The 115,343-nt window shown below is 40.4% G+C and carries 105 protein-coding genes, 2 tRNA genes and 1 pseudogene (1 of these 108 running past the window's edge); 66 read left to right on the top strand and 42 right to left on the bottom strand.

Annotation, left to right across the window (positions count from 1 at the left end; genetic code table 11):
- The 12 genes from PSF09_RS09220 to PSF09_RS09165 form a co-directional block, all read left to right on the top strand.
- Positions 1 to 346, top strand: the final stretch of a protein-coding gene (locus PSF09_RS09220) for a helix-turn-helix transcriptional regulator (RefSeq protein ID WP_004912323.1). It extends 467 nt beyond the left edge of the window; only the last 346 of its 813 coding nucleotides appear in the window; its start codon lies off the left edge, out of view; the stop codon is at positions 344 to 346.
- 86 nt (positions 347 to 432) lie between these two features.
- Positions 433 to 1,569 carry a 4-phosphoerythronate dehydrogenase PdxB gene (gene pdxB, locus PSF09_RS09215; RefSeq protein WP_272683795.1) on the top strand — a complete coding sequence of 379 codons (1,137 nt, stop codon included), beginning with the start codon at positions 433 to 435 and terminating at the stop codon, positions 1,567 to 1,569.
- Between the two features lie 74 nt (positions 1,570 to 1,643).
- The gene (locus PSF09_RS09210; RefSeq protein ID WP_210837023.1) at positions 1,644 to 2,654 is read left to right on the top strand and encodes an aspartate-semialdehyde dehydrogenase; all 1,011 of its coding nucleotides are present in this window, start codon (positions 1,644 to 1,646) and stop codon (positions 2,652 to 2,654) included.
- Positions 2,654 to 3,469 (top strand): tRNA pseudouridine(38-40) synthase TruA, encoded by an 816-nt coding sequence (gene truA, locus PSF09_RS09205; RefSeq protein ID WP_210837022.1) that lies wholly within the window; start codon positions 2,654 to 2,656, stop codon positions 3,467 to 3,469. The genes PSF09_RS09210 and truA overlap by 1 nt, the downstream gene beginning before the upstream one ends.
- 65 nt (positions 3,470 to 3,534) lie before the next feature.
- On the top strand, positions 3,535 to 4,221 hold the full coding sequence (locus PSF09_RS09200) for a DedA family protein (RefSeq protein ID WP_042851864.1): 687 nt from the start codon (positions 3,535 to 3,537) through the stop codon (positions 4,219 to 4,221).
- Positions 4,222 to 4,325: 104 nt separating this feature from the next.
- Positions 4,326 to 5,297, top strand: a complete 972-nt coding sequence (gene accD, locus PSF09_RS09195) for an acetyl-CoA carboxylase, carboxyltransferase subunit beta (protein WP_210837021.1) — start codon at positions 4,326 to 4,328, stop codon at positions 5,295 to 5,297.
- A complete protein-coding gene (gene folC / locus PSF09_RS09190; protein ID WP_210837019.1) occupies positions 5,287 to 6,576 on the top strand; it encodes a bifunctional tetrahydrofolate synthase/dihydrofolate synthase in 1,290 nt (429 codons plus the stop codon). The genes accD and folC overlap by 11 nt, the downstream gene beginning before the upstream one ends.
- 5 nt (positions 6,577 to 6,581) lie before the next feature.
- Positions 6,582 to 7,223, top strand: a complete 642-nt coding sequence (gene dedD, locus PSF09_RS09185; protein WP_004912302.1) for a cell division protein DedD — start codon at positions 6,582 to 6,584, stop codon at positions 7,221 to 7,223.
- Positions 7,224 to 7,402: 179 nt separating this feature from the next.
- Entirely contained in the window at positions 7,403 to 7,906 is a 504-nt protein-coding gene (cvpA, locus tag PSF09_RS09180) for a colicin V production protein (protein WP_004912301.1), read from the top strand.
- 14 nt (positions 7,907 to 7,920) lie between these two features.
- Positions 7,921 to 9,438, top strand: a complete 1,518-nt coding sequence (gene purF / locus PSF09_RS09175) for an amidophosphoribosyltransferase (protein ID WP_004912298.1) — start codon at positions 7,921 to 7,923, stop codon at positions 9,436 to 9,438.
- 292 nt (positions 9,439 to 9,730) lie between these two features.
- Positions 9,731 to 10,555, top strand: coding sequence for a YwqG family protein (locus PSF09_RS09170; RefSeq protein WP_210837017.1), 825 nt, complete (start codon positions 9,731 to 9,733; stop codon positions 10,553 to 10,555).
- A gap of 104 nt (positions 10,556 to 10,659) precedes the next feature.
- On the top strand, positions 10,660 to 11,232 hold the full coding sequence (locus tag PSF09_RS09165; RefSeq protein ID WP_210837015.1) for a UbiX family flavin prenyltransferase: 573 nt from the start codon (positions 10,660 to 10,662) through the stop codon (positions 11,230 to 11,232).
- A gap of 3 nt (positions 11,233 to 11,235) precedes the next feature.
- Here the strand turns inward: PSF09_RS09165 and PSF09_RS09160 are convergent, their stop codons facing one another.
- Positions 11,236 to 12,147 carry a TIGR01777 family oxidoreductase gene (locus PSF09_RS09160; RefSeq protein ID WP_272664625.1) on the bottom strand — a complete coding sequence of 304 codons (912 nt, stop codon included), beginning with the start codon at positions 12,145 to 12,147 and terminating at the stop codon, positions 11,236 to 11,238.
- Between the two features lie 475 nt (positions 12,148 to 12,622).
- Here PSF09_RS09160 and yfcD point away from each other — a divergent pair, with 475 nt between their 5' ends.
- From yfcD to PSF09_RS09140, 4 genes are all read left to right on the top strand, one after another.
- The gene (gene yfcD / locus PSF09_RS09155; RefSeq protein WP_004912292.1) at positions 12,623 to 13,165 is read left to right on the top strand and encodes an NUDIX hydrolase YfcD; all 543 of its coding nucleotides are present in this window, start codon (positions 12,623 to 12,625) and stop codon (positions 13,163 to 13,165) included.
- 238 nt (positions 13,166 to 13,403) lie between these two features.
- The gene (locus PSF09_RS09150; protein ID WP_272683794.1) at positions 13,404 to 14,648 is read left to right on the top strand and encodes a M24 family metallopeptidase; all 1,245 of its coding nucleotides are present in this window, start codon (positions 13,404 to 13,406) and stop codon (positions 14,646 to 14,648) included.
- A gap of 10 nt (positions 14,649 to 14,658) precedes the next feature.
- A complete protein-coding gene (locus PSF09_RS09145) occupies positions 14,659 to 14,856 on the top strand; it encodes a DUF3311 domain-containing protein (RefSeq protein WP_210837007.1) in 198 nt (65 codons plus the stop codon).
- Positions 14,853 to 16,295, top strand: a complete 1,443-nt coding sequence (locus PSF09_RS09140; protein ID WP_272664627.1) for a sodium:solute symporter family protein — start codon at positions 14,853 to 14,855, stop codon at positions 16,293 to 16,295. The genes PSF09_RS09145 and PSF09_RS09140 overlap by 4 nt, the downstream gene beginning before the upstream one ends.
- 58 nt (positions 16,296 to 16,353) lie before the next feature.
- Here the strand turns inward: PSF09_RS09140 and PSF09_RS09135 are convergent, their stop codons facing one another.
- A complete protein-coding gene (locus PSF09_RS09135; RefSeq protein WP_210837003.1) occupies positions 16,354 to 16,824 on the bottom strand; it encodes a DMT family transporter in 471 nt (156 codons plus the stop codon).
- 95 nt (positions 16,825 to 16,919) lie between these two features.
- Between PSF09_RS09135 and PSF09_RS09130 the strand changes: the two genes are divergently transcribed.
- On the top strand, positions 16,920 to 17,816 hold the full coding sequence (locus tag PSF09_RS09130; RefSeq protein ID WP_272664628.1) for a LysR family transcriptional regulator: 897 nt from the start codon (positions 16,920 to 16,922) through the stop codon (positions 17,814 to 17,816).
- A gap of 54 nt (positions 17,817 to 17,870) precedes the next feature.
- Here PSF09_RS09130 and pta read toward each other — a convergent pair whose 3' ends face one another.
- Both pta and ackA read right to left on the bottom strand, forming a co-directional pair.
- The gene (pta, locus tag PSF09_RS09125) at positions 17,871 to 20,000 is read right to left on the bottom strand and encodes a phosphate acetyltransferase (protein ID WP_272683872.1); all 2,130 of its coding nucleotides are present in this window, start codon (positions 19,998 to 20,000) and stop codon (positions 17,871 to 17,873) included.
- 87 nt (positions 20,001 to 20,087) lie between these two features.
- On the bottom strand, positions 20,088 to 21,290 hold the full coding sequence (gene ackA / locus PSF09_RS09120) for an acetate kinase (RefSeq protein WP_210837000.1): 1,203 nt from the start codon (positions 21,288 to 21,290) through the stop codon (positions 20,088 to 20,090).
- Between the two features lie 596 nt (positions 21,291 to 21,886).
- Between ackA and yfbV the strand changes: the two genes are divergently transcribed.
- The 6 genes from yfbV (at position 21,887) to PSF09_RS09090 (ending at position 27,209) form a co-directional block, all read left to right on the top strand.
- Entirely contained in the window at positions 21,887 to 22,342 is a 456-nt protein-coding gene (yfbV, locus tag PSF09_RS09115; RefSeq protein WP_004912272.1) for a terminus macrodomain insulation protein YfbV, read from the top strand.
- A 139-nt stretch (positions 22,343 to 22,481) separates the two neighbouring features.
- Positions 22,482 to 22,976: a YfbU family protein gene (locus tag PSF09_RS09110; RefSeq protein ID WP_272664794.1), complete on the top strand. Its 495-nt coding sequence runs from the start codon at positions 22,482 to 22,484 to the stop codon at positions 22,974 to 22,976.
- A 579-nt stretch (positions 22,977 to 23,555) separates the two neighbouring features.
- Positions 23,556 to 24,230 (top strand): sugar phosphatase, encoded by a 675-nt coding sequence (locus PSF09_RS09105; protein ID WP_272683793.1) that lies wholly within the window; start codon positions 23,556 to 23,558, stop codon positions 24,228 to 24,230.
- 88 nt (positions 24,231 to 24,318) lie between these two features.
- The gene (locus PSF09_RS09100) at positions 24,319 to 26,148 is read left to right on the top strand and encodes an SLC13 family permease (RefSeq protein WP_004912265.1); all 1,830 of its coding nucleotides are present in this window, start codon (positions 24,319 to 24,321) and stop codon (positions 26,146 to 26,148) included.
- A 194-nt stretch (positions 26,149 to 26,342) separates the two neighbouring features.
- Complete coding sequence (locus PSF09_RS09095) at positions 26,343 to 26,747, top strand: hypothetical protein (RefSeq protein WP_210836995.1); 405 nt, start codon at positions 26,343 to 26,345, stop codon at positions 26,745 to 26,747.
- A 63-nt stretch (positions 26,748 to 26,810) separates the two neighbouring features.
- Positions 26,811 to 27,209 (top strand): hypothetical protein, encoded by a 399-nt coding sequence (locus PSF09_RS09090; RefSeq protein WP_272664630.1) that lies wholly within the window; start codon positions 26,811 to 26,813, stop codon positions 27,207 to 27,209.
- A 78-nt stretch (positions 27,210 to 27,287) separates the two neighbouring features.
- Here the strand turns inward: PSF09_RS09090 and yfbR are convergent, their stop codons facing one another.
- Positions 27,288 to 27,869, bottom strand: a complete 582-nt coding sequence (gene yfbR, locus PSF09_RS09085) for a 5'-deoxynucleotidase (protein WP_004912262.1) — start codon at positions 27,867 to 27,869, stop codon at positions 27,288 to 27,290.
- A 406-nt stretch (positions 27,870 to 28,275) separates the two neighbouring features.
- A complete protein-coding gene (locus PSF09_RS09080; protein ID WP_004259802.1) occupies positions 28,276 to 29,490 on the bottom strand; it encodes a pyridoxal phosphate-dependent aminotransferase in 1,215 nt (404 codons plus the stop codon).
- Between the two features lie 793 nt (positions 29,491 to 30,283).
- On the opposite strand from PSF09_RS09080, the gene PSF09_RS09075 reads away from it, so the two are divergent.
- The 14 genes from PSF09_RS09075 (at position 30,284) to nuoN (ending at position 47,296) form a co-directional block, all read left to right on the top strand.
- Positions 30,284 to 31,207 (top strand): LysR family transcriptional regulator, encoded by a 924-nt coding sequence (locus PSF09_RS09075; protein ID WP_272664632.1) that lies wholly within the window; start codon positions 30,284 to 30,286, stop codon positions 31,205 to 31,207.
- A gap of 1,114 nt (positions 31,208 to 32,321) precedes the next feature.
- Positions 32,322 to 32,765, top strand: a complete 444-nt coding sequence (locus PSF09_RS09070; protein WP_272664633.1) for an NADH-quinone oxidoreductase subunit A — start codon at positions 32,322 to 32,324, stop codon at positions 32,763 to 32,765.
- Between the two features lie 18 nt (positions 32,766 to 32,783).
- Complete coding sequence (locus PSF09_RS09065) at positions 32,784 to 33,458, top strand: NuoB/complex I 20 kDa subunit family protein (protein WP_004912254.1); 675 nt, start codon at positions 32,784 to 32,786, stop codon at positions 33,456 to 33,458.
- Between the two features lie 74 nt (positions 33,459 to 33,532).
- Positions 33,533 to 35,335: an NADH-quinone oxidoreductase subunit C/D gene (nuoC, locus tag PSF09_RS09060; protein ID WP_371031986.1), complete on the top strand. Its 1,803-nt coding sequence runs from the start codon at positions 33,533 to 33,535 to the stop codon at positions 35,333 to 35,335.
- A gap of 2 nt (positions 35,336 to 35,337) precedes the next feature.
- The gene (gene nuoE / locus PSF09_RS09055; protein ID WP_272683792.1) at positions 35,338 to 35,886 is read left to right on the top strand and encodes an NADH-quinone oxidoreductase subunit NuoE; all 549 of its coding nucleotides are present in this window, start codon (positions 35,338 to 35,340) and stop codon (positions 35,884 to 35,886) included.
- Positions 35,883 to 37,241 (top strand): NADH-quinone oxidoreductase subunit NuoF, encoded by a 1,359-nt coding sequence (nuoF, locus tag PSF09_RS09050; RefSeq protein WP_004259820.1) that lies wholly within the window; start codon positions 35,883 to 35,885, stop codon positions 37,239 to 37,241. The genes nuoE and nuoF overlap by 4 nt, the downstream gene beginning before the upstream one ends.
- 89 nt (positions 37,242 to 37,330) lie before the next feature.
- Complete coding sequence (gene nuoG / locus PSF09_RS09045) at positions 37,331 to 40,063, top strand: NADH-quinone oxidoreductase subunit NuoG (RefSeq protein ID WP_272664634.1); 2,733 nt, start codon at positions 37,331 to 37,333, stop codon at positions 40,061 to 40,063.
- Positions 40,063 to 41,040, top strand: a complete 978-nt coding sequence (nuoH, locus tag PSF09_RS09040; protein WP_004912244.1) for an NADH-quinone oxidoreductase subunit NuoH — start codon at positions 40,063 to 40,065, stop codon at positions 41,038 to 41,040. The genes nuoG and nuoH overlap by 1 nt, the downstream gene beginning before the upstream one ends.
- 14 nt (positions 41,041 to 41,054) lie before the next feature.
- Positions 41,055 to 41,597 (top strand): NADH-quinone oxidoreductase subunit NuoI, encoded by a 543-nt coding sequence (nuoI, locus tag PSF09_RS09035; protein WP_004259834.1) that lies wholly within the window; start codon positions 41,055 to 41,057, stop codon positions 41,595 to 41,597.
- A 12-nt stretch (positions 41,598 to 41,609) separates the two neighbouring features.
- A complete protein-coding gene (gene nuoJ, locus PSF09_RS09030; RefSeq protein WP_004912236.1) occupies positions 41,610 to 42,152 on the top strand; it encodes an NADH-quinone oxidoreductase subunit J in 543 nt (180 codons plus the stop codon).
- Entirely contained in the window at positions 42,149 to 42,451 is a 303-nt protein-coding gene (nuoK, locus tag PSF09_RS09025) for an NADH-quinone oxidoreductase subunit NuoK (RefSeq protein WP_004912233.1), read from the top strand. The genes nuoJ and nuoK overlap by 4 nt, the downstream gene beginning before the upstream one ends.
- Complete coding sequence (gene nuoL / locus PSF09_RS09020) at positions 42,448 to 44,289, top strand: NADH-quinone oxidoreductase subunit L (protein WP_272683791.1); 1,842 nt, start codon at positions 42,448 to 42,450, stop codon at positions 44,287 to 44,289. The genes nuoK and nuoL overlap by 4 nt, the downstream gene beginning before the upstream one ends.
- A gap of 19 nt (positions 44,290 to 44,308) precedes the next feature.
- Positions 44,309 to 45,829, top strand: a complete 1,521-nt coding sequence (gene nuoM, locus PSF09_RS09015; protein WP_115167032.1) for an NADH-quinone oxidoreductase subunit M — start codon at positions 44,309 to 44,311, stop codon at positions 45,827 to 45,829.
- Between the two features lie 6 nt (positions 45,830 to 45,835).
- Positions 45,836 to 47,296, top strand: a complete 1,461-nt coding sequence (nuoN, locus tag PSF09_RS09010; RefSeq protein ID WP_210839117.1) for an NADH-quinone oxidoreductase subunit NuoN — start codon at positions 45,836 to 45,838, stop codon at positions 47,294 to 47,296.
- Positions 47,297 to 47,352: 56 nt separating this feature from the next.
- On the opposite strand, the gene PSF09_RS09005 is transcribed toward nuoN, so the two are convergent.
- Positions 47,353 to 48,336: an alpha-xenorhabdolysin family binary toxin subunit B gene (locus PSF09_RS09005; RefSeq protein WP_272664636.1), complete on the bottom strand. Its 984-nt coding sequence runs from the start codon at positions 48,334 to 48,336 to the stop codon at positions 47,353 to 47,355.
- Between the two features lie 11 nt (positions 48,337 to 48,347).
- Positions 48,348 to 49,556 carry an alpha-xenorhabdolysin family binary toxin subunit A gene (locus PSF09_RS09000; RefSeq protein ID WP_272683790.1) on the bottom strand — a complete coding sequence of 403 codons (1,209 nt, stop codon included), beginning with the start codon at positions 49,554 to 49,556 and terminating at the stop codon, positions 48,348 to 48,350.
- Positions 49,557 to 50,305: 749 nt separating this feature from the next.
- Here PSF09_RS09000 and PSF09_RS08995 point away from each other — a divergent pair.
- The 6 genes from PSF09_RS08995 to menE all read left to right on the top strand — a co-directional run bounded on the left by PSF09_RS08995 (position 50,306) and on the right by menE (position 57,433).
- Entirely contained in the window at positions 50,306 to 51,640 is a 1,335-nt protein-coding gene (locus PSF09_RS08995) for an isochorismate synthase (RefSeq protein ID WP_272683789.1), read from the top strand.
- A gap of 117 nt (positions 51,641 to 51,757) precedes the next feature.
- Complete coding sequence (gene menD, locus PSF09_RS08990; protein WP_272683788.1) at positions 51,758 to 53,431, top strand: 2-succinyl-5-enolpyruvyl-6-hydroxy-3-cyclohexene-1-carboxylic-acid synthase; 1,674 nt, start codon at positions 51,758 to 51,760, stop codon at positions 53,429 to 53,431.
- A complete protein-coding gene (gene menH / locus PSF09_RS08985; RefSeq protein ID WP_272683787.1) occupies positions 53,431 to 54,195 on the top strand; it encodes a 2-succinyl-6-hydroxy-2,4-cyclohexadiene-1-carboxylate synthase in 765 nt (254 codons plus the stop codon). Before menD ends, menH begins: the two co-directional genes overlap by 1 nt.
- A gap of 12 nt (positions 54,196 to 54,207) precedes the next feature.
- Entirely contained in the window at positions 54,208 to 55,065 is an 858-nt protein-coding gene (menB, locus tag PSF09_RS08980; protein WP_210837248.1) for a 1,4-dihydroxy-2-naphthoyl-CoA synthase, read from the top strand.
- A complete protein-coding gene (menC, locus tag PSF09_RS08975) occupies positions 55,065 to 56,036 on the top strand; it encodes an o-succinylbenzoate synthase (RefSeq protein WP_272664640.1) in 972 nt (323 codons plus the stop codon). The genes menB and menC overlap by 1 nt, the downstream gene beginning before the upstream one ends.
- A complete protein-coding gene (gene menE, locus PSF09_RS08970) occupies positions 56,024 to 57,433 on the top strand; it encodes an o-succinylbenzoate--CoA ligase (protein ID WP_272664641.1) in 1,410 nt (469 codons plus the stop codon). The genes menC and menE overlap by 13 nt, the downstream gene beginning before the upstream one ends.
- Positions 57,434 to 57,476: 43 nt before the next feature.
- On the opposite strand, the gene PSF09_RS08965 is transcribed toward menE, so the two are convergent.
- Positions 57,477 to 58,916 (bottom strand): catalase, encoded by a 1,440-nt coding sequence (locus PSF09_RS08965; protein WP_272664642.1) that lies wholly within the window; start codon positions 58,914 to 58,916, stop codon positions 57,477 to 57,479.
- Between the two features lie 333 nt (positions 58,917 to 59,249).
- Between PSF09_RS08965 and PSF09_RS08960 the strand changes: the two genes are divergently transcribed.
- Positions 59,250 to 59,792, top strand: coding sequence for a YfaZ family outer membrane protein (locus tag PSF09_RS08960; protein ID WP_004912202.1), 543 nt, complete (start codon positions 59,250 to 59,252; stop codon positions 59,790 to 59,792).
- A 152-nt stretch (positions 59,793 to 59,944) separates the two neighbouring features.
- On the opposite strand, the pseudogene PSF09_RS08955 reads toward PSF09_RS08960, so the two are convergent.
- Both PSF09_RS08955 and tyrP read right to left on the bottom strand, forming a co-directional pair.
- Positions 59,945 to 60,873, bottom strand: a pseudogene (locus PSF09_RS08955) (Rpn family recombination-promoting nuclease/putative transposase).
- A 274-nt stretch (positions 60,874 to 61,147) separates the two neighbouring features.
- Positions 61,148 to 62,296, bottom strand: coding sequence for a tyrosine transporter TyrP (gene tyrP / locus PSF09_RS08950; RefSeq protein WP_247605336.1), 1,149 nt, complete (start codon positions 62,294 to 62,296; stop codon positions 61,148 to 61,150).
- 479 nt (positions 62,297 to 62,775) lie between these two features.
- Between tyrP and PSF09_RS08945 the strand changes: the two genes are divergently transcribed.
- Positions 62,776 to 64,116, top strand: a complete 1,341-nt coding sequence (locus PSF09_RS08945; RefSeq protein WP_210837260.1) for an anaerobic C4-dicarboxylate transporter — start codon at positions 62,776 to 62,778, stop codon at positions 64,114 to 64,116.
- Positions 64,117 to 64,188: 72 nt separating this feature from the next.
- Here the strand turns inward: PSF09_RS08945 and yfaE are convergent, their stop codons facing one another.
- From yfaE to ubiG, 4 genes are all read right to left on the bottom strand, one after another.
- A complete protein-coding gene (gene yfaE, locus PSF09_RS08940; protein ID WP_210837262.1) occupies positions 64,189 to 64,452 on the bottom strand; it encodes a class I ribonucleotide reductase maintenance protein YfaE in 264 nt (87 codons plus the stop codon).
- Positions 64,453 to 64,454: 2 nt separating this feature from the next.
- Positions 64,455 to 65,591 carry a class Ia ribonucleoside-diphosphate reductase subunit beta gene (gene nrdB / locus PSF09_RS08935; RefSeq protein ID WP_004912195.1) on the bottom strand — a complete coding sequence of 379 codons (1,137 nt, stop codon included), beginning with the start codon at positions 65,589 to 65,591 and terminating at the stop codon, positions 64,455 to 64,457.
- Positions 65,592 to 65,602: 11 nt separating this feature from the next.
- Positions 65,603 to 67,894 (bottom strand): class 1a ribonucleoside-diphosphate reductase subunit alpha, encoded by a 2,292-nt coding sequence (gene nrdA / locus PSF09_RS08930; protein ID WP_210837264.1) that lies wholly within the window; start codon positions 67,892 to 67,894, stop codon positions 65,603 to 65,605.
- A gap of 357 nt (positions 67,895 to 68,251) precedes the next feature.
- Positions 68,252 to 68,974 carry a bifunctional 2-polyprenyl-6-hydroxyphenol methylase/3-demethylubiquinol 3-O-methyltransferase UbiG gene (gene ubiG / locus PSF09_RS08925; RefSeq protein WP_210837266.1) on the bottom strand — a complete coding sequence of 241 codons (723 nt, stop codon included), beginning with the start codon at positions 68,972 to 68,974 and terminating at the stop codon, positions 68,252 to 68,254.
- 298 nt (positions 68,975 to 69,272) lie between these two features.
- Between ubiG and gyrA the strand changes: the two genes are divergently transcribed.
- Positions 69,273 to 71,888: a DNA topoisomerase (ATP-hydrolyzing) subunit A gene (gene gyrA / locus PSF09_RS08920; RefSeq protein ID WP_004912190.1), complete on the top strand. Its 2,616-nt coding sequence runs from the start codon at positions 69,273 to 69,275 to the stop codon at positions 71,886 to 71,888.
- A gap of 214 nt (positions 71,889 to 72,102) precedes the next feature.
- Positions 72,103 to 74,889 (top strand): two-component system sensor histidine kinase RcsC, encoded by a 2,787-nt coding sequence (gene rcsC / locus PSF09_RS08915; RefSeq protein ID WP_371031989.1) that lies wholly within the window; start codon positions 72,103 to 72,105, stop codon positions 74,887 to 74,889.
- A gap of 78 nt (positions 74,890 to 74,967) precedes the next feature.
- Here the strand turns inward: rcsC and rcsB are convergent, their stop codons facing one another.
- Entirely contained in the window at positions 74,968 to 75,618 is a 651-nt protein-coding gene (rcsB, locus tag PSF09_RS08910; RefSeq protein WP_004259923.1) for a response regulator transcription factor RcsB, read from the bottom strand.
- Position 75,619: 1 nt separating this feature from the next.
- A complete protein-coding gene (gene rcsD, locus PSF09_RS08905; protein WP_272683786.1) occupies positions 75,620 to 78,319 on the bottom strand; it encodes a phosphotransferase RcsD in 2,700 nt (899 codons plus the stop codon).
- Between the two features lie 214 nt (positions 78,320 to 78,533).
- Here rcsD and PSF09_RS08900 point away from each other — a divergent pair.
- The 3 genes from PSF09_RS08900 to lpxL all read left to right on the top strand — a co-directional run bounded on the left by PSF09_RS08900 (position 78,534) and on the right by lpxL (position 80,360).
- Positions 78,534 to 78,621 (top strand) — tRNA-Ser (locus PSF09_RS08900).
- Positions 78,622 to 78,626: 5 nt separating this feature from the next.
- Positions 78,627 to 78,702, top strand: a tRNA-Thr gene (locus tag PSF09_RS08895).
- A 734-nt stretch (positions 78,703 to 79,436) separates the two neighbouring features.
- Entirely contained in the window at positions 79,437 to 80,360 is a 924-nt protein-coding gene (lpxL, locus tag PSF09_RS08890; protein WP_272664649.1) for an LpxL/LpxP family Kdo(2)-lipid IV(A) lauroyl/palmitoleoyl acyltransferase, read from the top strand.
- Positions 80,361 to 80,898: 538 nt separating this feature from the next.
- Here lpxL and gltP read toward each other — a convergent pair.
- Together gltP and PSF09_RS08880 are read right to left on the bottom strand one after the other, a co-directional pair.
- Positions 80,899 to 82,206, bottom strand: coding sequence for a glutamate/aspartate:proton symporter GltP (gene gltP / locus PSF09_RS08885; protein WP_272664650.1), 1,308 nt, complete (start codon positions 82,204 to 82,206; stop codon positions 80,899 to 80,901).
- Between the two features lie 564 nt (positions 82,207 to 82,770).
- Positions 82,771 to 83,433 (bottom strand): GntR family transcriptional regulator, encoded by a 663-nt coding sequence (locus PSF09_RS08880; protein ID WP_272664651.1) that lies wholly within the window; start codon positions 83,431 to 83,433, stop codon positions 82,771 to 82,773.
- A gap of 405 nt (positions 83,434 to 83,838) precedes the next feature.
- On the opposite strand from PSF09_RS08880, the gene PSF09_RS08875 reads away from it, so the two are divergent.
- The 5 genes from PSF09_RS08875 to PSF09_RS08855 are packed head-to-tail and all read left to right on the top strand — an operon-like array spanning position 83,839 to position 90,017.
- Complete coding sequence (locus PSF09_RS08875) at positions 83,839 to 85,080, top strand: NRAMP family divalent metal transporter (RefSeq protein WP_004912166.1); 1,242 nt, start codon at positions 83,839 to 83,841, stop codon at positions 85,078 to 85,080.
- A 14-nt stretch (positions 85,081 to 85,094) separates the two neighbouring features.
- A complete protein-coding gene (locus PSF09_RS08870; protein ID WP_272683785.1) occupies positions 85,095 to 85,874 on the top strand; it encodes a LamB/YcsF family protein in 780 nt (259 codons plus the stop codon).
- Entirely contained in the window at positions 85,871 to 86,677 is an 807-nt protein-coding gene (locus PSF09_RS08865) for a putative hydro-lyase (RefSeq protein ID WP_272664653.1), read from the top strand. The genes PSF09_RS08870 and PSF09_RS08865 overlap by 4 nt, the downstream gene beginning before the upstream one ends.
- 9 nt (positions 86,678 to 86,686) lie before the next feature.
- Positions 86,687 to 88,291, top strand: a complete 1,605-nt coding sequence (locus PSF09_RS08860; protein ID WP_272683784.1) for an urea amidolyase family protein — start codon at positions 86,687 to 86,689, stop codon at positions 88,289 to 88,291.
- Positions 88,278 to 90,017, top strand: coding sequence for an acetyl/propionyl/methylcrotonyl-CoA carboxylase subunit alpha (locus tag PSF09_RS08855; protein ID WP_272683783.1), 1,740 nt, complete (start codon positions 88,278 to 88,280; stop codon positions 90,015 to 90,017). Before PSF09_RS08860 ends, PSF09_RS08855 begins: the two co-directional genes overlap by 14 nt.
- Positions 90,018 to 90,058: 41 nt before the next feature.
- Here PSF09_RS08855 and PSF09_RS08850 read toward each other — a convergent pair whose 3' ends face one another.
- Positions 90,059 to 90,328, bottom strand: a complete 270-nt coding sequence (locus PSF09_RS08850) for a hypothetical protein (RefSeq protein WP_210839778.1) — start codon at positions 90,326 to 90,328, stop codon at positions 90,059 to 90,061.
- 402 nt (positions 90,329 to 90,730) lie between these two features.
- On the opposite strand from PSF09_RS08850, the gene PSF09_RS08845 reads away from it, so the two are divergent.
- The gene (locus tag PSF09_RS08845; protein WP_272664656.1) at positions 90,731 to 91,273 is read left to right on the top strand and encodes a DUF924 family protein; all 543 of its coding nucleotides are present in this window, start codon (positions 90,731 to 90,733) and stop codon (positions 91,271 to 91,273) included.
- Positions 91,274 to 91,331: 58 nt separating this feature from the next.
- Here the strand turns inward: PSF09_RS08845 and PSF09_RS08840 are convergent, their stop codons facing one another.
- From PSF09_RS08840 to PSF09_RS08820, 5 genes are all read right to left on the bottom strand, one after another.
- Complete coding sequence (locus PSF09_RS08840; RefSeq protein WP_272664657.1) at positions 91,332 to 91,925, bottom strand: TorD/DmsD family molecular chaperone; 594 nt, start codon at positions 91,923 to 91,925, stop codon at positions 91,332 to 91,334.
- Positions 91,926 to 92,075: 150 nt separating this feature from the next.
- Positions 92,076 to 92,852 carry a dimethyl sulfoxide reductase anchor subunit family protein gene (locus PSF09_RS08835; protein ID WP_210839766.1) on the bottom strand — a complete coding sequence of 259 codons (777 nt, stop codon included), beginning with the start codon at positions 92,850 to 92,852 and terminating at the stop codon, positions 92,076 to 92,078.
- A gap of 1 nt (position 92,853) precedes the next feature.
- Positions 92,854 to 93,471 carry a DMSO/selenate family reductase complex B subunit gene (locus tag PSF09_RS08830; RefSeq protein ID WP_110731999.1) on the bottom strand — a complete coding sequence of 206 codons (618 nt, stop codon included), beginning with the start codon at positions 93,469 to 93,471 and terminating at the stop codon, positions 92,854 to 92,856.
- Between the two features lie 11 nt (positions 93,472 to 93,482).
- Positions 93,483 to 95,912, bottom strand: a complete 2,430-nt coding sequence (locus tag PSF09_RS08825) for a DMSO/selenate family reductase complex A subunit (RefSeq protein ID WP_210839764.1) — start codon at positions 95,910 to 95,912, stop codon at positions 93,483 to 93,485.
- Between the two features lie 300 nt (positions 95,913 to 96,212).
- On the bottom strand, positions 96,213 to 97,463 hold the full coding sequence (locus PSF09_RS08820; protein WP_272664659.1) for a mechanosensitive ion channel family protein: 1,251 nt from the start codon (positions 97,461 to 97,463) through the stop codon (positions 96,213 to 96,215).
- A gap of 332 nt (positions 97,464 to 97,795) precedes the next feature.
- Here PSF09_RS08820 and PSF09_RS08815 point away from each other — a divergent pair, with 332 nt between their 5' ends.
- Complete coding sequence (locus PSF09_RS08815) at positions 97,796 to 98,320, top strand: anti-virulence regulator CigR family protein (protein WP_272664660.1); 525 nt, start codon at positions 97,796 to 97,798, stop codon at positions 98,318 to 98,320.
- 450 nt (positions 98,321 to 98,770) lie between these two features.
- Complete coding sequence (locus PSF09_RS08810; protein WP_210840321.1) at positions 98,771 to 99,613, top strand: D-amino-acid transaminase; 843 nt, start codon at positions 98,771 to 98,773, stop codon at positions 99,611 to 99,613.
- Positions 99,614 to 99,633: 20 nt separating this feature from the next.
- Here the strand turns inward: PSF09_RS08810 and PSF09_RS08805 are convergent, their stop codons facing one another.
- The 3 genes from PSF09_RS08805 to PSF09_RS08795 form a co-directional block, all read right to left on the bottom strand.
- On the bottom strand, positions 99,634 to 100,209 hold the full coding sequence (locus PSF09_RS08805) for a cysteine hydrolase family protein (RefSeq protein WP_272664661.1): 576 nt from the start codon (positions 100,207 to 100,209) through the stop codon (positions 99,634 to 99,636).
- Positions 100,210 to 100,305: 96 nt separating this feature from the next.
- The gene (locus tag PSF09_RS08800) at positions 100,306 to 101,667 is read right to left on the bottom strand and encodes a sensor histidine kinase (protein WP_272664662.1); all 1,362 of its coding nucleotides are present in this window, start codon (positions 101,665 to 101,667) and stop codon (positions 100,306 to 100,308) included.
- On the bottom strand, positions 101,657 to 102,331 hold the full coding sequence (locus PSF09_RS08795; protein ID WP_272664663.1) for a response regulator: 675 nt from the start codon (positions 102,329 to 102,331) through the stop codon (positions 101,657 to 101,659). Before PSF09_RS08795 ends, PSF09_RS08800 begins: the two co-directional genes overlap by 11 nt.
- Before the next feature lie 172 nt (positions 102,332 to 102,503).
- On the opposite strand from PSF09_RS08795, the gene PSF09_RS08790 reads away from it, so the two are divergent.
- Positions 102,504 to 102,746, top strand: a complete 243-nt coding sequence (locus PSF09_RS08790; RefSeq protein ID WP_210836765.1) for a hypothetical protein — start codon at positions 102,504 to 102,506, stop codon at positions 102,744 to 102,746.
- Positions 102,747 to 102,935: 189 nt separating this feature from the next.
- Here PSF09_RS08790 and PSF09_RS08785 read toward each other — a convergent pair whose 3' ends face one another.
- Positions 102,936 to 103,196, bottom strand: a complete 261-nt coding sequence (locus tag PSF09_RS08785; protein WP_004912115.1) for a DinI-like family protein — start codon at positions 103,194 to 103,196, stop codon at positions 102,936 to 102,938.
- A 221-nt stretch (positions 103,197 to 103,417) separates the two neighbouring features.
- Between PSF09_RS08785 and PSF09_RS08780 the strand changes: the two genes are divergently transcribed.
- Positions 103,418 to 103,951 (top strand): GNAT family N-acetyltransferase, encoded by a 534-nt coding sequence (locus tag PSF09_RS08780; protein ID WP_210836766.1) that lies wholly within the window; start codon positions 103,418 to 103,420, stop codon positions 103,949 to 103,951.
- 18 nt (positions 103,952 to 103,969) lie between these two features.
- Here PSF09_RS08780 and PSF09_RS08775 read toward each other — a convergent pair whose 3' ends face one another.
- Positions 103,970 to 104,389 (bottom strand): GNAT family N-acetyltransferase, encoded by a 420-nt coding sequence (locus PSF09_RS08775; protein ID WP_272664665.1) that lies wholly within the window; start codon positions 104,387 to 104,389, stop codon positions 103,970 to 103,972.
- Between the two features lie 287 nt (positions 104,390 to 104,676).
- Here PSF09_RS08775 and PSF09_RS08770 point away from each other — a divergent pair, with 287 nt between their 5' ends.
- Both PSF09_RS08770 and PSF09_RS08765 read left to right on the top strand, forming a co-directional pair.
- On the top strand, positions 104,677 to 105,408 hold the full coding sequence (locus tag PSF09_RS08770; RefSeq protein ID WP_272664666.1) for a class I SAM-dependent methyltransferase: 732 nt from the start codon (positions 104,677 to 104,679) through the stop codon (positions 105,406 to 105,408).
- A 148-nt stretch (positions 105,409 to 105,556) separates the two neighbouring features.
- On the top strand, positions 105,557 to 105,670 hold the full coding sequence (locus tag PSF09_RS08765; RefSeq protein ID WP_272664796.1) for a DUF4113 domain-containing protein: 114 nt from the start codon (positions 105,557 to 105,559) through the stop codon (positions 105,668 to 105,670).
- 280 nt (positions 105,671 to 105,950) lie between these two features.
- Here the strand turns inward: PSF09_RS08765 and PSF09_RS08760 are convergent, their stop codons facing one another.
- From PSF09_RS08760 to PSF09_RS08710, 11 genes are all read right to left on the bottom strand, one after another.
- The gene (locus PSF09_RS08760) at positions 105,951 to 107,132 is read right to left on the bottom strand and encodes a tyrosine-type recombinase/integrase (RefSeq protein WP_096864893.1); all 1,182 of its coding nucleotides are present in this window, start codon (positions 107,130 to 107,132) and stop codon (positions 105,951 to 105,953) included.
- Positions 107,133 to 107,357 (bottom strand): hypothetical protein, encoded by a 225-nt coding sequence (locus PSF09_RS08755; protein ID WP_423810798.1) that lies wholly within the window; start codon positions 107,355 to 107,357, stop codon positions 107,133 to 107,135.
- A 36-nt stretch (positions 107,358 to 107,393) separates the two neighbouring features.
- The gene (locus tag PSF09_RS08750) at positions 107,394 to 107,945 is read right to left on the bottom strand and encodes a 3'-5' exonuclease (protein WP_096864899.1); all 552 of its coding nucleotides are present in this window, start codon (positions 107,943 to 107,945) and stop codon (positions 107,394 to 107,396) included.
- A 206-nt stretch (positions 107,946 to 108,151) separates the two neighbouring features.
- Positions 108,152 to 108,520, bottom strand: coding sequence for a hypothetical protein (locus PSF09_RS08745; RefSeq protein ID WP_096864894.1), 369 nt, complete (start codon positions 108,518 to 108,520; stop codon positions 108,152 to 108,154).
- Positions 108,520 to 108,720 (bottom strand): hypothetical protein, encoded by a 201-nt coding sequence (locus PSF09_RS08740; protein WP_096864895.1) that lies wholly within the window; start codon positions 108,718 to 108,720, stop codon positions 108,520 to 108,522. Before PSF09_RS08740 ends, PSF09_RS08745 begins: the two co-directional genes overlap by 1 nt.
- 9 nt (positions 108,721 to 108,729) lie before the next feature.
- Positions 108,730 to 108,903 carry a DUF7167 family protein gene (locus tag PSF09_RS08735; RefSeq protein ID WP_232062890.1) on the bottom strand — a complete coding sequence of 58 codons (174 nt, stop codon included), beginning with the start codon at positions 108,901 to 108,903 and terminating at the stop codon, positions 108,730 to 108,732.
- A 591-nt stretch (positions 108,904 to 109,494) separates the two neighbouring features.
- Complete coding sequence (locus PSF09_RS08730; RefSeq protein ID WP_180312599.1) at positions 109,495 to 109,971, bottom strand: hypothetical protein; 477 nt, start codon at positions 109,969 to 109,971, stop codon at positions 109,495 to 109,497.
- 17 nt (positions 109,972 to 109,988) lie between these two features.
- Positions 109,989 to 110,798 carry a hypothetical protein gene (locus PSF09_RS08725; protein WP_272683782.1) on the bottom strand — a complete coding sequence of 270 codons (810 nt, stop codon included), beginning with the start codon at positions 110,796 to 110,798 and terminating at the stop codon, positions 109,989 to 109,991.
- A gap of 84 nt (positions 110,799 to 110,882) precedes the next feature.
- The gene (gene rdgC, locus PSF09_RS08720) at positions 110,883 to 111,797 is read right to left on the bottom strand and encodes a recombination-associated protein RdgC (protein WP_110591891.1); all 915 of its coding nucleotides are present in this window, start codon (positions 111,795 to 111,797) and stop codon (positions 110,883 to 110,885) included.
- 190 nt (positions 111,798 to 111,987) lie between these two features.
- Positions 111,988 to 112,176 carry a carbon storage regulator CsrA gene (csrA, locus tag PSF09_RS08715; protein ID WP_096865222.1) on the bottom strand — a complete coding sequence of 63 codons (189 nt, stop codon included), beginning with the start codon at positions 112,174 to 112,176 and terminating at the stop codon, positions 111,988 to 111,990.
- A 33-nt stretch (positions 112,177 to 112,209) separates the two neighbouring features.
- Positions 112,210 to 112,419, bottom strand: coding sequence for a hypothetical protein (locus PSF09_RS08710; protein WP_094962334.1), 210 nt, complete (start codon positions 112,417 to 112,419; stop codon positions 112,210 to 112,212).
- Positions 112,420 to 112,574: 155 nt separating this feature from the next.
- On the opposite strand from PSF09_RS08710, the gene PSF09_RS20390 reads away from it, so the two are divergent.
- Positions 112,575 to 112,955, top strand: a complete 381-nt coding sequence (locus tag PSF09_RS20390) for a hypothetical protein (RefSeq protein WP_336298948.1) — start codon at positions 112,575 to 112,577, stop codon at positions 112,953 to 112,955.
- A 37-nt stretch (positions 112,956 to 112,992) separates the two neighbouring features.
- The gene (locus PSF09_RS20385; RefSeq protein WP_306801920.1) at positions 112,993 to 113,460 is read left to right on the top strand and encodes a BRCT domain-containing protein; all 468 of its coding nucleotides are present in this window, start codon (positions 112,993 to 112,995) and stop codon (positions 113,458 to 113,460) included.
- Here the strand turns inward: PSF09_RS20385 and PSF09_RS08700 are convergent.
- Positions 113,446 to 114,135 (bottom strand): XRE family transcriptional regulator, encoded by a 690-nt coding sequence (locus PSF09_RS08700; protein ID WP_164561303.1) that lies wholly within the window; start codon positions 114,133 to 114,135, stop codon positions 113,446 to 113,448. The two genes, PSF09_RS20385 and PSF09_RS08700, sit on opposite strands and share 15 nt — an antisense overlap.
- Positions 114,136 to 114,255: 120 nt before the next feature.
- On the opposite strand from PSF09_RS08700, the gene PSF09_RS08695 reads away from it, so the two are divergent.
- Both PSF09_RS08695 and PSF09_RS08690 read left to right on the top strand, forming a co-directional pair.
- Complete coding sequence (locus tag PSF09_RS08695) at positions 114,256 to 114,492, top strand: transcriptional regulator (RefSeq protein ID WP_096865218.1); 237 nt, start codon at positions 114,256 to 114,258, stop codon at positions 114,490 to 114,492.
- Between the two features lie 76 nt (positions 114,493 to 114,568).
- Positions 114,569 to 115,027, top strand: coding sequence for a YmfL family putative regulatory protein (locus PSF09_RS08690; RefSeq protein WP_096865219.1), 459 nt, complete (start codon positions 114,569 to 114,571; stop codon positions 115,025 to 115,027).
- The last annotated feature ends 316 nt before the right edge of the window (positions 115,028 to 115,343 follow it).

Here is a 115,343-nt window from a genome sequence, read left to right as displayed (position 1 = left end):
TGTTTCAAAAGATAAATTTCTTGCTCCTATCTTGTTAGAGCTACAAGGTGACCCTGCAGATAACACAACGTTAGCACAATGGGCAAAACGCTATTATACATCGGAACGCACATTATCAAGGCGCTGCCAGCAAGAGTTAGGAATGTCGTTTAGTGAATGGCGTCAACGTTTACGCTACCTACACGCCGTTGCCGGGCTAGAAAAAGGAAAAAGTGTACATGAAGTTGCATTGGATGTTGGATATAGCTCGGCATCCGCCTTTATTGCGATGTTCCAGCAAATATCAGGTGTGACACCAGACCGTTTTCGAGCGAAAGAATTTACAGTAGAAGGTAACCTCTCATAGGCATCTGGCTTAAACCGTGGCAAAATATTGCTCCACTTATCTATATAACGACACACAACAAACAAGTGATTGATTGGGACAACAGCGTGAAAATTTTAGTCGATGAGAATATGCCATATGCTCAAACTTTATTTAGTGAGCTTGGTGAAGTGAAAGCGGTACCGGGGCGTCCTATACCAGAACAAGAATTAATTGATGCAGATGCATTAATGGTACGTTCTATCACTAAGGTTAATGAATCACTACTCGGTAATACACCGGTTAAATTTGTTGGAACCGCGACAGCCGGTTTTGACCACATTGATACTGAGTGGTTATCAACCGCAAATATTGGTTTTTCATCAGCACCGGGTTGTAATGCGATAGCGGTCGTTGAATATGTCTTTTCCTCACTATTACTGCTAGCGGAACGCGACAACTTTGATTTGCGTGATAAAACAGTAGGAATTATTGGTGTTGGTAATGTCGGAGGGCGTTTAGCTGCTAGGTTATCGGCTTGGGGAGTCAAAACATTACTCTGTGACCCACCGCGTGCAGCCAAAGGGGACGACGAGCTATTTGTTTCTTTTGAAGATGTGCTCAAGCAAGCTGACGTGATAACCTTCCATACTCCGCTGAATATGTCTGGGGAATATCAAACTTTCCATTATATGGATGAAACGGGTTTAGCAAAATTACGAGATGGCACCATTTTAATTAACGCAAGTCGAGGTGAAGTAGTTGATAATAAAGCATTATTATCTGTACTTAATCTAGGAAAAAAACTGAGCGTTATCTTAGATGTGTGGGAGCCAGAACCAGATTTAGACACTGCACTTTTAGCATTAGTGGATATCGGTACTCCGCATATTGCGGGCTATACGTTAGAAGGCAAAGCCCGAGGAACGACGCAAGTTTATGAAGCTTACTGCCAGTTTCTCGGCAAATCGTCACAAATTTCCCTTTCATCCTTATTGCCTAAGCCAGATATCAGTCAATTAACTTTCAATGGTAAATTAACGCAAAACCAGCTCAAAAGGTTAGTGCATCTCGTGTATGATGTGCGCCGAGATGACGCAGCGTTAAGAGCGGTTGCAGGGGTAAAAGGCGAATTTGATAAACTGCGTAAAAATTATCAAGAACGTCGTGAATGGTCATCCCTTGAAGTGATTTGTGATGATGAACAAACGGCATCAAAACTCAATGCACTGGGTTTTAAGGCAAGTTTAGTTAGCACAAAATAAATGAGTTAAAATGATCACCTATTAAATAGCGCCAATTGGGGCTATTTAATTTTTTATTTTTTAGAGGAATAGCCATGACTGAAGGTTGGAATATTGCAGTATTAGGCGCAACCGGTGCTGTAGGTGAAGCTATTATTTCACTGTTACAAGAAAGAGAATTCCCAGTCGGCGAGCTGTATTTACTGGCCAGTGAGCGTAGTGCAGGGGAGAGCGTACGTTTTAATGGCAAAAGTATTCAAGTTGAAAACGTGACTGATTTTGATTGGTCACAGGCACAAATTGCCTTTTTTGCAGCGAATGAAGGTGTCAGCCTACAATACGCTGAATTAGCGGCGCAGGAAGGGTGTATTGTCATTGATACTAGCGGCGTATTTGCTCAAGAACCCGATGTACCACTGATTGTCCCAAATGTGAATCCGCAAGTACTCGCTGATTATCGCAACCGTAATATTATTTCATTGGCAGACAGCTCAGTGAGTCAATTATTAACGGCAATCAAACCGCTGATGGACGCGGCAGGGTTAGGGCGTATTACCTTAACCAATATGTTGTCGGTTTCCAGTTATGGTAAAGCCGCTGTCGACGAGCTGGCAGGGCAAAGTGCGCGTTTATTAAATGGTATTCCTGCTGAAGAAGGCCGTTTTAGTAAGCAATTAGCCTTTAATATGTTGCCATTATTGACTGACATGGAAGGCAGTGTCGTTCATGAACGTCGTTTGGTTGAGCAAGTGCGTAAAGTACTGCAAGATGATGGCTTACCAGTGGCCGTTAGCTTTATTCAATCCCCTGTTTTTTATGGGAATGCGCAAGTCGTTCATTTAGAAACGTTGCGCCCAATGAGCGCAGAAGAAGCTAACGAAGAACTTGAACGTTTTGAAGATATTCAGGTCTCAGAAGAGGGTGATTATCCTACCCAGGTGACTGACGCGTCTGGTCATGACCAATTAAGCATAGGTTGTGTACGTAATGACTACGGCATACCAGAAATTTTACAGTTTTGGTCAGTGGCTGATAACGTGCGTTTCGGTGGCGCATTGATGGCGGTAGAAACAGCAGAGAAACTGGCTCAGGAGCTGTTTTACTAATGTCTGAGTCTACACAGTTGTATCGAATCGCATTAGGTATTGAATACAACGGCAGTCGTTATTTTGGTTGGCAACGTCAGCAAGAAGTTAAAAGTGTTCAAGGCTGTTTAGAGGAAGCTTTGTCAAAAATTGCAGCGGAGCCAATTAGTGTGTTTTGTGCAGGGCGTACAGACGCGGGTGTCCATGCTACCGGGCAAGTGGTGCATTTCGAAACCTCTGCCATTCGTAAAGAAGCGGCTTGGACTATGGGGGCGAATACCCATTTACCTGCTGATATCGCTGTTCGCTGGTGTAAACCGGTGGCTGAAGAGTTTCATGCACGTTTTAGTGCAACAGCGCGTCGATATCGTTACGTGATTTTTAATCATCGTTATCGGCCTGCGATTTTATCGAGTGGCGTAACGCATTTTCATTATCCACTCGATGAAAAAAGAATGCATGAAGCGGCACAGGCACTATTGGGTGAGCGTGATTTTACCTCATTCAGAGCAGTCCAGTGTCAGTCAAGGTCGCCATGGCGTAATGTGATGCATGTGAATGTCAGTCGCCACGGTAATTATGTGGTGGTAGACATCAAAGCCAATGCATTTGTTCACCATATGGTGAGAAATATTGTCGGAAGTCTGTTGGAGATTGGATGTGGTAACCAAAACATTGATTGGATGGCGCATCTTCTTGAATTAAAAGACCGTACAAAGGCAGCTGCAACTGCAAGAGCAGAAGGGTTGTATTTGGTGAGTGTCGATTACCCAGAGAAGTTTGAACTACCTCAGAATGTGATGGGGCCGCTTTTTCTGGCAGATGAACTGATGTAAAGCGAATTTTTATTTATCTCATAATTATTGCAAATAGCATGGATGCTATTATTGATGAGGATTATATGGAATTTATCACTTTTATTATCGACTTTATTTTACACATCGATGTACATCTTGCTGAACTGGTCAGAGATTATGGTACGTGGGTCTATGGTATCCTGTTTCTGATCCTATTTTGTGAAACAGGGTTAGTGGTCACACCATTTTTACCGGGAGATTCGTTATTATTTGTTGCTGGCGCGATTTCGTCATTAGACAGCAATGACCTGAATGTCCATTTAATGGTCGCGTTAATGATTACTGCAGCGATTATTGGTGATGCGGTAAACTACACCATTGGGCGTATTTTTGGTGAGAAATTATTCAAAAATCCGGACTCGAAGATTTTTCGTCGGGTTTATTTAGATAAAACCCATGCTTTTTATGAAAAACATGGCGGTAAAGCGATTATACTGGCGCGCTTCGTGCCGATCGTCAGAACTTTTGCACCATTCGTTGCAGGAATGGGTAAAATGTCTTATCGTCACTTTGCTTTTTATAATGTGACGGGCGCATTTATTTGGGTATTATTATTCACTTATGCGGGTTATTTCTTTGGTGAATTACCGTTCGTACAAAAGAATTTGAAATTACTGATAGTCGCGATTATCTTTGTTTCAATTTTGCCGGGCGTTGTTGAAATTATTCGTCATCGTCGAATAGCAGCGAAAGAAAAGCGTGCGGCAGCGCAAAAAATCGATAACCACTAGATGGTTTAACAAGTTTTTATCCACAGTGAGATATCATTGTGGTTTAATGGCAAAAAATTACATACTGGTGATAACCAGAGTGAATCAGACAAAAAGGTCCATTAATGAGCTGGATTGAAAAAATTTTAAAGAAAGGTAACTTGACCCAATCACACAAAGCCAACATCCCAGAGGGAGTTTGGACTAAATGCGATAGCTGCGGGCAAGTATTATATGGTGCTGAATTAGAGCGTAATTTATCCGTGTGTCCAAAATGTGACCATCACATGCGAATTCACGCACGTCAGCGCTTAGAAACCTTCCTTGATGAAAACTCAACAACAGAATTAGGCAGCGAACTTGAGCCTAAAGACATTCTGAAGTTCAAAGATTCAAAAAAATATAAAGATCGTATTGTTGCAGCACAAAAAGAAACCGGTGAAAAAGACGCGATCATCGTGATGAAAGGCACGTTGAAAGGTATGCCAGTTGTGGCTGCGGCGTTTGAATTTGCCTTTATGGGCGGTTCAATGGCTTCAGTTGTCGGTGCGCGTTTTGTCCGTGCTGTTGAACAAGCTCTGGAAGATAACTGCCCGTTGGTCTGTTTCTCTTCAAGTGGCGGTGCACGTATGCAAGAAGCACTGTTGTCATTAATGCAGATGGCAAAAACCAGTGCCGCATTAGCAAAACTGCAAGAGCGTGGCTTACCTTACATTTCAGTATTAACTGACCCAACCATGGGTGGGGTGTCTGCAAGTTTGGCAATGTTAGGCGATATTAACGTGGCAGAGCCGAAAGCGTTAATTGGTTTCGCAGGGCCACGTGTTATCGAGCAAACTGTTCGCGAAAAATTACCGCAAGGCTTCCAACGCAGTGAATTCTTACTTGAAAAAGGCGCGATTGACATGATTGTTCGCCGCCCTGAGATGCGTGACCGTTTAGCTGAAATATTGGCGATGTTAACCAATAAACCAAGCTTTAATGAGACACCAATCATCGTAGCGGAAACGGTTGAAATCGACATCGATGCCGTTGATGAACTTGATGCCCAAGAGCCAAAAAAGGATTCTGAAAAGCATAAAAAAGATGATGAGTAATCTAATCATTCCTAATGCCAAGTCTCCATTGGAGGCTTGGCTTTCTTATCTCACCGACTTACATAGCCAAAATATTGATATGGGGTTGGAGCGAGTTGGTCAAGTTGCTAGGAAAATGAACTTAACGCAGCCTGCCCCCAAAGTTATCACTGTGACGGGAACCAACGGAAAAGGGACAACTTGCCATACACTAGAGTCCATATTTATGGCGTCTGGCTTAAAAGTTGGGGTATACAGTTCACCGCATCTTATCCGTTATACCGAACGCGTTCGTATTCAAGGCCAAGAACTTCCCGAGTCTGATTTCTGTGAGGCATTTGCCATAATTGAAGCTCAGCGAGCAGATATTTCTCTCACCTATTTTGAATATGGCACTCTGGCCGCACTGCAATTATTTAAACAGGCTAAACTCGATATTGTGATTTTAGAAGTCGGTTTAGGTGGGCGGTTAGACGCGACCAATGTCGTTGATGCAGATATAGCCGCAATCACCAGTATCGCACTTGATCACACTGATTGGCTTGGTTCAGACCGTGAACATATTGGTTATGAAAAAGCCGGTATCTTCCGTGCTGGCCATTATGGTGTGGTTGGTGAGCCGGATATGCCAGCTTCAATCAGTCAAGTGGCAGAGCATTTAGGCACGAAGCTATTTCGTCGTGGGACGGATTGGCAATACAGTGAGCAAGCAAATAGCTGGTCGTGGCAAAGTTCACAGCGTGAATGGCATAATTTGCCGTTACCGAATGTCCCTTTAGCAAACGCAGCAACAGCACTCGGTGTGGTGAGTTGCTTATTGGAAATTGATGCTGATATTGCCCAAAAAGTGACTGAGTCCGCTATTCATCGAGGTTTGGAATCAGCTCAATTACCAGGGCGCTTCCAAATTATCGGTGAAAAACCGTTGATGATCTTGGATGTGGCGCATAACCCTCATGCTGCAGGCTACTTAGTCAGTAAATTGGCTGCCTTACCTGAAACTAAAGGTCGTCATATTCGTGCGGTTGTCGGGATGCTAGGTGATAAAGACATCAAAGGTACGCTTGAGTGTTTATCACAACAAGTCACCGATTGGTACCTTGCGCCATTAACTGAGTTTAGGGGGGCTGATGTGGCTCAACTGAGTCAACATTTACCGACAGCTAACCAGTTTGACAGCGTAGAAAAAGCGTGGCAGCAAGCTTGCATCGATGCAAACGAGCAAGATGTGATTGTGGTGTGCGGGTCATTTCATACCGTTGCTCACGTCATGATGTTATTGGAAAATCAAGAAGGATAGTGCCGGTGGCTAGTAAATTTCAGAATCGACTTGCTGGCGCCATTGTGCTTGTTGCAGTGGGGGTTATTGTGCTTCCTGCTCTGCTTGATGGCGATAAGAAATACAATGAAAATGAATTTGCGGCCATTCCTATTATCCCTAAACCGGGTGATGAAGAAGATATTGAAGCAATAGCGCCTATTGTCAGTACGACAACCACTGCTTCTTCAGAAGGTGCTTCTGAAGCCATGTTGTCAGAAGCCATTACGCAGCAACAGAATGAGCAGGTTGAAACTCGGCCATCGACGACAACTCCTGCGCCGAGCGTAGTTGAACCCGTCAAGCCGGAGCCTAAGCCTGAACCTAAAGTTGAGCCGAAACCACAACCCAAACCCGAGCCTAAGCCAGAACCTAAGCCTCAACCACAGGGCAAAGCGTTTGTTGTGCAAGTGATTGCATTGAACAATGCAAGTAAAGTTGAAGAGATTGTCGCTAAACTAAGGTTGTCCGGTTACCAAGTTTATACGGTTCCTGCCAAGCCGGTGAATAATAAACTCACGCGGATCTACGTCGGGCCTGAGGCTTCAAGGCAGAGACTAGAAGCGGCTTTACCAGAACTGAATAAGATTACGGGGACAAAAGGGATAATCCAAAGCTATAAACCTTAAAATAGAATTTAAATAATCCCTAAAAGGTAAGGGGATTTAGTAACTTACTGCGGCGATTATGATTTTTTCTTTTCGCCGCTATTTTTTTTAATTTGATAGAAAAATGGTTACGCAAACGTTTTCGTTTTCTGTTAGAATGCACTTCGCTGATGTCGTGAGTGCGAATTTTGGAATGAAATATGGTCTGGATAGATTACACAATTATCGCCATTATTGGCTTCTCGGCACTAGTTAGCTTGATCCGTGGTTTTGTACGAGAGGCGCTCTCACTGGTGACATGGGGCTGTGCTTTTTTTGTTGCGAGTACGTTTTATCCTTACTTAGCGGGCTACTTTACCCGTTTTGAGGATGTGCTGGTTAGAAATGGCATTGCTATCGCCGCACTGTTTATTGCCACATTAATTGTTGGCGCGGTGGTGAACTATGTGATTAGCTCGTTAGTACAAAAAACCGGGTTATCAGGTACAGATCGAGTTCTGGGGATCTGCTTCGGTGCGCTGCGTGGTGTGTTAATAGTTTCGGCATTACTGTTTTTTCTCGATACATTTACACCATTACCTCAAAGTGAGGACTGGCAGCGTTCGGAACTTATTCCGCAGTTCAGTCATATAATCAGGTGGTTTTTTGACTACCTGCAAAATGCGTCAAGTTTCCTACCGGAGAACATTTCTCCGTCTGGCTGATGAGGAAAGACTAAATGTGCGGTATTGTCGGTATCGCCGGTGTTACACCGGTAAACCAATCAATTTATGATGCTCTCACGGTGCTTCAGCATCGTGGGCAAGATGCAGCAGGTATTGCCACGATTGATGGCAAAAACAACATTCGTTTACGCAAAGCAAATGGTCTTGTTAAAGATGTATTTGAAACACGCCATATGCTGAGATTACAGGGATGCATGGGGTTAGGGCATGTCCGTTATCCAACAGCAGGTAGCTCAAGCGCTTCTGAGGCGCAGCCTTTCTACGTAAACTCACCTTTTGGTATTACACTTGCGCATAATGGTAATCTGACAAACGCTCATGAACTCACTCGGAGTTTATTTGAAACCGCGCGTCGCCATGTTAATACCACCTCTGATTCTGAGATATTACTGAACGTATTAGCGCATGAGCTGGATAGGTTTGATCATTTCCCTCTCGAACCAGACAATGTTTTCAGCGCTGTGTCAGCCATGCATAAAAAATTACGCGGTGCATATGCTTGTGTAGCGCTAATTATTGGCCATGGTATGTTAGCTTTCCGAGACCCTCATGGGATCCGCCCGTTAGTACTAGGGCGTCGCATTACTGAAAGCGGTGAGCATGAATATATGGTCGCTTCAGAAAGTGTTGCACTTGATACATTAGGGTTCGAATTTTTACGCGATGTTGCTCCGGGCGAAGCGGTCTATGTGACGGAAAAAGGGCAACTATTTACACGCCAATGTTCTGATAACCCGCAATTGACCCCATGTATCTTTGAATATGTGTATTTTGCTCGCCAAGACTCTTTTATTGATAAAGTGTCTGTGTATAACGCAAGATTACGCATGGGGCAAAAATTGGGCGCCAAAATTGCTCGAGAATGGGAAGATTTAAACATTGATGTGGTAATTCCTATCCCAGAAACATCGTGTGATATCGCGCTAGAAATCGCACATATTCTGGATAAACCATACCGCCAAGGTTTCGTGAAAAATCGTTATGTTGGTCGTACGTTTATCATGCCGGGTCAGCAAGAGCGTCGCAAATCAGTCCGTCGTAAGCTCAATGCGAACCGCGCGGAGTTTCGTGATAAAAACGTCTTACTCATTGATGACTCCATTGTTCGCGGCACAACATCTGAGCAAATAGTTGAACTCGCGCGTGAAGCGGGAGCAAAAAATGTTTACTTTGCTTCAGCGGCACCAGAAGTGCGTTTCCCGAACGTATATGGCATTGATATGCCAAATGCAAATGAATTAATAGCACACGGTCGCGAAGTGGATGAAATTCGCAAACTTATCGGTGCAGATGGGCTAATTTTCCAAGATTTGACCGATTTAGTCGCTGCCGTCCGTGAAGAAAACCCTGAAATCACAGAATTTGAGTGCTCCGTGTTTGATGGTATTTATGTGACCAAAGATATCGACCAAAGTTATTTAGACTACCTAGAAAACTTACGAAAAGACGATGAGTTAAAGTTGAAGGATCAGAGTGAGGTTGAAGACCTAGAGATTTATAACGAAGGCTAAATTTTCGTCAATTTTCGTCATAGTTTGGGCTACAGCGTTGTTGGCTTCACAAATTCGCCCTGGTCACGTAGTTTTCTACGCTCCTAGGGTCTCTTTGCTAGCCGCCTAGCTGTAACCCTAACTATATAGAAAATCCACAGTGATTCTGATTTTTCCCATCTTTAATCTGTAGCCTAAAATATCAAGAAAACTATGACGTTAAATGAAGGCGTAAGTTACAGTTATGTCTGATTTAAAATACGTAAAAATCGAGTAAGCTAGAGGGACATTAACTGCCTATTTGGAGCGATATATGGCTGATTTCAACTCCCTTCCTGATGTGATTAAACCTTTTGTAGATAAAATCAAATCCACTAAAAAATCCCTTGTTGAAATGACGTTAACCCCAGTTGAAGACTATATATTATGGGATAGTCGTGTCGGGGGAATGCCGTATTTGCCGCTAAATGAAAAGTATCCGACGAATAGCGAAGGAACGCCGCTCAAGTTACTTGCCCAAATTAATTTTGCACAAATGCCTAACTTAGAAAATTACCCTGAAAAGGGCATTTTGCAGTTTTTTATTGGTGGTGATGACTTATATGGAGCCGACTTTGAACAAAGGCAAAAACAGGAAGATTTCTGCATTATTTATTGGGAAGAGGTTATTGAAGATGCCGCCCAATTAACCCAAGATTTTTCCGCCGTGATTGCAGCCCATTCCGATGATTACTATACCCCTATAGATCACCAATACAGTATTGAATATACGCCTGCGGAACAGTTCATCAGTATTGATGATTTCCAATTTGGCCAGAAAATTTTAGGGGTTGATAACCTCTACGATTATGAGGACCAATTTGACGGTGAAGACTTTTACGACGAATGGGTTGAGCCTTACAGTGATACTTTTGAATCAGGGGCACATTGCATAGGCGGTTATCCGTTCTTCACTCAAACCGACCCAAGAGAATACGAAAAAGATATTCAACAATATGAATTACTTCTCCAAATAAATACCGATTATGAAATAGGGATTATGTGGGGAGATATGGGAGTGGGTAATTTTTTTATTCACCCCGATGACCTGAAGAAAAGGGATTTTAGTCGAGTTGTGTATAATTGGGATTGTGGTTAATTGCTTAAATTTTCATTATAGATAGGGTTGCAGCATTGTTGGTATCTGCAATTTGAGTGAATATTGTATATAATGCGCTGAGTTATCGTGAATAGGGCAGCGAAATGAAAAAACTGATCATTGGGTTAACAGGGGCGAGTGGGGCTATTTATGGTGTCCGGTTGCTTGAAGTGTTGAAACCTGTTAAAGAGGTGGAAACCCATTTGGTGATGAGTGCGGCTGCCCGTCAAACATTAGCATTAGAAACTGACTATAGTGTAAAAGAGGTTCAGCAGTTAGCTGACCATAACTATGATAGTCGCGATATCGCCGCTGCAATTTCTTCAGGTTCGTTTCGCACTGCTGGAATGGTGATCATGCCCTGCACCATGAAGACACTGTCTGGCATTGTTCATAGCTACACTGATACCTTAGTCACAAGAGCGGCCGATGTGGTCCTCAAAGAAGGGAAAAAATTGGTGTTAGGTGTACGAGAAACACCATTACATTTAGGCCATTTGCGCTTAATGGTACAAGCGGCAGAGATGGGAGCCGTGATCATGCCCCCGATGCCAGCGTTTTATCACCAACCTGAAACAATCCAAGATATTATCAACCAAACCGTTAATCGTATCCTTGATCAGTTTGATATAGAACTGGAGCAAGACCTATTTCACCGCTGGCAAGGGGGGAAATAACCCTTACTCATCTGTATGTGGAATAAGCAAGTCAGTAAGCGCTTCTTTTAATTCTATATGCTCAAACTGGAATCCTGCTTCTTCCAACCTTTTGGGAATTGCCTGTTGACCACCCAACACCAGTGCTGCAGACTCTCCCATGATGGTCTTAATCACAAAAGCGGGCGTTCGCACAAATGAAGGGCGATTGATAACATCACCTAACGTGGCAGAAAATAAGTCATTATGGACTGGATAAGGCGATGTCATATTAAAGGGCCCAGAAAGCGTTGGGCTATCCAATAGAAAACAAATTGCCCGAACCATATCGTTGATATGTATCCATGGCATATATTGTTTTCCGTCACCGATTGGACCTCCCGCTCCCATTTTGAAAATGGGGAGAATTTTAGCCAGTAAACCACCATTCGCCGATAGCACTAGGCCTGTGCGTAATAAACAAACGCGCGTTTTTTCCGATTGTGCATTAGCGGCTAACGCTTCCCAATGCTGTGTGAGTTGGTGAGTAAATTCATCGTGGGGTTGCTCGTCTTCAGTCACGACCGACTGGCCTTGGTTGCCATAATAACCGACAGCAGAACCCGATAAAAATACACGAGGTGGCGTTTCACTGGCGAGGATTAACTCGCTCAGCTTTTGCGTCAATTTCCAACGACTATCGCACAATAACTTTTTTTGTTCTTCGGTCCAGCGCTTTTCCGCGATCGGTTCGCCAGCAAGGTTAATAACGGCATCAAAGTCATTCAGGTGAGTTTGATCATTAAGAGACGTCCAGCACTCAACCGCCTTGCAAAAATGGCTATAAACTTTCTGCGGAGAACGGCTTAACACAGTAACCTGATGTCCAAGAGAAATCAGTTTTTGGATAAGTGGTGTTCCGATTAGCCCGGTGCCGCCTGTTATGAGTATCTTCATCGCCATCCCCGTCATATTTCAAACCGCATCGTTGTTGCTTGCGTTCTGTCAGCTTAGTCACATACTTGTGTATGCTCCTTATCCCCGTCATATTTCAAACCGCAGCGTTGTTGCCTACGTTCTGTCACCTTAGTCACATACTTGTGTATGCTCCTAAGGATGCCATCTCTTAGCGCCTAGCTGCAATTTGAACTATTTAGGGGATATCCCTGAGATCAGTCACAAACTACAGCGTTATGATTTAACTATAGCATTTGTGAATACAATTTGTATGATTTGCTTGGACTACCTTAAAGAAACTTGGCCTCATTATCATTGCAATAAAGAAGTGCTTTTTATGATGGCAACTAATTACAAATTCAGCTAGGATCATCTCCATAGGCGCGGATCAATGCGGATTGATATTATCTGGCACACAATAATAATCAGTCTAATGATATAAGCATTTTTAGCTTAAAAATAAAAGGTTTACAGGATGGAACAACCAACCGAAGTCGTTGAATGGGTCGATATTGTTGATGAAGACAATACGGTGATTGCTCAAGCAACACGTAGCCAAATGCGGGCAGAAAACCTACGTCACCGTGCAACTTACATAGTTGTTCATGACGGAATGGGCAAAATATTGGTTCAACGACGCACTGATATTAAAGATTTTCACCCCGGTTTCCTTGACGCAACAGCAGGTGGGGTCGTGACAAAAGGGGAAAACATCCTTGATTCTGCAAAGCGCGAAGCTGAAGAAGAGCTGGGTATTGCAGGCGTTCCTTTTGCGGAACATGGCCATTTTTATTTTGAAGATGCGCATTGTCGTGTTTGGGGCGGGTTGTTTAGCTGTGTGAGCCATGGCCCATTTGCTTTACAAGAATCTGAAGTTGTTGAAGTCAGTTGGTTGACTCCGAAAGAGATCAGCGCACGCTGTGATGAATTTACGCCAGATTCACTCAAAGCGCTTTCTTTGTGGTTAACTCGCAATAATGAGTTAGAAAAAACCATCACTTGTGCTGAAAATTCATAACCAATCAGATTTAAATTATTAAAGGGCTATTTTATTTAGTCCTTTTCTTTATTTTCCCCAAAATCAAATCTCTAGCAAAGTTAATTTCTGGCTAATATATAACGATTAGTTATAACCAACTTGCATGCTAAACGATGTATTCATTTCCACACTAGATATAATGTGACAGAACTTAACATTTATCGTTTGCGATATGATGCACTGCTTGATGTATATATAACGCTTCGAGAGAATAAAAATGACAATTGATAAACAGAATACTTTTTTGAAACAACAACACCTTGAGAACGTAACCAATAAAGCCCGTGAGATTATGGAACGTGAAGGGATTGAAGCATTAATCGCAACCGTGGGTGATAACTTCTATCACCTAACCGGTTTTGCAAGCTTCTTTATGTACACTTTCAGGCAAACAGGCTCTGCGATTGCGGTTATTTTTCGCGATCCTTCCATAGAATCATTGGTTATTATGAATGAATTTGAAGCAGCAAATTTGTCGCTTCAAATGCCTAATGCAAAGATTAAAACATTTCCAATATGGGTGGATGTCGACGACCCTTACAACCCTGAAAATGGCAAAGTGATGAAGGCTAGGCCAATTAATAGCCCAATTGAAACGATTTTCAATTTACTCAAAGAAGCGTTGTCAGAAGCGGGGGTTTATGGGAAACCAGTTGCGATTGAATTAAATCAAATTACACATACTGGTAAGGTATGGTTGGATAGGGTTATTCCCGGTTTAAATTTGGTTGACTCTTCGCCGTTATTTAATGAATTACGCATGATTAAAAGTGCGTGGGAAATCGCTCATCTCAGAAAATCTGCACAAATTACAGAAGCCGGTATCGCTGCTGCGAGTCAATTAATCGGGGTTGGCTGTACTTCAGCGGAATTAACCGCTGCTTTTAAAGCTAAAGTGATGGAATTCCCTGAAACGAACTATAGTCGCTTCAATTTAATTTCAGTGGGCAGTGATTTTTCACCCAAAATGATCCCAGATGACCAACCGGCAAAAGAAGGTGACTTAATTAAATTTGACTGTGGTGTAGATGTGGCAGGTTATGGTGCTGATATTGCAAGGACATTTGTGGTTGGTCAACCGAATGAAAAAGTCGCTGCTATTTATCACACTATCTTAAAAGGCCATCAATATATGTTAAGCCGAGTTGCACCCGGTGTTGCATTAAGTGATGTTTTTAATGAAACAATGGCCCTCATTCGTTCTTCGGGTTTACCTCATTATAATCGTGGGCACCTAGGCCATGGTGATGGGGTATTCGTTGGGTTAGAAGAAGCCCCTTTTGTGAGCGCGGCGACGACAGAGATATTTAGACCTGGGATGGTGATGAGTTTAGAAACACCGTATTACGGGATTGGTGTTGGCGGCATTATGATTGAAGATATGCTGCTTATTACTGAAGACGGAGTAGAAATGTTAAGTCATTTGCCTCGTGAATTAATTTCTTTCGGGCAAGTGGAATAAGGGGCGGTATATGAAGTGGTATCATTATTTAGTTATTTTTCCAATCCTCGCATTAACCGTAGGTATCTATTATGCCAACCAAGTAGAACCTTTTGTTATGGGCTTGCCATTTTTAATGTTCTGGATTGTCTCATGGGTGATTATTACAGCCTTAGTTATGTTACTAATCAATGTATTAGATAATAAAAATACGAAGGAAAGCTCATGAGTTCCGCACTAATTATTATTACTATTTTTTTCCTATTTAGCATTTATCTTGCTATCCGTGCTAAAAAAGGCAAAACGATGGATCACGAAGGGTGGTCTGTCGGTGGGCGCAGCTATGGTGCATTACTGGTTTTCCTTCTAAGTGCAGGGGAAATATATACCACGTTTACTTTTCTTGGCGGAAGCGGCTGGGCTTACGGTAAAGGACCTGCGATTCTATATACCTTAGCGGTCAATGCTTTTATGGGGATCTTTTTATACTGGGTACACCCAAGAGTATGGCGCTTTGCAAAAGATAATGATGTCAGAACGATTTCTGAGTTATTTACCAAGAAATACCAAAGCCCGGGGTTAGGGTTATTGATTAGCTTGATTTCTATTGCTGCGATGGTGCCTTTATTTGTTTTGCAGCTTAAAGGATTAGGTATTATTGTTTCTCAAGCGTCTTATGGAGCAATTCCTGCGGATATTGCCATCTGGATTGGTATTATTGCAGTAACATTATTTGTGATGATTTCCGGTATTCATGGGTCAGCTTGGACATCTGCACTGAAAGATTTAATGATTTTAATTGTGGTGGTATTTATCGGTATTTATATCCCACTTCATTATTACGGTAGTTTTGGGGATATGTTTAAAGCGATAGATACAGCGATGCCAAGCTTTTTAACATTCTCCGAAACGGGTCTAAATATCCCGTGGTATATTTCCACAATATTCTTATCTGTGGTTGCCTATTTCTGTTGGCCGCATTATATGGCCGCAGTGTTTACTGCAAAAGATGAAAAATCACTGAAACGTAATAGTATTTTGATCCCAGCGTACAGCTTGATTATGCTATTCGCATTTTTCGTCGGTTATGCCTCTATACTGCAAATTCCGCATCTTGAAGGGGCGGCCGTAGATTTATCGTTGTTTGAGATATCTAAAAGCACCTTCTCACCTATTGTGGTTGGTTTTATTGGTGCTGCGGGTATGCTAACCGCATTAGTCCCAGGGTCGATGTTGTTGCTAACCACCTCTAATATGTTAGCGGGAGTTGTACAAAAAGCGATGGGTGTGAGTGAGGAAAAACGCCAGTCTGGCGTTTATGCACGCTTTATGGTGCCTGTTGTTGCGTTAGTCAGCTTGTATTTTATTTTCCACAGTAACGATACCTTGGTGGCTATTATGTTACTCGGGGTCAATATTGTTGCACAGTTTTTCCCAGCTTTATTGATGAGCTTTAAACAGAAAAACCCAATGACACCTGCGGGGGCTATTTGTGGGATTTCTGCGGGGGTTTTATTTCTTGCGGTAACCTATATCGAGAAAATTTCTTTAGCGCAATTGTTCCCTTGGTTAGGGGAAAGTTTAAGTTTCATGAATATCGGTATTGCTGCATTTATTCTGAATATTATTGTGGCAGTGGTTGTTTCGTTATTGACCCGTAAAAAATAATATTGGGATATGAAACTAAGTTAAATACCCGCCATTGATGCGGGTATTTTTATGCTGATTATTTACGAGACAATTGAACGCAAAATACTCCCGTAATCACTAAACCAATTCCAAGTATTTTTCCAAGTGGAACGGGATTTTGTGGCATTCCAAACCAACCGAAGTGCTCTATCAAGGCTGAAATCATTAACTGTCCTACAATTACCATAACAAAGAACGTCGTGCTGCCAATTCTAGGAACTAAAATCAGTGCTGAAGTTAGATAGAGCATACCGGCAAGCCCGCCAAACCAAATCCAGATAGGTTGCTGGAAAAGCTCAATACTAAAATTTGGTCTTGGTACTTTAAACATAAATAATAATGGAATGAGTACGATTATACTGATAATCAAGGAAATTGCTGTTGCCCATAGTGGATGACCTAATTGACGTGCTAAGAGTGCATTACTCGCTGCTTGGATAGGTACAACTACCCCAGCAAATAGGGCCACTAATGCCAAGAGTACCCCAGATAATGACAGTGTAGACATATAAACCTCAGAGTTATCATTATTGATTTAAGATGAGCTTAATGAGCGGGAGACTGATTGGGAAATGAACAATTTTATAAGGTACTATTCGTCAAATGAATAACTTAAGAAAATTAGATTTAAATCAATTGGTTACATTGTTGGTTTTGTTGCGAGAGCGTCATGTAAGCCGCGCAGCTGAGGCGCTACATAAAAGCCAACCTGCTGTTAGTCATACATTGAACCAGTTGCGCGAGCTATTTCAAGACCCATTATTGGTTCGCCAACAAGGACAGTACCAATTAACCAGTAAGGCGGGGGCTTTGTATGAACCATTATTAAATGCATTAGAACAGCTTGATTATTTGATTTCTCAACAAAATTTCCGGCCAGAGTTATGTCATCGGCAGTTTAATATCGCTTTATCTGACTACGGTGCGGCAATTATTACATTACCGCTCACACGTTATTTGCGGTTACATGCACCTGATGTTGATTTGAAAATTTGGCATTGTAGTCGTGAAGAAATGCAGACTAAATTACAAGAAGGGAGTTTAGATTTGGCATTTGGGGTGTTCAATTCATTGGATAATACCCTACATACACAGTCTATTTTTCAAGACCAAATGGTAAGTGTGGCAGATAAATCGATTTGCCCAAAAGGAGCGATGGAGCTGAATGAATGGCTTTCATATCCACATGTTGCTGTCAGTATGAAACCTTTTGACGCAAATGAAGTAGATATTCAATTAAAGCGCTTAAATCAACAAAGGCGTGTTGCTGTTACGGTGCCTTATTGGCAAGTTGCGCCACAATTGATTGAAAACACGGATTTGATTTTAACTGTTGCCCAGAAAGTATTTTCACAAGGAATGAATGAGCAGTGTGTTATGTTTGAGCCGCCAATTGAAATTCCGTTGCTCGATTTTCAGATGATATGGCATGAACGTAGTGATACAGACAATGCATTAAGTTGGTTAAGAAACACTATTTCCGGTTTATTACAGTCATAAAAAATGCCAACCAGTTAAGTAAGCTGGCTGGCATTCATCGCAATAATCGACTAATTAAACGTTTTCGTTTTGTACTGCTTGGATAGCGGTTAATGCAACGGTATAAACAATGTCATCAACTAACGCGCCACGAGACAAGTCATTGACCGGTTTACGCATACCTTGCAACATTGGACCGATGGAGACAAGGTCAGCAGAACGTTGTACGGCTTTATACGTGGTATTACCGGTATTTAAGTCTGGGAAGATAAATACGGTCGCTTTACCTGCAACTGGTGAATTAGGTGCTTTGGATTTAGCCACATCAGCCATTACTGCGGCATCGTACTGTAATGGGCCATCAATCATCAGATCTGGGCGTTTTTCTTGTGCTAAACGGGTTGCTTCACGTACTTTCTCAACATCACTACCCGCACCTGAATCACCTGTGGAATAGGAAATCATCGCAACGCGTGGGTCAATACCGAACGCTTTTGCAGAATCAGCGGATTGGATAGCGATTTCTGATAATTGTTCTGCAGTTGGGTCTGGGTTGATAGCACAGTCACCATAAACAAAGACTTGTTCAGGTAGTAGCATAAAGAAAACAGAAGAAACTAATGAGCTACCCGGTGCTGTTTTAATTAATTGCAGCGGTGGACGGATAGTATTTGCAGTCGTATGAACAGCACCAGAAACTAGGCCATCAACTTCGCCTTTTTCCAGCATTAGTGTCCCTAATACGACGTTATCTTCTAGTTGTTCACGTGCAACAACCTCTGTCATTCCTTTGCTCTTACGTAATTCAACGAGGCGAGCAACATATTCTTCGCGGACTTTAATTGGGTCGACAATTTCAATACCAGTACCGAGTTCAATACCTTGCGCGGCAGCAACCCGACGAATGTCTTCTGGGTTACCTAACAGTACGCAAGTTGCAATACCGCGCTCTGCACAGATAGATGCAGCTTTAACTGTGCGAGGTTCGTCGCCTTCAGGAAGAACAATACGCTTGCCTGCTTTACGAGCTAATTCCGTTAACTGATAACGGAATGCAGGTGGTGATAAGCGATTAGGGCGTTCAGAGTCTGCAACCAGTGATTCAATCCAATCACTACTAATATGACGAGCGACATAGTTTTGAATTTTTTCAATACGCTCATGGTCATCCGCAGGAACTTCTAAGCTAAAGCTTTGTAAATTCAGTGATGTTTGCCATGTATTGCTTTTCACCATGAAAACAGGCAAGCCAGTTTCGAAGGCTTGTTCACAAAGTTGGCGAATAGGCGCATCGATATTGTAGCCACCAGTGAGTAGAACTGCACCGATTTCAACCCCGTTCATTGCCGCCAGTGATGCGGAAACTAATACATCAGGGCGATCCGCTGAGGTCACTAATAATGAGCCTGGGCGGAAGTGTTCAAGCATGTGCGGGATGCTACGTGCACAGAAAGTCACAGATTTAACGCGACGAGTTTTGATTTCGCCTTCATTAACAATCTCTGCACCTAAGTGTTTTGCCATGTCAATTGCACGGGTGGCAATTAAATCAAAGTTCCATGGAATAGATGCCAGTACCGGCAGATTCAGCGCAGAAAGTTGCTTAGTATCGAGGTTAGCTACAGTTGCCTTAGTTGAATCGTCAAAGATTTCAGATAGGTCAGGGCGAGTACGACCTTGTTCATCAACAGGGGCATTCACCTTGTTGATGATCACGCCAATAATATTTTTATTGCGTTGGCCACCAAATTCGTTACGTACTAGCTCTAAACGCTCTTGCATTTGTGTAATTGAGCTGTTGCCTGGTGCAGTGACGAAAACAATTTCTGCGCCTAATGTTTTGGCAATTTCATAGTTTAATGATTGAGCAAATGAGTGTTTACGCGTTGGCACTAAACCTTCAATTAAAATCACTTCCGCATTTTTTGTGTGGTCATGATAGCGAGCTACGATTTCTTCCATTAATACATCTTTTTTGGAAGAGGTCAGTAGCGATTCAACGTATTCCATTGTCAGTGGTTCAACAATGGTAGTAATACTTGAATGAGAACGCAGGACTTCAGTGGTTTGGTCTTTATTGCCAGAGACGCGTGGCTGTGCGATAGGTTTGAAAACGCTTAATTGAACACCTTTTTGTTCCATTGAGCGAACGACACCTAGGCTAACGCTAGTTAAGCCAACGCTGGTGCCAGTAGGTATTAACATAATTGTACGGGACACGGGAACCTCTTTCTTTCGGTTACTCTAATGACAAAACGATACCGCCAGCTAGTTGCTGGCGGTAGAAGTTGCTTATGCGGTTAAACGCGCAGTATCTTGGGCAATAACCAACTCTTCATTGGTTGCGATAACCAGCGCTGGGCGGCTGTTATCGGTAGTGATTAAACCTTCTTTACCGAAGCGTGCCGCTAAGTTACGTTCGTGGTCATATTCGAAACCAAGGATTGCCAGTTTCTTCAAGGTGATTTCACGAACTTGTGCTGAGTTTTCACCAATACCACCGGTGAAGATGATAGCATCAAGACGGCCTTCCATCAGTGCACTATATGCACCAACATATTTCGCTAAACGATGGCAGAAAACATCCATTGCGCGAGTTGCGTCTTCTTTAGTGCCGTAGTTATCTTCAACATAACGGCAGTCGCTTGTTACACCAGTTAAACCTAATAAACCCGATTCTTTGGTTAGCATTTTATTGATTTGATCAACACTCATACCTAAAGAATCATGTAAATGGAAAATAATTGCAGGGTCGATATCACCACTACGCGTTCCCATTACCAGGCCTTCTAATGGCGTTAAGCCCATTGAAGTATCAACACATTTACCGTTAACAATGGCAGTAACAGAACCACCGTTGCCTAAGTGGCAAGTGATAACATTGAGCTCATCAACAGGTTTGTTAAGTTTTTTCGCAGCTTCACGGGAAACATAGTAATGGCTTGTGCCGTGCGCACCATAGCGGCGGATACTATGCTCTGAATATAATTCGTATGGCAATGCATACAGATAAGCTTCCTGCGGCATGGTCTGATGGAATGCGGTATCAAAGACAGCGACATTTTTGTTGATCAGATGCGGGAAGGATTTTCTTGCTTCTTCAATACCGATGAGATGAGCAGGATTATGCAATGGTGCGAATGGAATAGCCGCTTCAATGCCTTCGATCACTTCGTCTGTAATTAATACAGAAGAGGTAAATTTCTCACCACCATGAACAATACGGTGACCAATGGAGGTGATTTGCTCTGATAGCTCAGGTTTTTCAGCAAGAATAGTGTTAACAATGAAATCCAATGCTTCGCTATGCGCTGCACCAGCACCTAAAGGCGCTTCTTTCTTAGCACCATCCATTTTCCACTTAATACGGGCTTCCGGGAGGTTAAAGCACTCAGCTAATCCAGATAAAAATTCATCGCCATTAGTTGGGTCGATGATGGCGAATTTCAGTGAGGAGCTACCGCAGTTTAGAACCAGTACCAGCTTACTTGACATGGAAATACCTATCGTTAATTGTTGTTGTGAAGCCTTTTAAACAACATGAAAAGACTCAGATTAAAAATATACCGCTAGAGCCTAGCGTATTTATGACCTGAAACATCATGATTGATATCATGTTAAAGGCGAAAAAGTTAAAGATCGTGAGACCTCTAGGGGTTTGATAAAGCAGGCGCTATCCTTTTTTACAAAGGTATATAAAAGTAAACCTTCGCACCTAGTGTTGAAATAACGACCAAAAACCCCAATATATATAACTGTTGTCTATCTTCAGTTTCGAAAATGGATAAAGCTACAAAGTAACAAATGCAACAGCAATTCTAAATGTGGCAGATTCTACTAAAAATATTTTATATTTTATACGTTTTTTTTAAAAATAGGGACTTTGATTGATTAAAATCATAAGTGACGTATAAAGTGGTGTTATAGCACAGGGTTACATTGCTATTAGAATAGCTGATATTTAGTAAAGTGACTTAACTTAAGGTAAATGTAATGAAATAATTTCGTTATCTTAAATGTGCTATGATTTTATCATGGCGCAATCTACAGATTATTGCCTCAGTTTTTAAGAAGTCGATAGGAAACGTTTCATGAGTACATTACAAAGTACACCGCCCGGTTTTTTTAAACGCTTTAGATTAGGTAACCGCTATCTGAAGACCTTTCCTATGGAAAAAAAACTGTCGCCAATCTTCCCCGAAATTCGCATCAACAAAGCTGTCCGCTTTGGTATTCGTTTTATGCCACCGATTGCAATTTTCACGTTAGCATGGCAAATCGCGCTAGGTGGGCAATTGGGACCCGCCATTGCTACGGCACTTTTTGCCTGTAGTTTGCCAATGCAAGGCCTATGGTGGTTAGGAAAGCGTGCTTCGACGCCTTTGCCATCTAGCTTATTGAGCTGGTTTTATGAGATCCGTGATAAGTTTACAGAGGCGGGGATCGCTATGGCACCAGTTGAACACCAACCCGATTATATGGCGTTAGCTGACTTGCTAAAACGTGCATTTAACCAGCTAGATCGCTCTTTTATGGAAGATATCTAAGGGATGATTTCCACTAAAAGGTAGATTTAACAATAAGTAATGCAAAAAGCGTGTTTAGATCAATAAAAGCGATGTTTTCACTGTCTATGATTGATGTTGAATGCGAAGATAAGCCATACTTTTTAGTGGGAGAACCATGATGGAAATGACTAACGCACAACGCTTGATCTTATCTAATCAATATAAAATGATGACCATGCTTGACCCCGATAATGCAGAACGTTATCGCCGTTTACAAACCATTATTGAACGTGGTTTTGGTTTGCAAATGCGTGAGTTAGATAGAGACTTCGGTCATTTGAGTGAAGACATTTGCCGCACTGTTATTGATATCATGGAGATGTACCATGCGCTACAAGTCTCCTATAGCAACATGGCTAACAAGGAAGACATTGATGGCCGGCGCGTGCAATTTTTAGGTTTTGATGCTGCAACAGAAGCACGCTATTTGAGCTACGTTCGCTTTATGGTTAACACAGAAGGGCGTTATACCCACTTTGACAGCGGGACGCATGGGTTTAACTCACAAACGCCAATGTGGGAAAAATATGTACGGATGCTAGCGATTTGGCATGCCTGTCCTCGTCAGTATCATTTATCAGCGGTGGAGATTTCCCAGATCTTAAACGCCTAATGCTCGTCATTCTTCGCGCTGTCGCGTTGTTGACTGCGTTCGGCTACTCGGGTCACATACTTTTGTATGCTCCCCGAGATATCCTCTTTGGTCGCCTAGCGACAACGCGAATAATTTAGAGCATATTTGCTCATCATACTTCACCTTGTCGCGTTGTTGACTGCGTTCGGCTACTCGGGTCACATACTTTTGTATGCTCCCCGAGATATCCTCTCTGGTCGCCTAGCGACAACGCGAATAATTTAGAGCATATTTGCTTGTCGTATTCTGCGCTGTAGCGGTGTTGGCTTCACACACTAACCCTAGTCACATACTTATGTATGCTCCTAGGGATTAGCGCGCTTGCCGCCTAGCTACAGCACAAACTTCTTAGAGCAAATGGGATTAATAGGTATAAAATTTCAACTTCAAATCAACATTCCTTTCCTGTTTTAACTCTCAAGTGCATTCAAATCTAAGCTTTAGTATCAATCCTTAATTATTTTTAATATTGAGGTTGCGTGTATGTGCCTATTTAGCGTTAACTAATGGGCTAGAATCGATTCAATTATTATGTGAATAGCAAATAAAGGGGTAGACGTGAAATTAAAGGCAAAAGGGTTTCTATTTGATTTAGATGGCACATTGGCAGATTCCTTGGCAGTGGTTGAGCGCTGTTGGTGTAAGTTTGGTGAACGAATTGGTGTAGACTCAGCCGAAGTCATTAATTTTATCCATGGAAAACCTGCGTTAACCAGTTTGCGTCACTTTTTACCCGAAGCGAGTGATGGCGAAATTATGGGGTATTTTCGCTGGTTAGAAAAAATGGAAAGCGAAGATGTGGAGGGCGTTGTGGCCCTACCTGGTGCGATTGCCTTGCTGTCACGTTTAAATGAAATTGGCGCTCCGTGGGCAATTGTCACTTCTGGTACTGTACCGATTGCCCATGGACGCCAGCAAGCTGCGGGTTTACCAGAACCTAAACATTGGGTGACATTTGAAAAAGTCACGAAAGGAAAGCCGGACCCAGAACCGTTCTTGCTTGGCGCTCAAGCACTTTCTCTTCCTGCAAAATCCTGTATTGCCTTTGAAGATGCGCAAGCAGGTATCCACTCTGCATTAACAGCAGGTTGCCAAGTGGTTGCAGTCCATGCACCAGAAGGCATGCCGCGTCGTGATGAAATTCAAGTAATTGTAAACTCATTGGCTCAAATTTCTGTTACGGGGCCTGACAAGAATGGTGATTATGAACTTTTCGTGTCTAATTTGACTTAATGGTGATTTAATCAAAGAAATTCTCCATAAAACATGCTTAACTGAATAAAATTCTTAGCAATGTTTTTTTTCGTCGAAAGGGGATATTTTGAACGGAGAATTGCTGTGGGTCTTAACCCTCCTATTAATTGCGATAGTTCTGTTTACCACAAATAAAATTCGCATGGATGTGGTCGCATTACTTGTCATTGTCGCGTTTGTGTTGAGTGATACCTTAACATTAGAGCAAGCTACAGCAGGTTTCGCAGATCCTAACGTTCTGCTAATTGCAGCATTATTTGTTATTGGTGATGGGCTTGTTCGCACAGGGATCGCTTACCAAATGGGAGACTGGCTTGTTCGCGTTGCAGGAAGCAGCGAAAGCAAAATGCTGGTTTTCCTCATGCTCACCGTCGCTGGGTTAGGCGCTTTTATGAGCTCCACTGGCGTAGTGGCTATTTTTATTCCCGTCGTTTTAAGTGTCGCATCACGGATGAAAACATCGCCTAGTCGGTTAATGATGCCATTAGGCTTCGCAGGGCTCATCAGTGGGATGATGACACTGGTGGCCACTCCACCTAATATGGTGGTGAACAGCGAATTGGTACGCGAAGGGATCAAAGGCTTCCAATTTTTCTCTATTACCCCGATTGGTATTTTAATTTTATTCGCAGGTATTGCCTACATGTGGCTGACAAGGCGCTGGCTAGGCAGTAACGAACCAGACAAACTCCCTGAGCGCTATCGACGCACCTTTCGTGACTTAATTCGTGATTATAAATTGACAGGTAGAGCTCGCCGCCTTGCTATCCGCAAGGGGTCGCCACTCATTGGCCATACGCTTGATGAGCTACACTTGCGTTCACGTTACGAAGCGAACGTAGTGGGGATTGAGCGTTGGCGTAAATTTCGTCGAGTGATGGTGAGTGCAACTGGGGGAACAGAGTTACGCGAGCGAGATGTCTTATTAGTCGATATTTCGGTGAGTGATGACGATTTACGCCAATTTTGTAGTGAACAACTCCTTGAACCGATGATTTTACGGGGAGATTATTTTTCAGACCAATCACGTGATGTGGGAATGGCTGAAGTATCGATGAATCCAGATTCTGAACTATTGGGTAAATCTTTAAGAGACATTAAATTCCGTACTCGTTATGGCTTGAACGTGGTTGGTATTCGTCGAGATGGTAAGGCGTTGGACGGCAAGTTGGTAGATGAGCCGCTTCGATTGGGTGACATTTTATTAGTCATTGGTGATTGGAAATTAATTCGCATTTTATCGACTAAGCCACGAAATTTTATTGTCTTGAATTTGGCTGCTGAAGTAGAGGCGGTGGCACCTGCTGCATCTCAGGCTCCTCATGCCTTATTTTGTTTGGCGTTAATGGTCGCGATGATGGTGACCAATGAAATTCCTAATTTTATTGCCGCACTTATTGCCTGCTTGTTAATGGGGAAATTTCGCTGTATTGATATGGAAAGTGCTTATAAGTCAATTCACTGGCCGAGTATTATCTTAATTGTTGGGATGATGCCTTTTGCGCTCGCACTGCAAGAAACGGGAGGGATTGCTCTTGCCGTTGATGCGTTAATGAAAGTTGCTGGTGGGTTAGGGCCACATGTGATGCTATTGTGCCTATTTATTTTGTGTGCCTCTATTGGGTTATTTATTTCCAATACCGCAACTGCAGTACTAATGGCTCCGATTGCCATTGCTGCGGCTCGCCAAATGGATGTCTCACCGCTACCTTTTGCGATGATTGTTGGGATCGCCGCATCCGCAGCCTTTATGACCCCCGTTTCATCACCAGTTAATACCTTAGTTTTAGGACCTGGTGGTTATAAATTTTCGGACTTTTTAAAAGTGGGTGTGCCATTCACTATTATTGTGATGTTTATTAGTATTGCAGTCGTGCCTATTTTATTTCCATTCTAAGAAAATACATTAATGGTTAATTGATATTTTTAATTAACCATTCCTCTTTTATTTGTCAATTAAATGATATTAATTATAATTTACTCTCCTGTATTTTAACTTACCATTAATCTCGTATCAAAATGCATAATATTAACTTAATTGTTTTGATAACATTTATTATTAATTTAGGGTGTATTTTATCAGGAGAGAATATGGAATTAAATAAACAATTCGTAGAACGACATTATTATGGCTTGGCTACCTTCGAAAACTTCTGGGGTAAAAAGATTAAAAAAATATCATTAGGCCATACCGCTATGCTTTTTGGAGTGGGAATGATTAATGAATATATTTTAGAAGATATTCCTAATAAAGGTATTGTGAAAGATTGCTTCGGGTTTAAATATTATTTAGGTGTGGGATCAGATATGTGGCATATCGAATTTTGGACTGAAGATGGAGAGTATTATAAATCATCCTATAACTTTTACTGCAATTTAACTGCAAGTGACAATGGTAAAGTAATTATGGGAATTAATGGTGAGTCAAAACGGTTATATCTTGACTTTCCTTCATCAGCAAATTGTTCAACACAAATAAACAGAATAAATGAATAATACATATTTTTTCTATCTTTTAAAAAATACTCAAAATAGATTTAATTATTAAGAGGTGAATTTATGGAACAAATTAAAAATGTATCAGAAAAATATCATTATGGTTATGCAACATTTGAAAATTTTTGGGGAAAAGATATAAAAAATGTGACGCTAACACATAGTGCAGGTGTTCCTTGGGGGAATATGAAGGATTGGCAACATATTGAACATATTCCGAATAAAGGTATTTTAGAGAATTGTTTTGGATTTAAATACTATATAGGTGTTGGCTCTGATATTTGGCATATTAAATTTTGGACTTACGATCGTGAAGTTTATGAATGTAAACATGATTTTAGTTGTAATATAACATCGGGTGATGGTGGTAGAGTTATATTAGGTATTAATGGTGAGTCTAGAAAGTTATACGCCCACTTTTCTTCATCTTCAGATTGTTCAACAGAGATTAGTTCGGCATAAAAAACTAAATAATTACATTAAAATATAAAGTTATTGAGTATTAAAATAAGGAACGATACGCTCATTCCTTATTTTAAATTAATTACTAATTTCATCTAATGATAAGGTGAAACTTGGCACAAACGTTTTCATAAAATATTCCATTTCTGGGCTATTTCTTTCCGCAAGCATTTTTTCTAGCCGTCTTTTGGCTAATTTAAATTCACTATTGCCCGCAGATAGCTCTTCTAAACATTTTAAGTAGGCACACAGCGTATCAGCTTGTTTAACAATAAAATGCTCTTCTTCTGATTGTATATCTTCAATTAGTAGTGCTTTAAAATCCTCTTGTAGTTCTTCTGGGAGCATATCGAGTAGTTTTTGCTGAGCGAATTTTTCTATTTTTTTGTATTCATGAGCAATTTGTTGGTTGTGATACTTTATTGGCGTTGGTAAATCCCCCGTAATCACTTCACTGGCATCATGGTACATCGCATATAAAGCGATTTTTTCTGCATTAACGTTCCCTGCGAACTTACGATTTTTAATAATAGCGAGCGCATGGGCTACCATGGCCACTTGAAGACTATGTTCAGAGACATTCTCTGTTCGGACATTACGCATTAACGGCCAGCGGTGGATTAACTTCATTCTAGCAAGATGGGCGAAAAAGTAGCTCATAAGTCCTCTTTTTAGTGTCTGCAAACGACAAAAATTATAGCGGAAATAATGTAGCAGCGATATAATTTTATTGTTTTTTAATAAGTTACTCTTTAGTGACTATGCTTTAATATTTATTTGGCATATTAAGATGCTCATAATAATATAATCAAATTTAGACTTTAACTTAACTGCTATTTTAATTGTGTTGAATTATATAATCAAAAAAATATAATGGGTGTTCAATCCGAAAATAACGAGGCAATATGAAATATTTTCCATTTATATTATTGGGTTTTTTCCTTGTGGCAATTTATTTTATTTCTATTCTTTGATTATCAGAATAATACAGTCTATTAATGATGGCTAAATTTAGAATAAAAAAAGCCTCCGTCTCCGGAGGCTTTTTATTATGTTTAATAAATTTTTATTGGCGATAGCCTTCAAGGAAGCGGCCGAATTTATTAATCGCCATTTCAAGGTCATCTGCATAAGGTAGCGTAACGATGCGGAAATGGTCAGGCTCAGGCCAGTTAAACGCGGTCCCTTGAACTAACAACACTTTTTCTTGTAGTAACAAGTCTAAAATCATTTTTTGGTCATCATAGATATTAAAACGCTTAATATCGATTTTCGGGAACATATACAACGCACCTTGTGGTTTTACACAAGATACTCCTGGAATTTGATTAATTAGTTCCCAAGCACGATTACGTTGCTCATATAAACGACCACCAGGTTGAATAAATTCGCTAATACTTTGATAGCCACCTAATGCAGTTTGAATAGCATGCTGCATCGGGACGTTTGCACACAGGCGCATAGAGGCTAACATTTCCAAGCCTTCAATATAGCTTTTCGCATGTTTTTTCGGGCCGTTTAATACCATCCAACCTTGGCGGAAGCCAGCGACGCGATACGTTTTAGATAAACCATTAAATGTGATGGTTAATAAATCAGGGGCGAGAGCGGCAATAGAGTGATGCACTGCATCATCATAAAGAATTTTATCGTAGATTTCGTCAGCATAGATAATAAGATTATGTTGTCGAGCTAATTCGACGATTTCCATCAGTAGGTCTTTGCTGTAGACCGCACCTGTGGGGTTATTTGGGTTGATAACCACAATACCACGCGTTCTTGGTGTGATTTTTTTGCGAATATCTTCAATGTCAGGCATCCAACCTTGCTGTTCATCACACATATAATGAACCGCTTTTCCTCCCGAAAGGGAAACTGCAGCAGTCCATAATGGATAATCAGGCGCAGGCACTAACATTTCATCACCATTATTAAGCAGTGCTTGCATGGCTTGTACGATTAATTCAGAAACACCATTACCAATGTAGACATCTTCTACTGTCATTTCATGAATACCACGAGCTTGGTAATGCTGCACAATCGCTTTACGGGCAGAGTATAAGCCTTTTGAGTCGCAATAACCTTGAGAACTTGGCAGATTACGCAAGACATCCACTAGGATTTCATCTGGAGCTTCAAAACCAAACGGGGCCGGGTTACCAATATTGAGTTTGAGGACTTTGTTGCCTTCTTCTTCTAGGCGCTTAGCTTCTTTTAATACGGGCCCACGAATGTCATAGCAAACATTATCGAGCTTACTGGATTTAGTTAGATTATTCATAGTTCTCTCATTACCCTAAGGGTTACATTGGTCGGGCCGGCGTTATTCCTTTACTGTACTCCTCCCTCAGAAGCTTTTGAAGATGCAAGGTTATTTTTGGTGTAAAAGGTTGGTTTACGCTTAAATGTAATGTTTGGTGTCTTATTATTTATTTTAAGTCGGCTACATATTCTTATAATATAAAATTAGTTGAATTATAATATCGACATTCTTTGATGTTTTGGAGTATAAAAAGTAAAAAAGCATAAAAATAGAAGGAAAAAAGAAAATTGTATCAAAATGTAATATTAAGCATTGAATCATTAAATCAGACATGATTTTTTTGCTGTAATGGCCTTTTTTTATAATAATTAGGGTGATTTTGTTAGTAATATTGATTATTTCAAGCTGCTTTCTTTAGCCAAAAGTGCTGCTTAAAATTATAACCATTTGATATTTTTGACTATGTAAAAATAGTGAAACGAATTTTATAATGTGCTTACATTAAAATAATTGTGATTACATTAAATATGTTACTATTTAATCGTATCCTATCAAACGCGTTTTAGCGTGTTTTTTAGGAAATCACCCCCTTTTTTTATTAAAATTATTTGATTTATGGAAGTATGCTATTTGTACCATGGCCTATCGTTAACGAATAGTGAGCTAGGTACAAGAAAAGTAAAATAATGAGAAGTCATTGCAGATCTATGGATTAGAAATGCACTCACTTAGTAGTCGCTATAAACTCGCTGATTCTCATGGAGGAGAGCAGAAACACCAGGTAACATAAAATTATATAAGAGAATGAACGATGATAAATTCCAATCGTCCCATCATGAACCTAGATCTTGATTTGCTACGTACTTTCGTCGCTGTCGCAGATCTTAACACTTTCGCAGCTGCAGCTGCAGCCGTTTGTCGAACACAATCTGCTGTGAGCCAGCAAATGCAACGTTTAGAGCAATTAGTCGGCCGTGAGCTTTTCGCTCGCCATGGACGAAATAAACTGCTCACCGCGCACGGATTACAATTACTTGGCTACGCAAGGCAAATACTTCGCGCCAATGATGATGCTACCGCGTCATTGACTTATAATGACGCTGATGGTGAATTGCGTATTGGTGCATCTGATGACACCGTCGATATCTTATTACCTTTCTTACTTAATCGTATCGCGTCTGTTTATCCAAGAATTGCCGTAGAAGTGCGCATTAAACGAGCACAATTTATTGAGTCAATGCTTGATAATCATGAGATAGATCTTGCTTTAACAACAGCAAGAATTAGTCACCACCCCAAAACAGCGTTAAGAACAGTGCCTGTTTTGTGGCACAGTGCGCCTGATTTTCAATTGCGTCCCAATGAGCCTGTCCCATTAGTTGTTATGGATGAAACCAATCCATATCGTAAACTGTGTACTAGTGCTCTTGATGATGCAGGTTTGTCATGGCATGTTGCGTATGAAGCAGCATCTTTACCTGCGGTTCGTGCGGCAGTCAATGCAGAAGTTGGGGTAACCGCCAGACCAATGGAAATGCAAAATGCAGATTTACGTATTTTGAATGAAGCTGATGGGCTGCCACGTTTACCAGACATTCAGTATTGGTTGTATAAGAATGCAGACGAGCAAAAAGATTTTGTTCTGACAGTATTCAGTGCGATTGAAAACAAAAAAATCCCTTATGTTGCAGCCTCAGCAAGTGAGTTGATGGATAGCAATGAGGAAGGTAATTAAGTTAATCGATTCATCTGGTTATCTTAACACCAATACTTAATTGATTTATTGTAATGACGGTAATTCCAATGAACTTGGGATTACCGTTTTTTTATGTCATTTTTACAAGTTTATTGCTGAATCACTTGTTTGTGATCAATGTGTTATTGGCTATGTGCAAATAAAATCAACGTGTTAATCACAGTCTCAATAAGATGTGAGCAGCGGTTGAGGTGGTTATCTCTGAATAAATGGCTAACGTACAGACTAATTGAGCTGTTAGGTAACAGATAATGTGAATTGATGCAGATGACTGAAACGATTATTTCAAATTGTGGAACTCAATTTTCAATATTGGGAAATGGTATTGAGAAATTTGCTTCTATGCATGCTTAAATAATGTTCAGTGATATTTTAAATAGGTTATCAACTTCAAATTTATCGATTTTTTATCAATATCCGCTCATAAAAAAAACAATTAACCACTTAATAAGTATGGTTAAATAGGAAAGACCATGAAATAATTGTGATGTAGCTGGCATAACCTGAATTTCATTGTTTAGTTAACAATTTGTTATGTTATTAACAATGTTTTTTTATTGAATAGATAAAATAGCACTGGAATGTCAGTCAGTTACTTGAAGTAATGCGTTAAAAAGAGTTACAAAGACTTAAAGTGAAATTGAATGCTATGTAAACAAATTGAGTACTTTTTCAATAAAAGTGTGCGTTAGATCAAATAAAAAGCGCAATTTTTCATCTGTTAAGACAGGTTTTTCCTGAGATAATGGTGTAGTAAAAACGAATAATCAGTTAAACTAGTTTGCGTGTTTACTTGAGTATCATTACACTGACACGTTTTAGCAGATTATGGTTACTTTTTGTTGTTCTATTGTTTTCAGAGTGTGAAGCTTTTGTAACAAATACGGGTTATTTTACTTAATTTAAGTAAAGTAAATTGTAATGAGAGAGGACAAACCAAACGCAGTCAACAGACTGATTTAAGTTTGGTGATATTTTAGTTTGTGATCAATTTTGGTCTTTCTTCTCGATTAACTGGGCAATTGTGGTGCAACACTGCCGTGATGTAAAAAAGAGCAGTTAACACACCATAAGTAATGAGTAAGCAACGAGTATGTCTACATCAATCCTAGCGTTAGCCCATAACTGGGCGTTTGCGATATTCCTTATCGGCACTATCGGTCTTTGTGCTTTCATGTTGGTCGCAGGTCACTTCTTGGGTAGCCGCGCCAAAGCCAGAACAAAACATGTTCCTTACGAGTCAGGTCTTGATTCGGTCGGTAGTGCACGTCTTCGTATGTCAGCTAAGTTCTACTTAGTCGCCATGTTCTTCGTTATCTTCGATGTTGAAGCCATGTTCTTATTTGCATGGTCAGTTGCCATCCGCGAAGCCGGTTGGGTTGGTTTCATCGAAGCCGCGATCTTTATTTTGGTATTGTTGGCGGGACTGTTTTATCTGGTCCGCGTAGGGGCATTAGATTGGACTCCAGTCCGTTCCCGCGGAAAAGTTAAGCATCCTAGTGAAGTTATTAACATCAGCAATCGTCATCCGCAGTAAAAAGCGAGGCATTATACAATGGATTATACGCTCACCCGCATAGATCCGAACGGTGAGAACGACCGTTACCCACTGCAAACTCAGGAAATCGTTACTGATCCACTGGAGCAGCAAGTTGAAAACAGTGTGTACATGGGGAAACTTTCTCATGCATTACACGATGTGGTTAACTGGGGGCGCAAAAACTCTCTCTGGCCATATAACTTTGGTCTTTCATGTTGCTATGTAGAAATGGTGACTTCGTTCACGGCTGTTCATGACGTCGCCCGCTTTGGTGCAGAAGTACTGCGTGCTTCACCTCGTCAAGCCGATTTCATGGTAGTAGCAGGTACCTGTTTCACTAAAATGGCGCCTGTTATTCAACGTCTGTATGACCAAATGCTTGAACCAAAATGGGTGATTTCCATGGGTTCATGTGCTAACTCTGGTGGCATGTATGACATTTATTCTGTTGTACAAGGCGTCGATAAATTTATTCCTGTGGATGTGTATATCCCAGGTTGCCCACCGCGTCCAGAAGCCTATATGCAGGCACTACTTCTGTTGCAAGAATCTATCGGTAAAGAGCGTCGACCGCTATCTTGGGTCGTTGGTGACCAAGGGGTTTATCGTGCCAATATGCAATCAGAAAGAGAAAGAAAGCACGGTGAACGTATTGCAGTGACTAACCTGCGTACACCAGACGAAATTTAAGGCTTAAAGCCATACAGCGTAACAGAGCAATGTTGTTGCGAAATAATAAACCTGATCAAGCGTTATGGTGAAGAATGATGACAGATCAGATAGCGCAAGCGAGTAGTACCCAGCCAGGATGGCAGACACAGGATCATTTAAATGACCCTGTGCTTCTGGAACTGCGCAATCAATTTGGGCCGGATGCCTTTTCTGTTCAAGCAACTCGCACTGGCATGCCAGTGGTTTGGGTTCGTCGTGAGCAGTTACTGGAAGTGGTCGATTTCCTAAAGAAATTACCAAAACCGTATGTCATGTTATTTGACTTACATGGGGTAGATGAACGTCAACGAATTCACCGACAAGGTCTGCCAGAAGCAGACTTTAGTGTTTTCTACCACCTCATCTCTATCGATCGTAACCGCGATATCATGTTAAAAGTCGCTCTTAATGAGAAAGACCTCAACGTGCCTTCTGTGGTTTCTTTATTCCCGAATGCCAGCTGGCATGAGCGTGAAGTGTGGGATATGTTTGGGATCACCTTCCAAGGTCACCCAAATCTGCGCCGCTTGCTGATGTCACCGAACTGGGAAGGTCATCCACTGCGTAAGGATTATCCTGCGCGTGCAACTGAGTTCGACCCTTTTGTTCTGACAAAACAGAAACAAGATCTGGAAATGGAAGCACTGACTTTCAAACCAGAAGAGTGGGGCATGGCGCGTGGAAATGAAAACGAAGATTTCATGTTCCTGAACTTAGGGCCAAACCACCCATCCTCACACGGTGCGTTCCGTATCGTACTGCAACTGGATGGTGAAGAAATTATCGACTGTGTGCCTGATATCGGTTACCACCATCGTGGTGCTGAGAAAATGGGTGAACGCCAGTCATGGCACAGCTATATTCCATACACTGACCGTATCGAGTATCTCGGTGGTTGTGTGAATGAAATGCCTTACGTGTTAGCGGTTGAAAAACTGGCTGGCATCGAAGTGCCTGACCGCGTGAAAACCATTCGTGTCATGCTGTCAGAGTTATTCCGTATTAACAGCCACTTGCTGTATATCAGTACCTATATCCAAGACGTCGGTGCAATGACGCCGGTATTCTTTGCGTTTACTGACCGTCAAAAAGTCTACAACGTGATTGAAGCGATCACGGGCTTCCGTATGCACCCAGCTTGGTTCCGTATTGGTGGTGTTGCACACGATTTACCGCGCGGTTGGGAAAAACTGCTGCGTGAATTACTTGACTGGTTGCCAAAACGTTTAGAGTCCTATGTGACTTCTGCGCTGAAAAACTCCATCTTAAAAGGCCGTTCGATTGGTACAGCAATGTACAATAAAGAAGAGGCACTGGCATGGGGTGTAACGGGTGCTGGTTTACGTGCAACAGGCGTCGATTTCGACGTGCGTAAATGGCGTCCATATTCAGGCTATGAAAACTTTGAGTTCGATATTCCTATCGCGCACAACGGTGACTGTTATGACCGTGTGATGATCAAAGTGGAAGAGATGCGCCAGAGTATCCGTATTCTTGAGCAATGCTATAAGAATATGCCAGAAGGCCCATTCAAAGCCGACCATCCACTGACGACGCCACCACCAAAAGAGCGTACGTTGCAGCACATTGAAACCCTGATCAACCACTTCTTACAAGTGTCTTGGGGCCCAGTGATGCCTGCGAATGAATCATTCCAGATGGTTGAAGCCACGAAGGGTATTAACAGCTACTACCTGACCAGTGATGGCAGCACCATGAGCTACCGTACACGTATTCGTACCCCGAGTTATGAGCACTTACAGCAAATTCCTTCGGTGATCAGAGGTAGTTTAGTTTCAGACTTAATCGTCTATCTGGGTAGTATCGATTTTGTAATGTCGGATGTGGATCGCTAACCATGCATAATGAACATAACGAAAGTGAGAAGCACAATGAGCTCAATGTCGTGAATGTGTTTGAACCGCAAGTCAACCATGGCTTTGTCTTAACAGAGAAAGAGCGTGAAGAGATTGAAGGTGAGAAACACCATTACGAAGATGCACGTGCTGCCTCGATTGAAGCACTGAAAATTGTGCAAAAAAACCGCGGTTGGGTTGAAGATGGCGCTATCCATGCGATTGCTGACGTCTTAGGCATCCCAGCCAGTGATGTTGAAGGTGTGGCCACATTCTATAGCCAAATCTTCCGTCAGCCAGTAGGTCGCCACATTATTCGCTATTGCGACAGTGTTGTTTGCCATATTACAGGTTATCAGGGCTTAGAAGCTGAAATTATTAAGCAGCTTAATATTCGCCCGGGTCAAACAACAGCCGATGGCCGCTTTACGTTGCTGCCAACCTGTTGCTTAGGTAACTGTGACAAGGGTCCAACGATGATGATCGATGAAGACACTCACAGCTACGTGCAGCCTGAAAATATTCAAAAATTACTGGAGCAGTATCCATGACAAATTCTGTTAATCCAGTGATCCGTACAGCCGAAACTCATCCTCTAACATGGCGTTTGCGTGATGACAATCAGCCTGTTTGGTTAGATGAGTATCGCAGTAAAAACGGATACAAAGGGCTTGAGCGCGCGCTCAAAGGTATGGCACCCGATGAAGTTGTGAATCTCGTGAAAGACGCTGGCCTGAAAGGGCGAGGCGGTGCGGGCTTCTCAACAGGTCTGAAATGGAGCCTGATGCCAAAAGACGAAAACATGAAACTGCGTTACTTCTTATGTAATGCGGATGAAATGGAACCGGGCACCTATAAAGACCGTTTATTGATGGAGCAACTCCCTCATTTGCTAGTTGAAGGGATGATCACGGGCGCTTATGCACTTAAAGCCTATCGTGGTTATATCTTCCTACGAGGTGAGTATGTTGAAGCCGCGCAAAATCTGCGTCGTGCTATCGAAGAAGCCAAAGCAGCCGGTCTGTTAGGAAAAAACATCCTCGGTTCAGGTTTCGATTTCGAACTATTTGTTCACACCGGTGCTGGGCGTTATATCTGCGGTGAAGAAACCGCACTGATTAACTCCTTAGAAGGCCGTCGTGCTAACCCACGTTCTAAACCACCATTCCCTGCAACATCAGGTGCTTGGGGCAAACCAACTTGCGTAAATAACGTCGAAACTATCTGTAACGTGCCAGCAATTTTAGAGCACGGAGACCAATGGTATATCGATTTAAGCGCAGGTAAGAGTAAAGACGCGGGTACTAAATTAATGGGCTTCTCTGGCCGTGTGAAAAATCCAGGTCTGTGGGAATTGCCATTTGGTACTACGGCACGTGAAGTGTTGGAAGATTACGCAGGTGGTATGCGTGATGGACTAAAATTAAAAGCATGGCAGCCAGGCGGAGCAGGGACTGACTTCCTGACCAACGATCACCTTGACTTGCCGATGGATTTCGAAAATATCGCTAAAGCAGGAAGCCGTCTTGGTACTGCATTGGCGATGGCGGTTGATCATGAAATCAACATGGTTTCTTTAGTGCGTAACTTAGAAACTTTCTTTGCCCGTGAATCCTGTGGTTGGTGTACGCCGTGCCGTGATGGTCTGCCATGGAGTGTGAAAATTTTACAAGCGCTGGAAAAAGGCGAAGGGCAGCCTGGGGATATTGAAACCCTAGAGCAGCTGTGCCGTTTCTTAGGGCCGGGTAAAACGTTTTGCGCTCACGCACCGGGTGCGGTCGAACCGCTACAAAGTGCCATCAAATATTTCCGTGATGAATTCGAAGCGGGTATTTCGCAAAAAGATCTGCGTAACATTGTGCAGATTGCGGGTATCCAACCAAACCTGCTGAAGCAGCGCTGGTAAATGTTTAGCGATTGAGCAACCGCTAAATAGATTTTTCACGAAGAACGTATTTTTGATTAACGCCTGCTTTATGCGGGCCTTTGGGAAGCATGCTGACTATGGCTACTATATATGTAGACGGCAAAGAATATGACGTAAACGGGTCTGAAAACCTGTTACAAGCCTGTCTTTCTCTCGGGCTAGATATTCCTTATTTTTGCTGGCATCCGGCGCTGGGAAGCGTTGGCGCTTGCCGCCAGTGTGCGGTTAAGCAGTATCAGAACGCAGATGACACACGCGGTCGCCTAGTCATGTCTTGTATGACACCCGCAACGGAAGGGACTTACATCTCTATTGATGATGAAGAAGCCAAACAATTCCGTGAAAGTGTCGTGGAATGGCTGATGACCAACCACCCTCATGACTGCCCAGTCTGTGAGGAAGGCGGTAACTGCCACCTACAAGATATGACGGTGATGACCGGTCATAACATGCGTAAATATCGTTTTACGAAACGTACTCACATTAACCAAGATCTCGGTCCATTTATTAGTCATGAAATGAACCGTTGTATCGCGTGTTATCGTTGTGTGCGTTACTACAAAGATTACGCAGATGGCACAGACTTGGGTGTGTATGGCGCACATAACTATGTGTACTTCGGTCGTACAGAAGACGGTACACTGGAAAGTGAATTTTCCGGTAACTTAGTCGAAGTCTGCCCGACAGGGGTATTTACCGACAAAACCCACTCTGAGCGCTATAACCGTAAATGGGATATGCAATTTGCCCCAGGTATCTGCCAACAATGCAGTATCGGTTGTAACACCAGCCCAGGTGAGCGTTATGGTGAAATTCGCCGTATCGAGAACCGCTATAACGGTTCGGTAAACCACTATTTCCTGTGTGATCGCGGTCGTTTTGGTTACGGTTATGTCAACCGTAAAGACCGTCCTCGTCAGGCTGTCTTGAGTAAAGATGGTGTGAAACAAACCATCTCTGCAATTGAAGCAATGCAAAGTGGTGCGCAAATTATCAATCAAGCGAAAAAAGTGATTGGTATCGGCTCTCCACGCGCGAGCGTTGAAAGCAACTATGCATTGCGCGCATTAGTCGGAGCAGAAAACTTCTATTCAGGTATTTCTGCGGGCGAGCAAAGCCGCTTAGCGCTGATGCAAAACATCCTGCAAAACGGCGGTATCTATACGCCAACATTGCGTGAAGTGGAAGGCTATGATGCGGTACTGGTACTGGGTGAAGATTTAACTCAGACAGGTGCACGTATGGCGTTATCTGTACGCCAAGCGGTGAAAGGTAAAGCACGTGAAATGGCCGCAGCGCAAAAAGTGGCTGACTGGCAAATCGCCGCAATCATGAATATTGGTCAACATGCGAAATATCCGCTGTTTATTACCAATGTTGATGACACGCGTTTAGATGATGTGGCTGCCTTTAATTACCGTGCTCCAGTGGCTGACCAGGCACGTTTCGGTTTTGCTATCGCCAATATGATTAATGGCGAAGCCCCTGCGGTGAATGATTTACCCGCAGACTTAAAAGCCAAAGTTGAAACCATTGCTCAGGCATTAGCTGGCGCGAAAAAACCATTAATCATCAGTGGTAGCCATAGTGCCAGCGAGGCAATGATCCAAGCGGCCGCTAACGTGGCATTTGCACTGAAAGCTAAAGGTGCGAATGTAGGGTTATCTTACTTAGCGTCTCATGCGAATAGTTTCGGTCTGGCAATGATGAACGCACAGCCACTAGACAGTGCATTAGCTCGCATTGAAGCGAACGAAGCGGATGTGGCTATCGTTATCGAAAACGACTTGTACCGCCACAGCAGCGTGGATGCCGTCAATAGTGCATTAGCAAAACTGAGCCACTTGATTGTTGCGGATCATCAGCAAACAGACATCATGGATAAAGCAACATTGGTTCTGCCAGCCGCAAGCTTTGCTGAAGCAGACGGTACGTTGATTAACCAAGAAGGTCGTGCACAGCGTTTCTTCCAAGTCTTTGACCCAACCTATTACGACAAAGCTATCGTGATGAACGAAAGCTGGCGCTGGATGCATTCACTGCAAACTGAAGCGCAAGAGCGTGATGCGGATTGGTCGCAACTTGATCACGTTATCGCAGATTGTGTTGCCGCAATGCCACAATTCTCAGGTATGGTTGATGCCGCACCAAAAGCGTCTTTCCGTATTCGTGGTCAAAAACTGGCACGTGAACCACATCGTTACAGTGGTCGTACAGCGATGCTAGCAAATCAATCTGTTCATGAACCTCGTCAACCGCAAGATATTGACTCTCCATTTGCTTTCTCAATGGAAGGGAACAACAGCCCAACCGCGCCACGTCAGCAAATTCCATTTGCATGGGCGCCGGGTTGGAACTCACCGCAAGCCTGGAACAAATTCCAAGCGGAAGTGGGTGGCCACCTGTTATTTGGTGACCCGGGTATCCGTTTGTTCAATTCAACACAGAGCAAATTGGCTTACTTCACTGAGATTCCAGCGGCTTATCAAGCCAATGAAGCTCAGTGGGTTGTCGCACCTTATTACCACCTGTTCGGCAGTGATGAAATGTCACAGCGTTCAGAAGTAATTCAAGAGCGTATGCCTGAGCCTTATATCATGCTGAACACACAAGATGCTGCGTCACTCGGTCTGTCAGCAGGAACTAAAGCGGAGTTTAACCATGCAGGTCAAGCGTTTAACTTGACTGTCCGCCTCAGTAATCACCTGTCTACAGGTCAAATTGGCTTACCGTTAGGAATGCCAGGTATCGCACCTTCAATGGCTGGCGTGTCAGTCAATAATCTGCGGAGGGGAGCATGATGGATTGGATTTCTCCTGAAGTGATGGAAGTGTTAATTTCCATCCTCAAATCTGTCGTCATTTTATTGGTTGTTGTGACTTGTGGGGCATACATGAGTCTGGGAGAGCGCCGTATTCTCGGTCTGTTCCAGAACCGTTATGGCCCTAACCGCGTGGGTCCGTTTGGGATGGGCCAGTTAATCGCGGATATGTTCAAAATGCTGTTTAAAGAAGACTGGATCCCGCAGTTCGCTGACAAGAAAATTTTTACGCTTGCGCCAGTGATTGCGTTTTGTTCACTGTTCTTAGCATTTGCCATCGTCCCTGTTAGCCCAACATGGCACGTTGCAGACCTCAATATCGGGATTTTATTCTTCCTGATGATGGCGGGTCTGGCTGTCTATGCGGTGTTATTCGCAGGTTGGTCAAGTAACAACAAATACTCATTATTAGGTGCGATGCGTGCATCAGCACAAACCGTGAGTTACGAAGTGTTCTTAGGCCTTTCTTTAATGGGGGTGGTTGCACAAGCAGGTTCATTCAACCTGATTGATATTGTGAACTCCCAAGAAGGCATGTGGAACATTATTCCGCAGTTCTTTGGTTTTGTGACTTTTGCGATAGCGGGCGTTGCGGTCTGTCACCGTCACCCGTTTGACCAACCTGAAGCAGAACAAGAGATTGCGGATGGTTACCACGTTGAATACTCAGGCATGAAGTTCGGTCTGTTCTTCGTCGGTGAGTATATCGGTATCGTAACGGTTTCAGCACTGATTGTGACGCTGTTCTTTGGTGGCTGGCATGGTCCATTCCTGCCGTCATTCTTGTGGTTTGCTATCAAAACTGGCTTCTTCATGATGATGTTTATCTTGATCCGTGCCTCTTTACCGCGTCCACGTTATGACCAAGTGATGTCTTTCGGTTGGAAAATTTGTCTGCCGTTGACACTGCTTAATCTGCTGGGTACTGCAGCAGTGATTTTATACAACGCTCAGTAAGGGGTGATTGAACCATGACATTGAAAGAGTTATTGGTCGGTTTCGCCACCCAAGTACGTAGTATTTGGATGGTCGGCCTACATGCGTTCGATAAACGCGAAACGCAAATGTATCCAGAAGAGCCGGTTTATCTGCCACCCCGTTACCGTGGGCGTATCGTGTTAACACGCGATCCTGACGGTGAAGAGCGTTGTGTTGCGTGTAACTTATGTGCGGTTGCTTGCCCTGTGGGATGTATCTCACTGCAAAAAGCTGAACATGAAGACGGCCGCTGGTACCCTGAATTTTTCCGCGTTAACTTTTCGCGCTGTATTTTCTGTGGTCTGTGTGAAGAGGCTTGCCCAACCACGGCAATCCAATTAACACCTGATTTTGAAATGGCCGATTGGAGACGTCAGGATCTGGTTTACGAGAAAAATGACCTGTTGATTTCAGGTCCGGGTAAATATCCTGATTATAACTTTTACCGTAAATCGGGTATGGCGATTGCAGGTAAAGACAAAGGTGAAGCGGATAACGAAGCGAAACCGATTAACGTCAAAGACCTGTTGCCATAAGGAGCGATATTCATGGAATTTACATTTTATATCGCCGGTCTAGTTGCCATTTTAGCAACTTTAAGGGTGATAACGAATACAAATCCGGTGCATGCACTGTTGTATCTGGTTGTTTCTCTGCTGGCTCTGTCAATGGTGTTTTTCTCCCTCGGCGCGTATTTTGCTGGGGCGTTGGAAATCATCGTATATGCAGGTGCCATTATGGTCCTGTTCGTGTTCGTGGTGATGATGCTCAACTTAGGGCGTTCTGTTCAAGAACAAGAGCGCGCTTGGTTGACGCCGAAAAACTGGATTGGCCCTGCGGTGTTATCCGCGGTTTTACTGGCTATCTTAGTTTACGGCATTACCTCGTTGTCTTATCAAGAAGGCATTGAGGGAACCATCATTGGAGCGAAAGAAGTGGGAATTAGCCTATTTGGGCCGTATGTTCTGGCTGTCGAATTGGCATCTTTGTTATTACTTGCAGGTTTAGTGGTAGCATTCCACGTTGGACGTGACCGTAAAGAAAACGGCGCTGACCTTGTCAGCATCGAGAAGGCGGAGGAACAAAAATGATACCTCTAGAACACGGTCTGATTTTAGCGGCGATTTTATTTGTGATGGGGCTCAGTTGCCTTGTTATTCGTCGTAATCTGCTTTTCATGCTGATCGGACTGGAAATCATGATTAACTCAACTGCACTGGCATTTGTGGTTGCAGGGAGTTTTTGGGGGCAGCCTGACGGCCAAATTATGTATATTTTGGCAATCGCATTGGCTGCAGCGGAGGCGAGTATTGGATTGGCGTTGTTACTGCAACTCCATCGTCATCGTCAGAACCTGAATATTGATAAAGTCAGTGAGATGCGCGGATGAACCTACTCTATTTAACTATTCTGTTGCCTTTACTGGGGTCGGTGCTGTTAGCCTTCTCTCGTGGACGCTGGTCAGAAAACGTTTCAGCCATTATTGGTGCGGGGTCGGTTGGCTTAGCGGCCGTCGTCGCATTCTATGCTGGCAATGAATTTTTAGCTCAAGACGCAGGTAGCGTATTCATCCAGCCACTTTGGACTTGGATGTCTGTCGGTACCTTTAATATCCCATTCACTCTAATGTTAGATGGCCTGTCACTGACCATGTTAGGTGTGGTAACGGGTGTGGGCTTCCTTATCCATGTCTATGCCTCTTGGTATATGCGTGGCGAGGAAGGTTACTCACGTTTCTTCGCTTACACTAACTTGTTTATTGCAAGCATGGTGGTTTTAGTCCTCGCTGACAACATGATGCTGATGTATCTCGGTTGGGAAGGGGTAGGGCTGTGCAGTTACCTGTTGATTGGTTTCTATTATACCAATCCAGAAAACGGTAAAGCCGCAATGAAAGCGTTCTTTGTAACGCGTATCGGTGATGTGTTCCTCGCAATTGGTATGTTTATTCTGTGGAATGAACTTGGCACATTGAATTTCAGCGAAATGGCGGTGTTAGCACCTCAAAAATTTGCGGAAGGTTCAAGTGCGATCAACTGGGCAACCTTGATGTTATTAGGTGGTGCTGTCGGTAAATCAGCACAGTTACCATTGCAAACGTGGTTGGCAGATGCGATGGCGGGTCCAACGCCAGTTTCTGCACTGATCCACGCTGCAACCATGGTAACTGCGGGTGTGTATTTAATTGCTCGTACCCATGTTCTGTTCCTGTTAGCGCCTGAAGTATTATACTTAGTCGGTGTTGTGGGTGCAGTGACATTAGTACTGGCTGGGTTTGCAGCATTGGTGCAAACCGATATCAAGCGTGTACTTGCTTACTCCACAATGAGCCAAATTGGTTATATGTTCTTGGCACTAGGTGTACAAGCATGGGATGCAGCGATTTTCCACCTGATGACGCATGCTTTCTTTAAAGCGTTGTTGTTCCTGTCAGCGGGTTCAGTCATTTTGGCATGCCATCACGAACAAAATATCTTCAAGATGGGTGGGCTGCGTAAGCAAATTCCATTCATCTACGCTGTGATGTTAATCGGCGGAAGCGCACTGGCAGCATTGCCACTGTTTACCGCAGGTTTCTACAGTAAAGATGCGATTTTGTGGGGTGCGCAGCTTGATGGACAAACTGTGTTGTTGTGGGCAGGTATCCTCGGTGCATTAATGACCGCAATTTATACCTTCCGTATGATTTTCATCGTGTTCCACGGTGAAGCGAAAATCAAAGCGCACAAGGTTAAAGGCATCACTCACACATTACCACTGGGCATTTTGGCTATTCTTGCAACGTTTGTTGGTGCATTAATCCACCAACCACTTGAAGGGGTTTTCCCAGCCGAAGCCGCAGGAAGTGAAGACGGTAAAGTCTTACTCGAAGCGATTTCTGGCGGGTTTGCTATCGCAGGTCTATTAATTGCGGTATTCCTCTACCTGTTCAGACGTTCAATAGTCGATGCTATCGCGAAAACTGCAGTGGGTCGTTTCTTCAGCGCATGGTGGTACCAAGCGTGGGGATTCGATTGGCTGTATGATGTAGTCTTTGTTAAGCCATTTAAAGGCATAGCATGGCTACTGGAAAGCGATCCGGTTAACTCTCTGATGAATATCCCTGCACATCTTTCACGTTGGGCAAATAAAGGGCTTGCAGTGAGTGAAAACGGCCAAATCCGTTGGTATGTTGCCTCGTTGGGGCTGGGTGCAGTGCTGATTCTTGCTCTGCTGCTTTTGGTTTAATTAAGGGACACATTGCGCCATGCTATTACCCTGGCTAATACTCATTCCCTTCATCGGAGGCCTGCTAAGCTGGCAGGCTGACCGGTTCAGTCATCGCGCACCGCGTTGGATTGCACTGGCAACGATGGGAATAACATTGATACTTTCCGTGCAATTGTGGTTACAAGGGAGCTACTCCCTCGTCAATCCACAAGGTATTCCACAATGGCAATCTGTTTTCTTTATGCCGTGGATCCCGTCACTGGGAATTGATTTTCATTTAGCAATTGACGGTTTATCACTGCTGATGGTCGTGTTAACGGCTATCATGGGGGGCTTCTCGATTCTGAGCTCTTGGAGTGAAAACCAGAAAAACCAAGGTGCGTATCACTTTAACCTGTTGTGGATTATCACAGGTGTGATGGGGATTTTTACCGCGGTTGACTTGTTCTTATTCTTCTTCTTTTGGGAGATGATGCTGATCCCTATGTACTTCCTGATTGCCAATTGGGGACACAAAGGGTCAGAAAATAGACAACATATCAAAGCTGCGACTAAGTTCTTCATCTATACGCAAGCAAGTGGTTTGATCATGCTGGTGTCCATCATTGGGCTCGCATTGGCGAACTACAATACTTCAGGTGTACTAACATTCGACTATAACCAACTGCTAGGTGCAGAACTCTCTAGCAATGTCGCATTTATGTTGATGTTAGGCTTCTTTATCGCCTTTGCTGTTAAAATGCCACTGGTTCCTTTCCATGGTTGGATGGCAGATACCCAAGAACAATCGCCAACAGCGGGTTCTGTGGATATCTCCGGTATCATGCTAAAAACCGCAGCATATGGTCTGTTACGCTTTACCTTACCTTTGTTCCCAGAAGCGTCTATCCAGTTCACGCCAGTGGCGATGACACTGGGTGTGATCAGTATCTTCTACGGGGCATGGTTAGCGTTCAAACAAACGGATATCAAACGTCTGGCAGCGTACAGTAGCTTATCCCATATGGGGTTTGTGACAGTCGCTATTTACGCGGGTTCAACCTTGGCTTACCAAGGTGCGGTGATTCAAATGATCACCAACGGTTTGTCCGGTGCGGCACTGATTATCATCAGTGGTCAACTGTATGAACGTACACAAACGCGTGATATGCGCATGATGGGTGGATTGTGGAAACGCATTAAATGGTTACCAGGAATGTCCCTGTTCTTTGCTGCGGCAACGTTAGGAATGCCAGGTACAGGTAACTTCATTGGTGAATTCATGATCCTGTTCGGTAGCTTCAGCCAATTCACGTTAGTGACCTGCATTATGGTCTTTGGTGTAGTGTTTGCTTCTATCTACTCACTGTGGATGATGCAGCAAACTTACTACGGTACACCAAAATCCGAAAAAGAAATGAAAGGGTTAACTGCACGAGAATTTGGTGTGCTGCTGGCTCTGGCTGCTTTACTGGTTATTATCGGTTTCTACCCACAACCAATTTTAGATACCTCAATTGGTTCAATGGAAACATTACATAACCTGTATTCTGCTTCACTTACAACATTAGGGCTGTAATTCGCCATGACAATAACTCCTCAAGAACTGATCGCAATACTACCACTGATGATCGTCGGGTTGACGGCGGTGGTTGTGATGCTGTCCATTGCGTGGCGACGCGATCACCTGACTAGTGCCGCGCTGACAGTATCAGGCTTTGTTATTGCGTTGCTTTCACTCATTTGGGTAGCCGACGGCTACCTAATGGATGTGACTTCGCTTATCCGTGTTGATGGCTTTGCACTGTTCTATAGCGCATTAGTCCTGATTGCCGGTATTGGAACGTCTATCTTTGCTTACCACTGGCTAGAAGGTTTTGGTGATAATAGAGATGAGTTCCATTTACTTGTTGCTATCGCAGTAGCGGGTGGTGTGCTGTTATCTATGTCAAACCATATGGCATCAATGTTTATCGGTATTGAGCTGATTTCATTGCCTCTGTTTGGTCTAGTAGCCTATACCTTTGAGCGCAGCCGCACATTAGAAGCCGGGATCAAGTACATGCTGTTATCTGCAGCCGCGTCTTCATTCCTGTTATTCGGGATTGCGTTACTGTATGCAGAATCGGGTAGTTTAAGTTTTGCTGCGGTTGGTCAAAGTCTTTCCGATAGTCAAATTCACGCACCATTGGTGATGATTGGTTTCGGTATGCTGATTGTAGGCTTTGGCTTTAAACTGTCACTGTTTCCATTCCAACTGTGGACACCAGACGTTTACCAAGGTGCGCCAGCACCAGTGTCAGCCTTCTTAGCAACCGGCAGTAAAATCGCTATCTTCGCAGTATTAGTGCGTATTTTTCTGGAAGCACCAATCGCCAATAGCAATACACTAGCGATTGTGATTTCTGTGATTGCTATTGCATCTATCCTGTTTGGTAACTTACTGGCTATCACACAAAAAAGTGCAAAACGCTTACTGGGTTACTCATCTATCTCGCATATGGGTTATTTACTGGTCGCTCTTGTTGCGTTACGCATCGACCCTGTTGCTTCACAAGTCACTATCGCAATCTACTTAGTGGGTTACTTGTTTGCGAGTTTAGGGGCATTTGGTGTTGTGAGTATTGTTTCAAGCCCTTACCGTGGTGATGATCAGGATGACTTTAGTGCATTCCGCGGGCTATTTTGGCATAAGCCAATTCTCGCAACGGTAATGACGGTAATGATGCTTTCATTAGCTGGTATTCCAATTACATTAGGATTTATTGGTAAATTCTATGTGATTGCATCTGCAGTGAATGCAGAATTATGGTGGCTAACAGGAGCTGTAGTAGTGGGTAGTGCTATTGGTTTATATTACTACCTAAGCTTTATGGCTAGCCTATATAGCCGTGATGCAGAACATGCAGAACGTTATACAGGCCCTGAAAAAGCAACGTTAGGAACGGTTGTTGCTGTTATTTGCGCCATTGCGGTTATCGTCTTTGGTGTATGGCCACAACCACTTATTGATATGACATCAACAGCGCTTGCTGTGATTAACTAATAGGTCAAAATTTCCTATTGCTAATAAACCGGTTACTTTTGAGTAGCCGGTTTTTTTTAATCGGGTAACTGGCGCTGATATTGAAACTCCATATCGTCTAAGAAAGACATGAGCACCTGGCTGGCCATATTAATTTTTTGAATATTCAATATTTTTTCAGACGATTTTTCATTAATAAAATGGCACCATCCCCACCAGTAATCCTTAATTAAGCCTATCTGAGTGATAATTGATTGTTTATGTGAGTCTATCGTGGTTATTTGATCGGCTAATAACATGAGTTGAGAAAGCTTAAATATTGTTTTATCTATATGATTAACTTCTTCTTTTAATTCCAAAATTTGATTTCCTAAATCTAATCTAACCTCGACAAGCTGTGCAAATTCTAAACCATCATCTATGACTGATAATAAATTTTTAATAAAGGCAACGGCTGATTTTAATATTTGTTTTTTATTTGTTGGCATATCAATTGAGTCAATTAATTCGTCATTTAACAAATGTTTTTTTAAGAAATCAGTGATTTTAGATTTTAATATGATATCTTCTGCGGCGGTAATAACGGAGTGTTGCTGATTAATTTCATCTATTTTTAGTATTTTACTATTTTTGGATGTGACGAGAAGTTCTTTTTGCTCAGAATATTGATGTAGTTTATGTTGATTGCTTTCTTCCAAATGAATGAGTGATAAAGAATCGGTGGTATAACTGAATTTAGTGATGATTCTTTCCAGTTCAAGTTTGAAATCCGTTAAATCCTCAATAAAGCTTATAACTAAAATCCCGTCAGGTATATTTGTATTTTCATTATTTAACTCACTTTTTAAAATATAATTTAATTTTATTTTGAGTTTCGGTATCGAGTTTCTGATTATTTCATTAATATTAAAGGATTTACTGGCTATTTTTTGTATTTTCCCATGTATAATAAAATCATAATGTATTATATTTTTATTAAATGCGGAAATTTCATTTGACATATGCCTAAATTGATAAATATCAATAGGGGGCAGTATGGGTAAATCAAGCTTATCTTGCATATTAGTACCTTTTATTGAGGGGGAGTGTTATTTGGTTGAATTTCATCAAATAACTTTATTAAATGTGTCGAGTATTCTTGAATGGTATACCAAGATGTAATAACACGCTTAAAATGGGTGATGAATTGAATAAGTTTGTCAGCGTTATTGATTTTTTTGAAAACCTCGATTGATTGAGTTATTTCGGTTAAGAGGACTAGCCACATATAATCTAAATGGTCAACGGCTAACCGGGCATCTTTAAAGAAACCATCAATTTTGTGAAGATTGATTTGAATATCAAAGATAACTTTTTTGACAAATTTTTCTTTGTTGATTTGGTCACTAATTGATTTTATTTCTGTTAATGTTTCATTCTTTCTTGCCCGAATTTTTTCAGCCTTTGAACCAAAAATCCCTCCAGTGATAATGAGGCCGATGACACCACCAACTAAACCCGTAAAGCTGAGCTTCACAAAGTGTGAATACTCAAGTTCTAATTGCTGGAGTTCTTGTTTTTTCATTTTAAGTGATTCTTGTAAATAGGAATCGGTTGTTTCATTATTAGTGGGCTCAAGTTGTTTATATAACCCTTTAATATTGAATAGCAATGATTCAACATGTTGATAATTAGATAAATAACCTCCTGTAATATGCACCCGGAAATCAGAAATGATATTTTTAATATTATTTGTCTTAATGGATTGGTCTTTAATATCATCCCTAATTAATTGTAAGATATTAGTTAGTTCAGTAGCTATTTGCTGGTCATCATTTTGATAATATATTTCATCTAGTTCATTTTCATTAATATCATTCAAGCTTTCAGACACTTTTTTCAAAATAGGCATGTGGTTTATATATTCAATAATTTGTCCACCAGTTTGTATAATGTTTCGGCTAACTAGAGATAGATTGACAGATTGTTCTTTAACATGTTGTTCAACGTTATCCCAGCTATTGGCATGTTCTCGAATATTGATAATAGTATCAATTAGTTCGTCAGTGTCGATTGGTAAGGTTGTTGATGAAGTAATACCAAACCATTTTAGAATATCATTTTTTTTCCAAGGCAAAGAAAGAGAAAAGTAAACGTGGCGATGTATGCTAATTAAATCATCTAATGTGAAAATACCGACTTCACGGGTTGAAAGCGCATCTTGATTAGTTAATAAAGCTAAGGTTGTATGGCCTATATGTTCTTTTTCAATAATTCTGTCATAATTATCTTTTGTATTCATTTTAAATTCCACGTTGATTAAGTTAAAGACTGAATGCTTATTTTTTTAGTGCTGTTGTATGGTTGAATTACCTATTTATTGCAAATAAAAATATAAAATTCATATTTGTTAACCTACTAGAAATTGACTAAAATCTTTATACTAAAAAATGAAAAACAGAGCTAAAAAATAGCATTTTGAACAGTTTAATATGTGTTTTAAATATTATTCTCTATTATTTTTATTTGAAAATTATCTATAGTAATACTAAATAAAATAACTAATTAGAATATGATGTTAATTAAAATATACGATAAATTGTTATTTTGAACTAAATAGGCTTGTAATGGAACATGGGTTTAAAGCTGACATACCGATATGTTTCAAAATGAAATTTTCATTGGGTGAAAATGAAGCTATTTCGAGAAAGAAGCAAAGAATAAAGGGGATAAAATCACATTTTCCATTAATTAAATGAATAGAATGCTGTGTAATATACATAATAAGCTATACTATCAACAGCCTGAAGGTCGCTATTAGTGAGTGATAACCGGTTTATTTTGACACAGTTGCTCTTGGCTATCGTCATTTGTGCCATAAAAAATAATTATAGTGAAGTACTAAAAGCAATCTCTTAATTGCAGGTAATCTACTTTTAGCGCTGAATGGGCGATATAGCATTTACTGTTAGCTATCAATGTATTAAAAAATTGTATTGCGCTATATAATAACCGTAGTGAATTTGTGTGATGTAGCAGTGGGAATCTAAAGTGAACTATAAAAAAATTGATCTATTGATAACTGAAATTTTGGACCATTTGTCTACATTGACACTAAAAAATCAAGATTTTACTCGTTTAGTTTGGCAATTAGATGCACAAACCTCTTTTCCTGGCCTCTCATGGTTGTCGGCACAGCAAAGTTATCCTCAATTTTACTGGTATCAACGTACGGGTGCCGAGGAATGCAGTGCGCTTGGTATGGTGAAATCCTTTGATTCGATAGATACGGCACAAGCTTTTTTATCCCAGTATCCTGATATGCCAGAGATGCGCCTATGGGGGCTTAATGGCTGGAATGCGGTTGGAGCGGGCATTCCTGAAGAGATAAAACGCCAAGCAACTTTTTGTTTTTTGCCCCGTATCGAAATTCATCGATTACGTTCGACAATTAGTGTTAGTGTCAATATTGAGGGGGAAGAAGACCGTTTAAATGCTATTCATCTTTTACAGCAATTGAAGCCGGCTTCTCACGTGACATTGACATTGAATGCCAATATTACGGCACAAGAACATATTCCTACGCATGATGAATGGTGTCGTTTATTAAATTGCGCTATTGACGACATGAAGTCAGGGAAGATGGAAAAAGTGGTGATGGCAAGGGAAACAAAACTTACTCTGTCTAAACCTATTGCGGTTGCTGAATTTTTAGCCCAAAGCCAGCAGGTGAATCATCATTGTTACCATTTTATGATGGCCTTCAACGCACAGTCAGGGTTCATCTCTTCGACTCCGGAACGTTTATATTTACGGCAAAATGAACAGCTGAATTCTGAGGCGTTAGCGGGAACTGTCGCTAATGACCCTGATGACACCGTCGCTGCGGAGTATGCTAAGTGGTTGATGGAAGATAAAAAGAACCAACATGAAAATTTAGTGGTTGTAGATGATATTTGCCAACAATTACAAGGTGCAGTGACGGGGGTTGATGTATCGTCAGCAAAAGTCATCCGCTTGAGAAAAATTCAACACCTTTATCGCTCTATTGTTGCGACATTAATCAATCCTTCTGATAGCGATTGCCTACAACGCCTTCAACCTACCGCTGCCGTATGTGGTTTACCTCGCAAAGTTGCACGGCAATTTTTAGCAAGTAATGAACCCTTTTCTCGTGGCTGGTATGCAGGAACTGGCGGATTTATTAGCTTGAATAAAAGTGAATTTGCGGTATCTCTTCGTTGTGCACAGATAGAAGGTGCACATGTCTCATTATATTCAGGTGCTGGCATTGTCAGTGGCTCAGACCCAGAGCAAGAGTGGATAGAAATTGAAAATAAAGCAGCTGGGCTTAAATCTTTGTTTGAAAATAACGAAAAACCATAAAATAAAAATGGTTATTTTCTTTTATTTCAATTAGTTCATCAAAAATTGTTCTGAGATCAAGAAATTTATTTCAATCAGTCTAAACTAATTGATAACTAATAATTTGCTGAGCATATTATGTCGAATTCTGCTTTTAATCTCCGTTGGGCTGAAGTGATTATTGAAGCACTATCTCGCCACGGAATGAAACATATCTGTATTGCGCCAGGCTCGCGCTCAACACCTCTGACCCTTGCGGCCATTAGTCATGGGAAATTGCATTGCCATACGCATTTCGATGAGCGTGGTTTAGGGCACCTTGCCCTCGGCTTAGCAAAAGCCAGTCATGAACCTGTAGGGGTCATTGTTACCTCAGGGACGGCGGTGGCAAACCTTTATCCCTCATTGATTGAAGCGGGTTTAACTGGGGAAAAGGTGATTTTTCTTACCGCAGACCGGCCTCCTGAACTGATTGACTGCGGTGCTAACCAGGCTATTCGGCAGACGCATATTTTTGCATCTCATCCTACTCAATCATTAATGTTGCCAAGGCCGACGCAAGATATTTCAGCTAAATGGTTGGTAACTGCGATTGATAATGGCATGAACCAGTTACACCACGGTGCATTTCATATCAACTGCCCATTTGCCGAGCCACTATATGGTGATATGGATGGGGAACATGAGTGGCAGAAAACACTTGGGGAATGGTGGAATTCGAATCACCCGTGGCTCACTGAACCGTTAACTCATTCTGTCGCTTTAGTGGCAGATTGGTATTTTTGGCGGCAAAAAAAGGGCGTTGTGATTGCCGGTAGAATGAGTGCGAGTGAAGGGGAGCGCGTGGCTCAATGGGCCCAAGAACTCGGATGGCCAGTTATAGGGGATGTGTTATCTCAAACAGGGCAGCCATACCCTTGTGCAGATTTATGGCTTCAGCATCCCGATGCTCAACAGATTTTAAAACATGCAGAATTAGTTGTTCAGTTTGGCTCAAGCTTAACAGGAAAACGACTATTACAATGGCAAGCCAATTGTGAACCGCAAGAGTATTGGATTATCGATTCGATACCTCAACGGCTAGACCCAGCAAATCATAGGGGGAGAAAGTTAACCTGTTCAATTAAAGGTTGGCTGGACAACCATCCTGCGCAGCCGAGAGGTTTGTGGTGTGAATCGCTGCTGACGTTAGCACAAAAAACCCAACATCATGTACACCAACAGTTACATGAAAAATTTTCAGAAGCAGCGGTGGCATACCAATTACCAGAGTTACTTTCTCCACGAGGCCAACTATTTGTTGGCAATAGCTTAATTGTCCGTTTGGTGGATGCGCTAGCACAACTCCCATTGGGTTATCCGGTGTATAGCAACCGCGGCGCAAGTGGTATTGATGGTCTGATTTCTACCATGGCGGGCGTGCAACGAGCAACAGCACGTCCAACATTGGCTATCGTTGGGGATATTTCTGCCTTATACGATTTGAATAGTTTGGCGCTGTTGCGAGAACCCTCAGCACCGACAGTCCTCATCATTGTGAATAACAATGGTGGGCAAATTTTCTCTATGTTACCCACACCAGACGAAGCAAGGCAAAATTATTACTGTATGCCGCAAAATGTCAGTTTCGAGCCTGCTGCGAAAATGTTTGGCTTACAATATTGTGCGCCGACAGATTGGGGAACACTAAAAAATACAGTTCAACAATTTTGGCATAGTCAGCATGGAACATTGCTGGTGGAATTACAGGTGGCAAGCGATGAAGGCGCGCGTACTTTAAAACAGCTGCTCAATGAAGTTGTGGAATTGTAATGTTATCCGCCCATCGACACCATTCTACCTCTTCGACTCCTTGGATCATTTGGTTGCATGGTTTGTTAGGTAGTGCAGATGAATGGTCACCCGTGATTGATCAAACACGGGCTTTTCCATCATTAGCTGTGGATTTGCCAGGTCATGGCGGTTCTCATTCAGAACCATGCCAGAGTTTTTCACATTTTGATCAACAACTCAGCGAGCTTTTACAGTATCATCAAATTAATGAATACTACTTGGTTGGTTATTCACTTGGTGCTCGACTCGCAATGCATTTTGCCTGTCACTATCAGCCTAATGGGCTATTAGGTTTAGTGATTGAAGGCGGGAATGTGGGGTTAGCCAATGAACAAGAACGTGTTGCTCGAGCTGCTAATGATGGGGCATGGGCGCAACGTTTTCGTTCAGAACCCATTGAATACGTGTTAGATGACTGGTATCAACAAACTGTATTTGCTGATTTGTCGGCCACTCAGCGCCAACAGTTAATTCAGTTACGCGGACAAAATAACCCGCACAGTATTGCTGCTATGCTAGAAAACACATCATTAGCAAAGCAACCTTTTTTGGCGGACAAATTGCGTCAATTAATCTGCCCTTATCGTTATTTTTGTGGCGAAAAGGATCAAAAATTTCGAAGCGTTTCGCAACAATATGCTTTGCCGTTAACGCTGATTGAAAATGCAGGGCATAATGCACATCGGGAAAACCCCATGGGCTTTGCAACTGCACTACACCATTTTTTATCACACTGTGGTTAAAGGAATCTGATAATGATTTATCCAAGCGAAGAAAAATTATACGCACCAATTGAATGGCAAGATTGCTCTACAGGGTTTGAAGATATTCGCTATCATAAATCTCCTGAAGGAATTGCTAAAATTACGATTAACCGTCCAGAAGTGCGTAATGCTTTTCGTCCACAAACCGTGAAAGAAATGATCCAAGCACTGTCCGATGCACGTTATGATGACCAAGTCGGAACTATCATTTTAACGGGCGAAGGTGAAAAAGCATTCTGTGCCGGTGGTGACCAAAAAATCCGTGGCGATTACGGCGGGTATCGTGATGCAAGTGGCACGCACCACTTGAACGTATTAGATTTCCAACGCCAGATTCGTACTTGTCCAAAGCCTGTTGTAGCGATGGTTGCGGGTTATTCTATTGGTGGTGGCCATGTGTTGCATATGATGTGTGACCTGACTATTGCTGCGGATAACGCAATATTTGGCCAAACCGGGCCAAAAGTCGGTTCATTTGATGGCGGTTGGGGCGCATCCTATATGGCGCGTATCGTTGGGCAGAAAAAGGCGCGTGAGATCTGGTTTTTATGTCGCCAATACAATGCACAAGAAGCATTAGACATGGGCTTGGTTAACACCGTTGTCCCATACGCAGATCTTGAAAAAGAAACCGTGCGTTGGTGCCGTGAAATGCTAGAAAATAGCCCAATGGCATTACGTTGCTTAAAAGCAGCATTAAATGCAGATTGTGATGGTCAGGCTGGCCTGCAAGAATTAGCCGGTAATGCCACAATGCTGTTTTATATGACAGACGAAGGGCAAGAAGGCCGTAATGCTTTTAATGAAAAACGTGCTCCAGACTTCTCTAAATATAAGCGTAATCCATAATGCGTAAAGCCCGTATTTATTCGTTCAGCCTGCCAATGGAGGCAGGCGTTATCCTTCGTTATCAGCGACTAAAAACTCGTGATGGGCTTTTAGTGTGTTTACAAGATGGGGATAATGAAGGTTGGGGAGAAATTTCGCCTCTACCTGAATTCAGTCGTGAAACATTAGAAGAAGCAACCGCCGAAACTATTAAGCGAATGAATGAATGGGTGAAAGAAGGCAAAATTTCTAATAGTCTACTACCCTCTGTGGCTTTTGGCTGTAGCTGTGCTCTTGCGGAGTTAACAGGGGAGCTACCGAAAGAGGCTGACTATCGCAAAGCACCACTGTGCAGTGGTGACCCTGATGACCTCATTTTGAGCCTTGATGCAATGGAAGGTGAAAAGGTTGCAAAGGTAAAAGTTGGGCTCTATGAAGCTGTGCGTGATGGCATGGTGGTTAACTTATTGTTAGAGGCAGTTCCAGAATTGAAACTGCGCTTGGATGCGAATCGCAGTTGGACTCGAACAAAAGCCGACGGTTTTGCCAAGTATGTTAACCCAGACTATCGTGACCGTATCGCATTCTTAGAAGAGCCGTGCAAAACCCGAGAAGAGTCACTGCAATTTGCAGCGGATACTGGCATTAGTATCGCTTGGGATGAAAGTGTACGAGAAGAAGGCTTTATGGTTGAGGCACAGGAAGGCGTTTCTGCGATTGTGATTAAACCAACACTGACAGGCAGCTTGTCTTATTGTCGCTACTTAGTAGAAGAAGCGCATCGCTTAGGATTACAAGCCGTGATCAGTTCATCCATTGAAAGTAGCTTTGGTTTAACGCAACTTGCTCGTGTAGCACATTGGCTAACGCCAAATACCATTCCAGGCTTAGATACGGTATCACTTATTCAATCTCAACTGATACGGCCTTGGCCACAATGTGATATTCCGCTCCAGCAGTTAGAAGATTTAACGCTTGTATGGCAGAACTAGATAACTTTAAAGATTGGCCTTGGCAACACTGGGCCAATCTTCGTCCCAACTCCATCGCCCTAATAACTGAGTCCCAAAGTATGACTTGGGAAAGCGTAAGCCAACAAGTTACAGACCTCAGAACTTACTTTTCAATGCAAGGCGTAACGCAAGGGCAGTGTATCGTTTTGCGTGGGAAAAATTCAGTTGAATTATTACTGAGTCAACTGGCTCTTATTGCGTGTGGTGCTCGTGTTTTACCGTTAAATCCCCGTCTCCCAGAACGGTTGTTAGCAGAATTACTGCATCATCTTAATGTTAGCGCAGCCATTGATTTTACTGATGAATCAAATTTATTAGCCAATTATCGTCATTTAGATTATCAACTCTATGATCATTTTATTGGTGATGAAGAGGTTGCTCCGGTTGTTTTTCAAGAGGCTATTCAGCAGCCTGCCACGTTGATTTTAACATCGGGGTCGACAGGTCTACCTAAAGCCGCCGTTCATTGTGTTGCTGCTCACCTCAATAGCGCTGCCGGTGTTGTTAATATGATGAATTATCAGCAAGATGATTGTTGGTTACTCTCGTTGCCGTTATTCCATGTGTCTGGTCAGGGCATTGTTTGGCGTTGGCTTTTGCAAGGCGGCGCACTTGCGGTAAAAAATCTCCCTTTAGCTCAGGCATTACATGAGGTGACTCATGCCTCTTTGGTGCCGACCCAGCTATGGCGTTTATTGAATGATAACTCAATGGCGAATATCGCGTTGAAAGCCGTTTTATTGGGCGGAGCCAGTATTCCTTCAACACTCACGGATTTGGCACAACAACATGGAATTGCGTGTTGGAGCGGCTATGGGATGACAGAAATGGCTTCTACAGTTTGTGCTAAACGTGCAGATGGCAAGAAAGGCGTTGGCTTACCCTTAAAAGGTAAGCAAATTCGTCTTGTGGATGATGAAATTCAAATCCAATCAGACAGTCAAGCGCTTGGTTATTGGTTTGATGGGCAAATTCACCCTTTAAACTGCCTAGATAACTGGTTTAAAACCAACGATAAAGGGGCATTTGTCGATGGTGAATATCAGATCCTTGGTCGTTTAGATAATTTATTTATCAGTGGTGGGGAATGTGTTCAACCGGAAGATATCGAATCAGTCATCAATTCACACACTGATGTCAGCCAAAGTTTTATTATTCCCATTGATGATGAACAATTTGGGCAACGCCCTGTTGCGGTTATTGAAGCAAATGAGTCAGTGGATTTGCATCAGCTGGCGGGTTGGCTAAAAGATAAACTCGCGCCATACCAATATCCTATGGCATTTTATTATTTAGACCCTGAATTAAAAGCAGGGGGAATAAAAGTGTCAAGGCAACAAGTGAAAAAGTGGCTGTTAGCTAGAATGCAGGAATAGGGTGAAATAGTGGTGGGTTATCCCCACCACTTAATGAATTACACTATTTTAGTGCTTTTAATGCTTTTTCAACACCAGCGCCATATTCTGGGTGAACTTGTTTAAATAGCTCGATTTGGCGCACTTGAGTGGCTTCTGTCGCGTCAATCAGTTCTCCCGCAATACGCTTAAACATACGTTGGTGCTCGGCATCATCTAATAACTCATATAATGCACGTGGTTGGCTGAAATAATCTTGGTCTTCGCGGTGATCCCAATGGTCAGCGGCACCTTCAATAGATAATGGCGGTTCGCTGAAGTCAGGTTGCTCTTGGAATAAACCAGCTTCATTTGGCTCATAGGTCACATGGTTGCCGCTATTACCGTCAACGCGCATTGCGCCATCACGATGGTAATTATGGAATGGGCAACGTGGGGCATTCACTGGGATTTGGTGGTGGTTAACCCCAAGGCGATAACGGTGGGCATCTCCATAGGAGAATAAACGGCCTTGTAGCATTCTATCTGGTGAGAAGCCAATACCTGGAACTACGTTAGCAGGGCTAAACGCCGCTTGTTCTACGTCAGCAAAATAGTTGTCTGGGTTACGATTAAGTTCAAAATAACCGACATCAATTAACGGATAATCTTTGTGCGGCCAAACTTTGGTTAAGTCAAATGGGTTATAAGGAACTTGGGAGGCCTCTTTCTCTGGCATAATTTGTACTTGCAAATTCCAGCGCGGGAAATCCCCATTTTCAATGGATTCAAACAGATCACGCTGTGAACTTTCTCTATCTTTACCCACTAATTGCTCAGCTTGTTCATCAGACAGATTCTGAATACCTTGTTGGCAACGGAAATGGAATTTAACCCAGAAGCGTTCATTATCACTGTTGATGAAGCTATATGTATGGCTACCAAACCCATGCATATGACGGTAACTTTGTGGGATACCACGGTCACTAGCATCAATGGTTAACTGGTGTAAAGATTCTGGTAATTGAGAGAAAAAGGCCCATTTGTGTTCCATTGTACGTAGGTTAGAGCGAGGGTCGCGTTTAACTACGTGGTTTAAATCAGGGAATTTTAATGGGTCACGAAAATAGAACACAGGGGTGTTGTTACCCACCATATCCCAGTTACCTTCTTCAGTATAAAATTTTAATGCAAAGCCACGAATATCTCGTTCTGCGTCGGCAGCCCCGCGCTCACCTGCAACGGTAGAGAAGCGAGCAAACATTTCTGTTTTTTTCCCCACTTCAGAGAAAATTTTTGCACGGGTGTAGCGGCTAATATCATGCGTTACGGTAAATGTACCGAAAGCACCTGAACCTTTTGCGTGCATGCGTCTTTCAGGGATCACTTCACGGTCAAAATGGGCAAGTTTCTCTAAAAACCAAACATCCTGTAATAACATTGGGCCACGTTTACCTGCTGTCATCACATTATTATTATTGGCGACCGGGGCGCCAGAGGCGGTAGTAAGGCCTTTCTTTTTCATCACAATGCTCCTTTTTGGATTAAATGACTACACAAACCTAACTAATAAGTTAATTTTTTGTAAAAAAATAAAAATATGACTACAATGAACTTATAATTCAGTATAGTTATTATGGGATTGATTATCTAATTAATATAACCAATTACTGTGATTACCCGTGAAAAAAACGGTATTTATCGCACTTTTTCGCACTAAAATTTTTGATTTGTGAAATTTTGTAATGAATAAAGTCGGCTTTTGTAGCAGCTATAGCGTAAATCTAGGTAAGAATGGCTGAAAATAGGGTGAAATTCGCGTAGTATCCATAGGTAATAATATCAAGAGGATAAAATAATGCGCAAATTATTATTATTAGCAGCAGCGATGTCACCATTGTTCGTAGGGACTGCCCATGCAGTTTCAGTCAGTGCACAAGCGGGTGAACATTTTACTGAGCTGTCTGCGGGGTTAGGTAACCAAAATGCAGGGTTAGCATTTAACGGTTCTTGGGCTCGTAGTGACCATGATGGGCAAACGGGTAGTATTGGTGCCACATTTGGCTTACCAGTCGGGCCTTTCTCTGCATTTGTAGGGGGTAAGGGGTTATATTTATCACCGGATCACAATAGTAGTGGTGCTGCATTAGCGGTTGGCGGTGGGTTAAATTGGCAGGCTATGCCTTCATTAAATATTTATGGTGAAGCCTATGGTGCTCCTGAGTCATTGACCTCAGGTAGCAAGTCTTATGTCGAAGCGAAAGCGGGTGCACGTTATACCGTATTTAAACCTTTATCTATTGATGCAGGTTATCGTTTGATTGAAATGAAAGGAACCCATGGCAATAGTAGCGATAAAGTTGCCGATGGCTGGTATGTAGGGGCTGGCCTTTCATTCTAATAGGGTTATCTTGTTCATGTCGCCCTTAGTTGCGTACATTAAATGTACGCCTAGGGCGAATTCTATGATGTAAACCTAGTTGAATATTTTTTAAATTAATAGGTTAAACTTCTAACTGCTTATCCACGCTATTCACTTTAGTTTTCATTGCATCACAGTAGTGACGTCAACTCATCAGGGCTCAATCCGGTACTTTTCATAATAATTTCAGGGCTAACACCATTTTTCAATAAATTACGGGCTAAGGTAGCTTTAGTTTTTTGAATGCCTTCTTGTTTGCCTTTTTGAAGCCCCTCGAGAAGACCCTCTTGGTGGCCTTTATTATGTAAGCGTTGTGCGATATTCATAATCGTTTCCTTGTGTATTTCTGTTTGCGCTTCTAATGTGTAGATAATTTTTGCAAAATCAGTTGAGTCTAAAGCAGAAAATAGGTAATTGATGATAGTGATCACATCACTGTCGCTATTATAGTGTTGATTGAGCGCTTGTGCCAACAAAGGGATCACATGGTGAAACTCATCTCGCAACCGTTTATGTTTCATCGCTAATTCCATAACAGCAATTTTGCGATGATTAACTAATTCATCATCGTCTATGACAGTGATATCAACCAACGGGAATGGTTGTGTATATAACGTATTTGCTAGCTTGGGCAGAGGAAAACAATCTGTCCATAACTGAGTGTAAGGGTAAGATGAACGAGTCCCGTGGTAGAAAAGAATAGGAACAACTAGAGGTAATAAGGTGTTTCCTTGCTGCATATGCTGATTCATTGCTAAAAACGCATAGTACATTAAGCGCCACGCCATGAGCTTATCAGGGGTAGATTGTGGTGTTCTACAAGTAGATAAATGTATCCTTGGCCTTGTGCTGTTTGTACGGAATATAAAACATCCGATAAGCGTGAACGTAACTGCTTATCAATGAATGATGAGTTAGTCAGCTTTAACGTAGCGAAATCACATAATGATTTTATGTGTTTTGGTAAGTGAATCTCAAAAAAGTCACGTGCACTGTCTATGTTTGTCATAAAACCTTTAAATGCAGCATCATGGGTAGCAGAAACATTTTTTCCTTTCATTCAACTCAATCCCTTTATTTACCTCTCAACAACAATAAAGCAAGCAGATAGAGATGTCATTTCGGTATTATTTGCTGTTGTATGATGCAATTAAAGATGTATACATTAAATAATGTTCAAATAATATGTATGTATAGAATTAGTGGGAATGCTAAGTGATTATTGATTGATAGTAGATATCAAACTATGAACGGGGAGGAAGGGGGAGTTAATTTCAGTTAAACAAAAGCCGCAATTTGGAGTTACCCAGATTGCGGCTTAATTTATCAATTTGTTAACCGACGTTTGGTAAAAATCCGGCAACAATCGAAAATTGGATAGCGATTACGGCAATACCACATACTAATACTAAGGCTAAAATAGGGGTACCGCCTTTAACTTGATACCCATCTTGAGTTTCTAATTTACGTACACGCAGTGTTAACAGTGCAGGAATAATCAGTGCTAAGACTGAGAGCGCGACAGCAGCATAAGTTAATGCTTGTACGAAACTACTAAAGAATAGGGCGGCCAATAATGGTGGAACAAAGGTAAGCAAGCCTGTTTGTACACGACCGATAAATTGATTACTCCGTTTGAACAAATCTGCGAGGTAATCAAATAAGCCCAATGCAACACCTAAGAAGGACGTGGCTAACGCTAAATCCATAAATAGGCTGACGGCAATATTGACTCGAGGTGTTGCGACAACATCGCGAATCGCGGTAAGTAACCCATTAAGGCCAGACTCTTGCGCTAGGATCCCAATAAAGGTGTGTGATGGGATAGAACCTAACGTTGCAATTTGCCATAGAATATAAGCCACTAAAGGAATTGCGCTTCCGGTAATGAAAATCATACGTAATTTACGTACATCTCCATTCATATAGTTAACTAAACTCGGTACGCTACCATGAAAACCAAAAGAGGTAAAAATAACGGGCACTGCGGCCAAAACAAGGCCTTTTTCAATCGGCATAGTGCTTAAGTTTACCGCTTCAGCATGCGGCATCATCACAACGAGCATGATGACCAAAAAAATCGTTTTTGCTGTGAATAAAATTCGGTTAATAAAATCGACTGAATGTGTGCCAATACACACAACTGCACCACCAATAATAGTAAATGCGATAATGGCAGTGTTGGTTGAAATGTTAATTCCCCACCAAGAAGACAGGCTATCTGAAATTAATACACCAGCCCCTCCGATGTAAGCAGTTGTTAATGCGTACATTAATAGCAGCATACTGAGTCCAGTCACTATTTGGCCAACAGGACCCAGATATTTTTTAGCGACGGAGCCTAGGCCCATATTTGCAGGGTTATGCTGATACACTTCGACTAATAGCAATGAGGTATAACTCATTAACATCCATAATCCAACAAGCAAGCAAACGATGCCTGTGAAACCGACTCCTGCAGCGGCAAGTGGCATTGCCAACATCCCTGCACCTATTGTTGTCCCTGCAACGATTAACACACTGCCAAGCGTACGATTCTTCACAAGTTCCTCTGATTGAATTTGAATAATTAACAAGTGATGCAGATTATGCGATCGCAAGTTCACTGTCAAATGTAAATTACAGATAGTGTAATTATAAGTTTACACTAATAATCAAGTAGATAGCGAAACTGAAGACAATAAGCAGGGTTAATTAAGTGAAGAAAAAATGATGATTTATGGTGACTAAAGGTAAATTTATATGGGGTGATTTGTTAAAAATGGTATGGTAATAAGTTGATTTTTATTGAAATGACAGCTAACTGTACAGTATGTCAGTTACTTAATATAAATTATGTGATGAGGTCAAAATAAAAGCATAAAAAATAAAAGTAAATTGATTTTGAAGTTATCATAAATCAAATTAATGCTTGAAAATCATCCCGATAATATATGCAAACATATATATAAAGGATGGAACTATGGACTTTATGATTCAACTCGCCATTATCCTTGTTTGCTTATTCTATGGAGCAAAAAAAGGGGGAATGGCACTCGGGCTATTAGGTGGTGTTGGCCTAGTTATCTTAGTTTTTGGTTTTGGCTTACCACCTGGAAAACCGCCTGTTGATGTTATGCTTGTTATCATTGCTGTTGTTGCCGCATCAGCGACGTTACAAGCATCAGGCGGTTTAGATGTCATGCTGCAAATTGCAGAACGACTACTACGAAAAAACCCTAAGTACATTTCTATTGTGGCACCTTTTGTGACATGCATCTTAACCATTTTGTGTGGTACAGGGCATGTGGTATACACGATTTTACCTATCATCTACGATGCGGCGATTAAAAATAATATCCGTCCAGAAAGACCGATGGCCGCGAGCAGTATTGGCGCACAAATGGGGATTATCGCCAGCCCAGTTTCAGTCGCGGTTGTTTCATTAGTGGCAATGCTAAACGGCGTGACAATTAATGGTCAGTCCCTTGAATTCCTTGATTTATTAGCAATTACTATCCCATCAACATTAATTGGTATTTTAGCTATTGGTATTTTCAGTTGGTTTAGAGGTAAAGATCTCGATAAAGACCCTGTATTCCAAGAGTTTATCTCAGTCCCTGAAAACCATGATTATGTTTATGGTGACAGTGTGACACTGCTGAATACAAAATTACCGAAAATTAACTGGGTAGCGATGTGGATTTTTTTAGCCTCTATCGCAGTTGTCGCACTACTTGGCGCATTCTCTGAACTAAGGCCGCTAGTTAATGGTAAGCCGTTATCTATGGTTTTAGTCATCCAGATGTTTATGTTATTAGCGGGTGCGCTAATTATCATTATCTGTAAGACCAATCCTGGGCAAATTTCAAAGAATGAAGTATTCCGTTCAGGGATGATTGCTATCGTGGCGGTGTATGGTATCGCGTGGATGGCAGAAACCATGTTCGGCGCACACATGGATGAAATTAAAGGAACGTTAGGTTCTTTAGTGAAAGATTTCCCTTGGGCTTATGCCGTCATCTTGTTATTAGTTTCTAAGTTTGTTAACTCTCAAGCGGCTGCACTAGCCGCTGTAGTACCAATTGCATTAGGTATTGGTGTTGACCCTGCTTATATTATCGCTTCTGCACCTGCGTGTTATGGGTACTACATTTTACCGACTTATCCAAGTGATCTTGCGGCAATTCAATTTGACCGTTCTGGAACAACGCGTATTGGTAAATTTGTTATCAACCACAGTTTCATTCTACCGGGGTTAATTGGGGTGGGCGTGTCTTGTGTGTTTGGCTGGGTATTTGCAGGTTTATATGGTTATTTATAATCAATAAAGTAAGTGAATAAAAAGTGATTGCACAGGTAACGGATAAACCGCTGTGCAATCACCTATTTTAGATTAACCAATTTCAATATCCGATAGCGGATGGCAACAGCAAGGCAGAATCTCGCCATCTTGCACAAATGCGATAGGTTTTTGTTTATAACCCACTTTTCCACGTAATAATGTCACTCGGCACGAACCGCAGTAACCTTCACGACATTGGTATTCTACAGGGATACGACTGTCTTCTAAAGCTTCCAACAAACACGAATGAATGTCGGTATGGTAGGGGACTTGAACACCCTGCGTTAGCCGCAGGGTGATTTTATGGCTTGCCATGATTACAGTTCGAAGTCGCTCAAATCGTCGGTATCGACTTGAGAGTCAATCTGGCCGACTAAATAAGAACTCACTTCAACCTCTTGAGGCGCAACTTGTACGTTATCAGACACCAACCATGCGTTGATCCATGGAATTGGGTTTGAACGAGCTTCAAATGGCAATTTCAGGCCAACAGCTTGCATGCGAATGTTAGTAATATATTCAACATATTGGCATAAAATGTCTTTATTTAAACCAATCATAGAGCCTTCGCTGAATAGGTAGTCAGCCCACTCTTTTTCTTGCTCTGCAGCTTGAACGAACAGGTCATAACACTCTTGTTCGCACTCTGCCGCTATTTCGGCCATTTCTGGGTCATCTTGCCCTGAGCGCAACAGGTTCAACATGTGTTGTGTTCCCGTTAAGTGCAGCGCTTCATCACGTGCGATTAGCTTGATGATTTTAGCATTTCCTTCCATGAGTTCGCGTTCAGCAAACGCAAATGAACAGGCAAAGCTAACATAGAAACGAATGGCTTCGAGCGCATTAACGCTCATTAGGCACAGGTACAGCTGTTTCTTCAATTGACGTAGAGAAACAGTGACTTGCTTGCCGTTGCAAGTATGCGTGCCTTCACCAAACATATGATAGTAATTGGTCATTTCGATCAGGTCATCGTAAAAACCAGAAATATCTTTAGCACGCTTTAAAATTTCTTCATTTTCAACGATGTCGTCAAAAATAATGGCTGGGTCATTCACGATATTACGAATAATATGCGTGTATGAACGTGAGTGGATCGTTTCAGAAAACGCCCACGTTTCTACCCAAGTTTCCAGTTCAGGAATCGAAATCAGCGGCAATAATGCCACATTAGGGCTGCGGCCCTGAATAGAGTCCAACAGCGTTTGATATTTCAGATTACTGATAAAAATATGTTTTTCGTGATCTGGCAGCGCATTATAATCAATACGGTCGCGAGATACGTCAACTTCTTCAGGGCGCCAGAAAAACGACAATTGTTTTTCAATCAGCTTTTCAAAAATAGGGTACTTTTGCTGATCATAGCGCGCCACGTTAACTGGTTGGCCGAAAAACATCGGCTCCAGCATTTGGTCATTTTTTTTCTGTGAAAACGTTGTATATGTGTGTGACATAACAATTCCTATTAAATTTTACACGCGCCGCCTTCGCAATCGGAATCTGCTGACTCAACAACTTCTTCCAGATCGCCCTGAACATCTTCCGCCCCATCGCGGGTGTTATGGTAGTAAAGTGTTTTCACACCAAACTTATAGGCGAGCAATAAATCTTTTAGCAATTGGTTCATTGGCACTTTGCCGCTCTCAAAACGAGTTGGGTCATAGTTTGTGTTAGCAGAAATCGACTGGTCGATAAATTTCTGCATGATACCAACGAGTTGTAAATAGCCACTGTTTGAAGGCATTTGCCATAGTAGCTCGTATGCGCCTTTCAGATTTTCGTAATCTGGCACCACTTGGCGCAAAATACCATCTTTAGAGGCTTTAATACTGATATAACCACGTGGTGGCTCAATACCATTGGTTGCGTTAGAAATCTGTGATGATGTCTCTGAAGGCATCAATGCAGACAGTGTCGAGTTACGCAGACCATGTTGTTTAATATCTTGGCGTAAGGCTTCCCAATCGTAATGCAAAGGTTCATTAGTTAACTTATCGAGCTCTTTTTTATAGGTATCGATAGGTAAAACGCCTTGTGCATAAGTTGTTTCATTGAACCATGGGCAAGCACCTTGCTCTTTTGCTAACTCATTCGAGGCTTTTAATAGATAATACTGAATGGCTTCGAATGTTTTGTGCGTTAAATTGTTCGCACTACCGTCAGAATAACGAACACCGTGCTTCGCGAGATAATAAGCGTAGTTAATCACCCCAATACCGAGTGTACGACGCCCCATTGAGCCTTGCTTCGCCGCAATGATTGGGTAATCTTGGTAGTCAAGCAGTGCATCAAGAGCACGAACAGCTAATATTGCCAGCTCTTCTAATTCATCTAGGCTATCAATCGCCCCTAAGTTAAATGCCGATAATGTACACAGCGCAATTTCACCGTTCTCGTCATTAATGTTGTTTAATGGCTTAGTTGGTAGTGCAATTTCTAAACATAAATTTGACTGACGAACAGGGGCAACCTGTGGGTCAAATGGGCTATGTGTATTACAGTGGTCAACGTTTTGAATATAGATTCGGCCAGTAGATGCACGTTCTTGCATCATTAATGAAAATAGCTCAACAGCTTTAACACTGGATTTGCGAATATTTTCATCTTGTTCGTATTTCACATATAAACGTTCAAATTCGTCTTGATCAGCGAAAAATGCATCATAAAGACCTGGAACGTCTGATGGGCTGAATAATGTAATATCTTGGTTTTTAATCAAACGCTCATACATTAGCTTGTTGAGTTGCACACCGTAATCCATATGGCGAACACGGTTACCTTCAACCCCACGGTTATTTTTCAGTACCAATAAGCTTTCAACTTCAAGGTGCCAAATAGGGTAGAACAAGGTTGCAGCACCACCACGAACACCCCCTTGCGAACAAGATTTAACCGCAGTTTGGAAGTGTTTATAGAACGGAATACAGCCAGTGTGGAACGCTTCACCACCACGAATTGGGCTGCCTAATGCACGAATACGGCCTGCATTTACCCCAATACCCGCACGCTGCGAGACATACTTCACAATTGCGCTTGAAGTGGCATTGATGGAATCTAAGCTGTCACCACACTCAATCAGTACACAAGAGCTGAATTGACGTGTAGGAGTACGTACCCCCGCCATAATTGGCGTAGGTAATGAAATTTTGAATGTTGAAACGGCGTCATAGAAACGGCGAACATAATCGAGGCGCGTCTCTTTTGGGTAATGTGAAAACAGGCAAGCAGCAACTAAAATGTATAAAAACTGTGCGCTTTCATAAATTTCACCAGTAACACGGTTTTGAACTAAATATTTTCCTTCAAGCTGTTTTACCGCAGCATAGGAAAAATTCATATCACGCCAATGGTCTATAAAGCTATCCATTTGCTCGAACTCTGCTTCAGAGTAGTCTTCCAGCAAATGCTTGTCATATTTCCCCATTTCGACGAGGTGTTTAACATGCTTATATAATGCAGGCGGTTCAAACTGGCCATAGGCTTTCTTGCGTAAGTTAAAAATAGCAAGGCGTGCAGCTAAGTATTGGTAATCAGGTGTATCACCCGTAATTAAATCTGCTGCTGCTTTGATCATCGTTTCGTGAATGTCAGAAGTTCTGATCCCATCATAAAACTGAATCTGTGAACGTAACTCCACTTGAGAAACGGATACGTTACTTAGGCCTTCCGCGGCCCAGGTTATTACCTTGTGGATTTTGTCGAGATCAATGCGTTCTTTATGTCCATCACGCTTTGTGACTAACAGACTCTGGTTCATGAGCAAGTACACCTTGGTTGAACTACAAATGGGTTAAAAAAACATAAAAAAGCTCATGGTGTAATGCCATGAGGCTAGTAGTGTTATGTTTGCTTGTACCACTATATGTAGTAGTTTGTTTAGAATACCATAACAAGATAATGTTAATATGTGATTTTATCAAGTGAACAAATTAGAGGGATCTTGTGGATAACTGGTTGGATAAGAAAACAGATCATGTCGGTAAGCTGCATGGTAAAAGGCATTAATAAAAAAAATGCTTCCGACATGAGGACTAAAATAAATTTTGTAAAATGCGATCGTTTGCTGCTTTCTTAAACGTACTGCTTGTGATTTATTCTTTTCACGACTAAATGACTATTCGCTCACAGTATGCAGCATATAATTTACATCAACATTTGGCCCTAGCCAGAATTTATCCGTTAATGGGTTGAAGTGTAACCCTATGATATGTTTATCTTTCAGTGGTGTTCCGTCAATCCAGCCAATTAACTCAGAAGGGCGAATAAATTTGTTGGCATCATGAGTCCCTTTAGGCACGATTTTCATAATATATTCAGCGGCGACAACAGCCATTAACCATGCTTTTTTGTTGCGGTTAATGGTTGAAAAAATAACGTGTCCACCTGGTTTCACTAATTTAGCGCAAGCTCTAACGACAGACTGAGGATCTGGAACATGTTCAAGCATCTCCATACATGTAACAACATCATAGGCTTGAGGGTGCTTGTCAGCGTGCTGTTCGACGGTTTCTTGGACATATTCAACCGGAACACCGGACTCAAGGGAATGTAAGCGTGCGACCATTAAGGGTTCAGCCCCCATATCAAGACCGGTGACTTCTGCACCTTCACGCGCCATACTTTCGGATAAAATGCCACCGCCACAACCAACATCAAGAATTTTTTTACCGAAAACACCGTCTACACGCTGCATAATATAACCTAAACGTAATGGATTGATGCGGTGTAGTGGGGCAAACTCCCCTTCTAGGTCCCACCAACGGGAAGCGATGGACTCAAATTTCTCGATTTCTTGTTTATCGACGTTAAGGTACGTTGGGGTCTGGGTGTCATTCATACAAAAAAGCTCCTATTTTTAACCTATTCCCTAAAGCCTATTAACGATAACTATATTTAAACTATGCTCAATAGGGGGGAAATAGCGGCCCGATAAGAATTGATGGCTAAAATATAAACAACAATGCAATTATTGCAGTTATTAATTGATAAACCTTCAAGTTTCGGACACATAAACTTAATTTTCCGCTATTATACATAGCTTGGAAGACAAATACCCGTCTCTTATTTTTATTAAATTGGCGAATTGTGGTATAGTTCTACTCTTTGAATCCGAAGTTATGAGGGACAGTGGTTCCATGAGCGAGATTGCCAGAGAAATCACACCAGTTAATATCGAAGAAGAGCTTAAAAGTTCGTATTTGGATTATGCAATGTCCGTTATTGTCGGCCGTGCACTTCCAGATGTTCGAGATGGACTGAAGCCAGTACACCGCAGAGTACTGTTTGCGATGAATGTATTGGGAAATGATTGGAATAAACCCTATAAAAAATCTGCCCGTATTGTTGGGGACGTCATCGGTAAATACCATCCACATGGTGATAGCGCTGTTTACGAGACAATCGTTCGTCTAGCACAGCCTTTCTCAATGCGTTACATGCTGGTTGATGGTCAGGGAAACTTCGGTTCAGTTGACGGAGACTCCGCAGCGGCAATGCGTTATACGGAAATCCGTATGGCGAAAATTGCCCATGAGCTACTGGCGGACCTTGAAAAAGAAACCGTTGATTTCGTTCCAAACTATGATGGAACAGAGCAAATTCCTGAAGTTATGCCGACGAAAATCCCCAACCTTTTGGTTAATGGGTCTTCAGGTATTGCTGTTGGGATGGCAACCAATATTCCACCTCACAATTTAGGTGAAGTGATTAACGGTTGTCTTGCCTATATAGAAGATGAAGACATCAGTATTGAAGGTTTAATGGAACATATTCCAGGGCCTGACTTCCCTACAGCGGCGATTATCAACGGTCGTCGTGGGATTATTGATGCGTACCGTACAGGGCGTGGCAAGGTCTATATCCGTGCAAGCGCTGAAGTGGAAGTCGATGAGAAAAATGGTCGTGAAACCATTATTGTCAGCGAAATCCCTTATCAAGTGAATAAAGCTCGCTTGATTGAAAAAATTGCAGAATTAGTTAAAGACAAACGCGTTGAAGGTATCAGTGCACTGCGTGACGAGTCGGATAAAGACGGTATGCGCATTGTTATTGAGGTTAAACGCGATGCGGTGGGTGAAGTTGTACTAAACAACTTATATTCATTGACCCAATTGCAAGTTTCTTTTGGTATCAATATGGTAGCTCTACATCAAGGGCAACCCAAAATACTGAATTTAAAAGATATTATTGCTGCTTTTGTGCGTCACCGCCGTGAAGTTGTCACTCGTCGTACGATTTTCGAATTACGCAAAGCGCGTGACCGTGCTCATATCCTTGAAGCACTAGCAATCGCTCTGGCTAATATTGACCCAATTATTGAATTGATCCGTAAAGCACCAACGCCTGCCGAAGCAAAAGCAGGGCTGATTGCACGCTCTTGGGATCTGGGTAATGTTGCTGCGATGCTAGAACGTGCGGGTGATGACGCTGCTCGTCCTGAGTGGTTAGAACCCCAGTTTGGTGTGCATGAAGGGCAATATTTCCTGACTGAACAACAAGCCCAAGCTATTTTGGACTTACGCCTCCAAAAATTAACGGGTCTTGAGCATGAAAAATTACTGGAAGAGTACCGTGAACTTCTAGTGCAAATTGAAGCTTTACTGTTTATTTTACGCAGCCCTGAACGTTTGATGGAAGTGATTCGCGAAGAGTTAGAAATTATTCGTGATACCTACAACGACCCTCGTCGTACAGAAATTACAGAAAATACCGCAGACATCAATATTGAAGATTTGATTAATCAAGAAGATGTAGTGGTGACATTATCTCATCAAGGTTATGTGAAATATCAGCCTCTGTCTGATTACGAAGCACAGCGCCGTGGTGGTAAAGGTAAATCTGCTGCAAGAACTAAAGACGAAGACTTCATTGAGCGCTTATTGGTCGCCAATACACATGACACCATCTTGTGTTTCTCAAGCCGTGGTCGTTTATATTGGATGAAAGTTTACCAGTTACCAGAAGCGAGCCGTGGTGCACGTGGTCGCCCAATTGTTAACTTATTACCACTAGAGCAAGATGAACGTATTACGGCCATCTTACCTGTGCGTGAATATGAAGAGGGTTACAACGTCTTCATGGCAACGGCGAGTGGTACTGTGAAGAAAACACCTTTACAAGAGTTTAGTCGCCCAAGAAGCGCCGGTATTATTGCGGTGAACTTGAATGACGGTGATGAACTGATTGGTGTTGATTTAACAGATGGTTCAAACGAAGTCATGCTGTTTTCAGCTCAGGGTAAAGTTGTGCGCTTCGCTGAAGATGCCGTTCGTCCTATGGGACGTACCGCAACAGGTGTACGTGGTATTAAATTAATGGATAACGACAAAGTCGTTTCTTTGATTATTCCACGTGGAGAAGGGCATATCTTAACTGTGACAGAAAATGGTTACGGTAAACGTACTGAAGAAGCTGAATACCCAACTAAATCTCGTGCAACTCAAGGGGTTATCTCCATTAAAGTGAGTGAGCGAAACGGGAATGTAGTTGGCGCGATTCAGGTTGATGAAACAGACCAAATCATGATGATCACGGATGCCGGCACACTAGTTCGTACACGGGTGTCTGAAGTGAGTGTCGTTGGCCGTAATACTCAAGGTGTTACCTTGATTAGAACCGCTGAAGATGAAAAAGTTGTTGGTTTGCAGCGCGTTGCTGAAACGGATGACGATGAAAACAATGATGATGAGATTGCAAATGAAAACACTGAAGAAAATGGTGTTGATGATGCAAATATCGACGATCAAGAGTAATCATCGCGTTTAATTTAATGAACGGGTAGCGTAATTAGCTACCCGTTTTAGTTTCTAACCTTAATGTGTTAATTTTAATACTTTTCATGTTAGTCGCTTTTTTATCATGTAATCGAGTATAATTAGCGGTCATAGTATCGAATATACAGGAAAGCGCTTGAGATATTTACCCTCGTTTAAAACATCACTTAGACTTTCTCGGGATTTATTTCGTATCCTCGGCTTGATGTTGTGGGGCATGGGCGTTTTTATCACTTTATTTTTCCTTTATTCGCAATTTAATGAATACAAATCAGATATTCGTCAACAGTTCTATTCAGGCTACGAAAACCTGCAAGCTTATATCCAACAAACGGGAGCGACACTTAATTCTATCCAGTCAATGACTGAGCTATATCGAGTAAAGCTGCAAGAATCAACAGACGTAAAGAATCTTCCAAGTAAATTTCTCGAATTACCGAATGCATCTAATTACTCTTTTTATAAATTAACGCCGAATACGGATTGTGATTATTTTAGGGATAGAGCAGAGAATTACTTACAAGCTTTTGAACAACTGAATTATTTTTGGAAAGAGAGTATTGCTGCACCTCAAGCTTTAAACCATGTCTTTTTAGTTGGTTCAAGAAGTTATTGTATGGTGGATTACCCGATCCGCTCAACAATATCTGATATCGAAATACTCAAAAAAGTCAGCTATGAAAGTGTGCGGACTTACCAAGGCTTGAGGTTACAAGGAAAAGAGCGTAATTTATTTACAATTATGCATGGCGCACAGCCAGATTATGGACAAGTTTACTTAATTCAGGCAATCAAGCACGATAACATGCTGCCTGCGTTTATTGGGTTAGAACGTTCAATTAACTTGAATCAGTTCAATATACGCCGAAATAAAGCTGTCGAAATACTCATAATTAACGATTATAACCAGCCTGTTTTATATTCTCCTATCGATATCAACCCTAAGAGCTCAGCATTACTCAATATTTCAGAACCTTCATTTTTTGGTTTTAACTCCGATTATTCAAAATTAATCTTTAAAAAGCGCTTATCACCTTCTCAAATTACGGTCATTTTCTCAATTGCGACGTCTGAAATATTAGCTAGCTTAGAAAATACTATTTTTTATGGCATCGTCCTTAACATTTTTACGGGAGGGCTAATTTTCTTTTTAATTTGGTTGCTTGAAAGGAAAATGTTAGAACCCGCAGAGAACACTGCGATACGGCTTGAAGAGCATGAACAATTCAATCACAAAATAGTGGCATCAGCACCTGTCGGCATTATCATTTTAAGGTTAACTGATGGAGGCAATATTCTCAGTAATGAATTAGCTCATGACTATTTTCGGTTATTAAATGATGATGATAAGCAGCGAATATTAACCATCATTCGCCAAAAAACGAGCAATTATATTGATGTGGTGACAACCAACGGAACACACTTACAAATTAGCTTTGTGAATTCGCGATATCAAAATGAAGATGTCGCTATTTGTGTATTAGTAGACATCAGTATTCGTGTTCAAATGGAAAAATCATTGCAAGATGTAGCCGATGCAGCGGAACAAGCGAACCATGCTAAGTCGATGTTCTTAGCGACAGTTAGCCATGAATTAAGAACGCCGCTATATGGCATTATTGGTAATATAGAATTGCTACAACGTTATGAGTTATCTGAGAAAGCGACACGCTTAGTTTCCACGATGGATAATTCATCGTCGCTTTTATTACAAATTATTAGTGATATTTTGGACTTTTCAAAAATTGAATCTAAGCAATTGAAAATAGAAAGTAAACTGTTTAATTGTCGAGAGGTTTTTGCATTTGTATTAGCGAACTACTTGCCATTAGTATCTAAGAAAAAAATATCATTATATTCTTATATTGAACCTAACATTCCTGATCTCATTTTGAACGATTCTGTGCGTTTACAACAAGTGGTTTCTAATATTGTTAATAACAGTATTAAATTTACAGAATCAGGTTTTGTATTGCTGTATGTCTGGAAAGATGAGAATTATTTAAAGATTGAAATACGTGATTCAGGAATTGGAATGACCCATGCCGTGGTCATGCAGTTGTTTGACCCATTTTTTCAAGTTCATGACCAAAATAATATCGGTCATAAAGGAACAGGGTTAGGATTAGCGATTTGTGAAAAACTGATTAACCTCATGGATGGTGACATTGAAGTCAGTTCCCAAATTGGACTTGGTAGCTCATTTACTATTCGTATTCCTTTATACGGTCAAGAATATATTAAGAAAAACATTCCAGAATACCGCGCACATTATCGTATTGCTATTTCGTGTCGAAATGAATTTTTAATGAACTTTCTTTTACGTTTGTTAAGCCATGAGCAATTTACGGTTGTCGGCCATAGCTCAATTGATAAAACACAAAATTATAATTTATTAATAACCGATTATGAGTATACAGAAGGTATAATCTGTGAAGATCATGTCCAGTTATCGAGTTTTTATGCCGGTGAGCTTTACGAAATAAAACCTAACCAATGGATTTGTAACACATATCAATTAGATAAATTACCTGTTTTAATTGATAAAGCCATCATGAAAACGATTGAGCAATCGCAGAAAAATAATATGGTAAATCAACCATTGATTGCTGATGATTCGTTAGGCGAATACCATGTGTTAATTGTCGATGACCACCCAATTAACCGAGCATTATTAAGTGAACAATTAGCGTCTATCGGTTTTACTACAGGAACGGCAATAGATGGGGTAGACGCACTAAAATACCTAAATAATCATCATGTTGATATTGTTTTAACAGATGTAAATATGCCAAATATGGATGGCTATCAGCTGGCAAAAGAACTGCGGCGCTTAGAGTCTAATTTACCGGTGATCGCATTAACTGCTAATGCAATGGCAGAAGAAAAGCAACGTTGTATTAATGCAGGAATGAATGATTGTTTATCAAAACCAACAACAATTGCAATTTTACGTGAGACCTTAACGCGCTATTGTTAAATATACTTAAAGATGAATGCAAAAATAAAAACCCATAACTGGGTTTTTATTTGTGTAGTCTTATCGTTGAAGTGAAGCTCACTCTGAAGGCGAGTTATCAATACTCACAGAAGAAAGGTAATTTAGTAGCGCAATATCATTTTCAACGCCTAATTTCAGCATGGCTGATTTTTTCTGGCTACTGATCGTTTTTATGCTACGGTTAAGTTTTTTCGCAATTTCAGTGACTAAAAAGCCTTCAGCAAATAAACGTAGTACTTCACTTTCTTTTGGTGATAAGCGTTTATCGCCGTAGCCGCTTGCATTGACTTTTTCCAGTAGCTTACTCACACTTTCTGGTGTGAATTTTTTGCCTTTCTGTAAAGCTGCTAAAGCTTTAGGTAAATCAGCTGGAGCGCCTTGTTTTAACACAATTCCTTCGATATCCAGCTCTAATATTGCGCTAAGAATGGCTGGGTTATTGTTCATTGTGAGAACAATGATTGATAGATCAGGATAATGCCGTTTGATGTATTTGATTAAAGTAATACCATCGCCATATTTATCACCTGGCATTGATAAATCAGTAACTAGCACGTCTGCATTTAAGCGTGCTAAGTTATTAATCAAAGAGGTTGAGTCCTCAAATTCCCCTACGATATTCACCCATTCAATTTGTTCAAGTGATTTTCTGATGCCGAAAAGAACGATAGGGTGATCATCGGCAACAATGACATTTAGGTTATTCATATTATTGGTTACCTTCTGGCATTAGTTTTTTGACTGAATTATCCAGCATGCTAATGCAATTTTTTATTTCCAATCCGTTTTCATCTGCTATGAAACGCTCCAAATCTTCACAAAGCTTATGAAGAAAAGTAAATTCGAGCATAGCAAAAACTCCTTTTAAACGATGTGCAGTGTTTTTTAATTCGGTCAAATCCTCAACACTTTCACTATTATACAGTTTATTAATATCTATCGGTACTGTTGTGATAAACAAATCTCGATATCCACTATTTGCTAGTATTAATTGATAACTTGCAATTGCATCTTCTATTGACTCATTCGAGGTTCGTGAAACCGTTTGAGCATCAACATTGTGAGAAATCAAATTATTAGAATGCTCATGTTCATGATCCGTGTTTTCGATCAGTAATGAGATGGCATCAATTAATTCATCAGCAAAATTATAGTTAGCTTCGATGTAATGAGGTTGTAATTGGTTTATTCCTGAAAGAGTACCATTTACTTTAACAATATTTTCAAAATATTCCTCATTATTATCAGTTATCAAGAGGTCCCAGTTGGTGTGAGGGGAACTCTCACTTAAGTCCAAATATTCTGCTCCATAATTAGTTAATATATTCCTAACAATCCGTGAGATATCGGCATTATGTATATTTAAGCGTATACAAATATCTTCCAATAAAGCAGGGTAATTCTTGACGAGTAGCTCTTTAGCAGCAGGAAGTGTAATTTCATAATGCGTGCCGATTGCATCACTAGAGCGAATAGAAAAAGCGCCATTCATTTTTTTTACCAGTAACTTGCATAAATAAAATGTTATACCGGAACGAGTAAAGTTAGAGGAGTTTAAAATCTGTCCAGTAAAGGGGCTTTGCAAATTACTCAGTTCTTGATTGCTTACGCCAGTTCCACTGTCTTTAATATTCAGTAAGATGACATTTTTACTGGCATCATAAGATAACGTGAATGAAATTTTTCCAAAAGAGGTTGTTGCAATAGAATAATCCCAAATTAGCTGTATTAATTGCTTTAAATAATCCAGATTAGCCACGATAAGTGAATCTGGGTTGAGATTATTATGAAAATAAAGCGCTAACCCTTTGTTATTACACTGCGATAAGTTTTGCTTTAAAAATTGGCTTACAAGGTTACTGATAGAGACGTGCTCTGTTTTTACGGGGTCAGCTTGGGACTCAAGTTGATTTAATAAGTTAATATTTTTAAACCAACGATTAATATGAAAAAGCTGATTTTCAATTTCTAAAATAAATGCGCGATTATTTATATTGGAAATTTCGGATAATCTGGTTAGTTTGTCATCTACTTTAATGAGTGAAGGTAATATTTCACTACACATATTCTCAAATACAACTTTACGCATATGAATATTTTTTTTGTATTCGCGATTCGCTAATTCTTGGCGTTTTTGGGTTAATGCTTCTTTATCTTTATCTATAATAATGAAAAGAACAGTATTGGGTTTTGATATGTTATTGACAAGAACAACTTCATAGACAATATTTTCGATAGAAACTTGAATAACATCATGGTTTTCCATCGCCATTTCTTTAATGTGAACCAGATCCATGGAAGGTAATAATTGATTAGCAATGTCATTGCTCAGAATTTTTTTGTTAGTGTTAAAGTCGTAAACTAAAATACCGTACGAAATATGGCTGATAATATCGCTAGTCAGTGCTTCATTAAAATTCAGTTCTTGCAGCATATTTGTATTGGGAGAAATCAGGCGTTTACGGATAAAGAGCATAATCAGCAAAGCAAAGAAGATCATGATAAGCATGCCAGTCATTAGCCATAAGTTATAGCTAATGACATTAAAAATAATGCTTTTTAATGAAACATGGTAATAAAGTTGATAACTGGTACCGTCAATAGGGTGGGAGAAAATGAGGTTAGTTCCAACCCAAGTTGTATGAGACTCATTGCTTCCTGTGCTTGCAGGGCGTGTATTAATGGTAAAAAAATCCCCATTTAAATTGGGGGGGATCAGTGAATTGATCGAGATATCAAAGGATATCACGCTCGTTAACTGCCCTGGGGAATTAAACATCAGCCGATAAGTATAGTAATAAAGGTTATCAGGGGAGTATTTTTGAATATTTGAAATTATTTCCCGTCGATCTAACAATGTTGATTGTGTCAACATATCAGCGCGCTTTTCTTCTGCCGTCAAGGTGAGGTAACTTTCTTTAAATCGTAGCTCAGGTTTAAGAATTGAATGGGTGGTCACTAAGACTAGTGTATTGTCTAAACCATTGAGATAATACATGGAGTTATATTCATTACGAGCTCCCCAGACAATCTCCATATAATTTGCAAGTTTAGAAGCTAAAACATTACTAGTTTGCTTATTATTACCAAATACAATGGCATCGATGGATTGGTTGGCGCTACTAAGCCAAAAAATATCATGGCGCATTCCTGTTACTGCGAGATTATCGGTAGGAGGAACCGATGCTTTGTCATTGGCAATTTTATAGATATGGCTTGCTTGATAACGATAATCTTCGATTTGATAGGCTAATCGACTCGCCATACTGTTCAAACTTGTCTGACGGCTTTGAACCAATGCTTGATAGTAGTTAAATAGTGATAAAAAAAGCATCACTATTAGCAACAGAATAAATGCTGCGAAAATACGGAAAAGAGTGTTTGGCTTTAATAATGATTGTTTGTACATAATTGTAGCAAGTCGTCCCGTCGGCTAAAATATTATTAGATTAAAAATCATACGCCTAGAGAAAGGATAGACACCGATTTTGCACAGATATTACCATTTTTCTTGGGAAAGAGAGAGAGATTGAGTGAAGATTAGCCAAACGAAGTAAAAAAATCAATTTTTTTACTTTCAGGGGTAGACAAGTTGCAGGGATTCCTCCATAATCGCGCCCCATGGAGAGATGGCCGAGCGGTCGAAGGCAGCGGTCTTGAAAACCGCCGATGGGAAACCATCCTAGAGTTCGAATCTCTATCTCTCCGCCATATTCGCCGGCTTAGCTCAGTTGGTAGAGCAACTGACTTGTAATCAGTAGGTCACCAGTTCGACTCCGGTAGCCGGCACCAAATAAGAACCCGTTACATTTCATAGATGTAGCGGGTTTTTTCTTGCTTATAATTCATGTCACTTTACCCCTTCTAGTTGTTAATAAACACATTGAGAACATCACCACTCAAATGATTTTAAAACAATGAGAAAGTAGATATGGCTGAGATGAGATTAAAATCTCAGATGGATATTCGGGTTAACGGCAGAATTGGTGAGGAGAATGGTGAGAGGTGCTTGTAGCATTCCTATGAGAGGAGGAGCTATCCACTCTATAAGTGACTACAATCTTAGGCTAATTTACTGATGCTTATTTTTCCCATAGTAGTCTATGGTTGGTGGCATGAAGTTGCTAAGAATAGCGACTAAATTGACAAATATAAGCAAAATAATCCGTAAAATGACAAAAATGCATATTAATAATGAGATTAATTAACCCATATATGTGATAATTTTGTCAGTTCATTACTGTTTAAGTGATTACGTTTTTAGTTTAACCGGCGTATCGTTCTGAAGAGGAAAAAGAAACCCGACAGAACTTCTGGTTAATTAGCATACTAAAAATCAAATATTGCTTAATAGTTTTGAAAAGGTTATCCGACCGTTATCTACTTAAGTAGAAGGTGAATTTTAAGGATATTCAGCTAGTTGTGGGTGAAAACCCATTTTGTTGTAGTAATCATGTTGAATTTAAAAGACTAAATATTGTCTAAAATAGCGTGCATTCTGCAAAGGCGAAGTATTGGGAGATATAATGTACGCCAAAAACCCATTTTCACTGAAATTGGTCCATCCGAAGTACTTAGTCACATGGATGGGGGTTTTTATCTTATTTTTATTGGTTCAATTACCTTATAAATGGCAGATATCGTTAGGTGCTTTTTTAGGCATCAATTCACGGTATTTTATTAAAAGAAGAGTATCAATAATTAAACGAAATTTAGAGTTATGTTTTCCGGACAAAAATAAAAATGAAATAGATATTCTGGTAAATGATAATCTAAAATCTTTGGGGATCGCTTTATTTGAGACTGGAATTGCCTGGTTTTGGAGTGATAAAAGAGTTAAAAAGCTCTTTCAAGTAAAAGGAATGTCTAATTATTTAGATGCGATAGCGAAAAGCAAAGGTGTGATAATTGTTGGGGTTCATTTTATGTCACTTGAGTTAGGTGGCCGGATTATGGGCCTTTGTTTCCCTGTTAATGCAATGTATCGGCCGCATAATAATAAAGCGATGGAGTATATTCAAACAAAGGGACGGTGTCGTTCTGGTAAAGGAATGATTGACCGTAAAAATTTGAAATTTATGGTTCAAGAGTTAAAAAATGGTAAGTCCATATGGTTCGCACCCGACCAAGATTTTGGACGAAAAGGGACGATATTTGCGCCATTTTTTTCTGTCAAAAATAGTTCCACTTCAAAGGGAACATCAATACTTGCTCAATTATCTAAATCACCGACACTCACAGTAACATTATTGAGAAATAAGAGCGGTGTTAATTATGATTTGATACTGGGAAAAGAAATATCTGGGTACCCAAGTTGTAATGCATTACAGGATGCAACAGTAATTAACGCGGTTTTAGAGACGGAAATTATGAAAGCGCCAGAACAATATCTTTGGGCTCACCGACGGTTTAAAACTAGGCCGGAAGGGGAAGTGTCACTTTATAGTTAGCCTTATATTTATCTATAGCAGTAAAGGCAATCGTAATTAAAAGGAATTAGTTGGCTTTCTACTGATAACTCTTTTGTATTATAGTTCTTTTAGATTCATAATATAAAACGAGATAAATGAATGTTTTATCTCGTTTTAATCATAAATTATTGTATTGTTTAGTAAGGGGTTTTTCGTTAGAACCAGCTGTGTAGCATAAAATATGATAATGAAAATATAAAAATTACCATTAGGTGTTGGAGTACTTTTAAAAACAAAAGAAATCTTCTTATTTGATTCATTGTTTCCTGCTTTGGCTAACAAAAAGTGCAGCTAATTAAAAGTCTTATTCAGTGTAGTAACGCTAATTATAAAATACCAATTTTTATCAGAAATAATAAAAAAACGTGAAGTAGATTACACCTAATAAGTAAAAATAACTAAATAAATAAAAGCTAAAAATAACAAAACAATTGGATATTTACTGAGAAAAATAGAACCACCTTCAATAACGATATTAATCGAAGGCAATTCTATTATAGAGTTACTTTAGAATAAACTAAAAACTTTTTTCATATTCTCGAGCTTTTTTATCGTCATAGTTATGTTCCCATTTGGCAATAACTAGAGCAGCTAGGGCATTACCTACCACATTAAGTGCCGTACGTGCCATATCTAGAATTCTGTCAACACCTGCGATGAAGGCTAACCCTTCTAATGGAATACCTACACTTCCTAGCGTGGCAAGAAGAACAACAAATGAAACACCTGGGACACCAGCAATACCTTTAGATGTGATCATAAGGGTAAATACTAAGATAAGTTCTTGCCCAATGGAGAGTTCGATACCATAAAGTTGGGCTATAAAAATAGCGGCAATACTTTGGTATAGTGTCGAGCCATCTAAGTTAAATGAATAACCAATTGGAATAACAAAGCTTGTTACAGACTTAGGCGCCCCATATTTTTCCATTTTATCCATAATACGAGGAAGTACGGTTTCAGAACTGGCTGTCGAATAAGCGAGTAATAATTCATCTTTCAATATTTTCATTAAAGTGAAAATATTTATTCGACAATAACGGGCAACTAATCCTAATACAACAACCGCAAAAAATATAATTGCACAGTGGACGAGTATAACCAGTTTCAATAAAGGAACTAATGATGAGAAACCAAAGTTAGCAACGGTAACGGATATTAATGCGAAAACTCCGATTGGAGCATACATCATAATCATGTTTGTTACGCGGAACATTGTTTCAGAGAAAGTTTGTAATACATTGAGCAATGGTTGTTTTTTTTCAGCAGGTAAAGAAGAAAGCCCTAAGCCAAATAATACAGCAAAAAAGATGACGGGTAGCATATCACCACTCGCCATCGCTGCGAAAATATTACTTGGGACTAAAGTGAGGATCGTATTAATGATCCCAGAAGGATGACTTTCAACTTCTTGAGTGGTCTTTTCATATTGTGAAATATCGACTTGAGTTAATTGCGACATGTCAATACCAACACCTGGTTGGAATATATTGGCAAAAGAGATACCGACGATAATGGCAATTGTAGTAATAATTTCAAAATAAAGGATAGTTTTAAAACCGAGAGAACCTAGTTGTTTGGTATTACCAACTCCTGCTATTCCAACAATTAGGGTCGATATTACAATAGGAACAACAATCATTTTGATTAACTGAATAAATATTTTTCCAGCCGGAGAAAGAATATTTAAAATCAACCAATCTTTGTACTCTGTATTATCATGTAAAAGCGCACCAGCAATAACGCCCAAAATAAGAGCAACCAATATTTGCCATCCTAGGCCAAATTTAAACGGTTTTTTTTTAGTCACTTGGTTTAATGTCATAATGAAATCTCATTTTATATTAATAATTTTTATGTATGTCTTTTTATTTTCATAAATTTTATATCGAATATTCGAGAAAACTACAACTATTAACTCGATAAATTTGAGTAATTACAATGTGTAATTTATATCAATATGTTTATTTTGTTAAATTATAGGGTGATAATAACTTTTTATGTTAAATATTATGTGTATATGTGAATTTTTGGTGGATTTTGAAGGTAAATTAATATTTAAAGTAAATGGAGTAAATGTTTTAAAATTGTTAATGAAATGGTTTTTTGTGGTGCTTGTTTTTCGCCGATAAAACTAAATAGAGTAAAAAATAGCCACTGAAAGTTTTATTTTTATTGGAAAGGTTTCTGAATGTGATTTTATGTTTAAATCATTCTATTTAATTGGTTAACAAAAATTGAATTTAATCTAATAAAATTATGGCTAAATAATGAGGTATTATTAAAATATAAAAGTCATTACTATAAATGACTTCTCACTAAAATTTATGTAATGAGATTAGTAAGGAATAGAGGAATTAAATAATAGACAAATCAAACTTCAAATAACTCAAAGAGCAGATTGTTTCCGTTTAAGTGCAGCGAGTAATGTGCGTTCAGAAAGGTCTAAGTAATCCCGCAACATATTAGCCGCCTCTAAATTTTGGCCAGAATCTAATAAATTAAGAATAGAGTGGTTTTTATCAATATAGGGAGCATACAAAATTTTGGGGTCATTGAGGTGACCAAAGGCCAGTCGTAATTCAGCGGACACATTACGGTATAATTTAATTAAACGTTCGCTGTCGGATAACTCGACAATGGCAGTATGAAATTTCATATTTGCAGTACCTACACCTACCCAATTCTCTATCTTTTCATGCTCATGAGCTTCTTGAACAGCCTCTTTCATTTTATGAACAGATGGATGCAAGGCATATGCATGAGTTAATGCATCACACTCAATAAGTCGGCGAACTTGGTAGATATCGATAATGGCGGCCATATCAGGAACTGAGACAAATACACCCTTATTTGGGGCATAAGTTAATAAACCCTCCTGCGTAAGTACGCGAAATACTTCTCGCAATGTGTTTCGAGAGATATCGAGTTCTTCACTTAATGTTGTTTCAGATAAGCGCTGACCCGGCGTGATCTCCCCAACGGTTATCTTATAACGTATCACTTCTGCAATAGTGACAGATAAAGTTTGTGCAACAGGTTGTTTTTTCATAATAAAGGCTAACTTTAGTCTCAAGGGTAATAATTCGTTATATTCACATATTCAAGTTATAGCAGCAAGTTTCCTTTCTTTTTTACTCATCCCATTTCATATATTTGCACAAAAATAGTGAAATTATAAATTTATCGCACCAACTTGGTGCGAACTAGTCGATAAGCAATATGCTTGTGCAGTGAAAATTGTTAAAAAAGTGATCTCGTCTTGATTTTTAAACGAGCAATTACGATTTTTATTGATTATTTATTCATCATTTAATACTAATTGTTCAACAATCCATTAAAGATGAATTAACAATATAGATAACAAGTAGAACAATGGCACGATAATTGCCTTAGTGATTGTGACATCAACAACTACATCAATAATTAAAACAATAACTATTAGAGGAGTATGCACATGGCCGCTCAAGAAAGTGCACCAACTACGGCTGAATATGTGAAAAGCCGCCGTTCATCACTGATAAGCGCAATTTTTTTAATGGCAACCTCTGCCATCGGGCCTGGGTTTATCACACAAACGGCTACTTTTACCGTGACATTAGGAGCCGCTTTTGCCTTCGGGATATTAGCGTCTATTGTGATTGACTTCATTGTTCAGCAGAACATATGGCGGGTTGTTACCCTGACTAAAATGCACTCATCCGAAATTGCAAATGCTACAATTCCTGGGAGTGGTTATTTACTCGCTATATTAGTTATTTTTGGCGGGTTAATCTTTAATATTGGCAATATTGCAGGCGCAGGGTTAGGGCTTAATGCCTTAGTTGGCTTAGACCCGAAATGGGGTGGTTTGATTAGCGCACTATTAGCCATTTATATTTTTTCCTCCCGTAAGGCCAGCACATTTATTGATAGGTTAATTATTGGATTAGGTGTAGTGATGATTGGCTTAACGTTATTTGTCGCTATTGCATCAAATCCGCCTGTTGGTGAGGCATTACGCCAAAGCGTACTACCTGACACGGTTGATTTTGCCATGATAACCACCATTGTTGGGGGCACTGTTGGGGGGTATATCTGTTATGCAGGCGCTCATCGTTTATTGGATAAAGGCGCAGTAGGTATTGAAAACATTAAAGTTGTTTCTAGCGCTGCGACAAAAGGTATCTTAGTTGTTGGTTTGATGCGCTACATTTTATTTTTGGCTATCTTAGGTGTAGTGGCAAGTGGTGTGACTATTGATATTTCTGGACATGCAGCTAACCCGGCATCGCAAGCATTTCAGGCAGCTGCGGGCAATTTTGGTTTACGTATCTTCGGTTTAATTCTATGGGCTGCTGCACTCACCAGTGTGATTGGTGCGGCGTATACCTCAATGAGCTTCTTAACGGCATTTAAGTCTTCTATCACAGAAAGGCAACGTAATGTCGCAACTATCATATTCATTGCAGTTTCTCTGATTGTCTATTTATTTATGGGAACAGCCCCTGCGGCATTATTGGTTTTTGCCGGTGGCTTCAATGGGCTAATTTTACCTATTGGTTTAACTTTATTTGTTTATATCGGCTGGAAACGCTCAGATTTAATGTCAGGTTACCATTATCCACGTTGGCTATTATGGTCTGGTGTTGTGACGTGTGCACTCACTTGGTATATGGGCGCAATGTCTGTCGGTGCAATCTTTAATTATCTGAAATAACTCAAGGAGAAGCCATGAGAAAGCAAATTGATTTAAATAGCGACCTTGGGGAGAGTTTTGGGCAATGGGAAATGGGGAATGATACCGCCATTCTTCCTGTTGTTAGTAGTGCCAATATTGCCTGCGGTTTTCATGCAGGTTCGCCAGAAGGGATATTAAAAACCCTTAAAGCAGCGAAGGAAAATGGTGTTGCTGTTGGTGCTCATGTTGGTTATCCCGACTTAGTGGGATTTGGTCGACGTAATATGGATATTGCATCAAATGAATTAACAGCGGACGTGATTTATCAAATTGGTGCATTACAAGGGTTAGCAACCGCAGCAGGGACACAAGTTTTATATGTTAAACCTCATGGCGCACTGTATAACACGATTGCTCATGATAAACGCCAAGCAATGGCGGTGATTGATGCGATATTAGCCATTGATAAGCAACTGATATTAGTCGCATTAGCGGGATCTCCATTAATTGAGTGGGCGAGAGAGTGTGGCTTAAATGTCGTTGCAGAAGCTTTTGCTGATAGAGCTTATAACAGCGATGGCACATTAGTATCTCGAAAATTAGCCGGCTCTGTATTACATGACCCACAGATAGTCGCAGACCGCATGTTACAACTGGTCATGGAGGGCGGTGTAATGTCAATTGATGGAAAATTTACACCTGTTGACGCGGGGTCAATTTGTGTTCATGGCGATAGCCCTGGCGCTCTTGAAATGGCAAAACAGGTGCGTAGCATACTAGAGAAACAAGGTATTGAAATTTATGGTTTTGCTCATAAAGGAGACCGCGAATGACACAGCTAATGAAGGCATCACTGCAGGCCATTGAAGCCGCTCGTCTTGCCCGCCTTGCTATCCGCGAGGGGTATGACAAACCAACCGCAGGCCTTGCACCGGGTATGACTCAAGCCAATATGATTGCATTGCCACGTGATTGGGCATTTGACTTTTTATTATATGCTCAGCGTAATCCAAAGAGCTGCCCTGTTTTGGATGTATGCGAAGCAGGGAGTTGGCAAACTGTTTTGGCTGAAGGTGCTGATTTACGTACTGATATTCCACGTTACCGTGTGTGGGAAAATGGTCAGTTAACCACTGAAATTACGGATGCGACAGCGATTTACCAGCAACATCCTGATTTAGTGACTTTTTTAATTGGTTGCAGTTTTACTTTCGAAACACCAATGATTGAAGCCGGTATTGATGTACGGCATATCACCGATAAATCCAATGTTCCGATGTATAAAACCAATCGCCTTTGTCGCCCAGCAGGGCGTTTACAGGGGGAGCTAGTAGTTTCAATGCGACCAATACCCGCAAATCGAGTGGCGGATGCCGTGAGTATTACTGGCAGGTTTCCTGCAGTGCATGGCACGCCTGTTCATATTGGTGCGCCAGAACAATTAGGTATTGTTGACATCATGCAACCTGACTTTGGTGATGCGGTTCGCATCGAAGAGGGTGAAATTCCCGTTTTTTGGGCTTGTGGCGTAACGCCTCAAGCGGCAGTGATGAAATCAGGGGTTCCTTTCGCATTAAGCCATGCACCTGGTTACATGTTTATTACGGATGTACCTGATGCCGCATATCATATATAGAGGTGCCAATTGAGATTTTTACCCGTCAATTTAAGTGCCTTTATGGTGGAGTTAGAAAGTCTTGAACAAACAATGGCATTGACTGATTCCTTAACAGAAATGCCAATTTATGGGATTGACGAAATTACACCAGCAGCAAGGACGATTTTAATTCGCTATAACCCGATCAAGATTGATATAAATGATTTGGTTGAAAAAATCTCGCTTAGGGATGTATCAAGGATCGTCGGCAAGGCTAGCAAATTAGTTACTATCCCTGTTCATTATAATGGGGAAGATTTATCCGATGTTGCACTGCATTTAGGTATATCCATCGCTGAAGTTATACGTCGTCATACAGAAAATGAATTTCAGGTTGCATTTAGCGGTTTTGCCCCAGGTTTTGGTTACATGGTTTCGAAAGGCGCTAATTTGGATGTTCCAAGGCGTCAATCACCAAGGGTACGTATTCCTGCGGGGTCTGTTGCATTAGCGGGAGAGTTTAGCAGTGTCTATCCACAAGCTAGCCCTGGCGGATGGCAGTTGATTGGTGTGACTGAACTATTAATGTGGGATATCAATCGATCTGAGCCCGCGTTAGTTCAGGCAGGAACGCGGGTCAACTTTGTTGATGCAGCGAAAAGCCAGATTAGCTATAGCATGCCAACTAAAGAAGAAATTGAAATTAAACCTGAGAATGTGGCTGCTGATTTAACCGTTTTAGCGACGGGACTACAGGTTTTATTTCAAGATTTAGGGCGTATTGGCCAATCGGCATTGGGTATTTCAGAATCAGGCAGTATGGATAAATCAGCATTGCGTAGTGCAAACCGCATTGTAGGAAATGAATCAGACACCGCCGTTTTAGAGATAACACAAGGTGGGTTTAAGGCTCAAGCGCACAAAGATCTCATTGTTGCAGTGACTGGCGCGCCTTGTGTTATTGATATTATCACGGCAGAACACGAACAATACCAAGTTAATACTTATCAACCGATTCATTTAGCAAAAGGCGATACCATTAAATTAAGCCGGCCGAACAAAGGTGTACGTAGCTATTTTGCTGTGCGGGGTGGTTTTAACATAGAACCTATTTTATCGAGTTGCTCGTTTGATACATTAGCGCAAGTTGGTCCAACCCCAATTACAGCAGGTCAAACATTAACGGTTAATACCCATTCGTCTCCATTAGCTGTTTCATTGTGTGAAACACCTGCTTTTGATTATCCCGCTGAAAGCGACGTAGTGGTTTTGGATGTGGTATTAGGGCCTCGAACGGATTGGTTTACAAAACAAGCCGTTGAGCAACTAACGAATCAATTATGGCAAGTCACTGCGTCATCAAACCGTATAGGCCTGCGCTTATTGAGTGAAAAACCGTTAGAGCGTGAACAACTACAGGAGCTACCGAGTGAAGGGACTTGCATTGGCGCTATTCAAGTGCCAGCAAATGGCCAGCCTGTTTTGTTTCTCAACGACCATCCTTTAACTGGCGGTTATCCCGTTATTGGCGCGGTATGTGAATACCATTTGGATTTAGCAGGACAAATCCCGGTGAATGCCAAAATACGTTTTAATCCACTGAGTGAATTTAAAGCATTGCAAGGGAGCCATTGTGCTTATGAAAATGAATAATAACAAAAACCATAAAGTATTGATTGCAAATCGAGGCGAAATCGCAGTTCGTATTATCCGTGCATGTCGTGATTACGGTTTTCAGTCTGTTGCCGTTTATGCGGATAGCGATATTGATGCACTCCACGTCAAAATGGCGGATGAAGCCTACGGGCTTGGAGGAAATTCCCCCACAGAGAGCTATTTGAATATTGAAAAGCTGATTAGTCTCGCTCAGCAATCGGGTTCGACGATGGTGCATCCAGGATATGGTTTTTTATCTGAACGGGCTGAGTTTGCACGTGCAGTTGAAGCCGCCGGGTTAATCTGGATTGGGCCTAGCGCAAACAGTATTGATATATTAGGAGATAAGGTTCAGGCTCGTCATATTGCAATGCAGGTCGGCGCACCGCTAGTGGTTGGCACAAAAGACCCGGTGAATAGCGCACAGGAAGTCCTCGAATTTGCCCATCAACATGGTTTACCTATTGCCATTAAGGCTGCGTTTGGTGGTGGAGGTAGAGGGTTAAAAGTCGCTTGGAAACTCCATGAAGTTGAAGAACTTTATCATTCGGCTGTACGTGAAGCGACCGCGGCATTTGGCCGTGGTGAATGCTTTATTGAACAATTCTTACACAACCCTCGGCACATTGAAGCACAAGTTATTGCGGATACGCATGGCAATGTGCTGGTAGTGGGAACTCGTGACTGTTCATTGCAGCGTCGTAATCAAAAACTGGTCGAAGAGTCGCCAGCGCCTTTTTTATCCGAAAGCCAACAACAACAAATTATTCAAGCCTCTACCGATATTTGCCGTAAAGCAGGTTATGTTGGAGCAGGAACCGTTGAATTTTTGTTAAGCCAAGATGGAACACTGTCATTTCTAGAAGTGAACACGCGCTTACAAGTTGAGCACCCAGTCACAGAGGAAACCGCAGGTATTGACTTAGTAATTGAGCAGTTACGAATTGCAGAAGGCTTACCTTTAAGTATTAAGGAGATGCCGATCCCACGAGGGCATGCTTTTGAATTTCGTATTAATGCTGAAGATGCTGGAAACGGGTTTTTACCGACCCCCGGCACTATTACCGTTTTTGATGCACCATCGGGGCCAGGAGTGCGTGTTGACAGTGGTGTAATGGCTGGAACAACAATACCGGGCACTTTTGATTCGTTAATGGCGAAATTAATTGTGGTGGGTCGTACTCGAGAGCAAGCTATTTCGCGTGCACGCCGTGCATTGGCTGAATTTACTATTGAAGGCGTTGCATCAGTTTTACCATTCCACCGTGCAGTAATAGAACAAGCTGATTTTTGTGATAATTTTAGTGTACATACGCGTTGGATAGAGACGGAATTTAATGTGGAAATTCCACCGGCAAAACGGCAAATTCCATTATCGGATCCTGAGATAACACGGACTTTCATTGAAATCGATGGAAAGCGTTGCGAGTTAGGTTTACCCACTCAATTGTTTTCTCGTTTTTCAGGTAATAACTCCGTAGCAGCCCATTCTGCGCCTCAGAAAGTTCACAATCCTGATGCGGTCAATGCCCCCATCTCTGGGATATTATTTAATTGGCTGATCCCTCAGGGAAATAATGTTTCAAAAGGGGATGTAATCGGTGTAATGGAAGCAATGAAAATGGAAGTGCAAATTGTTGCACACCGAGCCGGAACATTGAAACACGGAGCTATTAAAGGGGATTTTGTTGAAGCAGATAGCCCGATAGCTGAAATTATTTAATTTGGAGCCTGTTTAGTTTGAGCTAAAGGCGTTAGCTCAAACTAACGGGAAAGCCTTTCTGGCAATGTTCTGAGAGGGAGATGCGGTGCGGGTATGGCATGTTTCTCTTCAGCGGTCATCTCATTGCTATCGCGATAAACCTCACCACAGAGAAAATAGAGGTTCGGTCGCTTGGATTCTAGGTAGTTTTTTCGGCTAATACATTGTTCTTGTGTAAAAATAGTTTCAGTCACTGGTAACGCATCACATGAATCTGTGCCACAAGGGCTAACCCATAATGCCCAACCAATGAGTACCATATGTCCTGCCATTTACATTGCCTTCCTTAATAAGAACCAATATGAACCGCTGAAAGTAATGACTGTAAGTAACTATCTAATTCACATACGCATTATAGGTTAAATTCTAACATTGAGTTAACCAAATGTATGTATTTAGGCATGATGAATTCTCTCATGCACACTAAAAAGCAAATCTTTATAAATTAAAAAGTTGTGAATTATTATAAATAGAAAATAAATGATTTAATAATAAATAACGCGGAATATTGTTAAAATTACCTTGTCGATAATGAGTGTTTTTTTGGTGTTAGATCGCAAAAAACAAAATAATTATCTGCAATTAACCGATATTAGAGCTCAAGCCTGTCAATTAAGGCTATTTTTAACTAGGATTATGACAACCACTAATAAGAAAATAGATAGGAATAAATCATGAATGCCATGGAAGAAGTGCTTTCATTTTGGTTTGAGGAATCGACACCAAAACAATGGTTTGAAAAAAGCGCTAAATTTGATTTGACGATAGCACAACGGTTTGCGCATATTTGCGAACGTGCAGCTAAGGGAGAATTAGCTTATTGGCGGGCATCTATTCGTGGACGCTTAGCAGAAATTATTGTTCTAGACCAGTTTTCACGTAATTTATGGCGTGATACGCCAAGGTCTTTTGCTCAAGACACAATGGCTTTAGCATTAGCACAAGAGGCGATTAAGCAACATGATTATAATCTCCTGACATTATCACAGCGCAAGTTTGTTCTAATGCCATTTATGCACTCTGAATCGAGTTTTATTCATTTACAGGCAGTTGAGCTATTTCGCATGCTGGGTGACGACGGCACATTAGATTTTGAAATGCGACATAAAGCGATTATTGATAAATTTGGCCGCTATCCGCACCGTAATGAAATTTTAGGCCGTCCATCGACACAAGAAGAAATTGCATTTTTACAAGAGCCAAACTCTTCTTTTTAGGTTGAAACCAAATGAGCCCATATTTTGTTTAATAAACTCATTTGGTTTAGTCTTTTATTTAGCGGAATAATTCAGTATTGACTGGAGATAACGCTAATTCCAATTGAAGTGATTTAAGATAAATTTCAGTGAGTTGTGCAAGGGTAGGGTAAAAAGCAGTCTCTGTTTTGCTTTGCTGCACTAACTCTAAATAGCGGTATGCCCAAGGCAATAAATATTGTTCAAATAAAGTAATAATGGCGCTGTCGTCCTTTTGTTCCGCTAAAGCAGAAACGGCCATCATCATTAAGCCAAATTGGTCTTCTGGTTCCCGTAGCCCTGTATCAGTGACTAAGCCTTTCGTTTGCAAGAAATGGCGATAAGCCGATGTTGACTCACCCATAACCGTATTATCATGTTCTAAATACACTGAGCCCCATGGCGGAGCAGGCATACTGCCTTGTCCTTCGAATAAAATTGAATAATCATACGCAATATCATCAGGTTGTATTTTTGACAACAAAGTACAAATAGCCTGAATGTGCTCAGGGTTTTCCCAAGAATGTAATTGTGGTATTTCACCCAAGACAGGGTAGACGTTGCGTAAAGTATCCGATTGCGGAGGGTAGTAGAAAAACGCACCAAGGATGCGGATCATTGTAGTGTCAATCATATTATTTTATCCGTCTTATTTTGTGCTAAGCATGACATCATTATCTAATTTCCTGCAGTTATATTGATGCAGGGTGGTGTTGGGTTTCTAAACAAAGAACCCCAAAAGGAGTTCTTTGATAGGTCATCTTAACACAGCAACAACAAAGGGTTACATGGTGATTTGCCACAGATTATAGAATGCGATACGGCCAGCAAGTTCAGCTAATAATACTGCGGCAGCACAAGTCGCTAATGTCGCTTTTGGCGCGCGGTGCTTTAACGCCATACCAACGAATGCAGCTAAAGCAATGGCTAAGACAACGACTTGGAAGCCCCAGAAGCCAGTTTGTTCGTTGCTAAGAGCTGGACCAGTTTCGGTTAAGAAAGCTTGGTAACCAGCACGGCTAGCAAAAATAGCGAAAGTACCCATTAAGAATGAAGCAATACCTAGGCCACGAGCACCGATTGCAATGGCGAGTGCACCGCCTCCGACTAACATTGTCATCCACATTTGTAGCGTGGTGTAACCGGTGTTCCAGTTAGCAATAGTGGCGATGTTGTATACCTGAGGTATTGACCAAACAAATGCAAGTCCTGACACTACCGCGGCAATATTAGCTAGTTCACGTAATAACGTATGTTTGAAAAACAAAGTAAAAAATAACGTTGCAGCAGCGCATCCAACAAAAACGCCACTCAAGAACGCTTCATTACTCATTGGCGAACGGCCTACACCCAATAGCATATTAAAAAAGCGTAGTGGTTGGCCAACGTGCAACCCACCAATACCTAAACCTATTATCATAATAATAAAGGCTACGATATTGGCAGTTTTTAACTGTTTATCGTCAATAGAACCCATTCTACGGCTGATATAAGCGAGTAAGAAAAGCCCAGCAGCTGACTGTCCTAAGACGGTGAAAAAAACGAGTGGTAATTCATGCATCTTATACCTCCGCAGGGTTCTTTAATTCGCCACTTTTATCGCCAAATGGCTTCGCGTCTTTATGTGGTTTGATAACAATATTTGGGTTCGTCAGGCTTGGGTCTGGCATTGGCGCAATACCACACTCTGTGCCGTGTAATTCACGAAGAACATTAATATCATCAAAATCTAAAGCACGCTGCGGGCAAGATTCAACACAAACAGGCTTCATCCCTTTTGCGACACGCTCATAACAGCCGTCGCATTTACTCATCAGTTTTTTCTTCTCATCAAATTGTGGTGCGCCATACGGGCAGCGCAACTCACAATAACGACAACCAACACAAATAGATTGGTCAACCACGACTAAACCATCTTCTTCACGTTTATGCATTGCACCAGTTGGGCAACCTGCGACACAAGTCGGGTTTGAGCAATGGTTACATGAAATAGAAAGATAGTAATTAAAGACGTTTTGTTGCCAAATACCATCTTGTTTTTGCCAACTACCGCCTCCAAACTCGTAGACTCGACGGAATTTTGGACCTAAATCTAAATCTTTTTCATCCTTACAACTGACTTGACACGTTTTACAGCCAGTGCATTTTGTGGAGTCAAAGTAAAAGCCATATTGTTTCATCATTCAACTCCTTAAGCGCGTTTAACTTCAACAAGGTTAGTATGTTGTGGGGTACCTTTAGCCAATGGCGAAGGGACATGCGAGGTTAATGTATTGATACAACCACCGACATCTAGCCCATCATCATTGAGAGTACGCCATGCACCTTGTGGAACGGCGATAACACCAGGTAATACACGCTCTGTTACTTTCACTTTAATTTGAATACGACCACGATCATTAAATATTTCAGCCATATCACCATTGTTCAAGCCGCGTTGCTGAGCATCGATTGGGTTGAGCCAAAATTGATGTGGAATGGCTTCACGGAGCATAGCAACATTGTAATATGATGAATGCACATGGCCTTTATCATGAAAGCCCGTCATTAATAGCGGATGCTTTTGTTGGCTTGCTTGGGCTTCAACACCTTCTTTATTGAAGCAATACTCAGGAATGGCAGGAATACGCTGGCCTTCTGGTAACTCCCAATTTTTAACACGCTCAGCCAGTTGTTCTGAATAGATTTCCACTTTACCAGACGGTGTTTTCAATGGGTTATTGATTGGATCATCACGAAATTTCTTCAATGCAATATTTTCTGAGCTGTTTAGGAACTTACGATCGATAATACCTGCACCGTCGGTTTCACTGAACTCAGGTAAATGCGGCATTTTTTCACGTGTTTTGTTATAACAGAACTCAATCCATTCAGCGTAGGTACGGCCTTCGGTAAATTGCTCTTTTACGCCCATTTTTTCAGCAATTTCGGCTAAAACATCATAGTTAGGGCGGTTTTCCCACAGTGGCTCAATCGCATTTTGTAGGCGAACTAAATAGTGATACGCACCACTTGCATAGGAATTATTGATTAAATCGTTAGTTTCAACCGTTGTGACATCCGGTAATAATAAATCTGCATATTTTGCGGATGGGGTATCATGGTTATCCCACACTAAAATAAATTCACATTTTGATTCATCCGCAAGTATTTCATGCGTTTTATTTAAATCGCCATGTTGGTTACCAATGACATTACTGGAGTAACACCACATAAACTTGATGTCGTTGTTTAGTTTATCAACACCTTTAATACCACCATTTTCTGCGGTTAATTCTTTCCCGCGAACAATTGCTTCTGACCACATATAAGTCGGAATCAAGGCTTTTACTGGGTTAGGTAAAGCAAAACCTGCGACAGGGTAAGCATAGCTATTTCCCCACAGCCCAGTATTTGTTCCAGCACGACCAATATTGCCGGACATCAGAGGTAACATCATAATGGAGCGACAAGCTTGCTCGCCATTTTCTGTGCGTTGTAAGCCCCAGCCTTGTGAGATCCATGCTCTATTTGCATTGCCGATTTCACGTGCAAGTTGCTTAATACGTGCGACTGAGATACCGGTTAATTTGCTCGCCCACTCAGGTGTTTTAGCGATACCATCCGGGCCATTACCTAAAATATAATCTTTATATGATGCATTGCGCGGTGCAGAAGCAGGTAAGGTCGATTCATCCCAGCCGACACAATAATTTTTCAGAAATTCTTCATCAGTCAGCTGTTCTTCGATCATGACGTAGCCGAGAGCCGCAACTAATGCCGCATCAGTGCCTGGATAAATTGGGATCCATTCTGCACCAAGGGTTGTGACGCTATCGGTGCGACGCGGGTCAATGATAATAACTTTTGCTTTGCTTTTATCTAACGCATTGAGAGTTTCGTAAAATTGACCGCCACCAGACATACGTGTTTCAGCAAGGTTGTGGCCAAACATAACGACTAAGTCAGAATTTTGGATTTCAGATAAATAGGATTCTTCTACGCTACCATATACGTAAGGTGTTATTTCCATTAATTGAGCATATGAATATGTGCCATAATCACCCAAGAAACCGCCGGTTAAGCTTAATAAACGTTTACAAGCGGCACGGCCGTGTAAGTTTGCGCCTGTTGAACCTGAGCCATATTGGTAATAAATGGCATCACTTCCATATTTATCAATAGTATACTTCAGTTTTTCGGCGATAATGGTTGTCGCCTCATCCCATGAAATCTTTTTAAATTTACCTTCACCACGTTTACCAACGCGAACCATTGGGTATTTTAAACGGTCTGGGTTGTAGGTTTTCCAACGCACTGAACGACCACGTAAACATGGACGGATTTGGTGTTCACCTAATGTTGAGTCGTCATACATCGTTTCATTGGAAATACGGCTGATAACACCATCTTTCACATGAACTTTTAATGGACAACGGCTACCACAGTTTACTAAGCATGCGCTATAGCTAATTTTTTCACTGACTTCGTCAGGCATGATTGCTGGTGTTTTTGCTTGAGCAGCAAAAGGAAGAGTGATTGAGCCAGCAACAGCAGCGACACCCGCAACGGTTGCAGAGGTTTGTATAAACTCCCTCCTGCTCAGTTCTCCAAATTGAGTATTTATTTTATTTTTATGCATTGACATTGCCTATATGTAAATAACAACATTACTTTCTTGTTTTATATGTTAAAAAAAGTTTCTGTTGAGTTACATGACTTACATCAATGTTATCCCTGATAAGATGAATGTATTCATTTAATTTATAAGGGTTTTTCATTAATCAGAACATAAATTAGTTTGATTTTTATTAACTATCGAAATATTAATTTATATATAACAATGGGTCGAGAAGTAAGGAAAAAGAGGGATATACCCTCCTTTTAAATACCACTTTAGATGTAGATAAATAAGAAAATTTAACTAATTACTTAGTATTAATTATTTTTCTGGGGAATTGCCTATCATTCTAACATCATTTCCGGTAGGTGATTGATGTACCATCAGATTAAATTGCGGAAGGATTGAAAAGATATGGTCAAAAATGTCTGACTGTATTCTTTCATATTCCACCCATACGGTTGTATTGGTAAATGCATATATTTCGATTGGGATACCATTTGAGTCAGACTCTAGCTGCCTGACCATGATCGTCATATTTTTGTGAATATTAGGATGTGATTTTAAATAAGCTTCAATATAAGCTCGGAAAGTCCCTATATTCGTCAAACGGCGTTGATTTAAAGGAACCGCTTTATCATCAGGTAGACTAGAATTAAAAACTTGAATCTCCGATATTTTCTGTTCGATATAGGGCTCAAGTAAATTTGCTTTAATGCATTGTTCTACTTCTTCAGATGTTAAAAAATGTACACTGCTGGCATCTAAGCGGACACTACGCTTAATTCTGCGGCCACCTGATTCAGTCATTCCTTTCCAGTTTTTGAAGGAATCAGAAATAAGGGCATAAGTAGGAATGGTTGTAACTGTGTTATCCCAGTTACGCACTTTTACTGTGGTTAAACCAATATCTACAACAGCGCCATCAGCGCCGTATTTAGGCATTTCTAACCAATCACCAATATTAACCATGTTATTGGCTGAAAGTTGAATTCCTGCAACTAAGCCCATAATGGGATCTTTAAACACTAACATCATAACGGCGGTCATTGCGCCAAGGCCGCTAAGAATAATTAGTGGGGATTTACCAATTAATAGCGCAATTATCATGATGCCAATTAAAATTGTAGCAATCAGCTTAAGGCTTTGGAATATTCCTCTAAGCGGTAAATGCGCAGTTTTGGCGGCACGCTGGAGCACACCGAGTATAATATCAAGAACAGAATAGAGGGTGAGTAAGCCAAATAATAGGCACCATGCCTGTGAACCGACCTTTAGAACGGCTTGTGCAGTCGAACCTGAATGCAACCATAGCGTTGCTTGGATATTGACAACAACACCTTGAATAACAAAAGCAAAGCGATTAAAAAGATTATGTTGAGTGATTAAATGAACCCAAGTTCCTGCACTTTTTTGCCCGCGTTTTTCGAGTTGTGGAAGTAATATTTTATGTAGAATTAAATGTAATACGCAGGCGACGATCAGAATTAAACCGAGTACCATCAGTAAAGAGGCAAGGTTAGCGTAATCTTGGTTGAACTGACGTACCCAGTCTAGCAGTTGCTGCTGCATGGTTTCTCCTTCTTTAGGGGTTAGGAACGATTACTTATAAAAATATTAGATAGTCAAACGACCTTATCATATTAGTAATGAAAATTCATGGTGAACAATATTAAACTCCGTCCTAATTCTTATTGTTAGTTCTAAGTATTGCTTAGTATATGAATGCAATACTGATGATAATAAAGGTTATTATAAAGGAGGACGTTCGTTAATTTGATGGGTTAAGTAACATTTACATAACATTACGTGTGATAAGTATTTTCTGATTGTGAGTCTCTATAACTAAGCATAATGTTCTTCAAAATATTCCTAATATTATATTCACTTTGCAGGAATTTATTATGAACATATTTAAAAAGCCGCTTTGTTCAGTTCTTTTGCAGTATATCTTATTGCCTGTTATTGCTTGTACGCCATTATTCGCAAATTCATCTCCTAATGGCAATCAAGGTCAAGAGAATGGTAAAGGAAATCAAAAAATTCATGGAAATAAAGGAAATCAGAACAAAGATAAATCAAATAAAGAAAATAGTAATCAACAGCTAAAACATACCAAATCGAACAAGTATTACGATAAACAACGGGGTTCGAGTGTGAGTTTTAATGTGAGTTTTGGTCATGTAAGGCCTTTGGCCATTGAGTATGGTTTGACGGGATACCAAAGCTTGCCGCCAGGTATTGCAAAGCAAGTGAGTAGGGGAAAACCGCTTCCTCCAGGTATTGCAAAAAAAGCGTTACCTTCACCATTTTTAGCGCAATTACCTGTTTATGTTGGCTATGAATGGAAAGTAAGTGGTCAGGATCTTATTCTAGTTGCGATAGGGACAGCGGTTGTAGCTGAAATTATTGAAAATGTTTTTGAATAAAAAAAACGACCTTGATTGCAAGGTCGTTGTGCAAAATAAATGCAATTAACGCTAATGATTAGGTAACTAAAAGGTTTGATTGACTACAAAATGATTAACTTGCTTACATAAAACGTTTAGAGAGTAATTCAACAACTTCTTGCACACTGCTGATAAATTCTTTGATGCTGTTCATCGGTAACTCCAAATTAAAATGTGATCCAGATCACGTGAGAGCATTTTAGCCATTAGCATGTTAATGTCAAGTTAATATTAAAAATAATTTTAAATATTAAACTATATTTTAATCTCTTTGCTGGCATTCCTTTTGGTTGAAAGATACTCCGATAAGACGGATGAAAATCTATAAATGACTACAAAAATGTGAAGAATTGAAAGGTAATTTTTACAATATGGTGTATGGTTAAATAGAGAATAGGTAATGATTTGATTGATAAAGGAATACAGCGCATGATTGCTTATGTGAACGGCCAGTTTTTACCTGAAGAAGAAGCATCAGTATCTGTTTTTGACCGTGGGTTTTTATTTGCTGATGCAGTATATGAAGTGACAGCAATAATTAACGGTAAGCTAGTTGACTTTGAACATCATATGGCCCGTTTGCAGCGTTCTTGTACTGAATTACAGCTATCATTACCTTACGATTTAGCAGAATTAAAGCAAATTCATCTTCAACTAGTTCTTCAAAATAATATAGAGGAAGGGCTTGTATATTTACAACTGACTCGCGGTAATGCAAGACAACGCAACTTTTTATATCCTGATAAAAAAACGAAGCCAACATTGGTCTTATTTACACAAAAGACGAAGATTGTTGAAAATGAAAAGTCTAAATATGGAATAAAAGTCATCACTGTCGATGATATTCGTTGGCAACGTTGTGATATTAAAACAGTCGCCTTATTAGCGGCTTCTATGGCAAAAGAATACGCTAAGCAACAAGGTGCAGATGACGCTATTTTTGTTAAAAATGGCTATGTTACGGAAGGAAGTTCCAGTAATTGTTTTATTATTACTCCTCAGAACCAAATACAAACACGAGGGCTAAGTAATAAGATATTGTCAGGTATTACCCGCCAAGCAATTTTACAGCTTGCTCGGGAGCAAGAAATAGACATTGTTGAAAAGCCATTTAGCATTGATGAAATGTTAGAAGCAAAAGAAGTCTTTATTACTTCTGCAACAACATTAGTTTGGTCAGTTATTATGGTGAATAACCAATTGATTGGGGAAGGTAAGCCGGGGAAACTTGCTACCCGGCTACGGGATATATACTTGCAAAAATTAAAATAATCTCATGAGATATCTAAGTGTTATTTTAATTGCATAAATTCTTTAACGGAAGAAACCGTTACCATTCCATCCAATGCCTGAATACTTTGCTGGTGGAGTTCTGGCGTTGGAGCGGCACATAAGTCTTCAAGTACGGTGACATAATACCCTAAGTCATGAGCCTGCCGAGCTGTACTTTCAATGGCTTTTACGGTACTAACTCCGCCAATAAACAATTTTGTAATGCCATTTTCGGTAAGCCATTTATGGAAATGGTTTCCTGCAAACGCAGAAACACCTTTTTTAATCATAACAGGGTCACGAAATGCCACTTCAAGGTCATGAGCCCAATTACACCCATTACCACTTAATTTTAAGGCACCAAGGCTTTTGGCTTGCTGAAACATTGGGGAGCCAGCAGGAACATCGTGGTAATTGTCTGAAAACCCAACTTTAACCCAAATAACTGGGATATGATGACTTCTTGCATATTGTGCTGCTTGATTGGCTTTTTCAACGATTTTGCGAGAGCAAGTCTGTTGATAGCTAGAATTAGATAAGCCATTTTTACCAATTATCTCTTCAATGAGATCAATAATAACTAATGCCTTGGACATTATTGCCTCTTTTAAGTGTACGTATATTAACTTATAAAAGGTGTATTCTAGCTAGAAAAAATAGTGAATGCTGTTAACTCAATAACATAATTAGATTTAGGGTAAGTCAATAATAAAACCAATGCCTCGATTGTCTAATCCATCAGTAACTCTAATTACTGCACCAATTTTATGGGCTAAATTATGAGCGATAGATAAACCTAAACCACTTCCGGTTTCCATTGTTCCAGGAACTCGATAAAAACGAGAAAATATAAGTTGACGGCTTTCTTCTGGAATTCCTCGGCCGTTATCTTGAACAGAAATAGTTCCACCAAATGGAGTTAGGTTTTTTAAAATAACTTTTATTTTCCCTTTTTCTGGGCAATATTTAATCGCATTTTCAATCAAATTTGTAAAAATATTACTCAGTGCAAGTTTATCAGTGAGGATATAAAACGATTTTGGGCTTTGTAGTTCGACATCAATGTTTTTGTTAATGGCGTAAGGTATATGTGAGGATATTAAGTGGCTGATTAATACGGGAAGGTCAACCTGCTCTTTATTTAATAAAAAATCTTCAGTTTCTAAGCGTGCTAAGTCAATTAATTGATGTGATAGAGAAGCTGCACGATTTAAAGTCTCTTGCATATCATTAATGATTTCTTCTTTTTCTTTTGGATTATCAATTTGCATTAATAAATGTAATTGAGCTATGACAGCTGCAATCGGTGTTCGTAATTCATGTGCAGCATCTGCCATGAAGCGCTTTTCGCGTTGATTCGCAGCATCAACACGAGACATAAGGTTATTGATTGCTGCAATGATAGGCCTAATTTCTTTATATTGTTCTTTCGTTTCTATTGGAGTTAAATTACCCGGCTGGCGGCTAGAGATTAGTTTTGCAGATTGCCTTAAAGGCCGTAGGCTAAAGTAAGCAGTAATTAAAATTGCTAACAGCATAATAGCCAAAATAAAAGCGAGAGGGATGGCGGTGCCTTCGGCTGGGCTACCTAATAAGGATTTACGGTCACTATAAGATTCGGCAATAACAACTTCAAAGGTTTTGTTGTCATTCCATGCAGACGTAAAGTGCCAGTCTTTATGTAATACAGCGAGCTCAGAGACGGATTTAATCGATGGAACGTGTAGCTTGTCACTGTTTCGATAATAGACATTCCCTTGTTTATCTCTAACAATCATAAATGGTCGATAACTAATATCGTCACCACTTTCCATCGCCGTAGAATAAAGTTCTTGTAGATTATCAGCAATTTTATTGAAATATTCTGGCTTATCAGCAACCACATCAAGTGTTTTAGCAAACCCTTGAGTGATGACGTTCTGTTGCTCATTTAACTCATCATGAATTGAAGGCCAATAAAAAAAATGTAGCCAACCAACTAATAACAGCCAAAGGAAAATAACTGAACTAATTTGTAGCCCAAACGTATAAATAAAAAATGATTTAACTTTCACTTAGTGGCACTTCTTTTTTTAATAAATAACCAATACCACGGATAGTAATTATACGGTCTTTACCTATTTTTCGACGTAAATTATGAATATGAACCTCTAAAGAGTTACTTTCCACATCGTCTAATCCGAATAGACGCTGTTCTAAATCTGTTTTTCTTACGACATTATCCGCATTTTTGATTAATTCATAGAGCAATAAATATTCTTTCCCAGAGAGCAATAGCAATTGTTCATTTAGGGTCACTTGGTGATTAAGAGGATTTAATTGCAGGTTACCAAGTTGCCATATTTCAGATGAAAAGCCAGCCATACGGCGGCTAACTGCTTTTACTCGAGAAATAAGCTCAGGCATAGCGAATGGTTTTGTTAAAAAGTCATCTGCACCTGAATCTAAACTAGAAACTAGGTTATCCATTTGATTTCTTGCTGTAAGAATAATTATTGGGATAGTTTCCCCCATATTACGCCAAGTAATGAGTTCTTCATGGCCATCGCCATCAGGCAAGCCTAAATCCAAGAGCATTAAGTCAAAATTACGGGAGGCAAGTTGTAATTTTGCGTCTGCAAGTAGCCTTACCCAACAAGGGTTAAAGCCTGCCAGTTCCAGTCCTCGACATAGTGCCTTTCCCAACTGAAGATCATCTTCGACTAATAGGATATTCATATTATCACCTCTACAAACAAGTATAAGCAGGCAGTGAGTATCAGACAATATGCATAGTTCAAGTTTGAATCAGATTTAAGCATATCTTAAGGTTGGTTTAACTCATTTTTAAGGTACAAAGAAATAGATTGTTTATTATCATTTCATCACTCAAACAATAAGAGCATTGGTAATGAAACAAGCATTTTATGAGGTGCCATTATTTATAGTAGCAATCGCGCTTGCTTTAATATTTATGGGAAAAGATTTCAATAATTCACCCTCAGTTAGCTTATCAACTCTAGCGCTAAATGAAGTTTCTACTTGCGTGAATGTTGATAACTGTATTTCGCAGGTTAGAACAACTCGTGAAGGAAATAAAAAATTAAACCCAGTGAAAGAAATTAAAGCTTTTCTTAGATATAAAATCTATTAATAAATAGCGAGTAAAATTTAGATATGAGAAATTTAAAACAAGTAATTTCTTTAATAATCAATGCATTATCTTGGTTTTATTCTCTTGCTAGTGGAAGTGTTTTTGTCGATGAGGCTGGGTTTAATTACGAGTTTTAGTAAAAGAAAAAGGAATGTTACACAATGGGTAAACATTCCTTTAAGTATTAGGTTAATCCACCGTTGTTTCTTCTGGGATCCAACCATCATCCATCCATATTTCTTCCAGTATCTCTTCAATACGAATTTTATCTTCCGTTATTTTAGTTCCAGAGATGTTAACGCGTTGTTGTGAGCTAAACCCAACCCGCGTTATCATATCAGGATATTGGTTTTGAAGTTTGCGTAAAATCTCAGTTTCAAGTGCTTGCAAAACAATTGAACTTGGTTTTTGTGGAGCGTTCTTATCAAATAATACTTCGATACGTAACATGATAGCCTCTAGTAAAGACTGTATTAATATACAGTATTTTTAGAACTATTAGGTAAAAAAGTCAATATAGAGCCACAAATATTTTTATCAGCGAATGAAGTGAAAAAATAATAGCAAGATAAAACAAAAGGTTAATATTATGAATTCACGATAAATAATTGTCAGAAAATTTAAAATAGGTATGCTAGATAATATTTTTTATAAGGGTGAGTTTTGATTAAATGTTACATGCTTTAAGAGTTTCAAGTGAAGATAGCCAATCGATAGCAATGATTAACCAGTTGTATGACACCGCTTTTCCGTTATATGAACAAAGAAGCTACCAAGGAAGAGAGGCAATATTAAATCATAGCGATTATTATTTACTCAATTTCAAAGAGAATGACACTTTTATTGGTTTCATTGGTTGTTGGAAAATCGAAGATTATTATTACATTGAGCACCTTGCTATTTCCCCCATATTAAGAGGGCAAGGTTATGGGCAAAAGGTATTAAAACTGTTTTGCCATGATGTTGGTAAAGTAATTCTAGAAATAGACCCCATTATTGATGAAGTTAGCCAAAAACGTTGGTCTTTTTATCAACATTGCGGTTTTCAGCAAAACGAATACGCTCACGCACATCCAAGTTATTACCCAGAAAATATACCTCATAAGCTTAGGGTATTAAGCTATCCAGAAGTGATAGCTCAAGAAGTGTATCAGCAATTTAATCGCACCTTGCAAACGGTTGTGATGAATAAAGCGCTATTATAGTTCACCATGTAGATGGTTTTAATCAGGTATATAGCAATAGATAAGTTCGGGATCATTATCATCTAAATTTTCAATGTAGCCACTAGGAATAAAGCCAGCTTTTATTAAGAGTTGTTGAGTGGCTGTATTTGATTGATTTGTAGATGTAAAAATTTTTTGGGTTTTACTCTGCATTTTTAGTTTATTAATTAAAATGAGACCAAGGCCTTGCCGACGATAGTTTTTATTTATCATTAATAACTCTATAAAGGCATGGGAATAGAAATGATAATGTAGAACACCATACGCCAATATTTCGTTGTTGGCTTCCAGTACATAACATATTCCTTGTTCGATCCATTGGATAATGTCTTCATAGCGTTCTGTTGTCGCAATGGTATCTATGGAAAATATAGCATTTATATCAATTAGTGTTGCTACTCTAAAGTTAGTTTTCATTATTAATCAGTTATTTGCCAATGCTAAATGTCTTAATTTGAAAATATTACCGCATAGGGTTGGTTTAAATAAAAGGTTAATATGAAAACTTAAAATAAGTTCATTATAGTTATTTTTCTATTAACCTATTGATTTTTAATGTTATAAACAGTTAGCTGAAAAGCTACCATAAAGTTTGCTCTTTACTATCATTGAGTCGTTGTAAAGCGATACAGTGCTATTTCTTATCAAAATTAAGAAATATAGAATATGATAGCCTAAGTTTCTTATTATTGTGGGAATAGACCATGTCTCAAAATATTTATGATGATCCTGATTTTTTTGCGGGCTATGCAACATTGCCTCGCTCAGTCAAAGGGCTTAATGGTGCACCAGAATGGAGTGCAATACAACGGTTATTACCAGATTTAAATGGAAAATCTATTATAGATTTAGGCTGTGGTTATGGTTGGTTTTGTCGTTGGGCTAGGGCTCAAGGGGCAACACAGGTAACGGGTGTTGACCTCTCAGAAAAAATGCTAACAAAAGCAATTTCCATGACAGATGATTCAGCAATAATTTATTTACGTGCTGACTTGGAAAAGTTGAGCTTACCCACTGAACAATATGATTTGATCTATAGCTCGCTGGCACTACATTATGTGGTCGATATTTATTCTCTATTAGCTAAGTTGTATCAAGCTCTAAATCAAGGTGGAAGGGTGATTTTTTCAGCAGAGCATCCAATATACACCGCACCACTTATTCAAGAATGGTGTACAGATAAGTATGGTAATAAAGCCTGGCCGGTTAATCAGTACCAGCAAGAAGGCAATAGAATTAGCAATTGGTTTGCTGATGGTGTCGTGAAGCAGCACAGAAAATTATCAACTTGGATTAACTTATTAATTTCTGCTGGGTTTGAAATAATTGCACTGGACGAGTGGGGGCCATCATGCGAGCAAATTATAGAAAATCCTACATTAGATGAGGAAAAAGAGCGACCAATGATATTTATTATTAGTGCTCAAAAATCATAATTAAAATCTTATGTTTTGGTAAAGTTTAATACACATCACAAGGCGATTTATTATGGTTCTATGAATCGCTAAGGATTGTTGTTGGTATAACGCACACAATAGTACTAGTGACTATGGGAAATATAACCATGGTTAGTAATTGACAGGTATGTGTAATGATTGTTTGTTAGTAAGAGTAGTAAATAGCGTATACAAGATGAAAAGAGAAATGTTGTCAGCATATACGACAAACGTTGATGAATTGCCAGTGGTTAAAAGCTAGGAAATTGGCTGGGATTTTACCGTGGTTTTACCGTCATTTTACCTTTTTAAAATTACACATACAAAAAAACCAACCATAACAGGTTGGTTTTCTTAGGGAATTTTGGTCGGCATGATAGGATTTGAACCTACGACCCCCGACACCCCATGACTATATACAATTAAAACATAACCTATTGATTTTGATGTTATTATGATTGATTCGACTGTATAGGGAAACAGTGGATTATTGGTCATTTTGGTATTATATGAATCAAGGAGTTACAAGCTGTTTTACACCACTATCCCACCTTAATTTCAGCATGCGGTACGCTGACCCACTCAACATGATCTTGCGTATAAATTTTAGTGGATTTCGCATCACTATGCGCCATCCTTGCTTGAGGATCTACGCCTGACTTCTCAAATAAATGCGCTGCTAAAGCCCTTATTTCATGAAATGTTGGCCGTTGTTCTTGTGGTAAGTCTGCATATGCTCCTGCTTTATCCCTTGCCTTTGAAAATGCTCGACTTAGATAACTAGGTACCACTTGTGTAGGGTGCTGAACCTCTGAGCTAATCGGGTTGCTGTTTTTTATTGGTAGCCGATGAACAACATAGGGGCTTGCAATGTTATCTCTGCTTTCCTCGATGATCCGCTTTAATTCGCCACCGATTGGAATTGCAACATGGGCCGCTTCTTTATCTTTAACCTTTTGCCTATGGATATATAACGTTCCATAGATACCATTTACTGGCACATCAAGCCATACACAACCGCAAACGCCTTCTTTGGGTTTTTTAATGTTGTATTTTATTCTTGAAACTTCAAGCCTTGCTTGTGTTGTCTGTAAAGCTAGATCCATAGCTGTACGTAGCCAAGGCTCCGCAAAATTGCGTATTTTAATAAAGTTTTCAAATGATAGACGCTTTCTTTGTTTTCCTTCCAATCTTCGCATTTTCTTACGTGCGGCAGGATTATCTAGCATTAATGATTCATCCATTGCGTAGCTAAATATTTTCTTCAAAAATAATACTTTCCGATTTTGGACGTTAGCAGATCCATCAGCGTGGTAATGGTTTATATAATCGTTAACATGCTCTAGAGTAATATCACAACAAGCAATATCACTAAAAAACTCTTTTATGCGCTCAATGTCTTTTTTCCAATCGGATAGGGTGCTTTTTGCTGGCTGCTCATCTTTAACAATGCGCTCCATTAATCTATCCATATGAATAGATAAAGCTTCACCTTCACCCTTGAGTCCGCCAGACTCATTAATTAGCCCATTTAAGCTGACAGCGGTTTCTGGGCGCATTCTTAGGTTATACTCACGCGCGACAGCGATTGAATAGGCACGGTCGGTGCCTATGGTTTTTCGTTTGCCTGTTATCAGTGTTAACACGTAACGCTGGCGGGTTTTGTCAAAGTTGAGAAAGTCTGGCAAGTGTCTGTATTGCCTATTTCTTGGCCTTGCTGCCATTTACTGTTCCTCTATCAAAGCATTTACATGGCTTGAGATTGAAGACGCGACATCCATTTTTTCACTAGAAAAAATCCAGACTGACTGATCTATAATTTTTCCATTAATAACCCCATTAGAAACCCATCTTTTAAGTGTTTTTGGGGTGGGTATAGAGTCTTTTTCAAACTCGCGCTGAGCCCATTTACTGGCCTTCATCAATTTACCCATGCTATTAATAGACATAATCACCTCCACGCCTGCCGCATACAGACTTAAAAATTAAATATCGTCGTTAACTGGTTTAATTAAATGCTGGTGGATAATAGACACATACTTAGCTTGATGAATTGCATCAGCTAATGCATTGTGTTGTTCTCCTTCAAATTCGAGTGTACGCTTAGGATCAATACCAGCATTACGGCCTAGCTCTACAATTGTTCTAACACAGCGATTGTTCCAATGTTTCCAGAACGGATCTAAACCGACAGCATCATATGCGTTACGCAAAATAACATTGTCAAAATCAACGCCATTACCCCACACCTGAACATCATCAGTTAGAACTCTCTCGGCAAAAAGATTTAGGTCGGCTAGTGATTCTTCTAACTCATAACTAACACCAACAATTTCCGATCTAGCTTCAGCGCTTTGCTTTATCCACCAAAGGACGGTATCAGCATCGATATGAAGACCCGCACGTTCGCAACTTCTTAAATCAACCACACTATAAAATGTAGGGCCAATCTCACCCGTTGTTGGTTCAAAAGTCACAGCACCAATGGACACAATAGCGGCATTGCCTTTATTGCTCATAGTTTCTAGATCTACCATTAAGTGTTTATATTTCATTGCTAGTCCTTATCTATGGGGTGTATATTAAATTTCAGTTATTTAATTTAGTAACTTGTGCCAAGGAGGCTAAAATGAGACGCAATAAAGAAAATACAACCTGGATTGATGTGGCATCTTGTCTATTTAGGGGTATTAGCTGTCTCATTGGCGCTTTGGCTATAATCATGCTTTCTGTTTTGGTGCTCTTAGCACTGTTTTACGGATTGAAGTAAAAAATCAGCCCGAACATATAAGGTGTCAGTTGGGAACTCCCTGCTCGAACTCCAAGTTACATCGCCGCTATATAAATTAACTGGATATACAGGTTTATTTATCTCCTCTGGTTCAGGGTCAACCTGTAGCCATATTAATTCTGGTGCGGTAGGGCAATTAATGCTTTCTGGTAAGCTATTAATTAAACTCTCTCGTGATGCTTGCCAACTAATCCACATTAAATCTACATATTGGTCAGCGTAATTTGATCCGTTATTTGCACGTTTAAGTTTTAATTCAAATTCTGACGGGTCGCTAAGTGACTTTATTTCCGCTTCAAATTGCTGTCTTGATTTATCCATCACAACCCCTTTAGGCTCATGCCGTAGTTATCATTAATAACTCTCAATGCTTCTTTGTCATAGTCGTCAAAATTAGAACAGTCGATATTATCTAAACCTGACTCTTTTAAAATATCTGCTCCTGCTGTCGGTTGATCATGTAATTTTTGTAGTAAAACCACTGCATAAATAATCCCTTCTTGAAATTCTGTTAATTTCATCACTCCACCTTAATCTTCTGTCTTCACATACCAATCAACAAGATTATCAATTGCAGTATTGATATATCCTGATTGCTCTTCTTCGGTTAATTTATCCCATTCGTCCTCAGTAATACCCAGCCCACATTCAGAGTCAGAGCCAATCTTATTTGTCCTTGCAACTAAAACCATTTGCTTACTCATATTCATTCCTCTTATTGCATCTATTTAATCGATATGATTAAAATAATTCATCATTGTTTTTAATTTATAACCTATAGTTAATTTGAACTTTCTAATTATTTTTGTAGTCCTCGCCGATGCTTCCTGTGTCGGCATTTTTTTATTCATTTCATCTATTTAATCGCTAGGATTAAAACGTTTCATGGCAAACACTTATTTACCTTCTACACTTAACCCCGAAAGAGTAGTAACAAGCTGTGCAATTTTCGCCGACCTCCCTGTGTCGGCATTTTTTTATCTAGCTTCCTTGCTAAATTCCATGCCTTAACTATGCTTAAATTGCTTACACAGAGAAACTATAAATATCCCTACACAATTTGCCGCCCAATCCGTGTCGGCAATTTTTTTATTACCAGGTCTGGTTTATTAAACATTCGATATTGATTTATGTTCATTAACTATGTTAAAAAGCTGATACCTATTATTACAATTAGATCACTCATCAAGATTCCCTTACCGCCTCCGTCATGGCGGTATTTTTTTAATTCATTTTGGCAAATAACCGATTGAATTGTAATTTACAGCGACGAATGCAGCGTCCATGTAGAGTTTTCATGGCAAGCCCCTTAATGATTTGTAAGTTAATTTCATTTCTTGATAAAGTTTTGTACCTTCACCAGCATCGTAAAGCTCTTTCCATTTAACCCAATTATCGATAACGGCAGACCACTGAGGCGAACATGCTTTCATTTCATGTAATTGGCTTGCTAGCTCTGGCACTGCTTCCAGTAATCGAATACAGCGACCTAAATCAGCACCATCCCAAGGGTAATGATGTGGAGCGCTAAATTGACCAGAAAGAACGGAAGCCATATATTTAGAACTCGCCCCCACATCATCACTAGCAAGCCATGCAGCAAGACCCATACCTTCAGAAGTTTTAACAAGTGGCTTTTTAAATTCCTCACAAACCAAATTTGCAGCCTTAATAATGGCATTCATATAACGAGGTTCAGCAGGTATGCCGGGTATTTGTTTTTCTATTTCAGTAGAAATAGCGGAAATTAAATTAATTTGGCTAAGTTGCATTATTAATACCCTCGTTATTAATAATCGTTGTTGTAATGAATCTCATCAGCGTCAGATTCATCTAAAACTAACAGGCTACCGCCGTAATAAAGCGCACCAACAAGGCGCTCAAACTCAGAACGGAACTGAACAACTTGCTTACCAAGCGTGTCATGGTATTCAAGCTCACCAGCGTATAGGTTGTAAACTGGATACCCATCATGCATAACTGCTACGTCTTCACGCATTTCTCTAGTGGTTTTTTGATGGAAGCTAAGGTGGGTATCGCACTGATGATATTTTTCTTTGCTTCTATGGCTGTATAGAGAGTCGCTAGCTGGTTCTTTCTCCAAGCCGATATGAAAAAATCCTTTTTCCCATGTATATTCTCCCTCGGAAATAACCACTAGAGGTCTTCCCCAGCCCTCATGAGCCGCTTCTTCTTGGTATTGATCTACGTATGCCTTCCAAAGGTCAGATGCTTTGATATATTTTGGAATTTCATGTGATTTGATAAATTTCAATACCAAATCTTTCATGCCGTTAACCATTTGCTCGCTGACACCATTCATTTCCCATTGGCTAGAAAGCTCTTTAGCCATTAATAGGTTATATTTAGGTAGGTCGACCACTTCACTAATATTTGCAGGAAGTGCTGATTCAAGGGCTTTTTTAACTCGGTCAGGAAAATTTCCCCAGCTAAAAGTATCTTTAATTGCTTTTTCATAAAGACTTTTAACATGAGTACCGATCATTTCTGCATACTCGGGGGATTTTTCAAACTCAGAACAATGTTTAGCGATATCATTTGCCAAGCTATCAGCAATAATATTTTTTCCTTTCGGCATAATTAATACTCCACGCAAAATTTAGATAATAAGAGTCCGTCTCTTAATAAAGAGAATTAAATTCCTTGGTGTTGGTTAAATTATTTAAAGCTTGGCTTCGCCGCCAAGTGAATCAATTAATGCTTTTATTAAAATATTTAATTCAGAAATAATTAAGAAGAAATCAGCATCAAAGCGTTGGTTATAATCTTCTCGTTCGATATCATCATTAGTTTCTAAAAATGCGGAATCAAATTTAAGCTTAGATAAAACAAAACTATCATCAATACAGAATGTAACCCTATCTTCATAACCTAATGATAATTTAGTGACTAATTTACCTGCTTCAATATTCGTTTGAATTTCATCAGAAATTAAGTCTTGTTTTGTATATTTAGCAATTCCACCTTCTTCAAGGATGGCTTTCATTTCTGATTGCTCACCAAATATAAAGCCTTTTGGTAATTGCCCGCTTCTAACCCATTCTGTTAGCGTTAATTCAATAGGGTCTTTCATCGTTAACGGTACGACAGGCAGAGAACCAAGAGCCTTACGTATCATTGCAAAACAATCTTCAGCACGTCGGTGTGACGATACTAGCGCAGCAATAAAGCCATCAGTAAGATTAACCCATACATCGAAACGAGTATACTTAGAGAACGCACGAGGTAGCAGTTCCTGAATAACTTCATCTTTAATGGCTTGGCGTTCAGCTTTCTTTAATTTTCTACCCTGATCTGCTTCTAGCTTCTCAATTTTTTTATTTAACTCATTATTGATAACAGGAGTTGGTAGCATTTTATCTTCTTTAAAAAGAGATATAAGCATCTGGTCATTAACTTTATGAGTCAAACAATCAGAATTACCAATGCCAAGTGGTGGAATGAAGCCAAAACGTTGCATATCAAATGAACCGCAAGGCTCATATTTTAAATTTGATAACTGCTCTTCGATATTATTAAAATCAATATCGCGAGTTATCCGATAAATAACTAGATTTTTAACATTAAAAACACTCATGAGATATCCTCAAATATAATTAACTCCACACAATAAATAAGACCACTGACAAATAATGAATATATTTACCTAGTATGAACACTGAATATCAGTGGCCTTATGTATTATGAAAAAGGGTGGCTACTGAATAGAACATTATCATCAACCTCGTAGAGTGGAAGATTCAGGTCACCACCAAAACTATCAATAACTACTTACTAGCACTGGCATTATTTCTTTCAGCTAAAACACGTTGATAAATTTCTTCACGATGTACTGATACTTCTTCGGGGGCAGCAACACCAATCCGCACTTGGTTTCCTTTGACCCCTAAGATTTTAATTTTAATATCATCGCCGATCATGACTTCTTCACTGACTCTACGGGTTAAAATAAGCATTCCCATACTAAGACTCCACACAATTTAATTCAGTTAAGCACTAACAGTAACTGCACACATATCCATGCACTCTGCAATTTCTTCGTCGAGCTTTTCGAGTTTAGATTGCAGCTCATCACGTTCATTGCGTAGTTTTTGCAGGTTGTTAATTTGTTTGGCTTTTTCTAGTATCCACTCGCGCACATCATCCTGCGACATTGGCACACTAAAAGTTACGATTGGTTCATTTGAATTGGTTTGCATAATCTGACCTTATTAATGAAAGTTGTTATTAATTGTTTTTACCTAAACATCTTTAAGTTGTAATTTAGTTGTATTTAACGTCCTTGTCAACAACTTTATGTTGTTTGATTTAATTTAAAGAAAATTAAAGGATATACAAATAAATAGGAGAAACTATGAACATCAACCCGGCTTTCAACTACAAAAGAAATCGAGACAAGTTATTTGCTAACCTGATTTCGATTATTGATGGTGTTTTGTCCGATTGCGAACTATCAGATTCTGAGATTTTATATATCACGACATGGCTCTCCGATTCTGAAGTGATTTCTAGCAATCCATTTGTAATGCTTTTACAAGAGAGGATATCAAGGGTTTTAGAGGATGGAGTGATAACGGCCGAAGAAAGGCAAGAGATAAAGCAGACGCTATTAGATGTGCAGCGGGCTATAATGGACATGCCTAATGTTGATTTGTATTCTAAAGAGTCAGATATTAATCTGTTAAATGGGCTCTGCAAAGGGATTGTGGCAGACAAAGATTTAAGTTATAGATGAAATTAACTACTTAGATTGGTGGTTAACTCAAAATGGGATGTTGAAAAGAAATTATCCCGGAAAGCATTTATATCAACTAGTTAAAACAATCAAGGAAGATGGGGTTATAGATCAAAATGAAAGCGATTTGCTATATAAAGCTTTAGTTGACTTTTCAGGCACGGATTTAAATACTGGGATTGTTGATGGGCTATCATGTCAATTACCATGCGACGATATTGATTCCCTAGATCTATACGGAGCGTCTTTTTGCCTAACAGGAAACTTTGTTTTAGGCAAAAGGTCTATTGTATCAAAAATGATAGAAGATGCTGGAGGCTCCGTTACTGATAGGGTGACCCAGTCTACAGATTACTTAGTAATCGGAGGGTTATCCTCACGAGACTGGCGATATTCAACACACGGAAGAAAAATAGAAAAAGCCATTGATGATAGAGATAGCGGTAAGTCCAGCGTGAAAATTACGACTGAAGATATCTTAATGAAATACTTACCAGCTTCTTGATGACCAAAAAACCCTGCCAATTACATGAACTCTGACGACAGACTCACTTCTAGGTACCTGCTCGTCAGGGTATTCATCTTTATTAAAGCTCCGTATGATAAGCCCGCCGTCGGGTCTATATACGAGAATTTTTACACGCAACAGCACCCCATCCCTTATAGCGTAAAGATCACCATCTTTAATCTTTTTATTGCTAATATCAATAGCTACTAGATCACCGCTATTTAGTACTGGGTAAAGGCTATTGCCAATTATTTTAACGATTCTAGCGTTGCTAGCACTAACACCGTATTTACGTAGCTCACCCCTACGGAATGGGTATGTGTACTCTTCCGATTCAACAACTTCAGCATTAGCCCCGCAACCAGCGGCAAGTTCAATATCTAGCACTGGTATATCCACAAAATCAGCATCACTATATACAGAAACATCCTCCCATTCTTTTACTTCAAAGTCGGTCTTCTTTCCATTTTCGTCGCGAACACCAAATTGAAGCCAATGAGCGGAAACATTTACTGCCTTAGCAATGTCAGCAATTCTCCTAGGAGCGTTAGTTTGGCCTGATTCGATTTTTTGTATTGATTGTTGGCTAACACCAACTTTCTCAGCAAGATCCGCTTGGCTCATTCCTGCTTTTATTCTTGCCTCTAACAACCTTTTAGCTATCGACATTATATTCCCTCCCTCGTAATTGTATTTTACAACTTTAAGTGTTGAAGTTTCCAACATCTAAAAGTTGTCAAAGTTGTTATTCTGGATTAATATAAAGTTGTTAATAACAACTTTGGGGGAGTTATGGTGCACGTAACCAATGAATCATGCATTACTGGATTGCAGGCCGCAATAAATGCAGCTGGTGGACAAACGCAGTTAGCAAAGCGTATTAGCGAGCTTCTAAATAAACCAGTAAAACAACAACAAATATGGAATTGGCTCAACAGAAATAAAAGAGTTCCCGCCGATAAAGTGCTTGTTGTCGAGCAGGCGTCAGGTATTTCAAGAAGTAAATTACGCCCTGATTTATATCCATAACAATTAAAAGTTGTTATCAAATTTATCAGAGGAAAGTCGCTAAGTTAACTACAAGAATAACAACGGAATTGTAGATATGTGCAAACAAACATTAAAAGAAGTCGTGAAAGAAATGTGTAAAGCATTCCCTGGTGGTCGTTCAGCGATGGCTGGTGCATTAGGTATTTCTGAAACCACATTCAATAACAAGTTGTATGAGAAAAACGGCTGTCGTTTCTTTGAAAATGATGAACTTGAAGCGATTGAGGAATTATCAGGTACCAAAGCGCTGGTGGCTTATCACATGGAACGTCACGGAATTACACCGGCAGTAAAAATTGAAGCTGAGAGCTTAGATACGGTTGAGTTATTTGATATTCAAATGCGCCTTGGTGCAATGCAAGGGGCTTTAAGCGTTTTAATCAAAGACAGTATTTCTGATGGCGTTCTAACACCAGATGAAACAAAGGCTATCTACAGAAAGATGGAAAAAGTCTTTGCTTATGCGCTTGGGTTTGTTGGTTCTTTGGAAAGTGTTTATGGGATTAAACCATGATGAGCATAACTAGAAAGGTTGACGCCCCAGATATGCGGTCCGAGGCGTCGGGTGCTAATAACAACTTGTGTGGAGTAACTAGCATGAGCAGTGTAAACCAATTTCAATCAAAAAAGCAATTTAGATGCTTACCTGTATCGAAATGTGGTCCGTTTCAATATGTAGAAATCATAACCTCAGCTGACGAGTCGGGCAACTACCAGACCGAACAACAATTGGTAGATAGCAAAGCCCTAAGAGATAGCTGGGCTAAATACTATTTCCGCAGTGGGAGAGAGGTTAGTGAGCAATGAAAAGCATAAAAACCTTAATCGAC

Origin of the sequence: Providencia sp. PROV141 (assembly GCF_028481645.1) — a bacterium.
In the GTDB taxonomy this organism is placed as follows: domain Bacteria; phylum Pseudomonadota; class Gammaproteobacteria; order Enterobacterales; family Enterobacteriaceae; genus Providencia; species Providencia rettgeri.
This window is presented reverse-complemented; position numbering and strand designations above follow the sequence as displayed.

Bases quoted from the DNA above. Each gene is read 5' to 3' on its own strand.
- PSF09_RS08735 (WP_232062890.1), bottom strand. From the start codon at position 108,903: ATGAGTAAGCAAATGGTTTTAGTTGCAAGGACAAATAAGATTGGCTCT.
- gyrA (WP_004912190.1), top strand. From the start codon at position 69,273: ATGAGCGAGATTGCCAGAGAAATCACACCAGTTAATATCGAAGAAGAG.
- PSF09_RS09145 (WP_210837007.1), top strand. From the start codon at position 14,659: ATGAAGTGGTATCATTATTTAGTTATTTTTCCAATCCTCGCATTAACC.
- PSF09_RS08765 (WP_272664796.1), top strand. From the start codon at position 105,557: ATGTGTAATGATTGTTTGTTAGTAAGAGTAGTAAATAGCGTATACAAG.
- PSF09_RS08740 (WP_096864895.1), bottom strand. From the start codon at position 108,720: ATGAAATTAACAGAATTTCAAGAAGGGATTATTTATGCAGTGGTTTTA.
- nuoL (WP_272683791.1), top strand. From the start codon at position 42,448: ATGAACCTACTCTATTTAACTATTCTGTTGCCTTTACTGGGGTCGGTG.
- nuoF (WP_004259820.1), top strand. From the start codon at position 35,883: ATGACAAATTCTGTTAATCCAGTGATCCGTACAGCCGAAACTCATCCT.
- nuoK (WP_004912233.1), top strand. From the start codon at position 42,149: ATGATACCTCTAGAACACGGTCTGATTTTAGCGGCGATTTTATTTGTG.
- gltP (WP_272664650.1), bottom strand. From the start codon at position 82,206: ATGACATTAAACCAAGTGACTAAAAAAAAACCGTTTAAATTTGGCCTA.
- PSF09_RS09135 (WP_210837003.1), bottom strand. From the start codon at position 16,824: ATGTCTACACTGTCATTATCTGGGGTACTCTTGGCATTAGTGGCCCTA.
- PSF09_RS08960 (WP_004912202.1), top strand. From the start codon at position 59,250: ATGCGCAAATTATTATTATTAGCAGCAGCGATGTCACCATTGTTCGTA.
- tyrP (WP_247605336.1), bottom strand. From the start codon at position 62,296: ATGTTGGCAATGCCACTTGCCGCTGCAGGAGTCGGTTTCACAGGCATC.
- rcsD (WP_272683786.1), bottom strand. From the start codon at position 78,319: ATGTACAAACAATCATTATTAAAGCCAAACACTCTTTTCCGTATTTTC.
- PSF09_RS08745 (WP_096864894.1), bottom strand. From the start codon at position 108,520: ATGGATAAATCAAGACAGCAATTTGAAGCGGAAATAAAGTCACTTAGC.
- PSF09_RS08805 (WP_272664661.1), bottom strand. From the start codon at position 100,209: ATGTCCAAGGCATTAGTTATTATTGATCTCATTGAAGAGATAATTGGT.
- PSF09_RS20390 (WP_336298948.1), top strand. From the start codon at position 112,575: ATGAACATCAACCCGGCTTTCAACTACAAAAGAAATCGAGACAAGTTA.
- PSF09_RS08790 (WP_210836765.1), top strand. From the start codon at position 102,504: ATGAAACAAGCATTTTATGAGGTGCCATTATTTATAGTAGCAATCGCG.
- PSF09_RS09210 (WP_210837023.1), top strand. From the start codon at position 1,644: ATGACTGAAGGTTGGAATATTGCAGTATTAGGCGCAACCGGTGCTGTA.
- nrdA (WP_210837264.1), bottom strand. From the start codon at position 67,894: ATGAACCAGAGTCTGTTAGTCACAAAGCGTGATGGACATAAAGAACGC.
- PSF09_RS09170 (WP_210837017.1), top strand. From the start codon at position 9,731: ATGGCTGATTTCAACTCCCTTCCTGATGTGATTAAACCTTTTGTAGAT.
- PSF09_RS08795 (WP_272664663.1), bottom strand. From the start codon at position 102,331: ATGAATATCCTATTAGTCGAAGATGATCTTCAGTTGGGAAAGGCACTA.
- PSF09_RS09080 (WP_004259802.1), bottom strand. From the start codon at position 29,490: ATGAATAATCTAACTAAATCCAGTAAGCTCGATAATGTTTGCTATGAC.
- PSF09_RS09130 (WP_272664628.1), top strand. From the start codon at position 16,920: ATGAATAACTTAAGAAAATTAGATTTAAATCAATTGGTTACATTGTTG.
- truA (WP_210837022.1), top strand. From the start codon at position 2,654: ATGTCTGAGTCTACACAGTTGTATCGAATCGCATTAGGTATTGAATAC.
- nuoG (WP_272664634.1), top strand. From the start codon at position 37,331: ATGCTGACTATGGCTACTATATATGTAGACGGCAAAGAATATGACGTA.
- PSF09_RS08760 (WP_096864893.1), bottom strand. From the start codon at position 107,132: ATGGCAGCAAGGCCAAGAAATAGGCAATACAGACACTTGCCAGACTTT.
- nuoC (WP_371031986.1), top strand. From the start codon at position 33,533: ATGATGACAGATCAGATAGCGCAAGCGAGTAGTACCCAGCCAGGATGG.
- menC (WP_272664640.1), top strand. From the start codon at position 55,065: ATGCGTAAAGCCCGTATTTATTCGTTCAGCCTGCCAATGGAGGCAGGC.
- PSF09_RS08855 (WP_272683783.1), top strand. From the start codon at position 88,278: ATGAAAATGAATAATAACAAAAACCATAAAGTATTGATTGCAAATCGA.
- PSF09_RS08965 (WP_272664642.1), bottom strand. From the start codon at position 58,916: ATGAAAAAGAAAGGCCTTACTACCGCCTCTGGCGCCCCGGTCGCCAAT.
- PSF09_RS08945 (WP_210837260.1), top strand. From the start codon at position 62,776: ATGGACTTTATGATTCAACTCGCCATTATCCTTGTTTGCTTATTCTAT.
- PSF09_RS09165 (WP_210837015.1), top strand. From the start codon at position 10,660: ATGAAAAAACTGATCATTGGGTTAACAGGGGCGAGTGGGGCTATTTAT.
- cvpA (WP_004912301.1), top strand. From the start codon at position 7,403: ATGGTCTGGATAGATTACACAATTATCGCCATTATTGGCTTCTCGGCA.
- PSF09_RS20385 (WP_306801920.1), top strand. From the start codon at position 112,993: ATGTTGAAAAGAAATTATCCCGGAAAGCATTTATATCAACTAGTTAAA.
- PSF09_RS08775 (WP_272664665.1), bottom strand. From the start codon at position 104,389: ATGAAAACTAACTTTAGAGTAGCAACACTAATTGATATAAATGCTATA.
- PSF09_RS09160 (WP_272664625.1), bottom strand. From the start codon at position 12,147: ATGAAGATACTCATAACAGGCGGCACCGGGCTAATCGGAACACCACTT.
- PSF09_RS08875 (WP_004912166.1), top strand. From the start codon at position 83,839: ATGGCCGCTCAAGAAAGTGCACCAACTACGGCTGAATATGTGAAAAGC.
- yfbV (WP_004912272.1), top strand. From the start codon at position 21,887: ATGAGTACATTACAAAGTACACCGCCCGGTTTTTTTAAACGCTTTAGA.
- PSF09_RS08850 (WP_210839778.1), bottom strand. From the start codon at position 90,328: ATGGCAGGACATATGGTACTCATTGGTTGGGCATTATGGGTTAGCCCT.
- PSF09_RS08840 (WP_272664657.1), bottom strand. From the start codon at position 91,925: ATGATTGACACTACAATGATCCGCATCCTTGGTGCGTTTTTCTACTAC.
- PSF09_RS08755 (WP_423810798.1), bottom strand. From the start codon at position 107,357: ATGTCTATTAATAGCATGGGTAAATTGATGAAGGCCAGTAAATGGGCT.
- nrdB (WP_004912195.1), bottom strand. From the start codon at position 65,591: ATGTCACACACATATACAACGTTTTCACAGAAAAAAAATGACCAAATG.
- nuoE (WP_272683792.1), top strand. From the start codon at position 35,338: ATGCATAATGAACATAACGAAAGTGAGAAGCACAATGAGCTCAATGTC.
- menE (WP_272664641.1), top strand. From the start codon at position 56,024: ATGGCAGAACTAGATAACTTTAAAGATTGGCCTTGGCAACACTGGGCC.
- yfbR (WP_004912262.1), bottom strand. From the start codon at position 27,869: ATGAGCTACTTTTTCGCCCATCTTGCTAGAATGAAGTTAATCCACCGC.
- PSF09_RS08870 (WP_272683785.1), top strand. From the start codon at position 85,095: ATGAGAAAGCAAATTGATTTAAATAGCGACCTTGGGGAGAGTTTTGGG.
- PSF09_RS08780 (WP_210836766.1), top strand. From the start codon at position 103,418: ATGTTACATGCTTTAAGAGTTTCAAGTGAAGATAGCCAATCGATAGCA.
- PSF09_RS09070 (WP_272664633.1), top strand. From the start codon at position 32,322: ATGTCTACATCAATCCTAGCGTTAGCCCATAACTGGGCGTTTGCGATA.
- PSF09_RS08810 (WP_210840321.1), top strand. From the start codon at position 98,771: ATGATTGCTTATGTGAACGGCCAGTTTTTACCTGAAGAAGAAGCATCA.
- PSF09_RS08815 (WP_272664660.1), top strand. From the start codon at position 97,796: ATGAACATATTTAAAAAGCCGCTTTGTTCAGTTCTTTTGCAGTATATC.
- rdgC (WP_110591891.1), bottom strand. From the start codon at position 111,797: ATGAGTGTTTTTAATGTTAAAAATCTAGTTATTTATCGGATAACTCGC.
- csrA (WP_096865222.1), bottom strand. From the start codon at position 112,176: ATGCTTATTTTAACCCGTAGAGTCAGTGAAGAAGTCATGATCGGCGAT.
- PSF09_RS08710 (WP_094962334.1), bottom strand. From the start codon at position 112,419: ATGCAAACCAATTCAAATGAACCAATCGTAACTTTTAGTGTGCCAATG.
- ackA (WP_210837000.1), bottom strand. From the start codon at position 21,290: ATGTCAAGTAAGCTGGTACTGGTTCTAAACTGCGGTAGCTCCTCACTG.
- ubiG (WP_210837266.1), bottom strand. From the start codon at position 68,974: ATGAATGACACCCAGACCCCAACGTACCTTAACGTCGATAAACAAGAA.
- nuoI (WP_004259834.1), top strand. From the start codon at position 41,055: ATGACATTGAAAGAGTTATTGGTCGGTTTCGCCACCCAAGTACGTAGT.
- PSF09_RS09110 (WP_272664794.1), top strand. From the start codon at position 22,482: ATGGAAATGACTAACGCACAACGCTTGATCTTATCTAATCAATATAAA.
- purF (WP_004912298.1), top strand. From the start codon at position 7,921: ATGTGCGGTATTGTCGGTATCGCCGGTGTTACACCGGTAAACCAATCA.
- nuoM (WP_115167032.1), top strand. From the start codon at position 44,309: ATGCTATTACCCTGGCTAATACTCATTCCCTTCATCGGAGGCCTGCTA.
- menB (WP_210837248.1), top strand. From the start codon at position 54,208: ATGATTTATCCAAGCGAAGAAAAATTATACGCACCAATTGAATGGCAA.
- PSF09_RS09140 (WP_272664627.1), top strand. From the start codon at position 14,853: ATGAGTTCCGCACTAATTATTATTACTATTTTTTTCCTATTTAGCATT.
- PSF09_RS09200 (WP_042851864.1), top strand. From the start codon at position 3,535: ATGGAATTTATCACTTTTATTATCGACTTTATTTTACACATCGATGTA.
- PSF09_RS08835 (WP_210839766.1), bottom strand. From the start codon at position 92,852: ATGCATGAATTACCACTCGTTTTTTTCACCGTCTTAGGACAGTCAGCT.
- PSF09_RS08725 (WP_272683782.1), bottom strand. From the start codon at position 110,798: ATGCCGAAAGGAAAAAATATTATTGCTGATAGCTTGGCAAATGATATC.
- nuoN (WP_210839117.1), top strand. From the start codon at position 45,836: ATGACAATAACTCCTCAAGAACTGATCGCAATACTACCACTGATGATC.
- PSF09_RS08785 (WP_004912115.1), bottom strand. From the start codon at position 103,196: ATGTTACGTATCGAAGTATTATTTGATAAGAACGCTCCACAAAAACCA.
- PSF09_RS08845 (WP_272664656.1), top strand. From the start codon at position 90,731: ATGAATGCCATGGAAGAAGTGCTTTCATTTTGGTTTGAGGAATCGACA.
- PSF09_RS08770 (WP_272664666.1), top strand. From the start codon at position 104,677: ATGTCTCAAAATATTTATGATGATCCTGATTTTTTTGCGGGCTATGCA.
- yfaE (WP_210837262.1), bottom strand. From the start codon at position 64,452: ATGGCAAGCCATAAAATCACCCTGCGGCTAACGCAGGGTGTTCAAGTC.
- PSF09_RS08690 (WP_096865219.1), top strand. From the start codon at position 114,569: ATGTGCAAACAAACATTAAAAGAAGTCGTGAAAGAAATGTGTAAAGCA.
- rcsB (WP_004259923.1), bottom strand. From the start codon at position 75,618: ATGAATAACCTAAATGTCATTGTTGCCGATGATCACCCTATCGTTCTT.
- menH (WP_272683787.1), top strand. From the start codon at position 53,431: ATGTTATCCGCCCATCGACACCATTCTACCTCTTCGACTCCTTGGATC.
- accD (WP_210837021.1), top strand. From the start codon at position 4,326: ATGAGCTGGATTGAAAAAATTTTAAAGAAAGGTAACTTGACCCAATCA.
- nuoJ (WP_004912236.1), top strand. From the start codon at position 41,610: ATGGAATTTACATTTTATATCGCCGGTCTAGTTGCCATTTTAGCAACT.
- PSF09_RS09065 (WP_004912254.1), top strand. From the start codon at position 32,784: ATGGATTATACGCTCACCCGCATAGATCCGAACGGTGAGAACGACCGT.
- folC (WP_210837019.1), top strand. From the start codon at position 5,287: ATGATGAGTAATCTAATCATTCCTAATGCCAAGTCTCCATTGGAGGCT.
- PSF09_RS08820 (WP_272664659.1), bottom strand. From the start codon at position 97,463: ATGCAGCAGCAACTGCTAGACTGGGTACGTCAGTTCAACCAAGATTAC.
- pta (WP_272683872.1), bottom strand. From the start codon at position 20,000: ATGTTAATACCTACTGGCACCAGCGTTGGCTTAACTAGCGTTAGCCTA.
- PSF09_RS08830 (WP_110731999.1), bottom strand. From the start codon at position 93,471: ATGAAACAATATGGCTTTTACTTTGACTCCACAAAATGCACTGGCTGT.
- PSF09_RS09150 (WP_272683794.1), top strand. From the start codon at position 13,404: ATGACAATTGATAAACAGAATACTTTTTTGAAACAACAACACCTTGAG.
- PSF09_RS08865 (WP_272664653.1), top strand. From the start codon at position 85,871: ATGACACAGCTAATGAAGGCATCACTGCAGGCCATTGAAGCCGCTCGT.
- PSF09_RS09000 (WP_272683790.1), bottom strand. From the start codon at position 49,556: ATGAATACAAAAGATAATTATGACAGAATTATTGAAAAAGAACATATA.
- PSF09_RS09005 (WP_272664636.1), bottom strand. From the start codon at position 48,336: ATGCAAGATAAGCTTGATTTACCCATACTGCCCCCTATTGATATTTAT.
- PSF09_RS09075 (WP_272664632.1), top strand. From the start codon at position 30,284: ATGATAAATTCCAATCGTCCCATCATGAACCTAGATCTTGATTTGCTA.
- PSF09_RS08695 (WP_096865218.1), top strand. From the start codon at position 114,256: ATGGTGCACGTAACCAATGAATCATGCATTACTGGATTGCAGGCCGCA.
- PSF09_RS09090 (WP_272664630.1), top strand. From the start codon at position 26,811: ATGGAACAAATTAAAAATGTATCAGAAAAATATCATTATGGTTATGCA.
- PSF09_RS08750 (WP_096864899.1), bottom strand. From the start codon at position 107,945: ATGGTAGATCTAGAAACTATGAGCAATAAAGGCAATGCCGCTATTGTG.
- PSF09_RS09095 (WP_210836995.1), top strand. From the start codon at position 26,343: ATGGAATTAAATAAACAATTCGTAGAACGACATTATTATGGCTTGGCT.
- PSF09_RS08825 (WP_210839764.1), bottom strand. From the start codon at position 95,912: ATGCATAAAAATAAAATAAATACTCAATTTGGAGAACTGAGCAGGAGG.
- menD (WP_272683788.1), top strand. From the start codon at position 51,758: ATGTCGAATTCTGCTTTTAATCTCCGTTGGGCTGAAGTGATTATTGAA.
- lpxL (WP_272664649.1), top strand. From the start codon at position 79,437: ATGTACGCCAAAAACCCATTTTCACTGAAATTGGTCCATCCGAAGTAC.
- PSF09_RS08880 (WP_272664651.1), bottom strand. From the start codon at position 83,433: ATGAAAAAACAACCTGTTGCACAAACTTTATCTGTCACTATTGCAGAA.
- nuoH (WP_004912244.1), top strand. From the start codon at position 40,063: ATGGATTGGATTTCTCCTGAAGTGATGGAAGTGTTAATTTCCATCCTC.
- yfcD (WP_004912292.1), top strand. From the start codon at position 12,623: ATGGAACAACCAACCGAAGTCGTTGAATGGGTCGATATTGTTGATGAA.
- PSF09_RS08730 (WP_180312599.1), bottom strand. From the start codon at position 109,971: ATGCAACTTAGCCAAATTAATTTAATTTCCGCTATTTCTACTGAAATA.